This window comes from Enterobacter sp. 18A13 (genome assembly GCF_007035975.1).
GTDB lineage: Bacteria > Pseudomonadota > Gammaproteobacteria > Enterobacterales > Enterobacteriaceae > Enterobacter > Enterobacter vonholyi.
In genome coordinates this window covers 920,721-1,032,042 of the sequence record NZ_AP019634.1, presented here as the reverse complement: position 1 = coordinate 1,032,042, position 111,322 = coordinate 920,721, and the positions used below count along the sequence as shown (strand labels likewise).

The 111,322-nt window shown below is 51.5% G+C and carries 132 protein-coding genes, 1 tRNA gene and 2 pseudogenes (2 of these 135 only partly in view); 46 read left to right on the top strand and 89 right to left on the bottom strand.

Annotated features, from left to right (window positions below):
• Positions 1-1,886, top strand: partial view of an exonuclease subunit SbcC gene (gene sbcC / locus FOY93_RS05045; RefSeq protein WP_143344747.1) — the 3' portion only. Its footprint begins 1,246 nt before the window's first position; only the last 1,886 of its 3,132 coding nucleotides appear in the window; the start codon falls outside the window, past its left edge; it ends in the stop codon at positions 1,884-1,886.
• Between the two features lie 76 nt (positions 1,887-1,962).
• On the opposite strand, the gene mak is transcribed toward sbcC, so the two are convergent.
• Positions 1,963-2,868 carry a fructokinase gene (gene mak, locus FOY93_RS05040; protein WP_143344746.1) on the bottom strand — a complete coding sequence of 302 codons (906 nt, stop codon included), beginning with the start codon at positions 2,866-2,868 and terminating at the stop codon, positions 1,963-1,965.
• A gap of 123 nt (positions 2,869-2,991) precedes the next feature.
• Here mak and rdgC point away from each other — a divergent pair, with 123 nt between their 5' ends.
• Positions 2,992-3,906: a recombination-associated protein RdgC gene (rdgC, locus tag FOY93_RS05035; protein WP_023310540.1), complete on the top strand. Its 915-nt coding sequence runs from the start codon at positions 2,992-2,994 to the stop codon at positions 3,904-3,906.
• A gap of 48 nt (positions 3,907-3,954) precedes the next feature.
• Here the strand turns inward: rdgC and ppnP are convergent, their stop codons facing one another.
• The 5 genes from ppnP to FOY93_RS05010 form a co-directional block, all read right to left on the bottom strand.
• Positions 3,955-4,242: a pyrimidine/purine nucleoside phosphorylase gene (gene ppnP, locus FOY93_RS05030; protein ID WP_008503270.1), complete on the bottom strand. Its 288-nt coding sequence runs from the start codon at positions 4,240-4,242 to the stop codon at positions 3,955-3,957.
• A 71-nt stretch (positions 4,243-4,313) separates the two neighbouring features.
• A complete protein-coding gene (locus FOY93_RS05025) occupies positions 4,314-4,991 on the bottom strand; it encodes an AroM family protein (RefSeq protein ID WP_111963439.1) in 678 nt (225 codons plus the stop codon).
• Positions 4,992-5,228: 237 nt separating this feature from the next.
• A complete protein-coding gene (gene yaiA, locus FOY93_RS05020) occupies positions 5,229-5,420 on the bottom strand; it encodes a protein YaiA (RefSeq protein ID WP_023334675.1) in 192 nt (63 codons plus the stop codon).
• Between the two features lie 44 nt (positions 5,421-5,464).
• Entirely contained in the window at positions 5,465-5,989 is a 525-nt protein-coding gene (gene aroL / locus FOY93_RS05015) for a shikimate kinase AroL (RefSeq protein ID WP_032639634.1), read from the bottom strand.
• 144 nt (positions 5,990-6,133) lie between these two features.
• Entirely contained in the window at positions 6,134-6,592 is a 459-nt protein-coding gene (locus tag FOY93_RS05010) for a YaiI/YqxD family protein (RefSeq protein ID WP_033144747.1), read from the bottom strand.
• A 97-nt stretch (positions 6,593-6,689) separates the two neighbouring features.
• Here FOY93_RS05010 and proC point away from each other — a divergent pair, with 97 nt between their 5' ends.
• Positions 6,690-7,499: a pyrroline-5-carboxylate reductase gene (gene proC / locus FOY93_RS05005; RefSeq protein WP_111963440.1), complete on the top strand. Its 810-nt coding sequence runs from the start codon at positions 6,690-6,692 to the stop codon at positions 7,497-7,499.
• Positions 7,500-7,513: 14 nt separating this feature from the next.
• Here proC and adrA read toward each other — a convergent pair whose 3' ends face one another.
• The 6 genes from adrA to FOY93_RS04975 form a co-directional block, all read right to left on the bottom strand.
• Positions 7,514-8,617, bottom strand: a complete 1,104-nt coding sequence (adrA, locus tag FOY93_RS05000; protein ID WP_111963441.1) for a diguanylate cyclase AdrA — start codon at positions 8,615-8,617, stop codon at positions 7,514-7,516.
• Positions 8,618-8,719: 102 nt separating this feature from the next.
• Positions 8,720-9,040, bottom strand: coding sequence for a phosphate starvation-inducible protein PsiF (gene psiF / locus FOY93_RS04995; protein WP_008503278.1), 321 nt, complete (start codon positions 9,038-9,040; stop codon positions 8,720-8,722).
• A gap of 89 nt (positions 9,041-9,129) precedes the next feature.
• Positions 9,130-10,545, bottom strand: coding sequence for an alkaline phosphatase (gene phoA, locus FOY93_RS04990; RefSeq protein WP_133293866.1), 1,416 nt, complete (start codon positions 10,543-10,545; stop codon positions 9,130-9,132).
• Positions 10,546-10,644: 99 nt separating this feature from the next.
• Positions 10,645-10,905, bottom strand: a complete 261-nt coding sequence (iraP, locus tag FOY93_RS04985) for an anti-adapter protein IraP (RefSeq protein ID WP_024906786.1) — start codon at positions 10,903-10,905, stop codon at positions 10,645-10,647.
• A gap of 209 nt (positions 10,906-11,114) precedes the next feature.
• Complete coding sequence (locus tag FOY93_RS04980) at positions 11,115-12,329, bottom strand: multidrug efflux MFS transporter (RefSeq protein ID WP_136195249.1); 1,215 nt, start codon at positions 12,327-12,329, stop codon at positions 11,115-11,117.
• 168 nt (positions 12,330-12,497) lie between these two features.
• A complete protein-coding gene (locus FOY93_RS04975) occupies positions 12,498-13,181 on the bottom strand; it encodes an extensin-like domain-containing protein (protein ID WP_127729737.1) in 684 nt (227 codons plus the stop codon).
• A 103-nt stretch (positions 13,182-13,284) separates the two neighbouring features.
• Between FOY93_RS04975 and ddlA the strand changes: the two genes are divergently transcribed.
• On the top strand, positions 13,285-14,385 hold the full coding sequence (gene ddlA, locus FOY93_RS04970; RefSeq protein WP_143344745.1) for a D-alanine--D-alanine ligase: 1,101 nt from the start codon (positions 13,285-13,287) through the stop codon (positions 14,383-14,385).
• Here ddlA and FOY93_RS04965 read toward each other — a convergent pair.
• Positions 14,382-14,618, bottom strand: a complete 237-nt coding sequence (locus FOY93_RS04965; RefSeq protein WP_111963445.1) for a DUF2754 domain-containing protein — start codon at positions 14,616-14,618, stop codon at positions 14,382-14,384. The two genes, ddlA and FOY93_RS04965, sit on opposite strands and share 4 nt — an antisense overlap.
• Before the next feature lie 247 nt (positions 14,619-14,865).
• Here FOY93_RS04965 and FOY93_RS04960 point away from each other — a divergent pair, with 247 nt between their 5' ends.
• On the top strand, positions 14,866-15,165 hold the full coding sequence (locus FOY93_RS04960) for a DUF2755 family protein (protein WP_021241681.1): 300 nt from the start codon (positions 14,866-14,868) through the stop codon (positions 15,163-15,165).
• Here FOY93_RS04960 and FOY93_RS04955 read toward each other — a convergent pair.
• The 3 genes from FOY93_RS04955 to FOY93_RS04945 form a co-directional block, all read right to left on the bottom strand.
• Complete coding sequence (locus tag FOY93_RS04955; RefSeq protein ID WP_111963447.1) at positions 15,162-16,259, bottom strand: DUF1615 domain-containing protein; 1,098 nt, start codon at positions 16,257-16,259, stop codon at positions 15,162-15,164. The genes FOY93_RS04960 and FOY93_RS04955 overlap by 4 nt on opposite strands.
• Before the next feature lie 14 nt (positions 16,260-16,273).
• Positions 16,274-17,494: a peptide antibiotic transporter SbmA gene (sbmA, locus tag FOY93_RS04950; RefSeq protein ID WP_104949290.1), complete on the bottom strand. Its 1,221-nt coding sequence runs from the start codon at positions 17,492-17,494 to the stop codon at positions 16,274-16,276.
• Positions 17,495-17,609: 115 nt separating this feature from the next.
• Positions 17,610-18,143 carry an isochorismatase family protein gene (locus tag FOY93_RS04945; RefSeq protein ID WP_115874321.1) on the bottom strand — a complete coding sequence of 178 codons (534 nt, stop codon included), beginning with the start codon at positions 18,141-18,143 and terminating at the stop codon, positions 17,610-17,612.
• Between the two features lie 204 nt (positions 18,144-18,347).
• On the opposite strand from FOY93_RS04945, the gene ampH reads away from it, so the two are divergent.
• The 3 genes from ampH (at position 18,348) to olsF (ending at position 22,487) form a co-directional block, all read left to right on the top strand.
• The gene (gene ampH / locus FOY93_RS04940) at positions 18,348-19,508 is read left to right on the top strand and encodes a D-alanyl-D-alanine-carboxypeptidase/endopeptidase AmpH (RefSeq protein WP_111963450.1); all 1,161 of its coding nucleotides are present in this window, start codon (positions 18,348-18,350) and stop codon (positions 19,506-19,508) included.
• 164 nt (positions 19,509-19,672) lie between these two features.
• On the top strand, positions 19,673-20,647 hold the full coding sequence (hemB, locus tag FOY93_RS04935; RefSeq protein ID WP_028017695.1) for a porphobilinogen synthase: 975 nt from the start codon (positions 19,673-19,675) through the stop codon (positions 20,645-20,647).
• A 127-nt stretch (positions 20,648-20,774) separates the two neighbouring features.
• On the top strand, positions 20,775-22,487 hold the full coding sequence (gene olsF, locus FOY93_RS04930) for a bifunctional ornithine lipid synthase OlsF (protein ID WP_143344744.1): 1,713 nt from the start codon (positions 20,775-20,777) through the stop codon (positions 22,485-22,487).
• 25 nt (positions 22,488-22,512) lie between these two features.
• Here olsF and tauD read toward each other — a convergent pair whose 3' ends face one another.
• From tauD to mmuP, 6 genes are all read right to left on the bottom strand, one after another.
• On the bottom strand, positions 22,513-23,364 hold the full coding sequence (gene tauD / locus FOY93_RS04925) for a taurine dioxygenase (RefSeq protein WP_111963457.1): 852 nt from the start codon (positions 23,362-23,364) through the stop codon (positions 22,513-22,515).
• Complete coding sequence (gene tauC, locus FOY93_RS04920) at positions 23,361-24,188, bottom strand: taurine ABC transporter permease TauC (protein WP_143344743.1); 828 nt, start codon at positions 24,186-24,188, stop codon at positions 23,361-23,363. The genes tauD and tauC overlap by 4 nt, the downstream gene beginning before the upstream one ends.
• Positions 24,185-24,952, bottom strand: coding sequence for a taurine ABC transporter ATP-binding subunit (tauB, locus tag FOY93_RS04915; RefSeq protein ID WP_136195243.1), 768 nt, complete (start codon positions 24,950-24,952; stop codon positions 24,185-24,187). Before tauB ends, tauC begins: the two co-directional genes overlap by 4 nt.
• A gap of 10 nt (positions 24,953-24,962) precedes the next feature.
• Positions 24,963-25,925: a taurine ABC transporter substrate-binding protein gene (gene tauA / locus FOY93_RS04910; RefSeq protein ID WP_136195242.1), complete on the bottom strand. Its 963-nt coding sequence runs from the start codon at positions 25,923-25,925 to the stop codon at positions 24,963-24,965.
• Positions 25,926-26,103: 178 nt separating this feature from the next.
• Positions 26,104-27,036, bottom strand: coding sequence for a homocysteine S-methyltransferase (mmuM, locus tag FOY93_RS04905; RefSeq protein ID WP_136195241.1), 933 nt, complete (start codon positions 27,034-27,036; stop codon positions 26,104-26,106).
• Positions 27,023-28,423: an S-methylmethionine permease gene (mmuP, locus tag FOY93_RS04900; RefSeq protein ID WP_143344742.1), complete on the bottom strand. Its 1,401-nt coding sequence runs from the start codon at positions 28,421-28,423 to the stop codon at positions 27,023-27,025. Before mmuP ends, mmuM begins: the two co-directional genes overlap by 14 nt.
• A 334-nt stretch (positions 28,424-28,757) precedes the next feature.
• On the opposite strand from mmuP, the gene FOY93_RS04895 reads away from it, so the two are divergent.
• Complete coding sequence (locus FOY93_RS04895; protein WP_024906767.1) at positions 28,758-29,867, top strand: AI-2E family transporter; 1,110 nt, start codon at positions 28,758-28,760, stop codon at positions 29,865-29,867.
• Between the two features lie 119 nt (positions 29,868-29,986).
• Complete coding sequence (locus tag FOY93_RS04890; protein ID WP_111963464.1) at positions 29,987-31,771, top strand: diguanylate cyclase; 1,785 nt, start codon at positions 29,987-29,989, stop codon at positions 31,769-31,771.
• A 31-nt stretch (positions 31,772-31,802) separates the two neighbouring features.
• Here the strand turns inward: FOY93_RS04890 and FOY93_RS04885 are convergent, their stop codons facing one another.
• Both FOY93_RS04885 and FOY93_RS04880 read right to left on the bottom strand, forming a co-directional pair.
• Positions 31,803-32,312 carry a hypothetical protein gene (locus FOY93_RS04885; protein ID WP_143344741.1) on the bottom strand — a complete coding sequence of 170 codons (510 nt, stop codon included), beginning with the start codon at positions 32,310-32,312 and terminating at the stop codon, positions 31,803-31,805.
• A 16-nt stretch (positions 32,313-32,328) separates the two neighbouring features.
• Positions 32,329-33,228 (bottom strand): LysR family transcriptional regulator, encoded by a 900-nt coding sequence (locus tag FOY93_RS04880; protein ID WP_143344740.1) that lies wholly within the window; start codon positions 33,226-33,228, stop codon positions 32,329-32,331.
• Between the two features lie 109 nt (positions 33,229-33,337).
• Between FOY93_RS04880 and FOY93_RS04875 the strand changes: the two genes are divergently transcribed.
• From FOY93_RS04875 to catA, 7 genes are all read left to right on the top strand, one after another.
• Positions 33,338-34,543, top strand: a complete 1,206-nt coding sequence (locus FOY93_RS04875; protein WP_143344739.1) for an L-dopachrome tautomerase-related protein — start codon at positions 33,338-33,340, stop codon at positions 34,541-34,543.
• A 217-nt stretch (positions 34,544-34,760) separates the two neighbouring features.
• Entirely contained in the window at positions 34,761-35,372 is a 612-nt protein-coding gene (locus tag FOY93_RS04870; RefSeq protein ID WP_133293853.1) for a flavin reductase family protein, read from the top strand.
• Positions 35,373-35,534: 162 nt separating this feature from the next.
• Complete coding sequence (locus FOY93_RS04865; protein WP_143344738.1) at positions 35,535-36,608, top strand: catalase family peroxidase; 1,074 nt, start codon at positions 35,535-35,537, stop codon at positions 36,606-36,608.
• Positions 36,605-37,192 (top strand): cytochrome b, encoded by a 588-nt coding sequence (locus FOY93_RS04860; RefSeq protein ID WP_143344737.1) that lies wholly within the window; start codon positions 36,605-36,607, stop codon positions 37,190-37,192. The genes FOY93_RS04865 and FOY93_RS04860 overlap by 4 nt, the downstream gene beginning before the upstream one ends.
• Positions 37,193-37,592: 400 nt before the next feature.
• Positions 37,593-38,087, top strand: a complete 495-nt coding sequence (locus FOY93_RS04855) for a putative pterin-binding protein (RefSeq protein WP_133293850.1) — start codon at positions 37,593-37,595, stop codon at positions 38,085-38,087.
• Between the two features lie 17 nt (positions 38,088-38,104).
• Positions 38,105-40,036 carry a putative bifunctional diguanylate cyclase/phosphodiesterase gene (locus FOY93_RS04850; RefSeq protein WP_133293849.1) on the top strand — a complete coding sequence of 644 codons (1,932 nt, stop codon included), beginning with the start codon at positions 38,105-38,107 and terminating at the stop codon, positions 40,034-40,036.
• Positions 40,037-40,099: 63 nt separating this feature from the next.
• Positions 40,100-40,777, top strand: coding sequence for a type A chloramphenicol O-acetyltransferase (gene catA / locus FOY93_RS04845; RefSeq protein ID WP_133293848.1), 678 nt, complete (start codon positions 40,100-40,102; stop codon positions 40,775-40,777).
• A gap of 32 nt (positions 40,778-40,809) precedes the next feature.
• Here the strand turns inward: catA and FOY93_RS23685 are convergent.
• The 8 genes and pseudogenes from FOY93_RS23685 to FOY93_RS04805 form a co-directional block, all read right to left on the bottom strand.
• Positions 40,810-41,108 (bottom strand): annotated as a pseudogene (locus FOY93_RS23685) (IS3 family transposase); the annotation flags it as partial.
• 935 nt (positions 41,109-42,043) lie between these two features.
• Positions 42,044-42,943 (bottom strand): fimbrial protein, encoded by a 900-nt coding sequence (locus FOY93_RS04835; protein ID WP_158285460.1) that lies wholly within the window; start codon positions 42,941-42,943, stop codon positions 42,044-42,046.
• Positions 42,944-43,266: 323 nt separating this feature from the next.
• Complete coding sequence (locus tag FOY93_RS04830; RefSeq protein WP_133293846.1) at positions 43,267-43,794, bottom strand: fimbrial protein; 528 nt, start codon at positions 43,792-43,794, stop codon at positions 43,267-43,269.
• Positions 43,795-43,804: 10 nt separating this feature from the next.
• Positions 43,805-44,344: a fimbrial protein gene (locus FOY93_RS04825; protein ID WP_232057377.1), complete on the bottom strand. Its 540-nt coding sequence runs from the start codon at positions 44,342-44,344 to the stop codon at positions 43,805-43,807.
• Between the two features lie 11 nt (positions 44,345-44,355).
• A complete protein-coding gene (locus tag FOY93_RS04820) occupies positions 44,356-46,980 on the bottom strand; it encodes a fimbrial biogenesis usher protein (protein WP_143344735.1) in 2,625 nt (874 codons plus the stop codon).
• 14 nt (positions 46,981-46,994) lie between these two features.
• The gene (locus FOY93_RS04815) at positions 46,995-47,702 is read right to left on the bottom strand and encodes a fimbria/pilus periplasmic chaperone (RefSeq protein WP_133293844.1); all 708 of its coding nucleotides are present in this window, start codon (positions 47,700-47,702) and stop codon (positions 46,995-46,997) included.
• Between the two features lie 46 nt (positions 47,703-47,748).
• Positions 47,749-48,285 (bottom strand): fimbrial protein, encoded by a 537-nt coding sequence (locus tag FOY93_RS04810; protein ID WP_158285459.1) that lies wholly within the window; start codon positions 48,283-48,285, stop codon positions 47,749-47,751.
• Positions 48,286-48,361: 76 nt separating this feature from the next.
• Positions 48,362-48,907, bottom strand: coding sequence for a fimbrial protein (locus FOY93_RS04805; protein ID WP_133293842.1), 546 nt, complete (start codon positions 48,905-48,907; stop codon positions 48,362-48,364).
• 254 nt (positions 48,908-49,161) lie between these two features.
• Between FOY93_RS04805 and FOY93_RS04800 the strand changes: the two genes are divergently transcribed.
• From FOY93_RS04800 to FOY93_RS04760, 8 genes are all read left to right on the top strand, one after another.
• On the top strand, positions 49,162-49,836 hold the full coding sequence (locus FOY93_RS04800) for a fimbrial biogenesis chaperone (protein WP_133293841.1): 675 nt from the start codon (positions 49,162-49,164) through the stop codon (positions 49,834-49,836).
• A 13-nt stretch (positions 49,837-49,849) separates the two neighbouring features.
• The gene (locus FOY93_RS04795; RefSeq protein ID WP_232057375.1) at positions 49,850-50,392 is read left to right on the top strand and encodes a fimbrial protein; all 543 of its coding nucleotides are present in this window, start codon (positions 49,850-49,852) and stop codon (positions 50,390-50,392) included.
• 155 nt (positions 50,393-50,547) lie between these two features.
• Entirely contained in the window at positions 50,548-51,156 is a 609-nt protein-coding gene (locus tag FOY93_RS04790; RefSeq protein ID WP_136195234.1) for a helix-turn-helix domain-containing protein, read from the top strand.
• Positions 51,157-51,191: 35 nt separating this feature from the next.
• Positions 51,192-51,587: a hypothetical protein gene (locus FOY93_RS04785; RefSeq protein WP_136195233.1), complete on the top strand. Its 396-nt coding sequence runs from the start codon at positions 51,192-51,194 to the stop codon at positions 51,585-51,587.
• Between the two features lie 797 nt (positions 51,588-52,384).
• Positions 52,385-54,079 carry a PglL family O-oligosaccharyltransferase gene (locus tag FOY93_RS04780; protein ID WP_143344734.1) on the top strand — a complete coding sequence of 565 codons (1,695 nt, stop codon included), beginning with the start codon at positions 52,385-52,387 and terminating at the stop codon, positions 54,077-54,079.
• Positions 54,080-55,281: 1,202 nt separating this feature from the next.
• Entirely contained in the window at positions 55,282-56,382 is a 1,101-nt protein-coding gene (locus FOY93_RS04770) for a hypothetical protein (RefSeq protein ID WP_143344733.1), read from the top strand.
• A 6-nt stretch (positions 56,383-56,388) separates the two neighbouring features.
• Positions 56,389-57,711 carry an autotransporter family protein gene (locus FOY93_RS04765; protein WP_269473907.1) on the top strand — a complete coding sequence of 441 codons (1,323 nt, stop codon included), beginning with the start codon at positions 56,389-56,391 and terminating at the stop codon, positions 57,709-57,711.
• A gap of 972 nt (positions 57,712-58,683) precedes the next feature.
• Positions 58,684-59,700 (top strand): fimbrial protein, encoded by a 1,017-nt coding sequence (locus tag FOY93_RS04760; protein WP_143344731.1) that lies wholly within the window; start codon positions 58,684-58,686, stop codon positions 59,698-59,700.
• A gap of 503 nt (positions 59,701-60,203) precedes the next feature.
• Here the strand turns inward: FOY93_RS04760 and FOY93_RS23675 are convergent.
• From FOY93_RS23675 to FOY93_RS04480, 55 genes and pseudogenes are all read right to left on the bottom strand, one after another.
• Positions 60,204-60,845 (bottom strand): annotated as a pseudogene (locus tag FOY93_RS23675) (tyrosine-type recombinase/integrase); the annotation flags it as partial.
• Between the two features lie 335 nt (positions 60,846-61,180).
• Positions 61,181-61,567, bottom strand: a complete 387-nt coding sequence (locus FOY93_RS04745; protein ID WP_143344730.1) for a HumD family translesion DNA polymerase — start codon at positions 61,565-61,567, stop codon at positions 61,181-61,183.
• Between the two features lie 117 nt (positions 61,568-61,684).
• Positions 61,685-62,902, bottom strand: a complete 1,218-nt coding sequence (locus FOY93_RS04740; protein ID WP_143344729.1) for an SGNH/GDSL hydrolase family protein — start codon at positions 62,900-62,902, stop codon at positions 61,685-61,687.
• A 61-nt stretch (positions 62,903-62,963) separates the two neighbouring features.
• The gene (locus tag FOY93_RS04735) at positions 62,964-64,937 is read right to left on the bottom strand and encodes a tail fiber/spike domain-containing protein (RefSeq protein WP_143344728.1); all 1,974 of its coding nucleotides are present in this window, start codon (positions 64,935-64,937) and stop codon (positions 62,964-62,966) included.
• A 56-nt stretch (positions 64,938-64,993) separates the two neighbouring features.
• Complete coding sequence (locus FOY93_RS04730; RefSeq protein ID WP_143344727.1) at positions 64,994-67,477, bottom strand: host specificity factor TipJ family phage tail protein; 2,484 nt, start codon at positions 67,475-67,477, stop codon at positions 64,994-64,996.
• On the bottom strand, positions 67,419-67,856 hold the full coding sequence (locus FOY93_RS04725) for an NlpC/P60 family protein (protein WP_143344726.1): 438 nt from the start codon (positions 67,854-67,856) through the stop codon (positions 67,419-67,421). Before FOY93_RS04725 ends, FOY93_RS04730 begins: the two co-directional genes overlap by 59 nt.
• Positions 67,849-68,319: a hypothetical protein gene (locus FOY93_RS04720; RefSeq protein ID WP_143344725.1), complete on the bottom strand. Its 471-nt coding sequence runs from the start codon at positions 68,317-68,319 to the stop codon at positions 67,849-67,851. Before FOY93_RS04720 ends, FOY93_RS04725 begins: the two co-directional genes overlap by 8 nt.
• Positions 68,319-68,813 carry a hypothetical protein gene (locus FOY93_RS04715; RefSeq protein WP_143344724.1) on the bottom strand — a complete coding sequence of 165 codons (495 nt, stop codon included), beginning with the start codon at positions 68,811-68,813 and terminating at the stop codon, positions 68,319-68,321. Before FOY93_RS04715 ends, FOY93_RS04720 begins: the two co-directional genes overlap by 1 nt.
• A gap of 1 nt (position 68,814) precedes the next feature.
• The gene (locus FOY93_RS04710; protein WP_143344723.1) at positions 68,815-71,154 is read right to left on the bottom strand and encodes a tape measure protein; all 2,340 of its coding nucleotides are present in this window, start codon (positions 71,152-71,154) and stop codon (positions 68,815-68,817) included.
• Positions 71,155-71,210: 56 nt separating this feature from the next.
• Positions 71,211-71,585, bottom strand: coding sequence for a lipoprotein (locus FOY93_RS04705; protein ID WP_143344722.1), 375 nt, complete (start codon positions 71,583-71,585; stop codon positions 71,211-71,213).
• 72 nt (positions 71,586-71,657) lie between these two features.
• Positions 71,658-72,401 (bottom strand): DUF6246 family protein, encoded by a 744-nt coding sequence (locus FOY93_RS04700; protein ID WP_143344721.1) that lies wholly within the window; start codon positions 72,399-72,401, stop codon positions 71,658-71,660.
• 50 nt (positions 72,402-72,451) lie between these two features.
• The gene (locus FOY93_RS04695) at positions 72,452-73,207 is read right to left on the bottom strand and encodes an Ig-like domain-containing protein (protein WP_143344720.1); all 756 of its coding nucleotides are present in this window, start codon (positions 73,205-73,207) and stop codon (positions 72,452-72,454) included.
• Positions 73,208-73,265: 58 nt separating this feature from the next.
• Positions 73,266-73,649: a phage tail termination protein gene (locus tag FOY93_RS04690; protein WP_016245419.1), complete on the bottom strand. Its 384-nt coding sequence runs from the start codon at positions 73,647-73,649 to the stop codon at positions 73,266-73,268.
• On the bottom strand, positions 73,646-74,014 hold the full coding sequence (locus tag FOY93_RS04685; RefSeq protein WP_014883994.1) for a hypothetical protein: 369 nt from the start codon (positions 74,012-74,014) through the stop codon (positions 73,646-73,648). The genes FOY93_RS04690 and FOY93_RS04685 overlap by 4 nt, the downstream gene beginning before the upstream one ends.
• A 2-nt stretch (positions 74,015-74,016) precedes the next feature.
• Positions 74,017-74,367: a hypothetical protein gene (locus tag FOY93_RS04680; protein ID WP_006808949.1), complete on the bottom strand. Its 351-nt coding sequence runs from the start codon at positions 74,365-74,367 to the stop codon at positions 74,017-74,019.
• Positions 74,367-74,540: a hypothetical protein gene (locus FOY93_RS04675; RefSeq protein WP_014883997.1), complete on the bottom strand. Its 174-nt coding sequence runs from the start codon at positions 74,538-74,540 to the stop codon at positions 74,367-74,369. Before FOY93_RS04675 ends, FOY93_RS04680 begins: the two co-directional genes overlap by 1 nt.
• Complete coding sequence (locus tag FOY93_RS04670; RefSeq protein ID WP_143344719.1) at positions 74,540-74,920, bottom strand: DUF7370 family protein; 381 nt, start codon at positions 74,918-74,920, stop codon at positions 74,540-74,542. The genes FOY93_RS04675 and FOY93_RS04670 overlap by 1 nt, the downstream gene beginning before the upstream one ends.
• Before the next feature lie 2 nt (positions 74,921-74,922).
• Positions 74,923-75,228, bottom strand: a complete 306-nt coding sequence (locus FOY93_RS04665; RefSeq protein ID WP_143344718.1) for a hypothetical protein — start codon at positions 75,226-75,228, stop codon at positions 74,923-74,925.
• Between the two features lie 32 nt (positions 75,229-75,260).
• Positions 75,261-76,316, bottom strand: coding sequence for a major capsid protein (locus FOY93_RS04660; RefSeq protein ID WP_143344717.1), 1,056 nt, complete (start codon positions 76,314-76,316; stop codon positions 75,261-75,263).
• Positions 76,313-76,774: a hypothetical protein gene (locus tag FOY93_RS04655; RefSeq protein ID WP_143344716.1), complete on the bottom strand. Its 462-nt coding sequence runs from the start codon at positions 76,772-76,774 to the stop codon at positions 76,313-76,315. Before FOY93_RS04655 ends, FOY93_RS04660 begins: the two co-directional genes overlap by 4 nt.
• Positions 76,774-78,144: a DUF2213 domain-containing protein gene (locus tag FOY93_RS04650; RefSeq protein WP_143344715.1), complete on the bottom strand. Its 1,371-nt coding sequence runs from the start codon at positions 78,142-78,144 to the stop codon at positions 76,774-76,776. The genes FOY93_RS04655 and FOY93_RS04650 overlap by 1 nt, the downstream gene beginning before the upstream one ends.
• 17 nt (positions 78,145-78,161) lie before the next feature.
• The gene (locus FOY93_RS04645; protein WP_143344714.1) at positions 78,162-79,163 is read right to left on the bottom strand and encodes a phage minor head protein; all 1,002 of its coding nucleotides are present in this window, start codon (positions 79,161-79,163) and stop codon (positions 78,162-78,164) included.
• On the bottom strand, positions 79,090-80,559 hold the full coding sequence (locus FOY93_RS04640; protein WP_143344713.1) for a DUF1073 domain-containing protein: 1,470 nt from the start codon (positions 80,557-80,559) through the stop codon (positions 79,090-79,092). The genes FOY93_RS04645 and FOY93_RS04640 overlap by 74 nt, the downstream gene beginning before the upstream one ends.
• A gap of 12 nt (positions 80,560-80,571) precedes the next feature.
• A complete protein-coding gene (locus FOY93_RS04635) occupies positions 80,572-82,044 on the bottom strand; it encodes a terminase large subunit (RefSeq protein ID WP_143344712.1) in 1,473 nt (490 codons plus the stop codon).
• The gene (locus tag FOY93_RS04630) at positions 82,044-82,562 is read right to left on the bottom strand and encodes a hypothetical protein (protein ID WP_143344711.1); all 519 of its coding nucleotides are present in this window, start codon (positions 82,560-82,562) and stop codon (positions 82,044-82,046) included. Before FOY93_RS04630 ends, FOY93_RS04635 begins: the two co-directional genes overlap by 1 nt.
• A 3-nt stretch (positions 82,563-82,565) precedes the next feature.
• Positions 82,566-82,772 (bottom strand): hypothetical protein, encoded by a 207-nt coding sequence (locus tag FOY93_RS04625; protein ID WP_143344710.1) that lies wholly within the window; start codon positions 82,770-82,772, stop codon positions 82,566-82,568.
• A gap of 22 nt (positions 82,773-82,794) precedes the next feature.
• A complete protein-coding gene (locus FOY93_RS04620; RefSeq protein ID WP_143344709.1) occupies positions 82,795-83,025 on the bottom strand; it encodes a hypothetical protein in 231 nt (76 codons plus the stop codon).
• A complete protein-coding gene (locus tag FOY93_RS23890) occupies positions 83,022-83,144 on the bottom strand; it encodes a hypothetical protein (protein ID WP_269473898.1) in 123 nt (40 codons plus the stop codon). Before FOY93_RS23890 ends, FOY93_RS04620 begins: the two co-directional genes overlap by 4 nt.
• 59 nt (positions 83,145-83,203) lie before the next feature.
• Positions 83,204-83,749: a KilA-N domain-containing protein gene (locus FOY93_RS04615; protein ID WP_143344708.1), complete on the bottom strand. Its 546-nt coding sequence runs from the start codon at positions 83,747-83,749 to the stop codon at positions 83,204-83,206.
• A 177-nt stretch (positions 83,750-83,926) separates the two neighbouring features.
• On the bottom strand, positions 83,927-84,133 hold the full coding sequence (locus FOY93_RS04610; RefSeq protein WP_143344707.1) for a DUF7940 domain-containing protein: 207 nt from the start codon (positions 84,131-84,133) through the stop codon (positions 83,927-83,929).
• A gap of 40 nt (positions 84,134-84,173) precedes the next feature.
• Positions 84,174-88,256, bottom strand: coding sequence for an SGNH/GDSL hydrolase family protein (locus tag FOY93_RS04605; protein ID WP_143344706.1), 4,083 nt, complete (start codon positions 88,254-88,256; stop codon positions 84,174-84,176).
• A gap of 2 nt (positions 88,257-88,258) precedes the next feature.
• A complete protein-coding gene (locus FOY93_RS04600; RefSeq protein ID WP_143344705.1) occupies positions 88,259-88,564 on the bottom strand; it encodes a hypothetical protein in 306 nt (101 codons plus the stop codon).
• A gap of 1 nt (position 88,565) precedes the next feature.
• Entirely contained in the window at positions 88,566-89,207 is a 642-nt protein-coding gene (locus FOY93_RS04595; RefSeq protein ID WP_143344704.1) for a carbohydrate-binding protein, read from the bottom strand.
• Between the two features lie 167 nt (positions 89,208-89,374).
• A complete protein-coding gene (locus FOY93_RS04590) occupies positions 89,375-89,872 on the bottom strand; it encodes a KilA-N domain-containing protein (protein WP_143344703.1) in 498 nt (165 codons plus the stop codon).
• Positions 89,873-90,041: 169 nt separating this feature from the next.
• On the bottom strand, positions 90,042-90,431 hold the full coding sequence (locus FOY93_RS04585) for a M15 family metallopeptidase (protein WP_143344702.1): 390 nt from the start codon (positions 90,429-90,431) through the stop codon (positions 90,042-90,044).
• Positions 90,424-90,768 (bottom strand): phage holin, lambda family, encoded by a 345-nt coding sequence (locus FOY93_RS04580; RefSeq protein ID WP_143344701.1) that lies wholly within the window; start codon positions 90,766-90,768, stop codon positions 90,424-90,426. The genes FOY93_RS04585 and FOY93_RS04580 overlap by 8 nt, the downstream gene beginning before the upstream one ends.
• Positions 90,750-91,076, bottom strand: a complete 327-nt coding sequence (locus tag FOY93_RS04575; RefSeq protein WP_143344700.1) for a hypothetical protein — start codon at positions 91,074-91,076, stop codon at positions 90,750-90,752. The genes FOY93_RS04580 and FOY93_RS04575 overlap by 19 nt, the downstream gene beginning before the upstream one ends.
• 578 nt (positions 91,077-91,654) lie before the next feature.
• A complete protein-coding gene (locus FOY93_RS04570) occupies positions 91,655-92,266 on the bottom strand; it encodes a hypothetical protein (protein ID WP_143344699.1) in 612 nt (203 codons plus the stop codon).
• Positions 92,263-92,448 carry a hypothetical protein gene (locus FOY93_RS04565; RefSeq protein ID WP_143344698.1) on the bottom strand — a complete coding sequence of 62 codons (186 nt, stop codon included), beginning with the start codon at positions 92,446-92,448 and terminating at the stop codon, positions 92,263-92,265. The genes FOY93_RS04570 and FOY93_RS04565 overlap by 4 nt, the downstream gene beginning before the upstream one ends.
• Positions 92,436-92,702, bottom strand: a complete 267-nt coding sequence (locus FOY93_RS04560) for a DUF7740 domain-containing protein (protein ID WP_143344697.1) — start codon at positions 92,700-92,702, stop codon at positions 92,436-92,438. The genes FOY93_RS04565 and FOY93_RS04560 overlap by 13 nt, the downstream gene beginning before the upstream one ends.
• Positions 92,699-93,253 (bottom strand): phage N-6-adenine-methyltransferase, encoded by a 555-nt coding sequence (locus FOY93_RS04555; RefSeq protein ID WP_143344696.1) that lies wholly within the window; start codon positions 93,251-93,253, stop codon positions 92,699-92,701. Before FOY93_RS04555 ends, FOY93_RS04560 begins: the two co-directional genes overlap by 4 nt.
• Positions 93,250-93,846 carry a recombination protein NinG gene (locus FOY93_RS04550; protein ID WP_143344695.1) on the bottom strand — a complete coding sequence of 199 codons (597 nt, stop codon included), beginning with the start codon at positions 93,844-93,846 and terminating at the stop codon, positions 93,250-93,252. Before FOY93_RS04550 ends, FOY93_RS04555 begins: the two co-directional genes overlap by 4 nt.
• A gap of 173 nt (positions 93,847-94,019) precedes the next feature.
• Positions 94,020-94,394: a phage protein NinX family protein gene (locus FOY93_RS04540; protein WP_143344693.1), complete on the bottom strand. Its 375-nt coding sequence runs from the start codon at positions 94,392-94,394 to the stop codon at positions 94,020-94,022.
• Between the two features lies 1 nt (position 94,395).
• Positions 94,396-94,623, bottom strand: coding sequence for a hypothetical protein (locus tag FOY93_RS04535; RefSeq protein WP_143344692.1), 228 nt, complete (start codon positions 94,621-94,623; stop codon positions 94,396-94,398).
• A 199-nt stretch (positions 94,624-94,822) separates the two neighbouring features.
• Positions 94,823-95,245: a YbcN family protein gene (locus FOY93_RS04525; RefSeq protein ID WP_143344690.1), complete on the bottom strand. Its 423-nt coding sequence runs from the start codon at positions 95,243-95,245 to the stop codon at positions 94,823-94,825.
• Positions 95,246-95,247: 2 nt separating this feature from the next.
• Positions 95,248-95,448: a hypothetical protein gene (locus FOY93_RS04520; protein ID WP_143344689.1), complete on the bottom strand. Its 201-nt coding sequence runs from the start codon at positions 95,446-95,448 to the stop codon at positions 95,248-95,250.
• Positions 95,449-95,450: 2 nt separating this feature from the next.
• Positions 95,451-95,744, bottom strand: coding sequence for a phiTE_015 family protein (locus FOY93_RS04515; protein ID WP_143344688.1), 294 nt, complete (start codon positions 95,742-95,744; stop codon positions 95,451-95,453).
• 11 nt (positions 95,745-95,755) lie between these two features.
• Complete coding sequence (locus tag FOY93_RS04510) at positions 95,756-95,953, bottom strand: hypothetical protein (protein ID WP_232057374.1); 198 nt, start codon at positions 95,951-95,953, stop codon at positions 95,756-95,758.
• A gap of 17 nt (positions 95,954-95,970) precedes the next feature.
• Positions 95,971-96,291, bottom strand: coding sequence for a helix-turn-helix domain-containing protein (locus FOY93_RS04505; protein ID WP_197737688.1), 321 nt, complete (start codon positions 96,289-96,291; stop codon positions 95,971-95,973).
• Positions 96,292-96,518: 227 nt separating this feature from the next.
• Positions 96,519-96,710: a hypothetical protein gene (locus tag FOY93_RS04500; protein WP_143344687.1), complete on the bottom strand. Its 192-nt coding sequence runs from the start codon at positions 96,708-96,710 to the stop codon at positions 96,519-96,521.
• Between the two features lie 302 nt (positions 96,711-97,012).
• Positions 97,013-98,380, bottom strand: coding sequence for a replicative DNA helicase (locus tag FOY93_RS04495; protein ID WP_143344686.1), 1,368 nt, complete (start codon positions 98,378-98,380; stop codon positions 97,013-97,015).
• Entirely contained in the window at positions 98,377-99,489 is a 1,113-nt protein-coding gene (locus FOY93_RS23510; RefSeq protein ID WP_232057373.1) for a replication protein, read from the bottom strand. The genes FOY93_RS04495 and FOY93_RS23510 overlap by 4 nt, the downstream gene beginning before the upstream one ends.
• A 40-nt stretch (positions 99,490-99,529) precedes the next feature.
• Positions 99,530-99,688, bottom strand: a complete 159-nt coding sequence (locus tag FOY93_RS23505) for a hypothetical protein (RefSeq protein WP_045408365.1) — start codon at positions 99,686-99,688, stop codon at positions 99,530-99,532.
• Positions 99,689-99,732: 44 nt separating this feature from the next.
• Entirely contained in the window at positions 99,733-100,023 is a 291-nt protein-coding gene (locus FOY93_RS04485; protein ID WP_063428028.1) for a CII family transcriptional regulator, read from the bottom strand.
• Between the two features lie 110 nt (positions 100,024-100,133).
• Positions 100,134-100,364, bottom strand: coding sequence for a transcriptional regulator (locus tag FOY93_RS04480; RefSeq protein ID WP_143344685.1), 231 nt, complete (start codon positions 100,362-100,364; stop codon positions 100,134-100,136).
• Between the two features lie 107 nt (positions 100,365-100,471).
• Between FOY93_RS04480 and FOY93_RS04475 the strand changes: the two genes are divergently transcribed.
• The 21 genes from FOY93_RS04475 to FOY93_RS04380 all read left to right on the top strand — a co-directional run bounded on the left by FOY93_RS04475 (position 100,472) and on the right by FOY93_RS04380 (position 110,618).
• Positions 100,472-101,203, top strand: a complete 732-nt coding sequence (locus tag FOY93_RS04475; RefSeq protein WP_232057372.1) for an XRE family transcriptional regulator — start codon at positions 100,472-100,474, stop codon at positions 101,201-101,203.
• Positions 101,204-101,590: 387 nt separating this feature from the next.
• Positions 101,591-101,833, top strand: coding sequence for a transcriptional antitermination N peptide (locus FOY93_RS24020; protein ID WP_143344684.1), 243 nt, complete (start codon positions 101,591-101,593; stop codon positions 101,831-101,833).
• A gap of 203 nt (positions 101,834-102,036) precedes the next feature.
• Positions 102,037-102,387 (top strand): XkdD/Y8K6 family phage-associated protein, encoded by a 351-nt coding sequence (locus tag FOY93_RS04465; protein WP_143344683.1) that lies wholly within the window; start codon positions 102,037-102,039, stop codon positions 102,385-102,387.
• The gene (locus FOY93_RS23500) at positions 102,387-102,563 is read left to right on the top strand and encodes a DUF7167 family protein (RefSeq protein WP_172621904.1); all 177 of its coding nucleotides are present in this window, start codon (positions 102,387-102,389) and stop codon (positions 102,561-102,563) included. The genes FOY93_RS04465 and FOY93_RS23500 overlap by 1 nt, the downstream gene beginning before the upstream one ends.
• Positions 102,564-102,766: 203 nt before the next feature.
• Positions 102,767-102,937, top strand: coding sequence for a hypothetical protein (locus tag FOY93_RS23495; protein ID WP_172621903.1), 171 nt, complete (start codon positions 102,767-102,769; stop codon positions 102,935-102,937).
• Positions 102,934-103,377, top strand: coding sequence for a hypothetical protein (locus tag FOY93_RS23665; protein ID WP_232057371.1), 444 nt, complete (start codon positions 102,934-102,936; stop codon positions 103,375-103,377). Before FOY93_RS23495 ends, FOY93_RS23665 begins: the two co-directional genes overlap by 4 nt.
• Before the next feature lie 81 nt (positions 103,378-103,458).
• Complete coding sequence (locus tag FOY93_RS04455; protein WP_143344682.1) at positions 103,459-103,767, top strand: hypothetical protein; 309 nt, start codon at positions 103,459-103,461, stop codon at positions 103,765-103,767.
• Complete coding sequence (locus tag FOY93_RS04450; RefSeq protein WP_143344681.1) at positions 103,764-104,666, top strand: RecT family recombinase; 903 nt, start codon at positions 103,764-103,766, stop codon at positions 104,664-104,666. The genes FOY93_RS04455 and FOY93_RS04450 overlap by 4 nt, the downstream gene beginning before the upstream one ends.
• Positions 104,650-105,132: a siphovirus Gp157 family protein gene (locus FOY93_RS04445; RefSeq protein WP_143344680.1), complete on the top strand. Its 483-nt coding sequence runs from the start codon at positions 104,650-104,652 to the stop codon at positions 105,130-105,132. Before FOY93_RS04450 ends, FOY93_RS04445 begins: the two co-directional genes overlap by 17 nt.
• 308 nt (positions 105,133-105,440) lie before the next feature.
• Positions 105,441-105,623, top strand: a complete 183-nt coding sequence (locus tag FOY93_RS04435) for a DUF2737 family protein (protein ID WP_143344678.1) — start codon at positions 105,441-105,443, stop codon at positions 105,621-105,623.
• Positions 105,620-106,105, top strand: a complete 486-nt coding sequence (locus FOY93_RS23660; RefSeq protein ID WP_232057370.1) for a hypothetical protein — start codon at positions 105,620-105,622, stop codon at positions 106,103-106,105. Before FOY93_RS04435 ends, FOY93_RS23660 begins: the two co-directional genes overlap by 4 nt.
• Before the next feature lie 59 nt (positions 106,106-106,164).
• Positions 106,165-106,449 (top strand): DUF551 domain-containing protein, encoded by a 285-nt coding sequence (locus tag FOY93_RS04425; RefSeq protein WP_232057390.1) that lies wholly within the window; start codon positions 106,165-106,167, stop codon positions 106,447-106,449.
• Positions 106,446-106,724 (top strand): hypothetical protein, encoded by a 279-nt coding sequence (locus FOY93_RS04420; protein WP_232057369.1) that lies wholly within the window; start codon positions 106,446-106,448, stop codon positions 106,722-106,724. The genes FOY93_RS04425 and FOY93_RS04420 overlap by 4 nt, the downstream gene beginning before the upstream one ends.
• Positions 106,721-107,143, top strand: a complete 423-nt coding sequence (locus FOY93_RS04415) for a hypothetical protein (protein WP_143344676.1) — start codon at positions 106,721-106,723, stop codon at positions 107,141-107,143. The genes FOY93_RS04420 and FOY93_RS04415 overlap by 4 nt, the downstream gene beginning before the upstream one ends.
• Positions 107,140-107,733 (top strand): DUF551 domain-containing protein, encoded by a 594-nt coding sequence (locus tag FOY93_RS04410; RefSeq protein ID WP_143344675.1) that lies wholly within the window; start codon positions 107,140-107,142, stop codon positions 107,731-107,733. The genes FOY93_RS04415 and FOY93_RS04410 overlap by 4 nt, the downstream gene beginning before the upstream one ends.
• 1 nt (position 107,734) lies before the next feature.
• Positions 107,735-108,097 carry a hypothetical protein gene (locus tag FOY93_RS04405; protein ID WP_143344674.1) on the top strand — a complete coding sequence of 121 codons (363 nt, stop codon included), beginning with the start codon at positions 107,735-107,737 and terminating at the stop codon, positions 108,095-108,097.
• Positions 108,098-108,243: 146 nt separating this feature from the next.
• Positions 108,244-108,444, top strand: a complete 201-nt coding sequence (locus FOY93_RS04400) for a YodC family protein (protein ID WP_143344673.1) — start codon at positions 108,244-108,246, stop codon at positions 108,442-108,444.
• 178 nt (positions 108,445-108,622) lie between these two features.
• A complete protein-coding gene (locus FOY93_RS04395) occupies positions 108,623-108,997 on the top strand; it encodes a hypothetical protein (protein WP_143344672.1) in 375 nt (124 codons plus the stop codon).
• Between the two features lie 35 nt (positions 108,998-109,032).
• Positions 109,033-109,224 (top strand): hypothetical protein, encoded by a 192-nt coding sequence (locus FOY93_RS04390; protein ID WP_143344671.1) that lies wholly within the window; start codon positions 109,033-109,035, stop codon positions 109,222-109,224.
• 3 nt (positions 109,225-109,227) lie between these two features.
• A complete protein-coding gene (locus tag FOY93_RS23655; protein WP_143344670.1) occupies positions 109,228-109,578 on the top strand; it encodes a helix-turn-helix domain-containing protein in 351 nt (116 codons plus the stop codon).
• A complete protein-coding gene (locus tag FOY93_RS04380; RefSeq protein ID WP_232057389.1) occupies positions 109,500-110,618 on the top strand; it encodes a site-specific integrase in 1,119 nt (372 codons plus the stop codon). Before FOY93_RS23655 ends, FOY93_RS04380 begins: the two co-directional genes overlap by 79 nt.
• Before the next feature lie 14 nt (positions 110,619-110,632).
• Here the strand turns inward: FOY93_RS04380 and FOY93_RS04375 are convergent.
• Together FOY93_RS04375 and proA are read right to left on the bottom strand one after the other, a co-directional pair.
• Positions 110,633-110,708 (bottom strand) — tRNA-Thr (locus FOY93_RS04375).
• Between the two features lie 111 nt (positions 110,709-110,819).
• A protein-coding gene (gene proA / locus FOY93_RS04370) for a glutamate-5-semialdehyde dehydrogenase (RefSeq protein ID WP_127729690.1) crosses the window boundary here: on the bottom strand, positions 110,820-111,322 show its 3' portion. 751 nt of this gene lie beyond the right edge of the window; only the last 503 of its 1,254 coding nucleotides appear in the window; the start codon falls outside the window, past its right edge; the stop codon is at positions 110,820-110,822.

Genomic DNA, 111,322 nt, shown 5'->3' with positions numbered 1-111,322 from the left:
AGCAGCAGTCCCGGTCACGCACGCTGCGCCAGCAGCTGACGTCGCTGCATGCCCGCTATCAGCCGCTGCAAAAGCGCCTGCGTCAGAGCGGTGAAAGCGTGCAGAAGGCGCAGGCCGAACAAAATAAACTCAATGAAACGCTGACGCTGCGCCGCCAGCAGTACAAAGAAAAAAACCAGCACTATCTCGACCTGAAAGCCCTGTGCGAAACCGAAGCAACAATCAAGAAGCTGGAGCATTACCGTTCGCAGCTTGAGGCGGGTAAACCCTGTCCGCTGTGCGGTTCCTGCGAACATCCGGCCGTTGAGCAATATCAGTCGCTTGAGCTGACGGATAACCAGCGCCGCCGTGATGCCCTGGAAAAAGAGGTCGCCGCGCTTAAAGAGGAAGGCCTGCTGGTGCTGGGACAGGTTAATGCCCTGACTCAGCAGATCCAGCGTGAAACAGACGACGCGCAGACGCTTTCTCAGGAAGAGCAAGCGCTCACTAAAGAGTGGATGGCGGCCTGCACGTCCCTGAACATTGCGTTGAATATTCAGGATGATATCGCGCCATGGCTGAACGAACAGGAACAGTACGAGCGCCAGCTTTATCAGCTCAGCCAGCGGCTGACCCTGCAGAACCAGTTGAACGAACAGGAAGCGCAGGAGCGGCAGTATCAGCAGCAGCTGGCGGCCACGCGCCAGGCGCTAGAACATGCCCTGCTCGCGCTCTCACTTAACGCACCTGAAGAGGGTCAGGAAGCCGCCTGGCTTCAGGCCCGTGAAGCTGAATTCGCGCAGTGGCAGGAGAAGCAAGCGCAGCACGGCGTGCTTCAGGAACGCATAAACGCCCTGAAGCCGCTGCTCGACGCGCTTCCGGCAACGAACAGCGAAGACGCCGAACCGGTTATCCCTGATAACTGGCGCGCCATCCACGACGAATGCGTGTCGCTGCAAAGCCAGCTCACCGCGCAGCAGCAGCAGGAAGCGCTGGAGCAAGAGCGCCTGCAGCAGTCGCAGACGCAGTTCACCGCGGCGCTCTCGGCGAGCTGCTTTGCCGACCAGGACGCGTTTCTTGCCGCCCTGCTGGATGACGATGCCATTCGCCATCTCGAACAGCTGAAGCAGTCGCTGGAAAACCAGATACAGCAGGCTGCGGCGCTGTGCGGGCAAGCGAACCAACAGCTGCAGTCTCATCTGGCGCTGCGGCCGGAAGGGCTCAACGAAGATGCTCCTGCGCTGCAAAGCCAGCTGCAGCAGCTGGCGCAACGGCTTCGCGAGAACACCACACATCAGGGTGAGATCCGTCAGCAGCTTAAGCAGGACAGCGATAACCGGCAGCACCAGCTGGCGTTGATGCAGGAAATTGAAGAGGCCGCGCGCCAGGCAGACGACTGGGGGTACCTGAACGCGCTGATCGGCTCGAGCACCGGCGACAAGTTCCGCAAGTTCGCCCAGGGGCTGACGCTGGACAATCTTGTCTGGCTTGCTAACCAGCAGCTTAACCGTCTACACGGGCGTTATTTATTGCAGCGTAAGGCCAGCGACGCGCTGGAGCTGGAAGTGGTGGATACGTGGCAGGCGGATGCGGTTCGCGATACCCGCACGCTCTCAGGCGGCGAGAGCTTCCTGGTCAGCCTGGCGCTGGCGCTGGCGCTTTCCGATCTTGTGAGTCATAAAACGCGGATCGATTCCCTGTTCCTGGATGAAGGGTTCGGCACGCTCGACAGTGAAACGCTGGATACCGCGCTGGATGCGCTCGACGCACTGAACGCCACCGGGAAAACCATCGGCGTGATCAGCCACGTAGAGGCGATGAAAGAGCGTATTCCGGTGCAGATCAAGGTGAAGAAAATTAACGGGCTGGGGTATAGCAGGCTGGATAAGGAATTTGCGGTGGGGTGAAGGGTGGAACGGTGCGTTCTGGTGCCCCTCACCCTTGCCCTCTCCCACAGGGAGAGGGAATAAACACTATTTGCTTTTATTCCGGCCACAGCCACGCCGCGCCGCGCACGCCGCTGGAGTCACCGTGGACAGCTTTGCGGATCGGGGTTTCACACTCGCCGCCGAAGACCCACTGCTTCACCAGGTTCGGTACCGTGGCGTACAGCCGGTCGACGTTGCTCATGCCGCCGCCGAGCACAATCACGTCTGGATCGAGAATATTCACCACGTGGGCCAGCGATTTCGCCAGCCGCATTTCGTAGCGGCTCAGCGCCAGCTCCGCCACCGGATCCTGTGCTTCGACCAGACGCATAATCTCATTTCCCTTAAGCTGCTGGCCGCTCAGGCGATGGTAGTCGGTCGCAAAACCGGTACCGGAGATAAACGTCTCAATACAGCCCTGCTTTCCGCAGTAGCACGGCACTTCAGCGCGGTATTTAAGCTCGTCTTCATCCATCCACGGCAGCGGGTTGTGACCCCACTCACCCGCGGTGCCGTTACCGCCGATATGGGCGCGTCCGCCAAACGCCACGCCCGCACCGCAGCCGGTACCGACGATCACGGCAAACACGGTCTGGGCACCTGCCGCCGCGCCGTCGATGGCCTCGGAGACCGCCAGACAGTTAGCGTCGTTGGCCAGACGCACTTCCCGGTTCAGACGTTGGCTCAAATCTTTATCGAACGGCTGACCGTTGAGCCAGGTGGAGTTGGCATTTTTAACCACGCCGGTATACGGCGAGATCGACCCCGGGATCCCCATCCCTACGCTCCCGGTTTGCCCTGTCGCCTGCTCGGCCATCTCAACCAGTTGAGCAATCGTCTCGATAGTCTGGCGATAATCATCGCGCGGCGTTGGCAGACGATGGCGAAACAGCTGCTGCCCCTGCTCGCTCAGTGCGATAACTTCTGTTTTGGTGCCACCCAAATCGATCCCAATACGCACAAGACTCTCCTCATTATTTTGATTATCAACAGAGTAGAAGCACGCATCCCGATTAGCAATGCAAGCGATGCGACAATTCGTTATCATGCCCGCTGATTTAACGACAAGGCCGTGGAAATTATCATGCTGTGGTTCAAAAATTTGATGGTTTACCGTCTCAGCCGCGACGTTTCGCTGCGTGCAGAAGAGATGGAAAAACAGTTAGCCGCTTATACCTTTTCCCCTTGCGGTAGCCAGGATATGGCAAAAACCGGTTGGGTTCCGCCAATGGGTTCACAAAGCGATGCACTGACCCACGCCAGCAGCACGGGTCAAATTATCGTCTGTGCCCGTAAAGAAGAGAAAATCCTGCCGACGCCGGTGGTTAAGCAGGCGCTCGAGGCGAAAATTTTTAAGCTGGAAGCCGAACAGGGCCGCAAGCTGAAAAAAACCGAAAAAGATTCGCTGAAGGACGAAGTACTGCACTCCCTGCTGCCGCGCGCCTTTAGCCGCTTCAGCCAGACCATGATGTGGATCGACACCGTCAACGGGCTGATCATGGTGGACTGCGCCAGCGCCAAGAAAGCAGAAGATACGCTGGCCCTGCTGCGCAAAAGCATCGGATCTTTACCGGTCGTTCCGCTGGCGCTGGAAACGCCGATCGAGCTGACGCTGACCGAATGGGTACGCAGCGGCGCTGCGGCCCAGGGCTTCCAGATCCTTGATGAAGCCGAGCTGAAAGCCCTGCTGGAAGATGGCGGCGTGATCCGCGCGAAGAAGCAGGATCTGGTCAGCGACGAGATCGCCGTACACATCGAAGCGGGTAAAGTGGTCACCAAGCTGGCGCTCGACTGGCAGCAGCGCATCCAGTTCGTGATGTGCGACGACGGCTCCGTGAAGCGTCTGAAGTTCTGCGACGAGCTGCGCGATCAGAACGAAGATATCGACAGAGAAGATTACGCCCAGCGTTTTGACGCGGATTTCATCCTGATGACCGGCGAGCTGGCCGCGTTGATTCAGAATCTGGTGGAAGGTCTCGGCGGCGAAGCGCAGCGATAACGGGCAAAACGTAGGCCGGGTAAGCGTTAGCGCCACCCGGCTAATTTTTTATTTCAGGTAGCGGCACAGATAAGAGGTGGGCTCAGCCACCTGCAAATGAAATTCGCTGTGGCCAGGGACGTTGAAAACTTGCCCGGCAGCGTAAACTTTCCATTCCGTTTCGCCCGGCAGCAGGACGTTCAGCGCACCGCTGACGACCGTCATTTCTTCCGCTTCCGCCGTGCCAAAGGTGTATTCCCCTTCTGCCATTACGCCAACGCTGGCGCGGCCAGTGCTGCTGCTGGTAAAACCAATGGATTTCACTTTACCGGAAAAGTATTCGTTACTCTGAAGCATGAACTGGCCCTTATATTTTTAGATAAAAATTCACTATAGGGGCCATGCTCATCACCTGTCACGCAAAATCATTACACGAGCAGTTCCGAGGCCAGGCGAGCCATCAGAACGTTGGATAACAGCACCGGGACATCCAGCGCTTTTTGCAGTAAATCACGATGATGCTGGTGGAAACCCAGGCAGTCCAGAATCAGGACATCGGCCCCTCTCTCCAGCAGTTCCTTCCCGGCAGCAATGAGTTTGGCCTCACTGTCCCAGAACGGATTGGCCAGTGCGTACAAAGGCACTTTTTCCAGCACGTGCCATTTTGCCTCCTGGTTATCCATGAGTTCCTCGATGGGGACAATCACCCCCACCTGATGACCATCCACGATGGAGGCCACCAGCGGCGGAATGATCCTCATCGGTTCCAGTAAAATCGCATTGCGCGCCATCAGCCCCTTAATGGGAGCCGTGCTCATCAGCAAAATAACGTCATAACCTTGATTATCGAGCACTTCTATCACGCCCTGCAGCGAGCGCTCGATTTTCTGGCGTGAAACGTGCGCCAGTTTACCGTCACTTAATAACGTCGCCAGGGGATCCTCCCCCGCCTCGACAGCGTAGTCCTCCATGACCTCTTCCCGACTCATCTTCCCCAACAGGCTAAGATGCGTTATCTGTTGTTCAGATACATGCTCGGTTAAGAGCGGTAACACTTCGCTTACAGGGACCACACCAATGGTGAGGATCGCCAACGTTGCCTTCATCTTTATCGCCTTCCATTACTCCAACATCGTGCACACAGGTACAGGCTCACTACGCTGCACAGTTCGTTTTTTCAACAAAACAGCACCAAGCGTAGCAGGTGATCCCGACATCGAAATGTAAAGATCGCCTGCCGATACCAGAGTTACTTGTAATAACTAAATATTAACTCCTGCTTAACTTTCACGATGAGTAAAAAGTGTGATTCAGGCACGATCCTGGAGCGTTTAGGAAAACATTCAGGTTATATCGGGATCTTCATAGCGCCGTTTCGCATCCAGCGCTTCCTGTTCAGTCTCGTGTTCACTGATCAGCGAGTCCGGCTTGGGGTGATCGGCACGCAGTTGATACCAGGTCACGGTATGACCCGTATGGCCTTTTTCAACAGTAACAATGCGCGCTTCACGCGGATAGGGAGGTCTGGTTGGCATAGCTCATCCTTTTTTTATGTCTGAGCTATAAGTATAGACGCCGCTTAGCTGGCACAAGCCAAACGCAGGGCGGTAATAATCTGAATCACAACGTCTTCAGGAGAGGCTGACGCATCCACCACGTGGTGAGCCGCTTCGCGGTATAACGCATCGCGTTCCGCCAGCACTTCACTCACCTCTTCGTTCAGCGGCCTGGAGGTCAGCGCAGGGCGTTGTCCCTCTTCCGGAAAGGCTTCCAGACGCCCAACCAGGGCCGACACCGGCGCGCTAAGGTATATCACAATCCCCTTTTCGCGCATAAAGTGACGATTACACTCCGCCAGAACAATGCCACCCCCGGTCGCGATCACGGCAGACGGGGTGGTGACCGCTTTCAGCGCGGCCGTTTCGCGCGCGCGAAAGCTCTCCCATCCCTCTTGCTCAACAATCTCAGCGATGGTTTTTCCGGCCTCGGTTTGCAGCCAGTGGTCGGTATCCACAAACTGGCGATGACACACGCGTGCCAGCTCCAGGCCAACGGTGGTTTTCCCACAGCCGCGGGGGCCAACTAAAAAGATGGGTTGGGTCATAGCCAGGTGTTCCCCTTGATGCCGGATGGCTGAAGAGTGTAAAGAAATAATTGCAGAAGATGTTGCGATTACTTTACTGCAAAGCGGTACGGGATGACAACCCTGTGGAAGCCACACTGTACCACAAATTGACAATAATTATCATTACGCTGTGCGGCGCTTTACTTCCAGCAGCCATTTATCCAGTTCGGCAGCAAACTGCTGACGATCGCGCTGTGACAGGCTGTCTGGTCCCCCGGTCTGCACGCCGCTGGCCCGCATCGTATCCATAAAATCCCGCATGGTGAGCTTCTCGCGAATGGTCGACGGCGAGTATCGCTCTCCGCGCGGATTGAGCGCCGCGGCCCCTTTTTCCAGCACTTCGGCAGCCAGCGGAATATCCGCCGTGATCACCAGATCCTCCACGCTGCACAGGCGGACAATTTCGTTATCCGCCACGTCGAACCCGGCCGGCACGCGCAAAGAGCGGATGAACCGCGAAGGCGGTACGCGAATATTCTGGTTCGCCACCAGCGTCAGCGGCATCTGAACGCGCTCGGCGGCGCGAAATAAAATCTCTTTAATCACATTCGGACACGCGTCCGCATCAACCCAAATCGCCATATTGTCTCCCCATAATAACTCTGCCGACTATTGTCGCCTGCATTTCGTTGTTAAGCTATCAATCAGAGAAAACAACGCATAATGACGGAGAATCGTGATGGACAAGAAAATCGGGTTTATCGGCTGCGGTAACATGGGCAAAGCCATCCTGGGCGGCCTGATCGCCAGCGGGCAGGTGCTGCCGGGTCAGATTTGGGTCTATACCCCGTCACCGGACAAGGTCGCCGCGTTGCGCGATCAGTACGGGATCAACGCCGCCGAAAGCGCGCAGGAAGTGGCCCAGGTCGCCGATATCGTCTTTGGCGCCGTCAAGCCGAACATCATGATCAAAGTACTGAGCGATATCACCTCCAGCCTGAATAAAGAGACGCTGGTGGTGTCGATTGCCGCGGGCGTCACCCTCGATCAGCTGGCGCGCGCGCTCGGTCATGACCGCAAAATCGTCCGCGCGATGCCCAACACCCCTTCGCTGGTCAACGCCGGCATGACCTCCGTCACGCCTAACGCGCTGGTGACCTCAGAAGAAGTGGCTGATGTACTGAACATTTTCCGCTGCTTCGGCGAAGCAGAAGTGATTGCCGAATCGATGATCCATCCAGTGGTCGGCGTCAGTGGATCAGCACCTGCGTATGTCTTCATGTTTTTAGAAGCGATGGCCGATGCCGCCGTGCTTGGCGGAATGCCGCGCGCCCAGGCGTATAAGTTCGCCGCGCAGGCCGTCATGGGCTCCGCCAAAATGGTGCTGGAGACCGGCAAACACCCGGGTGAACTGAAAGATATGGTCTGCTCCCCTGGCGGTACCACCATTGAAGCGGTGCGGGTGCTGGAGGAGCGCGGGTTCCGCTCGGCCGTCATTGAGGCAATGGCAAAATGCATGGAAAAATCAGAGAAGCTGAGTAAATCCTGATTTCTGACCGGGCGTCAGGCGGCTACTTCGGTGCGGCCGCGCCCGGCATTTTTCGCCCTGTACAGCGCCACGTCAGCCGCCTTCAGCCACTCCCGATAATGTCCAAACTGCGGCCCCCAGGGGGCAACGCCTACGCTGATGCGCAGCGCTTCTTTTGGTGCGCACGGTAACGTCAGTTTTTCCAGCCGCTCATGCAACCGCGACATCACCGCGATGGCGCTTTCCGCCGCGGTCTGCGACATAATCACCGCAAACTCATCCCCACCAAACCGGCCTATAGCATCGCCTGACCGTACTGACCGCTGGAGCTGACGCGTAATGGCGATGATCGCCTCGTCGCCCACAGCGTGCCCCCAGGTGTCGTTGATGTTTTTAAAGTGGTCGATATCAATCAGCAAAATCGTGGCGGTGCAGTGGTCGCGGCGGCAATGCTCAAATTCATTTCGCAGCAGCATTTCCCAGTGGCGGCGATTAAAGACCCCGGTCATGCCGTCACGGGTGCTCATCATTTCCAGCCGCTGCTTGTGCTCTGCAAGCCTGACGGCGGTGCGGTGGCTGAGCCAGGCAAACAGCATGGGATAAAGCACCAGTACGGGCAGCGTTAGGCCCCACTCTACCGGGTCGGGCCTGAAAACAGCCACGCTCCCGACAAGCGGCAGCGTCACCAGCGCGGAGAGCAGAGTCAACAGGATCCCCGGGATAAACAGGCGACAGCCCCCGGAGCCCATCATATTCATACCTACCATCATCACCAGCGCTGCCGAGGGTAACGCGCTCATCCCCATCACGCCGATCCAGAGCCCGGCAATGATGGCATCGATCTTAAGATTGAACACTTCCTGCTGTTGAGGTGACGCGGCCCGGCAGGATAACTGCCAGGCGAAATGGGGCCATACGAACGCCCAACCGACCAGTAAAAGCCACCAGCCTCCGGGTAAAAAATGGGTGACCAGCATTCCCGCAACCGGGAAAAACATCGCTGCCAGCCCCACGGCGCGCGCCAGCCGAACCCGCCGGGCAAACTGAATGCCGGCACGGTGAGGGTCATCCTGAGAAAGGGTTAAATTCCACTCTTCCCGAATGCGCTTTTTGTTGTAATACGTTTCATCATTCATCATTTTTGGGAATATTCTGAAACATTTTCCCAAATTATAGAGAGGGGGTCTGCGGGGAAAGTATGAAATTTCGGGTGAGCCGCCGATGCCGCTCACCCGTTCGAACTACACTTTTTTCTTCAGGCAGGCACTCATGAACTTGCTGCGGTCATCCCCTTTAAGGGACTGCTCGGTTGCCTTGGCATTACACTCGCGCATCTTTTGCTGCTGAGGCGTGAGGCTTTTTTCAGCCGGCTTCGAGGCGCCGTTTTTGAGGCAGTCGCTCATATAGGTCTTACGAGCATCGCCCTTAAGACTCTGAGACGTCGCCTGTTGATTACAGGTGGTCATACGCTGCTGCTGCGGCGTTAACGTTTTCTCTTCCGCGTTCGCCGATGCGACCAGGAACAGGCCGGAGAGCAGAGTAACCAGTAATGTTGTTTTCATTGCACCATCCTTTTGTGAACATTCCCTGTAAGTCTGGTTCGTGACAGGAAAAAAACCACCCGGCAGATGTGATTTCCGCCGGGATTTTATTATTTAAGGCCCAGCGCCGCCTTCATGGTGTAGAACAGATCCGTTTGATCGGTCAGGCCTACCACGTTGGCCGCGTGCGGGCCGTAGGCGGCAATACGCAGCTGGGTGCCCGTGTGCTCCATGGACTCTTCTTCAGAGTTACCGTAGCTCATCACCATGACGGCACCATCTTTGGTGTTCAGCGACTGCGTCAGGCCAGGGGCTTTGGTATCTGGCGGAACGATCTGGCTGGCGTGCGCGTGGTCCGCGGTGACGATCACCAGGGTGTTACCGTCTTTTTTCGCGAACGCGAGCGCCTTCTGCACCGCTTCGTCCAGATCGACGGTTTCGCCAATCTGACCGCACGGATTTGCCGCATGATCCTGCTTATCGATCGACGCACCTTCTACCTGCAGGAAGAACCCTTTTTCGCTCTTGCTCAGCAGAGAGATCGCTTTATCGGTCATCGCCGCCAGCGTCGGTACGCTGTCCGTGCGTTTCGGGTTTGGCGTACAAGTCACCGCAGGCTTATCGATATTGCCGTGATACGAGGCTTTTGGTCCTTCCCAGCGCACGGGCATGTTGCCGTCAGAGAACAGCCCCAGCAGCGGTTTATCCTGGTTCGCCTCGCTTATCGCCGCCAGAGCATTTGCGTCACTCACCAGCTGATAGCCGCGAGCCTGCGCCTGCTCGCGCAGCGTTTTGCCCTGCCACTCGCCCGCCGTCGCGGTTTCCGCGAAGGTTTTCGCGCCGCCGCCCAGCGTCACGTCAGGACGCGCGTTCAGCAGCTGTTCCGTAATCGAACCTTTGCCGCCTTTTTCCAGCGCATTTGTAGGGCATTTTTCGCTGGTCGCTGACGGGCCGTAGCACTTACGCGAGGTCACGTGTGCCACCAGCGCCGCAGGCGTCGCATCCTGAAGTTCAGCGGTGGAGACGTTGCCGGTCGCCAGGCCCGCTGCTTTTGCCATCTCCAGAAGGGTTTGATGATCTTTTTCGTGAATATCCACGCCCAGCGCACCATTATAGGTTTTCACGCCGGTGGACCACGCCGTGGCAGAGGCCGCGGAGTCCGTTACGTAATCCGGTTTACCGGTTTTTTTATCCAGCGCGTAGTGGGTATATTGTCCGGTCAACGGTAATGCGTCGATACCTTTAAAAAAGCCGCCCGCACCCTCGGCATAATTTCGCGCCGCCGTGATTTCGGAATCCCCCATTCCATCGCCAATCAGCAGAATAATATTTTTCGCCGGCTTATCATTCAGCGAAGCGCGAATAGCAGCAGTTTGATCTTCTGATAAACGACGCGCGCCGCCAGGCTGGGTGATATCCCCTTTTGCCGCACGATTATCCAGCACGCTGGTTTGCGTCGTATCAGCATAAATGGCAGGGGTAATTAACAGGGGAAGTAATGCGATGAAAAGTGCGCTCTGTTTCAATTTATTTTCTCCATGTACAAATACATAAAAATAAAAACAGAGCGACTATAGGCATCCTGCATGACAATTCTATGACACGTCGTTACGTCCTGTGACGGTTTAGCTGCGCGGATGCCTTAACAGCTTCTTTACGTACTGGTGGAGCATCTCAGCATCCTCAACCGGTACCTGCGATTCAGGCCTGACGCTATCCAGCGCCCCTTCCACGCTCTCAATCAACGCCTGCTGATCGGTTTTCGCCATTTGTCGCAGCAGCGCGGTGACCACAATTTCAAGCGCTTCGACCTGAGCCACCAGCTCTTTTGACTCTTCTTCCTTTTGTGCCAGCTTGACCAGCAATTCAGCAATGAGGTTTTTCATCGTGCCAGTTCCTTTTCAGTTTTGTCTGAAGTTATCACTCTGAATCCCTATTGCAAAGAGAAGAAATTAATTATGGTATGCAAAAGTGATACAGGAACGGAAATAAAGAGGCAGCGCCGTGAGCGAAACGTTTTTCTATAAAAAGTAGCCGCATTTTGTTATATAAAAATGCGGCTACCATAAGAATATATAATACATCTGTGAAATCGTTACTTCGCCGATTTGGCCTCCGCCATTTGTCTGCGGCGTCGCAGCGCAATAGCCAGCTGGATAATATTGATTAAAACGACAATCGCTGTCGCCGCAAATACCCAACGAAAACCGGCCATCGCAGAAACGGATGCGCCAATAAGCGGGCCGGCAACATTCCCCAGATACATAAACGACTGGTTATATCCAAAAATACGCCCCGTCACCTGGTCGCTGGAATATTTGACCAGCAGGGTCTGTACCGCAGGCAACATGGCGCCATCAGCAAAGCCGAGCAGAAATCGCAATATGCCAAGCTGAAGCGGAGAGGTGACAAACGACATCGCGAAGAAGAGCACCACCGCAAAGATCAGCGTCGCCATCAGGATGCGCGCCGTGCCGATCCTGTCCCCCAGTTTTCCCAGACGCGGCGCGGAAATCAGGGCAGATACGCCCGGCACGGCGGCAATCATGCCGCTAAGAAAAGCGATATTCGTGCTCTCCGGCTCCATCGACTTGATAAACAGCGCCAGAATCGGCCCCACCGAACCGTTACAGAGCTGGATCACCATAGTGGTCACAAACAGGCTGATCATCAGGCCCGGATAAGGCAGCGAGGCGAAAACGGCCTTGCCGCTGAGGCGTTCAGACTTACTGATAACCGGGCGGCCCCCTTCTTTAATCAGAAAGAGCGTGACCAGAAAACTGACCACCAGCAGAACCGCAGTGATGATAAATACCGCGCGCAGTCCGACGTGGTCCGCCAGAAAGCCCCCCAGCAGCGGCCCGCCGATGACGCCGCTGATCTGTGCCGTGGAGAGTGTACTCAGCGCCCAGCCGCTACGCTCGCGCGGCACCTGCGAGGCGACAAGCGCCATGGCGTTTGGAATATACCCGGACGTCAACCCCATCACCGCCCGCAGGAAGAACAGCTGCCAGACGTTGGTGGCGAAGGCCTGCAGCAGAATGGCGATCGCCATCCCGAGCGAAGCGCGTAGAAGCATCAGCTTACGGCCTTTCCGATCCGCCAGGCTGCCCCACATCGGTGACACAATGGCGGAAACCAGAAACGTGACGCTAAACGTCAGACCGGACCACATGGAAAGGGCTTCATGCGAGGTCACCCCCAGCTGCGACACGTACAGAGGCAGGAACGGCAAAATCTGGCTGATGGCCAGTCCGGTAAAGAAGCAGCCGAACCAAACCGAGATGAGATTAACTTTCCAGGATTCCATAAAGAAATAGTCTTCATTTTTAGGCGAATTCGCCGACAGATTAGCAAGTTACGCGTATTAACGTCGCACCAGAGATGCGGCCCGACTGACTTTGGTGTTTTATCTCCCCAGTCATCATATTTGTGAAATAAGTCACAATTCATCCATTTTCTGGCGGAATATTATGCTTCAACGGCAGAGGCCAAAACCGCGCATTCCCAGATGAAAATGGTTGGCATGCGCCGCGTTATACTCCGGCCCCAGTCCGTTTCCGTAGTACCCACAGCTCGCCGCCAGCATGGCCTTCAGCCAGGGCTGCGTGGTGGCCGCCTTCCAGCCGTTCAGCACCGTGACGCGTTCACCGTTCGCCAGACGAAAAGCGGCAATATCCAGCGCCTCCGCCGTGGCATGTTCACTGCGGCGCGCGTCAGGGCGATGATAAATATTGCGGCAGGCAAAGCTGCCGAGGTGGTCGATACGCGCCAGGTCACTGCCCGTATAACGTTTTGTCAGCGGCCGGGCCTGCTGGCTGATATAGAGGGCTGAGCTGAGCGCCAGCGGGCAGCTGGCAAGAAAACTGCTGTTCAGCCCGACCGGGCCGAAGTCACTCACGCGCACGACGTTATTAAGCGGACACGCGCCGCCGCTGTCAGCCACCGGCCGGGTGCGGATGAGATCGCGTTGATTAGCCTGTGCGAGCAGGCTCGCGCACGCCTCGGGGGTTAAACGCCGAAGCTTATACTGGGTGATTCGACCCGGCGGGTCGTCAAGCGTCAGCGGCATGAAAGGGTTGTAGTAAGGCGGCAACCAGCGGTAACCCACCGTTGCGATGGCCAAAATGATAAATACGGTCAGCAGCGTTTTTCCTTTCACTCTCCCCCCTCAACATTCCCCAAAACATTATGGCAGAAGGCCGCGAAACCCGCCGGGCATCGTGGTATGTTATTGGCTTTTCGTCATACTGGAAGAGAGTGAGATGGCTAAGCAGCGCGTAGGTATTGTCTTTGGGGGAAAATCAGCGGAACACGAAGTGTCATTGCAATCGGCCAAAAATATCGTTGATGCGATCGATAAAAGCCGTTTCGACGTGGTGCTGCTGGGCATTGATAAACAGGGCCAGTGGCACGTTAACGATGCCAGCCAGTATTTGCTGAATGCCCACGATCCGGCACATATCGCCCTGAATCCTTCAGAAATTAGCGTCGCCACCGTACCCGGCGTCGTAAAAGGGCAGCTCATCGACGCCGGCAACGCGCAGGCTCTCGCCCAGATCGACGTCGTCTTCCCGATTGTTCACGGTACCCTGGGCGAAGATGGTTCCCTGCAGGGAATGCTGCGCATGGCCAACCTGCCGTTCGTCGGCTCGGACGTCCTCGGCTCAGCCGCGTGCATGGACAAAGACGTCACCAAACGCATGCTGCGCGATGCCGGGCTGAATATTGCGCCGTTCGTGACGCTCACCCGCGCCAACCGCGACAAACACAGCTTCACGCAAATCAGCGCAGAGCTGGGTCTGCCGCTGTTTGTGAAGCCTGCAAACCAGGGCTCCTCCGTGGGCGTCAGCAAAGTGACCAGCGAAGCTGAGTTCACGCAAGCCGTCCGCCTGGCGTTTGAGTTCGACCATAAAGTGGTGGTTGAGCAGGGCATCAAAGGTCGTGAAATTGAGTGCGCCGTGCTGGGCAACGATTTTCCCCAGGCGAGCACCTGCGGTGAAGTGGTCTTAAACAGCGACTTCTACTCGTACGACACCAAATACATTGATGATAAAGGCGCGCAGGTTGTCGTGCCTGCGAATCTCGATCCGGCGGTTAACGATAAGATCCGGGCGATCGCCATTCGCGCTTATCAGACGCTCGGCTGCTGCGGCATGGCGCGCGTGGATGTGTTCCTGACGGCGGAAAACGAGGTGGTGATCAATGAAATTAACACGCTGCCGGGGTTCACTAACATCAGCATGTATCCGAAGCTGTGGCAGGCGAGCGGCCTGAGCTACCCGGAATTGATCACCCGCCTGATCGAGCTGGCGCTGGAGCGTCACGCCGCCGACAGCGCGCTTAAAAGTTCCGTAAACGGTTAATCGGCGCGCTTCGCCGACTCTGCCTCATCCGCTGTCGTCTCTTCAGGGCGACGGCGGATAATCAACCCCGCCAGCCAGAAACTAATGACCCAGGTCACCAGCCCTACGGCATACGTTTGCCAGCCTTTTGCTTCAAACCCCAACAGGCCCACAATACCGTTAAGAATAAAGATCAGCCCGATAGCGAAGGCGTAGTAGTGCCAGTCACGGCGTAGTTTGGACGTGAGCTTCATAACAACTCCGGCAGGAAAAAAAGACATCCTCTCATAGTTTTACGGCCAGGTCTGTGGCAGATACGGAAATTCTGAAACGCGACGCAATTTCACTTAAGTTAATAAATTGTGACGTGCTGCAGAAATCAACAATCCAGGAGGATTCCGGCGCGTAAATTACCACGATTCTGATATTGACAAATGCGATGACCTGTCAAACTCACCCTGTACGAAGCGTATTAACAGAGCGATTTATCCGGAGGTCATCATGGCTGACTTTACATTGTCGAAACCGATTTTTGGCGGAAAACCAAAAACCTCTACGGCGGGTAATATCGCGTATGCCCTGTTTGTCCTGTTTTGCTTCTGGGCCGGCTCACAGCTGCTCAATATGCTGGTCCATGCGCCTGGCGTTTATGAACATCTGATGCAGGTGCAGGATAACGGACGCCCGCGAGTTGAGATTGGCTTTGGCGTCAGCACCCTGTTCGGCCTGATCCCCTTCCTCGCGGGATGCATGATTTTAGGCGTTGTCGCGCTCGTCCTGCGCTTTCGCCGTCGCCATTAAAGCCCCATACAGCGAGCCCGACGATCGTCCACGCGTTTTGCGAACCACGCGGTGGTCAGGTTACGCGTGATCTTCGGGCTTTCCAGCTGAATGCCCGGCAGGATAGCCCTCGGTAACGTTTTCCCGCTTTTCTGCTCTGCGAGCGCAAACACCTTCTTGTACAGATCCGTTCTCTCAAAGGCCAGACTATCGCCTTTCTCAAGCTGACGGCGAATGTCGCTGTTGCTCAGACCCAGCGTTCTCGAAAGTTTCCGTACGGCCAGCTCGGTGCTCCCTGCTTCGCTGCTGCCGTAAGCGATGAGATCGCCGTCCAGCGCGAGCTTGACGCCGCTTGCGCGGCTGACCGCACTCTGGAATGCCGCATTACGGCTGGCATACCAGCCGGCGTTAAAGTCGGCAAAGCGGTACAGCGGCTCATCGTAGTTCGCCGGGTAGTTCAACAGGTGATACGTGCCGAACCACAGTCCGCCGCGCAGGGAGAAGACCTCCTGGCGCACCGTCCCGTCGATTTTCCACGGATAGCCGTCGGTGTGTTTCTCCGCGAACGCGATGCTCACCTGCATCGGACCACCGGTGTGGACCGGGTTCAGTGAACCAAACAGCTTCTGCCCCATTGGGACCATGCTGATGAAATCATCAAAGATGGCGCTAAGCTGTTTTTCGGTTTTCACCGTATCCAGCCGTTCGCTGTAGCTTTTGCCGTTCGGCGAGGTGATTTTAAGCGCGGTATGCACGAGGAACACCGGGATATGCATGGACTCCGCGCGGCGGTCGATCTCTTTCCAAGCGATTTTGTTCAGACCCGGCACAGCCGGATCTGACTGGTACATTGACTCCTGCTGCGCCACCGCCAGCACCGAACAGATGTTCTCCTCGGTCGGCGCGATCTTTTGGCTTTCAAAGGTTTTTGCCAGCGCGTCTGCCCACGCATTGCGATCCTTTACGCTGGCGGGCATTTTCTGCCGCACAACGCTCGCCACATCAACGGGCTTCTCGCCCTTTTTGAGCGGAGCAGCCCCCTTTTCGGCACAGCCTGCCAGTACAAAAGCGGCCAGAATGGTCAACGGTAACGCGCGCGGTACGGCAAAAGACATAGCAACTTCCTGTATTAGCTAAATGTGTTGGTGACTTCCTGCAGGTCACGATCGTCCAGCTCGCGTTCAAAGCTGCGCAGACGTTTGTAGATGGACATCAGTTCTACCAGCGTGGTCCAGGAGCTGATCAGGTACTGGAACGACCCGCGAACCTGACCGAAAACGTTGGTGATCTGCGTCATCAGACCGAGCGTAATCGTACCCGCAACAATGGACGGAAACAGCAGGAACAAACCGAAAACGTTATCCACCTGCAGATACAAAATACGCGCGATGTTGAAATACATATAGTGGAAGTAGAGACGGAAATAGTTACGACGCACGGCGCCAAACAGCTCGCGGACGGTCGGCGGCGAGGCGCGGTTAGCATCGTCTTCGCCATAAACCAGCTCTTTACGGTATGCGGCTTCGACGCGTTGATTTTTAAACTCCAGACCCGGCAGTTTGATCCCAACCACCGCCAGCAGGCCCGTCCCCATCAGCGACCAGACGATCGCGGCAATCACCAGACCATACGGAATATGGCCGACAATCGGCAGATCCGGTACATGCGCCGAGAGCGTTACCAGCACCGGCAGGAAGGCAATCAGCGTCATAATGGCGTTGATAAAGCTGACGCCCATGTCTTCAAGCGTGGAGGCAAAACGCATGGTGTCTTCCTGCACACGCTGTGCGGCACCTTCGATATGGCGCAGGTGCTGCCAGTGCGCCATATAATGTTCGTTCATCGCGGTACGCCAGCGGAAAACGTAGTGGCTGACGAAGAAGTTGTTCATCACGCCGATGATAACCGCAATCAGGGCGATGCCGAGGAAGACGCCAACTTCATGGTAGAACTGATTGATGGTCACCTTATGCGGCGAGCTCAGCGCGGTCTGGATCAGATCGTAGAACGGCGCATACCAGGCGTTAACCGCCACGCCCACTTCCACCAGGAACCAGGTCACGAAAATAATCAGCGATGTGCCGAGGATCGACCAGTACTGCCAGCGGTGCGGAGAATAGACAAACCAAAAAAGGGCAAACAGCCCTACGCACACCGTGTAGTAGGCATAAAACAGCAGGTAGCTGAGCGACCAGAAGCGCGCCGCGCTAATCGGTACCTCGCCTGTCGCTCCCGTGATGCGCGTCAGCCATGCGCCGCCGCCCGCCTGCCAGAAAATGACAGCGATGAGTGCCCAAATAAATGCCGACAGGAAAAAAGGCCCCGGCTTTGGGAAAAAAGACTTAAACATAATGCTTCCTTCTTGTTGTTATGGCTGTTGCTGTGCACAACACGTTACCAAACGAAATACCTGCCCAAGCCAGCCTCCCGGCTCAGGCAAAAAGGTCAGACCCGAGGGTTGATTATTAGTTCGCTTTCCAGTTTTCGAGAATTGTTTCGGTGCGTTTCACTGCGAGAGGGTTCGCTGGCGCAATGAAGTTACGCCAGACGTCGTTGTGATGGTTAATCAGGATCTGTGCTTCAGCAGCCGGGCGGTTGGATGTGGTATGGGCATCTTCCGCAACTGTGATGTGATAACCCCGGCTAACGCCGTTCTTGATCGTCGCATCGACGCAGTAATCGGTGGCGCAGCCGCAGATGACAAACTCGCGAATGCCCTGGTCACGCAGCAGCGTCTCAAGCCCGGTGTTGTAGAAGGCATCGCAGGCCGTTTTGGTCACGTAAAGCGCGTCAGCGGGCTGATGGAGTTCAGGCAGTAGCGCAAATCCTTCACTTCCCTCTTCCAGCCCCCCGGCCTCGGTGTGCTGAATAAAAATCACCTTGTCGGCAGCCTGCGTAAGCTGGTTGATCAGAGACACACACTTTTCGCGCTGATGACGAGGGGTTTCAAATACCCCGTTCTGCATATCGACAACCATAACCACACGCTTCTCAGACATACCGTTCTCCGTAAGATTGAGTGACACTGGCGCCTATCATAAGCCCGATGTCACAAAATGGGAGATAGCTCGTAAGTAAATTGTTCATATTTACCCATGGTTACGTTTTTCTCGCTATCGTTATGCAATTCGGGGCATTGCGCGGTACCGTTTAGTAGTATAAATACCCATAACTTTCCTATTTCACTTCATGGATGCTTTTCGTTGAAACGTTGTCTGCTCTCTTTTGCCGCGCTGTGTGCGGTGAGCTTTTCTACCGCCCAGGCAGCCCAACCGCTGACGGCTCCCGTTTTAGCTTCAGATATTGCCGATCGCTACGCGAACCTTATCTATTACGGCAGCGGCGCGACCGGAATGGCGATGGTCGTCATCGACGGAAACCAGCGCGTGTTCCGCAGCTTTGGTGAAACGCGCCCAGGAAATAACATTCATCCGCAGCTGGATTCCGTTATCCGCATCGCGTCCTTAACCAAGCTGATGACCAGCGAAATGCTGGTGAAACTGCTCGACCAGGGCGTGGTGAAGCTCGACGACCCGCTCAGCAAATACGCGCCTCCAGGCGCCCGGGTTCCAACCTATCAGGGTACGCCGATTCGGCTTGTGAACCTTGCCACCCACACCAGCGCCCTGCCGCGTGAGCAGCCGGGCGGGGCGGCGCATCGTGACGTATTTGTCTGGCCAACGCGCGACCAGCGCTGGAGCTATCTGAGTACCGCCACGCTGAAGGCGGCTCCGGGTTCGCAGGCCTCTTATTCAAACCTGGCCTTTGACCTGCTGGCGGACGCTCTTTCAACGGCGGCTGGCAAACCTTATACGCAGCTATTTGAAGAGCAGATAACCCGTCCGCTGGGCATGAAAGACACCACCTTTACCCCGTCCCCGGATCAGTGCCGTCGCCTGATGGTGGCGGAGAAAGGCGCAAGCCCCTGTAATAACACGCTCGCAGCCGTGGGCAGCGGTGGGGTCTATTCCACGCCTGGCGACATGATGCGCTGGATGCAGCAGTTCCTTTCCTCGGATTTCTACGCTCGCAGCAGCCAGGCCGATCGTATGCAAACCTTGATTTATCAGCGTACCCAGCTGCACCGCGTCATCGGGATGGACGTGCCGGGTAAAGCCGATGCGCTCGGCATGGGCTGGGTCTATATGGCACCGAAAAATGGCCGTCCGGGTATTATTCAGAAAACCGGCGGCGGCGGTGGATTCATCACCTATATGGCCATGATCCCGCAGTCAAACGTGGGCGCATTTGTGGTGGTCACCCGCTCTCCGCATACGCGTTTCGTCAATATGAGTGACGGGATTAATAACCTGGTGGCTGAGCTGAGCGCCAATAAAGCCCAGGTGCTTACCGCGTCCAACTGATATTAATATTCCGTGGGCAAGCGGTTGATGTTAAACCGTTTGCTCCGAACGACACCGTTCCTGCAGTCTTGCATGATCTATCGGTAAACCGCCCACTTTAATAAACACCTAACAACGCTTTCGGGTACACTAGCCTTCTTTGTTCCACAAACATCAGGCATACCATGACCGATTTAATTGCACGTCCCCGCCGCCTGCGCAAGTCACCTGCACTGCGCGCTATGTTTGAAGAGACAACCCTGACCTTAAACGATCTGGTGTTGCCGATTTTTGTCGAAGAAGAGATCGATGACTACAAAGCCATCGAAGCCATGCCGGGCGTAATGCGCATTCCGGAGAAATATCTGGCGCGTGAGATCGAACGTATCGCCAACGCGGGTATCCGCTCGGTGATGACCTTCGGCATCTCCCACCATACTGACGCCACCGGCAGCGACGCGTGGAAAGAAGATGGCCTCGTCGCCCGCATGTCCCGCATCTGCAAAGAGACCGTGCCGGAAATGGTGGTGATGTCCGACACCTGCTTCTGTGAATATACCTCTCACGGCCACTGCGGCGTGCTGTGCGATCACGGCGTGGATAACGATGCCACCCTGCTGAACCTTGGCAAACAGGCTGTGGTCGCTGCCGCAGCAGGTGCGGATTTCATCGCGCCATCTGCCGCAATGGACGGACAGGTTCAGGCGATTCGTCAGGCGCTGGACGCGGCCGGTTTCACCGACACCGCCATCATGTCTTACTCCACCAAATTCGCCTCCTCCTTCTACGGCCCGTTCCGCGAAGCGGCGGGAACGGCGCTGAAAGGCGATCGTAAAACCTATCAGATGAACCCGCTGAACCGTCGGGAAGCGATTCGTGAATCCCTGCTCGATGAAGCCCAGGGCGCAGACTGCCTGATGGTGAAACCGGCTGGCGCGTATCTCGATATCCTGCGCGACATCCGCGAGCGCACCGAGCTGCCGCTGGGCGCTTACCAGGTCAGCGGTGAGTACGCGATGATCAAATTCGCCGCGCTGGCGGGTGCAATTGACGAAGAGAAAGTGGTCCTGGAAAGCCTCGGCGCTATCAAACGCGCGGGCGCGGATCTGATCTTCAGCTACTTCGCGCTGGATCTGGCCGAGAAAAAAATTCTGCGTTAATCCGCTTTAGCGCCGGGTGGCGCCTTCGCCTGGCCCGGCCTGTTCTCTGCGCTAATCTTCACCAAACTGCAATACAACCGACATCTGCTCCTTCTACTGTCTTCGCAAGACGGCAGGAGGAGTAACCATGTTTAGCCTCGATAGCGTTCTCGACGATCTTTGGCCTCAGGCGAGGCCCGCCCCCTGGCAAAAAAGTCTGTTAAAAAGACTGTTCTACGAAGACGAATTTCAGCAATTTGCCGCTGCCCACCGCCACCTGAAAGGACTGGATATGGTGGAGCAGGTTCTGGAGCACCTTGATATTCTCTGCACCGTTTCCGCCCGCGATCTCGAACAAATCCCCGAACATGGCCCGCTGGTCATCATTGCCAACCACCCGACGGGTACGCTGGACGGCCTGGCGCTGATGTACGCCGTCTCCCGCGTGCGGCGCGATGTTAAAGTCGTGACCAACCGGATGCTGACCCACCTTGAGCCTCTCAGCTCGCTGTTTATTCCGGTGGACAATATGGGCGGCAGGACGGCGAAATCGTCCCTGGTGCAGATGGAACAGCATCTGCAAAACGCGGGCGTGCTGATCTTCTTCCCGGCCGGAGAAGTTTCCCGCCCTACGCTCAAGGGCATTCGCGATAAGAAATGGCACTCCGGCTTTATCAAACTCGCCGGCAAGCTGCGCGCCCCGCTGCTGCCGGTGCATATTCAGGCGCATAACAGCCTGCTCTTTTATGCCAGCACGCTGGTCTCTCCGACGCTGTCGATGCTGCTGCTGATGCAGCAGATGTTCCGCCGCCGCCACAGCCAGCTGCCGATCAAAATCGGCCAGCAGATTACGTGGCATCACTGGCACAGCGCTAACCTTTCGTCGCGTGAGATGGCCGAGCAGTGCCGTCAGCACGTGATGCGTCTTGGCAAGGGATTGCCCGGGGTCTTTAAAACCCAGTGCGCGATTGCCCGTCCGGAAGACCGGGCCACACTGAAACGCGCGCTGGCGCAGGCCGAGAGCCTGGGAAAAACCAGCGACGGTAAAACCATCTATCTTTGGCAGCGAAACGGCCAGGAAGACGCCCCGCTGCTGCGCGAGCTGGGCCGCCTGCGCGAGATTGCCTTTCGCGCGGTGGAGGAAGGGAGCGGTAAGCGCCGGGACACCGACTGCTACGACGATGATTATCTGCACCTGATCCTGTGGGATGAGGACGATCTGGAGATTGTCGGGGCGTATCGCTTTATGCCGACGGCCATGCAGATCGAAAAGCGCGGCGTTGAGGGGCTGTACAGCTATAGTCTGTTCCACTACGACGACAAAATGCAGGACGTGCTGGAGCACGGCATTGAGCTGGGGCGTAGCTTTATCCAGCCACGCTACTGGGGACGCCGCGGCCTGGACTATTTATGGTCCGGCATTGGTGCCTATCTGGCGCGTTATCCGCACTACCGCTACCTGTTTGGCCCGGTCTCCATTTCCGGCGGCTTACCGCCTGCCGCGCGGGATCTGCTGGTGGCATTTTATCGCCTGTGGTTCCCGGCGACGCATCCGCTCGCCGCCTCGCGCCAGCCGTATCCCGCATCGCTGCCGGACGTGCTCGCGCAGTTTGGCGGCGTGGATTACGTGGACGATCTGACAAAGCTGAAATCCCTGCTCGGCAATCTCGGCTGCGGCATTCCGCCGCTCTACAAGCAATATTCCGAGCTGTGCGAGCCCGGCGGCGTGCAGTTTATTGATTTTGGCAGCGACCCGGCGTTCAGCAACTGTGTTGACGGGCTGGTGCTGGTGGATTTGTGTTATCTGAAGGCGAACCGCTATCAGCGGTATATTGAGGCGCATTTACAGCCCTCTCCCTAAAAGGGAGAGGGTTAGGGTAAGGGGATCAAGGCGCACGGTAAAACGGCTTATCCCCCAAAATCGTCGCCCGCTGCATAATCCGGCGCTGCGGCAGATAGTCCGCATTGGCATAATGCTGCGTCACGCGGTTATCCCATATCGCCAGGTCATTCTCCTGCCAGCGCCAGCGCACCTGAAACTCCGGCTTGGTAATATGCGCGAACAGGAAACCTAACAGCGCCTCGCTCTCTTTCTCGGACACATCCACAATGCGCGTCGTGAATCCTTCGTTCACGAACAGCGCCTGCTTGCCCGTCACCGGATGGGTCCGCACCACCGGGTGCAGCAGCGGAGGATGTTTCGCAACCGCCTCCTGCCAGCGCTGATGCTCCTCTTCGCTTTTGCGATACTTGTATTCCTGGAATGATTTTTTGAAGTCGTGCTCCGCCCGCAGCCCGCTCAGCAGCGTCCGGAACGGCACTGACAGCGCCTCATACGCCGCAATCCCGCTGGCCCACAGCGTATCGCCCCCCGTATCCGGCAGTAGCTTCGCCGCCAAAATCGCCCCCGCAGGCGGCGTCTCGATAAAGGTTACGTCGGTATGCCAGTTGTCGTTGTCCGGCGGATTATCGTTGTGGGTGTCGAGGACGATAATCTCCTCCACCCCTTCCGCATGCGGATAGACAGGGTGAATATGCAGATCGCCAAAGCGCAGGGCCAGCGCGCGCTGCTGCTGCGGAGTGATCGCCTGCTCGCGCAGGAATACTACCTGATGACGCAGCACCGCGTGGTACAGCTGCTCGAACTGGTTATCGCTCAGCGGACGGGTCACATCCAGGCCCGATACCTGTGCGCCAATGTACGGCCCCAGCGGGGTAATGGTCAGACGTTCACTCATTGTATTTCTCCATGCCAGGGCGTCAGGCGACGCTGTAACGCGCGCAGCCCCAGTTCTAATCCGAAGGCGATCGCGGCGATCACCGCGATCCCAGCCAGCACCACGTCAGTCGCCAGGAACTCCCCCGCCGACTGCACCATAAAGCCAAGGCCGCGCGTGGCCGCAATAAGCTCTGCGGCCACCAGCGTGGACCAGCCCACGCCAAGGCCGATGCGCAGCCCGGTTAAAATCTCCGGCAGTGCGCCCGGTAAAATCACGAACAGCAGCACCTGCATGCGGCTGGCTCCCAGCGACTGCGCCGCGCGGATCCGCACCTGCTGGGCGCTCTTTACGCCCGCCAGCGCCGACATGGCAACCGGGGCGAAAATCGCCAGATAAATCAGCAGGATTTTTGACGTTTCACCGATGCCGAACCAGATCACCATCAGCGGCAGATAGGCCAGCGGCGGCACCGGACGGTAAAGCTCAATCAGCGGGTCGAGGATGCCTCGCACCGTCGGGCTCAGCCCCATCGCAATCCCCACGGGAATGCCGATAATCACCGCCGCCAGCAGCGCCACCAGAATGCGCGCCAGGCTGGCACCTAAGTGCTGCCAGAGCGTGGCATCCATAAAGCCCTGCGGCCCGGCGATGGTAATGAGTTTGGCCAGCACCTGTCCCGGCGGCGGCAGAAACAGCGGGCTGACCCACTGCAGGGCAGCAACTGCCCACCACACCGCCAGCAGCACCAGCAGCGTACCGATGCTCAACGTGATTTGACGTGAGAAAGGCCAGCGCAGCGCCAGACGCGTGCGGCGCGTTTTTTCACTGAAGACGATGCTCATGAGAAAGCCTCCCGCCGTTCAAACACGCGGCTTAAAACGTACTCACGCTGTTCGATAAACAGCGGATCGGATTTGATGCTGCGCACGGGTTCCCCGGCGACGTAGCGGCGGGCGAAATCCAGCGGCAAACGCTCCAGCACGCGGCCCGGCCCCGGCGAGAGCAGCACCAGCTCCGTCGCCATAAACACCGCCTCTTCGATATCGTGGGTAATCAACAGCACCTGCTTGCCCGTCTCATGCCACAGGCGCAGCAGCAGGGTTTGCATCTGCTCGCGGGTGAAGGCATCCAGCGCCCCGAACGGCTCGTCCAGCAGCAACAGCTGCGGATTCGCTGCCAGCGCGCGGGCAATACCAACGCGCTGCCGCTGGCCGCCGGAAAGCTGCCAGATAAAGCGTTTTTCCGCCCCTTCCAGCCCCACTTTTTTCAGCATCGCCCGCGCCGTTTCCAGCCGCTTTTCGCGGTTGATGCCCGCAAGCTGTAGCCCAAACGCCACGTTTTCCTGCACGTTGCGCCAGGGAAGCAACCCTTCGTTCTGGAAGACCACGCCGCGCTCGGCGCCCGGCCCTTCCACCTTTTTGCCTTCCAGCTGAATGGTGCCATGCTGATAAGGGACAAACCCGGCGATCAGATTGAGCAGCGTGGTTTTTCCGCACCCGGACGGGCCCAGCACCACCAGCAGTTCACCGCTGTCCAGCGTCAGGTTGATATCCTCCAGCGCGGGTTTACCACCGTAATCAGCAGACAGATTTGTAATATTCAGCATGGCGTACTCCTTATTTCACAAAACGATCGGTTACGTACTGGCTGTAATCCGTCGCCACCGCGGGCACTTTGCCCTGCTCTTTCAGGAAGGTGGCGGTATCAACAATCGCTTTGTTTACCGGCCCGGTCAGCTGCTGCACCTGCTGCGCGGGGGTCAGATAGGTATTGCCCTTCACCAGCCCCGGCACGTCCGCTTCCGGCACGCCGCTCAGGCGGGAGAGTTTTTCCAGGTTAGCGGGCTGCTTCAGCCATTCATCAGGATTGCTGATGTACGGCTGCTGGGCGTCAATCGCGCTTTTCGCGAAGGCTTTCACCACCTCAGGATGTTTCTCGGCGAAGTCTTTACGTACGACCCACACGTCGAGCGTTGGCGCCCCCCACTGGCCCACTTTTTCGGAGTCGGTCAGCACGGTGCCGTCTTTTTCCAGCTCGTTCACTGCTGGTGCCCACACATAGGCCCCGTCAATGTCGCCACGCTGCCAGGCCGCGATAATCGCCGGTGGCTGCAGGTTGATAATTTGTACCTGCCCCGGTTTGATGCCCCAGTGTTTTAGCGCCGCCAGCAGGCTGTAGTGGGTGGTGGAGATAAACGGCACGGCGATGCGTTTGCCGATCAGGTCTTCCGGTTTGGTGATGCTTTTCTTCACCACCAGCGCTTCAGAGTTACCGAGCTGCGAGGCGAGCAAGAACACCTCAATCGGCACCTGCTGGCTGGCCGCAACCGCCAGCGGGCTGGAACCGATATTGCCGATCTGCACGTCGCCGGAGGCTAGCGCACGCACCACGGACGCGCCGCTGTCAAACTTGCGCCAGTCGACTTTCGCGCCGCTCTCTTTGGCAAAGGTGTTGTCCGCCTGCGCGACTTTCGCCGGTTCCGCAGAAGTTTGATACGCGACGGTGACGTCCACCGCCTGCGCCTGAAATGCCCACAGCGCCAGTGCGCCGAGTAGTGTGATTCGCGATGAAATTGCCATAGTGCCTGCTCCCCTTGTTGTTATGAGGGCAGTATTTCCAACGCGGGAATTTTGATAAAGGAATAAAAATGAATCGCTCATAACGATTCGTTTTTAGATAAAAAGCGGGAAAGGATAGTTGGTTTTGTGCGGTTCGTTTTTTCCCCTCTCCCCGTGGGAGAGGGTCAGGGTGAGAGCATCAGCGCTGCGCGTTCAGCTCAGCAATATCCTTCGGCGTGGTGCGACAGCAGCCACCAATCAGCTTCGCGCCGGCGTCCAGCCACTGCGGCAGATACCCCGCCAGCGTCTCGCACGCTTCGCCGTGGTGGTGCCAGGTTTTGGTCACCGCGTCATAATGCTCGCCCGAGTTCGGGTAGACCACCAGCGGCAGCGGCGTCAGGCTTTGCAGATGCTTCAGCGCGGCCGTGGTGTTTTCCAGGGCGATACAGTTAATGCCCAGTGCCACAATGTGCGGCGAGTTTGCCAGCACGCTGACCACGTCACGCAGCGGCGTACCGTCGCTCAGGTGCTCGCTGTCCCGCAGGGTAAAGGAGAACCACGCCCGGGCGCGGGGATACTCGGCCAGAAGCGCCGCCAGCGCTTTAGTCTCGGCAAACGAGGGCAGCGTTTCGCAGGCCAGCAGGTCAGCGCCCGCGTCCAGCAGCGCTTCCACGCGCGGCCGGTGGAAGTCGGTAAATGCTTCCGCACTGCGCACGTAGTCGCCGCGATACTCTGAGCCATCCGCCAGATACGCGCCATACGGCCCAACGGATCCCGCCACCAGCAGCGTGCCCGCATGCGGATTTTCAGCCAGATACGCTTCACGCGCCTTACGTGCCAGCTCCACGCTTCTGCCAATAAGCCCCCGGGACTGCGCCTCGTCGAGGCCGCGTGCCGCAAAGCCCGCAGGCGTGGCCTGATAGCTGGCGGTGATCGCCACCTGCGCGCCCGCGCGGTAGTAATCCAGATGCACTTCGCGGATAAGCTCCGGGTTTTCCATCAGCACTTTGGCAGACCAGAGGCTGTCTGCCAGGTTACAGCCGCGCGCTTCCAGCTCCGTCGCCATCGCGCCATCCAGCACCACAAACGGCTGTTTTTCAAGGATGGCGGTAAGCGGATTATTCTGCGACATGTTCAGGCTCCTGCGATGTCATATTTCGGGTCAGGTAGTAGGCACCATAACACAGGGCGACAAACGGGATCCCGCAATAAAGGGCAATGCGCTGGCTTGGGTCAAACCACAGGCCGACACAGGCCACCACGCAGAGGATAAGCCCAAGCACCGGCACCAGCGGATACCACGGCGCGCGGTACTGCAGCGCAGAGAGCGGCTGCCCGGACTGCAGATGGCGACGACGGAAAACGAAGTGCGACGCGCAGATGCTGATCCAGACGGCCACCACCGCAAAGCCAGAAATCGCCGAGAGCGCGACAAACACCGTGTCCGGCGCCACCACGCTTGAGAACAGCGCCAGCACGCCGCCGAGCATAGAAACCGACAGCGCCGTCAGCGGCACGCCGTTTTTATTTACGCGGGCAAAACAGCGCGGGAGCGTTTTCTCATTAGAAAGCGACCACAGCATGCGCCCGGAGGCGTACAGCCCGGAGTTCGCCGCCGAGAGGATCGCCGTCAGGATCACGAAGTTAAAAATATCCGCCGCGTAAGGAATACCGACCTTTTCAAACACCAGCACGAACGGGCTCTTTTCCACGCCCGCCTGCTGCATCGGGATCAGCGCCGCCAGCACAAACACGGTACCGATAAAGAAGATAATGAGGCGCGCAATGGTAGTGCGGATCGCGACCGGAATCACCTTGTGCGGATTTTCAGTTTCCCCCGCCGCAATACCGATGAGCTCGGTCCCGGAGAATGCAAAGTTCACCGCCACCATGGTCATCAGGATCGGCAGGCCGCCGTGCGGGAACCAGCCCTCGGCGGTGATGTTGCTTAAGCCCGGCGCGGGTGAACCATCCTGCATCGGGATAAAGCCAAAGACCGCCGCGCCACCCAGAATAATAAAGGCGATGATGGTGATGACTTTCACCAGCGAGAACCAGAATTCGCCTTCAGCAAAGAAGCGCGTCGAGATGACGTTCAGGCCAAAAATCACCACGCAGAAGACCACGCACCACGCCCAGACGGGCACATGCGGGAACCAGTACTGCATACAGAAACCCGCGGCGGTGAAGCTCGAGCCGAGCGCCACCGTCCAGGTGAGCCAGTAGAGCCATGCCACGGTGTAGCCCGTCGCCGGGCCAAGATAGCGAGCGGCATAGACGTGGAACGCGCCGGTTTCCGGCATCGCTACGGAAAGTTCGCCCAGACACTGCATCACCAGCCAGACCACCAGCGCGCCTATCAGGTACGCCAGCAGCGTGCCCGCAGCCCCGGTCGTGGAAATGATGTAGCCGGTATTGAAGAATAACCCTGTCCCAATCACGCCACCCAGCGAGAGCATAATCAGGTGGCGTGTTTTCATGGTGCGCTTAAGCTGCCCATTTTCTTGTTGTGTTTGCATATTACCTTCTATACGTATGGACATCTAAACATCCAAAGAAGGTGTGTTATACCGCGATTGTTAATAAAAAGCTAGATGACCAGACGCAAACGGGCGCGCCGCGCGCTGAGTCTGGGGTGGGTTGTGAGGATCACATAGAGAATCGGACGCCAGGCCATAAGCACCTCCGCAAGCAGATACTTACAGCATGGTGCGGGAAAAGGCGAACTTCGGTCAGTCGAAAGTGGTATCCGTGAAGAGCGGAGTCATACCGCAACACTGCCCGGCGCAAGGGTTGGTAATTCTCACAATCAGTTCTATAGTCGACACTGCTTATTCGTTACCAGGAATCACTATGCGCTTTAATGGACTGACTAAAGGTTTCTTTATTTTCATTCTCGCCCTCGTCACCTGGGCCTTCTTCGACGTGCTGTCGCCCTACTTCTCCGCCATTCTGTGGGCCGCCATTCTGACCGTTATCTTCAATCCGGTAAAAAACAAGCTGCGCGCCGCGCTGGGGGATCGCAACGGGCTGGCCTCGCTGTTGACCATCGGTATTATCTGCCTGATCGTCTTTATTCCGCTGATGGTGATCCTCTCCTCGCTCGCCATTGAGCTGAACGTGGTTTACACCAAACTGCAGGAGAACAATACCCAGTTCCCGGAAGTGGTGGCGAGCATCTTCAACCACCTGCCTGACTGGGCCAGCGGCTTCCTGGCGGACCACAATCTGACCAACGCGGCGCAGATTCAGAAAAAACTCTCCGATGTCGCCCTACAGGGCGGGCAATATCTCGCCGGCAGCGCGTTCCTGATCGGCAAAGGCACGTTTGGCTTTGCGATTAGCTTCGGCATTATGCTTTATCTGCTGTTCTTCCTGCTGAAAGACGGCCCGTATCTGGTGCGCCAGATCCTCGACTCTCTGCCGCTGTCTGATTTCGCCAAGCAGCACCTGTTCGCCAAATTCGTCGGCGTGTCGCGGGCCACGGTAAAAGGTACGGCGGCGGTGGCGGTTGTTCAGGGCATCCTCGGCGGGATTGCGTTTGCTATTGCCGGTATTGACGGCAGCGTGCTCTGGGGCGCTCTGATGGCCTTCCTTTCCCTGGTGCCCGCCATCGGCTCGGCGATTGTCTGGGTGCCCGCCGCAATCTTCCTGTTCGCCACGCACCAGATCTGGCAGGGGCTGTTTATTGTCGGTTTCTTCGTGATCGTCGTCGGGCTGGTGGACAATATCCTGCGCCCGCTGCTGGTCGGAAAAGACACCAAAATGCCGGACTACCTGATTCTGATCTCCACCCTCGGCGGCATGGAGCTGTACGGCATTAACGGCTTTGTGATTGGGCCGCTCATTGCCGCGCTGTTTATCGCCTGCTGGAACCTCTTCTCAGGGCGCGATCACGAAGGTAACGCCGAAGAGCTGGACCCCGACTTCATCGAAGAAGGAAAAAATCCTCCAGATTTGTAAGGACGTGACGATAAAGACCACACCAGGCGGCACTGAGCCGCCTTTTTTTTCGCCTTAAATCAGACGTTTTCTATAATTTGAAGAACGCCATCCTACTTATGTCGTAAAAGGATCATCTGGTGCGAATCGCGACGATAACAAACTGGGCCTATGGGGCCACGGTCTGCCTGACCATCGCCTCCGGCATCATCATGCTGATGGCGTCCAATGCGGATAACCTCGAGCGCCAGGCCGTTGAACAACGGCAGAAATTTGATCAGCTGACGGAAGATATCGAAACCGATATCTGGGCGCAGTCTGATTTAGCACGGCTGTACGTCATCAAAAAAGATCCTCAGGCTCTCAAGGAATATAACCAGGCAGAAAACAGCCTGAAGCGCATCGAGCTTCGGCTGGAAAAGCTGCAGGATAATGGCGCATCGGATGAAGAACTGGCCCTGCTGCATGAAGGAATAAAGATCGTCGATGAGCTGCAGGACGAACAGCAAACCGCCCTCGCCAGCCTTGAACGCGGAGAAGACGCCCAGGCCGTAGCCTTGCTCTATGGTCAGCCCTATGAGCAGGAGCTTGAGCGCGCGCAGAATCAACTCGATCACTTCCGCCAGATACTCGATAAGCGCGTCATCGCCGCCGTTCAGGAGGCGACAAAAAAATCGAAAGCGCTGCGTACCGCCTCTGAGCTGACGGTCGGCCTGACCGCCCTGCTGTTCCTGTTTGTGCTCGGCTTTATATTAAAACGCCGCGTGCTGCGCCCCGTGGTCCGCCTGAGCGACGTGGTGCACCGTCTGGCATCCCAGGATTACGCGGTTGAAACGCCCAATTTCAACCAGATTGATGAGATAGGCGATATGGCACAGGCCATCAGCATCTTTCGTGAAAACGGCCTGGCGCGGCAGCGTCTGGAAAAAGAGCGCGATGCCGACTGGGCCATCCGCGAGCTGCTGGCGCGCATGACCCAGCGGCTGCAGGGGTGTGAGAACTTTAACGATGTGATTAACGTGGCGGAGCTGTTTGCTCCCAATATCGCGCCGGGGATCGCGGGCCGACTCTACGTCCTTGACCGCGAACCGTGGCAGATGCGCTGCGTAGCGCAATGGCTCTCGCCGGTTGGGGAAGAGACGACGTTCCATCCGGACGAGTGCTGGGCCGTGCGTCGCGGGCAGAGTCACCCGCCGGTGAACGGCGAGCCGGATATCGCCTGCTACCATCTTCCGCCATCCCAGGCGGAAAGCGCCCTTTGCGTGCCGCTTATCGCTCAGGGCGAGGCCATTGGCCTGCTCTCCTTCCAGAATATCACAGCGGACAATGCCCCTTCTCGCGCGTATCTGGAACTGATGGCCGAGGCGCTCGGCCTGGCGCTGGCCAACCAGCGTCTGCGCGACGCGTTGCTGGAAAAAGCGTTGTTTGACCCGCTCACCGGCCTGCGTAACCGTCATCATCTGGAAGATACCCTGCAAACCCAAACGGCGCAGGCGATACGCACTGGCGTACCGTTAAGCTGCATGATGATTGATATTGACCACTTCAAGAGCATCAACGACCGTTTCGGCCATGAAGCGGGCGACCTGGTGATCAAAAGCGTGGCGTCAATTGTTCAGCGGGCCGCACATGACAACGGACTGGCATTCCGCTACGGGGGCGAGGAGTTTCTGGTGCTGCTTTCCGGTGCCGATGAAGCAGAAGCGTACGCCTGCGCGCAGAAGATTTACACCGGCGTGCATGAGCTGTCGATTCGCTACGGGCTGACCGAGATTGGGCCGGTGGACGTGTCGATTGGCATTGCCAGCTACCCACAACATGCCCAGACCGACAACCTGCTGCGCGCTGCGGATGTGGCGCTATACCGGGCAAAAGAGCTGGGACGCGCACGGATTGTGAGTTTTGGGATGCTGGAGGCGGGCTGACGCTGATTCTCGCGCCCTGACTTTCCCCGGTTCAGGCGCGCGTGATAGCCCAAAGCACCACAATCCCCAGGGCATTGCTCCGCTTTTCCACATACAGGATGGTATCGGAATAAACGTGACCCTGCGGGTTACAGATGCGGATCTCTTTTTTTAATTCCGGCTCGTAGACTTCCGCACCCGAGCAGCTGTGGCGGGTACTGGACTCATACCGGTAAGGTTTGCTCCAGGCCGAATAGTCCCCCTCCAGCAGCCAGGCCGTTGTAAAGACCACGAACATGGCAACCGGCAGGCTGCAAATAAAGAAGCCGAGGTAGATTTTTACCGCGTCAGCAAGTCGCTTACCTTTCAGTCTCCCCTTTCTGATGAAATAGACCATCGGCACCAGCGCCAGCAGCAACGTCCCACAGGCAAGGTACTGCTCCCCGCGGATCGAAAGGTATGTCACGCGGTAAATGTTGACTGACCAGACCACAAAACCCGATATCAGTGCTATCCCGCCCGCGATGAGAGGGATCCACAAGGAAAAACGCGCTTTTTTCATGGTGGACTCGTCCTTGTCATTCTTGTCGGGTCAGATGGTCAATCATTGCCCGGGTCGCTGCCGACTGACGTCGGTGCGGGGCAAACAGCACGGAGAAAGGTCGCGATCGTCCCTGAAGGTGCGGCAGCACCTCAACTAATTGGCCGCCCTGTATTCTGTCGCGAACGATAAATTCATAGCTCTGGCAGATCCCCATCCCCTGCTCCGCCAGCGAAACCACGCCGAGTACATCGTCTGATATTTCGATAGTTGAACCCGGCATCCAGTCAATATCGCGCCCTTCGTCATGAAATACCCAGGGGGCGATACGCCCGGTGCGCGGCATGATAAACGGCAGGCACTGATGGCGCTGCAGCTCTTCCAGCGTCCGAGGCTTTCCTCTCCGATGCAGGTAGTCCGGAGAGGCGACCAGAAGCAATGCCGCGTCTTCCAGCTTACGCGCCACCAGCCCGCTGTCAGGCAACTGCCCCAGACGGATCGCCAGATCGAACCCCTCTGCGATCAGGTCAACGTTGCGATTAGTAATGTTCAGCTCCACCTGTACGCGCGGGTAACGTTGATTATAGTGCGCCAGCAGCGGCGGCAGGCGGTAATGGGCATAGGTGGTCGGGACACTCATTCTCACGCGACCGGTCAGCTCCCCCTCCTGACCCCGGCCAACGCGTTCGGCGTCATCGAGAAGAGAAAACGCTGAGCGAGCCTGCTCAAGATAGACGCGTCCGGCTTCGGTCAGCCCCACCCGGCGGGTCGTGCGCTGTAACATCTGTCGTCCAAGACGCGCCTCCAGGCGAGTAACCGCGCGGCTCAGTACCGAAGGGGTGGTTGAAAGGGCAACCGCTGCGCCCGTAAATGAGCCGTGTTCAACCACAGCAATGAACACTTCAACGTCGCCTAGGTAATCGAATTTCCGGCTCATTTTGCTCTCTCAGGAACAAATGTTTTTCAATTTGGCTAATTTATCTCCCGTTGGGCGATGAGTAAAGTGGCCAGCATTCATCACCTGAACGTTCCACTGGAGCCTGTCAATGTTCAACCGCCCCCTTATTCTGCCCGCCATCGCAATGGCGGCGCTGTTCTCTTTCCCGAGTGTTGTCAACGCGGCGAACCACGCGCCTCTGGATCGCTGGCGAAGCTATGCCGGTGTGAGCTGGGATACCGCTCAAGACGGAAAGATACCGGCGGCGTTCTCCGGTTCGGTCAATGCTCCTATTGCGGGTATCCACTTTGATGCAAAGGACCGGGCCTTTGTCAGCACGCCCCGGCTGGTTTCCGCCGCAGCACCCGCCACGTTAAGCATTCTGGATACAACGGTACAGTCCGGCCCTGCCCGCCTGACGGCGTTTCCCTCCCGCGAGGGGAATGCGGTGAACACCGATCCCGCTCAGAGCCTGCGTAACGTGCTCGGTTTTTATATTGACCGTAAAAACGGCTGGCTATGGGCGCTGGACATGGGGTTTGTTGCAGGCGAAACAGAGTCCCCCGCGGGGTCGCAAAAACTGGTCGTGCTGGATCTCAGTTCAGGCCGAACCATTAAACGTATCGCCCTGGACGGCGTAGCGGACCGCAAGGCAAGTTTCCTTAATGATGTGGTTGTCGATGAGAACCGCCGTGTCGCCTATATCTCCGACAGCGGCTCGCGGAGTGCTCCTGAAAACCAGGTAGGACTAATTATCGTTGATTTCGCCGCCGGTATGGCTCGACGCGTGCTCGATCGTCATCCTGCGCTGCAGATTGAGCCTGGCGTTAACGTCGTCTCGCACGGGACTGAAGTCTGGCCTGGTAAACCATTACTGATAGGTATCAATGGCATTGCGCTTTCACCCGATGCGGTCACGCTGTACTGGACGGTGACAACCGGCACGCACGCCTATGCGGTACCGACTGCGATACTGAGGCAGCCCGCGTCAACCGATGCGCAAATTGCCGGGCAGATCCGCAATCTGGGGAGCGTGGGGGGCAACACCGACGGAATGGTGACAGATGTAAAAGGTAACCTCTACATTACCGATGTCACACGCAATGGCATCGTCAGATACGATCCTGAGAGCCTTTCCATGTCGCTGATTGCGGCAAGCGAAGAGGTGCGCTGGCCAGACACGCCGGCAATCCGTCCGAACGGAGACCTGGTATTTACCTCGAGTCGCCTCAATGACCACTTCGCAGGAGCCGTTAAACCGGGAGAAGAACGCTATGATTTGTGGCGCTTGCCTCTCAGTGCTTTACAAAAATAAGAGCAGGTAAACCAGTAGCCCAGCATAAATGGGCTCATAATTTCAGATGATTTTATTTCCTTAAAAGCTGCACGTGATGTCTTTCTCCCGCTCAGAAGGAAGTGGTTAAGATTACGTTCCAGGGAATTGTAGTGAGGCGCGTTTTACTTCGCGCTTCACCGAAGTAACGCACGTTTGCAGAAAGTAGGCTGGGCCTCCGCTACTCAGAGGATAAAAAATGAAAACCCAGCAGGTCGATTTTGCTTCTTTATATTTTGGTACACCGGTCGCCATTATCTCCAGCCAAAATCCTGACGGTTCAACAAACCTGAGCCCGATCTCGTCGTGGTGGATCCTTGACCGGAATATCGTGTTCGGGCTTGGCACCTCAGGAAAGTGTTATGAAAATATCACGAGTAACCAAGATATTGTTCTGAACATTCCGGACAGCAGGCTCTGGCCGAATATTGAAGCTATCGCAGATAAAACGGGGAAAGCATCACCACCGGAATGGAAGAAAAAGATGGGATATGTTTTTGAACAGGACAAGTTTAGCTGCGGAAATTTCCACAAAGAAAAGGCGGTAACGATTAACTCGTTGAGAATTAAGGAGTGTCCTGTACAAATAGAGGCTAAAGTTTGTGGAAGATCGCCGTTGACCGGTTCGCAAGAGAACCTGGTGTCCGTTGATGCCATGATAACCTGCGTCCACATATCTGAAGCATTATTAATTCGTACTCAGAGAGGTGTAAAATTTAATGTGGAGAAATGGAACCCCCTCTATTACATATTTCGCCACTATTTCACGCTGGGTAACCGACTCGGTCAAAATTTCCGACACGATGAGTAATCCGGTCTTTGTGACAGCGGAAAGATTTAAACTTTTCGTGATATTCTTTCTTTACGCCCCTTAGTTCCTATACTCGAGCCATATTCGCCACTGTATTACCACATGTCATGCACGATACGTTGCGCATGACACGTGATGGTATTTTGTTCTGGAAAAACGTCTATGTCGAAACTGGTTTTGAGGTCCAAAAAAACCTGGGGCGCGCTGGCAGCTATCGCCATTGTCGCCGGTACGCTGGCTTCTGCTTTTGCATGGACGGCGGGCTGGCTTGGGTCACGCACGGTCAGCCAGGCACTGGTGGGTGAAACACCGAAACCCTTCCCGCCGGGTTTTCGTCGCGCGCATGGAAAAGGCATCTGCTTTGCCGGAACCTTTACGCCAAACGGCTCGGCGGATTCCCTTTCAACCTCCCGCCTCTTCTCGCAGCAGGAAGTGCCCGTGGTGGGCCGATTCTCTATTGGTACCGGCGATCCCCATGCCCCGGATAGTACGACCAAAACCCTGAGCATGGCGCTACTGCTGAAGACAGATGACAAGCAACAATGGCGAATGGCGATGAACAACGAGCCTTTCTTCGCCACGCACAGCCCGGAAGGTTTTCTGGCCTTGCGAAAAGCCACTGCTGTTGATGCAGCCACCGGAAAACCGGACCCGCAGCGTCTCAAAGACTTTTTAAAAGCGTACCCGGAGGCGGAGAAATATCTTAAATGGGCGGCACAAAAACCCGCGCCCGGCAGCTTCGCGGGCGCGACGTTTTACAGCATTAACGCCTTTTACCTTGTGAACGCGCAGGGGGATCGCCAGGCCGTTCGCTGGATGATGCGTCCGCACGAGCCTTTCCTGTCGATAAGCGATGAGCAACGACAGAAAGCCGATGACAACTTCCTGTTTGAAAACCTGCGTCAGCGCCTGGCGCAGAAGCCGCTCTACTGGGATTACGTTTTGCAGCTCGCACAGCCGGGCGATCCGGTAGATGATCCTTCCCAGCCATGGCCGGACGATCGCAAAAAGATGGTGGCCGGCACGCTGGAAGTGACGCGCGTCGAAGCACAATCCACAGGCGCGTGCCGCGACGTTAACTTTGATCCTTCTGTCGTTCCAGCAGGCGTTGCGGTGTCTGATGATCCCATCTTAAACGCCCGCTCCGCTGCCTACTCCCACTCTTTCAGCCGCCGCGAGCGGGAAATCGGCTACGGCAAGGCCACCGAAGCCGTGCAAAAGCAGGAGGTAAAATGAGTTCGAATAAAGATATGCGAGAGCACGCGCCGCAGCATTTCAATATCCTGGCGCGAAGCCTGCACTGGCTGATGGCTGTGATGATCCTGGCGATGCTGTTCATCGGTGTCGCGATGATGACGTCGTTACATCACCGGATTTGGTTAATCGACCTGCACCGGCCGCTGGGTGTCGCCATTTTACTGCTGGCACTGGTGCGTCTGGTCAACCGGCTTCTTAGCCGGACGCCGCCACTTCCTGCCGATTTGCCCGTCTGGCAGGTGCTTGCAGCAAAGGCATCACACTGGATGCTGTATGCGCTAATGCTGGCAATGCCGCTGCTGGGCTGGGCGCAACTGTCGGCAGCAGGCCTGCCGATTGTGATGTTTGATGGCGTCAACCTGCCGGCGATTGTCACGGCCAGTCCAACACTGTATGCCTGGTGTCACGACGCCCATAGCCTTCTGGCAAAGCTGCTTTTTGCTGTGGTGCTGGTCCATCTCTCTGCGGCACTCGTTCATGCATGGATCTACCGGGACGCAGTGTTTTCCAGCATGGCGAAAGGGGGTAAGTCGGCGGCGGCCACCCAGGATGGCCTCAAGTAAGCAAAGCGGTATGGGATACGCACAATCTGAATGTTCGTGTCCTCGCTTATCAACGTCATCCTGAAACTACGGACACAACCGGGGCGCGTATTTAGTCTCCAGATTCGCGTCCCAAAAAGCCACGGACATCCAAAAATTGTCGTGGAAGTTAATATCAATCAATTAAAGCGATTATTTTTTAAACAGAAGAGCATTTATGCCCGCAATTTTAGCTTTTATCAAAAAGTTAAGCGTCGCTTGAGTATCAAACACCCTGCCACCTGCAACACCTAACTCATTGATTAAAATGAGTTTATATCAATAAAAGCGATAAAACCCCTTACTTCCCAACAAAATATATCAACTCGTGTGATATCTAAATTATAATTCTTATACTTACGTTAAAAAGGTGGAGGTCAAAATGCGATTAACCCTACTGCTGTTATGCTGTCTTGTACAAAGTGTAACCTGGGCTGGCGACCTGCCAAAACCAGTTGGTAAACCCATTTTAACGATTTACGGTAATATAGAAAATACCAACGAAAATGGAAAAGCAGTGTTTGATCTCGCCAGCCTTGAAAAACTCGGAGTAGTGAGTTTCGAGACGACCTCCCCCTGGTATAACGGTCGTACGAAGTTTGAGGGTGTTCCAATGAGCAAGCTCATGGATTATGTGGGTGCAAAAGGTACAAACGTTAATGTTATTGCGCTCAATGATTACTCAACCGTCATCCCTCTCAACGACTTTAAAAAATACAACGCCATACTTGCCTTAAAGGTCAATGGCGAATATATGCGCATCCGCGATAAAGGCCCATCGTTCATTGTATACCCCTATGACAGTCTTCCTGAGTTGAATAATCAGATTTATTACTCACGATCAGCATGGCAGGTTAGCAAAATGAAGATTGAGTAGTCGTTCAGGAGAACATAATGAACAGGATACTGGTTGGTATCATTTTTTCTCTTTTTATCACGACAGGATATATTGCATTCCTTGTTTACGATCGACAGCAGGAATTGCAAAAACTGACTCAATACACTGAGTCCTGGTCCGTGGCACAACTGGTATCAGAGTATTACCGTTTTGAATCATGGCTTGGTCTATACGCAACCGATACCGATGACGTTACGATAGACCAGGTCCGCATGCGCCTCGAAATTATGCTTAGCCAGGCCGATTTAATGAAGGGGGGAGATTTAGGTCGCTACATTGACAGCGATAAAACGCATCAGGAGCTGGCTTTACGCTTAGAAAAAATACTGACCTATCTCGATAGTCATCTTGAAAAAATGGGCCATCCGGAGTTAAAGGCATACCTGACAAATATGCATGAGCTCGATGCACCGCTCAGCCAGTTATCTGCAACGGCATTAACAAAAGATATTAACACTGTTAATGAATCCAACAACAAAATACAAATACTGTATTATATTTATTCCGCACTTTCTTTGCTCCTGGTGATTTTAAGCTTTATTCTTGGCTTCCTAATGATCTACCAGAATAAAAACATTCTGAAAGCACACATGCAGGTCAAAAGCCTGGCTGATGAACTTCAAATATCAAAAGAAAAACTGCAAATTCAGAACTCGAAGCTGGAATACGATGTTTATCATGACTCCCTCACCGGCATGAAAAACCGCCTTTTCTTCTGGGACGATCTCAACAAAATTAATATTCAGGCAGATAAAAATCACGTCCCCGTCACGGTGATGTTATTTGATTTAGACCGGTTCAAAGAGGTCAACGATACCTATGGCCACGATACGGGAGATTTGCTGTTGAATCAGGTATCCAGACGGCTGACCTCGATGAGCAGCGCAACGGATACGTTTTACCGTTTAGGCGGAGACGAGTTCGCCCTTCTGTCGAGTGGACTCACCGAAACTGCTGCCGTTTCACGCGCCAAAGAAATCAGCGAGCATATTAGCCAGCCCTACACGATAAATAACCAGCTGATAAAAATCGCCACCTGCGTGGGTATCGTTTTATCTGATAATGAACGACGCTCTGATTATCTTTATAAATTTGCCGATCTGGCGCTCTACGAAGCCAAAAAAGAGGGTTCACAGCAGATAAAAGTTTTCCGTCAATGGATGCTGCAAAAGTTGCAGGAAAGCAGAACTCTTGAACATGATATGGCACTGGCGATCGATAACCGTGAATTCGTTGTTTATTACCAGCCTATTGTCGATTCATTCAGCAATGACATTTACGGCTATGAAGCGCTTATTCGTTGGATACACCCGGTGAGGGGGATACTTGCCCCTGATTATTTTATTTCCGTCGCTGAAAAAACGGGGATGATCAATCAGATCGGCAAAACCGTGCTTGAGCTTGCCTGCCGGGAAGCAGTTTCCTGGGCCGTTCCGGCAAGGATCTCTGTAAATGTTTCGCCTATTCAGTTAGGTAATAAATCTTTTACAACGATGGTGCAGTCCATCCTGAAAGAGACTGGGTTACCGGCTAGCCGACTTGAGTTAGAGGTAACGGAGTCGTCACTCTTCAGTGACAGCAACATGCCGATCACTATTCTCAAAAAGCTCAGAGCGCTGGGTGTAAAAATTTCTATCGATGATTTCGGAACGGGTTATTCGTCACTCTCACGACTGAGCGAACTCAATTTCGATAAAATAAAAATCGACAAATCCTTTGTGAATCCGATATCCACGCAGGATGATGCCCTTAATATCGTTAAGTTAATTACCGGCATGGCGAAAAGCCTCAACATGCGGGTCATTGCAGAAGGTGTTGAAACCGAAGCGCAGCTTGAACGTCTTCAGGCGCTTGGCTGCGATCTCGTGCAGGGATACCTGTTCGGAAAACCCCAGGCTGAGATTGACAGGAAGATTAGATACGGTTGAAATGGTTGTCCGGTCGTTTATGGCCCAAAATCATTTAGACGATTGATAATCAAAGGTTAAGCAATGAAAAAAACAGCCCCTGAGTATACGCCTGTTGATTTATCTCGTTGGCCAAGGAAGGAGCATTTTGAAGTCTTCCAGTCATTTGCTGAATGCACAATTAACCAAACCGTTCTGGTCGACATTACCGCGCTGAGGAAACACATCAAAGAGGTTGGCTGGAAGTTTTACCCGACGATCATTTTTCTCCTGTCTAACATCATGAACCGGCATCCTGAGTTCCGCATGGCTATGAAGGACAATGAGCTTGTCATATGGAATGAAGTTCATCCCAGCTACACCATTTTCCACCCAGAAACGGAGACGTTTTCGTCATTGTGGAGCCACTATGACGGCAATATTCATCACTTCCAGAACACGTATGCAGAAGATACGGCCCGCTATGGCAATAACCTTTCCTACTGGCCTAAGAAAGAGTCCCGGGAAAATATCTTTTTCGTGTCGTCTATTCCGTGGGTAACCTTTACCAACTTTACGATGAACATTGCGCATATGAAGAACTTCTTTTCGCCTATGTTCACGTTTGGGAAATACTACGAGCAGGATGGAAAAGTGCTGTTGCCGCTGGCGGTGCAGGTCCATCATTCGGTGTGCGATGGCTTTCATGTGGCAAGGATGTTTAATGAGTTACAAGAGATGTGTGAATCTCCACGAATAATCCAGACAATATCAGTCCGTTGATCATATTGATTTTAATATTCTTGCGATGACATCTAATCGCTCGAATCATGACGACCCTTACTGTTGTAGACATTCTATATAATCAAAAATATCGCTATGGCTTCTTCCTGCTTTCCATAGAATTTTTTGTTTTTCCGCTCGCGTTTCAACATCTGGAAAAAGCTTTCTGCAACTGCGTTATCGAGACAGTTACCGCGACGGCTCATGATGCCCTCCTGGCCGTATGATTTCAGTAACGACTGCCAATCTTAGCTTGGTACTGAATGCCCTGGATCGAGTGAACCAGTACCTGTTTTTGCGGATTACACCGCCAAACCGTCAGTATCCAGGCAAAAAAAATACACTTTTAGAGATCTTCCGAGATACTGATTATGTTCCTGCGGAGATCGCAATGTGTAGGATTCGATTCGTTTAAAATCAGCTCATCACCGTCCTAGAATAGTCATGAATAAAAATAAAACATTCCGGGACGGAAGCGGCAAATGTAAAAAAACAAAAACCTTGAGTATATCACCGTCATCTTAATCAGATGTTTGTCGAACTGTTCAAAATTGTTCGTTATAAAATATTATCGAAAAAGATTTAAAGCCAGCGATAAAGCATTAACGCGTCCACTATGTGCTCGAGATATTGTTGATGTGGGTGTGCTAAGCATGCAAGACGTTATCGTTGAGCGAGGTGGTGTATTTTTTAACAAGGATAGTGGCAAATCGCGGATATCTGCTAAATATGTCAATGGTAAATAGACTAGAATTATAGTTTTCTTTATCTGGTGCAATGGACTGAAGAACATGGCACGATGCTGGGTTTTATAAAACTGAGTAAACTAATACAAAATATATTTATCGAGCGTATTACTTGAATCTACCATGAAATAATGCATTTCTATATATTTAAAAAATTTAATTAAGCACGCGGCATTACAGAAGGCTGATTGACGAAATATAAATGAAAGTTGCCTTATGAATCCTTAAATAAACTGATACAAGAAACACACCGTTTATAGGAAAATACTCACAAAGATCAAAGTATACGAGAAACTAAAGCGGGAGTACTTACAGCGGCCAAACTATGAACAGTGTTCATCTCTTCTTTTGGAGAGTCGGTTTTTCATCTGGATGCACTCACCTTGCACATAAAGATACTCTTAACATTAGGATATTATTCATATGGGAGCTTGCAAGCTCCCAACACCTATTCGATATCAGATCAATGTTCAAAATTATTCACTAAGATTGGTTCTAATTTAGCACCCACTAGCCAATATTACTGATAAGTTACATTGAGTTGTGCCACTGAATCGAATTTTCCAGCTGTAGGCAGCTTCCCTGTAGTTGATGTAGGCCAAGCCATTAATGAAAGTTCAGTAGTAAAGTCTGAGTCCAAATGGAACGAAAGACCATTGTCACTGTTAATTTTTAACGGTGTTCCCTGCTCGTCTGCAATCACAATCCCAACATCGCTATTTGAAGAAGCGATAGCAGTGCTCAATGCAGTTGCGGGTGTCGCAGTTATACTAAGTGAAAGAGATGCCTGAGCATCTAAATTATTACATTTTATTCCAAAATTGAATTTTTTTGGGGTATATCCATCCGGAAGTTGACCTTTAGCCTTGAAATTTTTATCTATAATACTACCAAGGTCCACAACTAGTGCGGTGCCACTATTGATTACGCAGTTTTGAGGGACAGTAATCACGCCGGACATATTTATATCTGCAGAAGCTTGTTGACTACTATACGTAGAGTCTGCAGAAATATAGAAAGATGCAATCTTTATATTATTGAATGTACTTTGACCAACAAAGGGCTTTGTTATATATAATGAAATATTCCCATCACCTCCTGACATGTAAGTATGACCGCTACATGCTATCAAAGCTGTACTTACCATTTCAAAAGGTACTGGTTTATAAACAGTTCCTTCAGTTGTTGTATTCATTAAATATATTTTCGTCATAACCTCTAAATTATCATTCACTTTATAGTACTGATTACCATCATTGTGTCCTGGTGGGAGTGACGATGTTGCCTTGTAATGTGGTGTATAACTACCCGGACAGCTACATGTTACTGTAAAACTTCCAGCATTCGCCCACGAATAAACGTTCGCAAAAGAAGTCCCAGCCTTATTTTGAAGTGGGTCTGTGATTACTTTGTTACCCATGTTAAATGTATACTGTTTGGTGCCTCCGGTAGGCGTGCACATATTAGTATAAGCAGTGGAAGCAAAACAATTCATTGACAACATACTTTGAATCAAAAAAAAAAAGCAATATCTAATAAACATAAAACCTCGCGAAACAGTTAAGTCAAAACAATACAAAACACTTTTCACATCATATTAAGTTTAAAATGCATACTGATAAAATAAAAAACAATCCCATTTAGGAAAGTAAATATCTTGACATCGCCATTACGACATGAGTGGGGCACTAACTAGTGCGAATAGCTTTAGATCAGACGTTAAAGAAAATGAGAAGCTCAATATCATAAATAGTTTACTATAAAAGTTACAACAGCGTTTGCACTCCCCACTGTAACACTATTCTGAACAGACACATATCGTGCTGAAAACTCCATCACCACTGAAGCCTGCCCAGCTTTTAATATTACTTCCGTGCTGGTTTTTCCGGGCGCGATAAGCTTACCGTTTCTGTCAAAAATCCCCAGAGCCAGCCCATTGGCAGAATCAGCCTCTGCTGCGATAGCAAATAGTTCCGGATCCTGCCCATCGGCAGAACCCGAAAAGGTCACCGTCGCCCCACTAGCCGCCGGGCCACAGTTTTGTAGATTAAGGGTAAAATGTGTAGCCGGTGAAAAATCCCCTGCCCTCCTAAATTGTGAAGCCGCCACGACTCCCATATCAACCGTTTTATTTTGCGAATCCGGTGCCAGCTCGCAGGTGTTATCCTGAATCGTCCCGGAAATATTGACGGTGCCATCATGACCATGTGCTACTGAAATAAATAAAACCAACAGTAGAATCATCACACCTTTCCATTGTCCTGAAGTCATTCAATGGTACTCACTGATAGGTTAAATCGAAATACATTACCGCCGAGGCCTCGCCAGCGGTCACTGGATAGCGGGTAGACTTGTAGCGCAGCAGGAACGAAAGCGTGTTATCCCCTGCATCGAGGTCAAATGTCTGCGGAGAGACTTTGTCAAAGGGAATGGTTTTACCGCTACTATCCAGCAGCTCGACACCAACCCCCGTTGCCAGCGTGTTGCCACTTCCACTACTGGTTAATGCTAACAGCGCGGGGTTATCCGCATCGGAAGTACCGGAAAATGTCACCTGTATTGTCTTCAGCTTTTCGTAGCAATTCGACAGATTTATATTCATCGCCTTAAATGCAGAGGTGCTTCCCACTGATGGGAAATCTTTGCCGGAAAAGGTGCCGATTTTTATCTTCTGATTTACGCTTCCTATGTCTACGTCACAGCTGCTGGCTATGACGTTCCCCGTCACTGCCAGCGTCGAGTCAGCAGCCAACGCAAAGGATGACAGTAAAATGTACATCAAGGCGGCTGTGCCTGACGTTAAAATTATTGGCTTCTTCATGTTCATCCTTGTTATCGGCAGATAATTTTCATCTGGGTGATGGCAGCAGTTTCTGAATCAACTGGTAGTTGATAGTCTGCGCTACAGGCCTGATTGTCGCCCTCTCCCCACTGCACCTTCAGCTTGCCCTTTGGCGCGAGTCCGGAGAGATATACCTGACCACCTTCCCCGACAATGCTACCAGCCCCCTCATCGTCACGCGTGACGGTGGCCCCAAATGGTATCGGTTCATTGTTATGCAGCATCGTCAGCAGCGCACGAATACCCACATGCGCTTTAAAAGAAGCGCGAACTAGTGCCCCTTTGGTCGGTACCACGTCGACCACGGCATCATCAATGTCTACTTTGTCACCCAGCGTGGTGGTATCAAGGGCAATGCGGTTTTTGCGATAAGTATTGGCGTACGGCACCACGGCATAGCCACGCCAGTCGGTCTTCACGCCTGTGGCATTTTCAACGCGCACCCGGTTCGCGCCTGGGGCCTCAATCAGTACGTTGGTTTCCCCCAGCGGCTGGCTGAATGTTACACCGTGACGATGGGCGACTACGCCGCCAGAGATACCGTAGTTAACCTGTTGGGAATCACCGTTATCGCTGTAGTTGTAACTGATGTTCGAGTTTCCGTAGCTGCCCTGATACGCCAGACTGGCACTACCGCTGTTACCCGCACCATTGTTGGCAAAACCTTCCTGCACGCTGTAGTTCAGGTTATTACCCTCCAGCAAAGTTCCGCTGATCCCGGCGTTACGCGTGACGCTGCCATGGTTGTCATGGTTGGCGTTGTAGGTCGCAAAAGCATTGTTAGGCGTAGTGGAATCTTTTGGCGACAGCCATTTGCCGATGGGCAAAGAGACGTTGAAAGCGATCATTTTATCCGCTTCCGGCTGGCCGTAAGATTTACTGTAGTTATAGCTCAGGCCCATGTTGATATCGTGCCATGTCGTGTTGTACCCCACCTGCAACAGGGTATCTTTCCCCTCGGTGTGCCAGTAGGTCTGCTGACTACCACTCACGTACACTGAACCCAGCCTCCCCAGCTGCTGGGAAATGTCTACCTGCACCTTGCCACGTTTGGTGTAGTAGAGGTTGTAGTAGTCAAACCAATGAGGATGGTCATTTCTCGGATCGTTATCTTCGTTTTCCGGATCGCTGTTATAACCATCCATATGCTTGTAAGTAGTGTCAGCAAAGGTGTAGTACCCGGAAGTCGAGTAGCGGTACCCCAGCAACTGGAAATTGGTACCAAACTCGTTAAGGGATTTAGCGTAAAGCAGGCGCAACGACTGTCCGCTGTGCTGAGTATCATCAATCAACGTGCTTTTCGCGCCGGTAATATCCGCTGACAGAGCCCCCCAGTCTCCCATATTGAACCCCGCCCCGAACGCAACGGCTTTGTAGTTGGTGGATAACTGCGTGCCGCCATAAAGGGTAATACCGTGTGCCAGCCCCCAAATCAGGGTACCCTGCCCAAAGGACATCTGCTCCTGCTGATCGTTGCTGGTGCGATACTTCGCGGCGGTCAGAGAATACTTAATGCGCCCTTCGCGCTGCAGCAACGGCACGGCCGAGTACGGCACGCTGTAGGTGCGAATATTTCCGTCCTGCTCTTTCACTTCCACCATTAGATCGCCGCTCGAGGAGGTTGGGAACAGATCGTTAATGGCAAAGGCACCCGGCGCGACGTAGGTCTGGTATACGATATACCCGTTCTGCTTGATGGTGACCTGCGCGTTACTTTTGGCAATGCCGCGCACCGTTGGCGCAAAGCCTTTCAGGCTGTCCGGCAGCATGTTGTCATCTGATGCCAACTGCACGCCACGAAAGCTGATGCTGTCGAACACGTCGCCCGACGTGTAGTTATCACCCACCGTGAGCTCACTTTTCATTGCGATAATCGTGCGCTCAATAAAGCCGCTGACGTGCTCCCATTCGGTAGAGGTCTGTCCGTTACTGCTGGTGTTGCGGTTAAAGGTGGAGTAGTCGCGATAGCGCCACGGGCCAACGTTAATCCCGCCGTTCAGGCCGAGAAAATTACTGCTGCTTTTACCACTCTGATCTTTGCTGTTCGATCCGCTGAAGCTGTAGTTCATTAGCAGGGCATTAATGCCCTGATCCCATTTTTCGGGCGCGATGTAGCCACGTGCGGTGTTCTTCAGCGCTACCTGGGGCACGCTGAGATCCAGACGCTGATGGCCAAAGTCAAAGCTGGCCGTTGCACCATCAATCAGTGAAGCGATGTTGACACACTGTCCGTCAATGGCCTGCGCTTTGCCTTCAGGAATATTTAGATCGATGCCCATATCTGACAGCGTTTTTGCCGACAGGCAGGCCACCAGCCCCGTATCATCAGCGGCAGGATTCGCCGCTTTCTGTTCCTTAAATTCGACGTCACGGCTGACCACGAAATCATTATTCAGATAAACATCAACGCGATAGACGCCTGGTGCCTGGCCGCCGCCCCGCTCAAAGCTTGACAGATCGGCCACCTGCCCTTTGCCGTCGGTCAAAAAAGCCGGGTTAAAATACTCGTCCGCTAGCACACAGCCTGAAAACAGGTTGGTACCAATCATCAGCGCCAGCGGCGAAATGCGCCAGCGCACAACTGACAGCATGCGTCTTTCTTTTCGGATAGCCATCACGTTTACCATTGTTAAGCTTTGCAGGTCAGCGCGGGAGTCACCGCGCCGAAGTCATTCAGCGTCTGGTAAGTGACAGCACCAGCTGCCTTGATGGTCTCGCTGCCTTTTGGCGGAACCATCATGTTCGGCTGTTTTTTACCGCCTACGGTAACGTTGACCAGGGTGACAAAATAGGGTGATGGATTAGAAACAGTTAGGTTTGGTCCTTCGCCCCGGCAACGCAGCATGGCGGCGGCATCAGCGGGCTTAACGGTCAGATGCGCCGGGCGAACAAAAAGTTTGATCACCGACTGGGTGGCAATTTGCAGGGAATTTCCCGCCGGAGCCGACTTGCCCAGCGAAGGAATGGCTTTATTATTGAGATAGAAAACGGACTCTCTATCGTCAGGCAGCGCCGGGCCGCTATAGATCATACGCAGAATATTGACTTTACCCGGTTTCAACACAAACAGCGGTGGAGTGACGAAAAACGTAGGGACTTTATTGCCCTTGTCGTCAGATATCCAAGACTGAACTAAGAAAGAATCATGCAGATCGCTATTAATTACATTAATGCTGGTCTGTTTAGCGTCCTGAGGGTAAATCACGCGGGTAGAGCCCAACGCAACGCCCGCTGCAGCGGCACTGTTTGACAGCACGAGAGAAATAACTGAAGCCAATATACCTATAACTGTTAACGAAACACGTATAGCGTGTAGTAATGTCAAAGTGGATTTCATTGCACATTCCGAAATAAAAATTAAACAATTCTTTTCCCTATACTGCTTACTGATAAATCACTGAAAAGTTCACTGCCGCGCTGGCATCGCCTGCAACGACTTTTTCAGAGACCGATCGGTATTTGGCGGTAAAATACAAAACGGACTTTCCATCAAGAAGCGGATATAGTGAAAGGGGGGCTGAGTCAGGAATAATTAACTCTCCCTTACTGTCGAAAATACCGATCCCCATGCCTTTGGCTGAATCAGCCCCAAAACCGGCTTTAAAAACCTGCGGGTCATTCGTATCGACTGAGCCCGTAAAAGCGACTGAGGCAAGATGAAAAAGCTCGTTATTGCAGTTATCAAGCTTAATCCAAAAGGTTTTCGGTTCTGACCAGCTGCCGCGAGACGGGAAATCAGCTGCCCGAACCTGATCCATCATCACGCTTTGGTGAAGGCTTTGTGCTTCTATGGAGCAAGGGGCGTTTACCACAGAACCATAAAAACGCATGTCGCCACCGCTAAAATTTACTGAACTTTTAGCACTGGCAAAATAACTGAATAAAAACGTGATAATTATCATTAAAAAAAGACGAAACATTTTCTCTTGCTCTTTAAAAATAATTATTCGGTGTGAAACTAACGCTCTCCCTTCGTATCGGGAGAGCGTTTTCAGATCAGGAATAAGTGATCTGGAATGTCGCGACAGATTCAACCGCACCTGCGGTTGGCGCATCCGCAGTTGTCATGTAATCCACACTCATTGGGATCTTGTTGGTACCATTTGACAGAGACTGGCTGGATGATGCTTTCTCTACGTCCAGTTTGTTACCATCTGGACCATACAGCTGCAGCGCCACGCCCGTTGCCGCCCCGGAACCTGCGGTGTTAGCCAGTACCCCCGCCTGGTCTGGGCTAGACTGGCCGTGGAAAGTCACGGTCGCATTTGTATAGGTCGTCACATCACAATTATCCAGATTGATGGTGAATGATTTAGCCTGGCCAGATGCGGCTCCTTTTGCGCCCAGACTCTCAAGGGTGACCTGATCCAGAGTCACGATGCCATGTTCAGAATCAGCACTCACAGAGCAGGGCGCGTCGGCAACGGAACCCAAAAACTGAATTGTGCCGCCGCTTACCGTCGTCGTGCTTGCTGCCTGAGTAGTGAAACTAGTGCCAGCGATAAAGGACGCGGCAATAATAGCCAAAACTTGCTTTTTCATTATTCATACTCCAGAAACAAAATTAAACTTTCCCTTGTCATATTCCGATATCCCGCGTTACCACGTTTTATCATCAGGCATATTGTTCTTGGTTTCACTGCTCAATGTACATAAAAATCCAGTCCTATTTAGGATTTCAAACAGGACTAAAAAAACAGAGACAGTTCCCCTGTAGAAAGAATATATTGGCATTATCAGCACGGATTTTGCAAACCACTTTATTATGGAATAGCTCATTACCCTGGAGTATACCGTTGAAAATAATATTATCTGCTCTGCTCTGTTGTATAGTTTCGGCAAGCTGTGTTAACGCCAACGCTACTGTTAATATTGGCGGTACTCGATTGCTTTATAACGGTGATAAAAAAGAGGTGTCGTTAAGCGTAAATAATCCGGATAGTACACCTTATCTGATTCAAACCGTTGTTGATAATCTGACTAGCGATCCGAAAAAACCCCCATTTATCATTACCCCTCCGCTCTATCGACTGAATGGTGGGAAAGAGAATCTGATGCGAATCATTATGACCGGCGGCCTGCCGCAGGATAAAGAGTCGATGTTCTGGTTACGCGTAAAGGCTATCCCGTCTGCTCCGCGCGAAAAAAACACCTTGCAGATAGCCGTCGCTACCAGCATCAAGCTGATTTATCGCCCGACGGCACTTAAAGATATTAACGTTGAAAAAGAGAGCGGCAAACTTAGCTGGCGTGTCTCTGGCCATAAACTGGAGATCACAAATCCAACGCCGTGCTTTATCAACTTCAATGAAATTATCCTTGCCGGAAAGAAGCTGCAAAATGTCTCTTATGCCGCGCCAGGCACCACCACGACATTTGATCTCCCCTCGGGAGTGAACGGCGGAAATCTGCAATTTAGTGTTATTAGTGACTTTGGCGCAGTGGGATCACTGCATTCAACATCTGTATAAACGAGTTATACCTATGATTCATATTAATAAATTTTCTCTCGCAACAATGACCGCACTTTATATCGCTTCGGGTCTGGCACATTTTGCCCTCGCTGATCCGGTGACGCTGAACATAACAGGTAACGTGGTTGCCTCTCCGTGCGAAGTCAGCGCCGACAGCGAAAATATGACTATTGACTTAGGTAGTGGTAAAGATCTGCAAACGTCGGATCTAAATGCCGCCGGCAGCAGCTCTGCATGGGTGCCTATTACGGTGTCCCTCGAAAATTGCCCGGCAGGGACATCCAGCGTGACAGCAACCTTCCATGGCACTTCTGATGCAGCTGACGCGAACACTCTCTACAGCAACACCGGTACGGCAACCAACGTGGCCGTACAGCTAGAAGGAAAGGCCGGAGAAGCATACGGTAACGGTAAGACATCGACGATTACTATTGCTGATGCAACGGGCGGTAAACCAACCTGGGATCTACAGACACGTGCATTTAGCAAATCAGGTGGCGTTACCCCGGGAACGATCAGTGCGGTGATTACGATGTCCTTCGCCTACAATTAAGATGTTTTAGATATTCGTTAAACAGCCAGTAAAAAAGCTGTTTAACGATAAACCCTTTCGAAAAATTGTTTAAGTTACCATTAAAGATTAAAATCTAATGAATAGCTATTTTTTTGTTATACTTAGCATAATTAAGCAACTGGACTTAAACAACTATGAAACCTTTAAGTTATATTGAAAAAGTGATTATGGCTGTATCCACTCCATCACATATTCGTATTGCACATGCTCGCCAGATTATATCACTTGGTCATAATCCTGAACCGATGACTTTAATTTTACACGAAGGCACCATGGCTATTTATCGCAATAATGATAACTTATTAATACGATACATTAGAGGTGCTATGATTTTTGGATTGAATGCTCTAATTAATGTAAACGAAGATGTTTATTTAAAGGCAGGTGAAAACGTCCGATATGAAATTATCCCAACCATGAATTTTTTTGCTATTGTCGAACGAGATAATCTTTGGAAGGAGATAGCGTATATCATGATGTTTAGTTCTAAACGCCTATATAGTTCATATCTAACAAGCGTAGGTTTAAGCACCTACGAATTAATAAAGATAAATCTTCAGGATCTTATGAATGAAGATGAATTCGTACGTTTGAATATAAGTGCATGCGATTACATACAAGAAAAAACAAATCTATCAAGAAGCAGAGTTATGGCAATTCTTCGAGAACTCAAAGTTGGAGGATATATAGAACTTTCGAAAGGTATTTTAGGCAAGATTAACAAACTCCCTTATAAATTTTAACTAGCCAATGATAATGTATAAGGTTAATTTCCCCTATGGAATTTAACCCACAAAGCCAACTTAAAACATGGCTTTTATTCCCTATGATCTATACCACCCCCTGGAATAATGCTCACCAGGAATTATGTTACTATATAATAGTTATCATTGCCGAGGATTTATTTATGCCGAAAAAAATCATTTCCACCATAGATAATTTTAACAAAAACTTACGCGTACTATCCTCTGAAGAAGAATTCGAGCATTGGTATAAAGAGCAATATGATTTCAGCATGTTTTCAGAAGAAGAAATAAAACAAGCCATTCAGGAAGAAAGGCCAGAAAATTACCCATGCATCCCATTGGTTATTAAAGATGACAATGCATTATTTTATTTAAGTAAAGAATTGATACTTTATTGCGTGGGAAGAATATTTGATAAGAAAGGATAAACAAAATGGGACATCATTGTTTGTTTTTTTGTTTGTTCGTTTTTTATTTCAATATATCTCAGGGAAATAACTTAGCAACAAGTCAAATCCCTTTAAATTATAAACACACTTATACAACGAACATTAACAACATAAATTCATTGAAAAAAACTCACACACCTCTGGATGGCGTTCGATATACTAGCAAAATGATTGTTTACAACTACAGATTATTACAAATAGGATTAAATGCGCGCATGAAATTATCAAATACTGATTCTCGCTGGCGCTGCTTCAGCCTGGATTATTGCAGTAGAGTGAACAATATATACTCAGCATTAAATTCAAATTTTATGATACACAGTCAACTGGTATCTTATAGATGAAAATAGCATTCAAAATAAATTATTAAATAATTTCGCCCTGTAAGAATGAATGACAATTTAATCCATTGAGCTATTTATTACACTGTTAATCATGCAAAAGAATTCATCATCCTTTAAAATCAGTTGGTTAGCTCACCTCAAATGAAAAAGCAATTTAGATTATCAGCACACTCTCGTATTTAAATAACAGCAAGAAATGAATCTTTATCTAATTAGACCATTTTCAGGTGAAAATGAAAACAAGTAAAGACATTACATCTAAAAAGAAGACACATCTCAAGCTATGTCTTTCAAAGTAAAAATAAAGGGTGATTGATTATAAATTTTATCTTACGATTTATTTACATATATATTCCAATTGCATCGTTATATTATTAATCAGTTTTTTTGAATGATACATAATCGTAGTACTGTTTAGTTTAAGAGATTATAATGAGCACTTACTCTAGAAAAAAAAGTTGGCTAAAAAAAATAAACGTTTCACTATTCATGCTTTTCTGCTTTTATTGGTTGTTTTTGATGCATCTTCCCTGGCCTAATAATGGTGATTACGGAATGAATTTGCCAATGAATCCGTTGGGCTGGTGTTTTATTTCTTTACTGGGAATGTTTTTTTGGCTTTTCAACAAGAAAAAAAGCTTTCATTACAGTCCAGTTTTATGGCTAATATTGGCATGCATAGTATTATTTACAATACCTGCATTCTGGTCTCCGCATACAGCATTACCTAACGCAATGCCTAGACTGGCTGGCATTTGGGCCGGTTTTTTTGTTTATATGACACTACTGCAACATCGTTTCAAAGAGAAGGAGGCTATTGCTATTTTTTATATTATATCTTTATCTGCCTTTATTGAATGCAGCCTTTCATTAGTAGGTTTTTATTGTCCCAATTACTTGCCTTTTCCATTAAACGAACTCGCAAAAAAGTATTCAGGCTATGCTCCCGGTGTATTTCAACAGTTAAATGTTACAGCATCTTTTTTGGCTACTGGACTTTTCGCGTTACTTTACTTGCTTGCAGATACACGACGTAATCTTCATGAAGCTATAATGGAACGCTTACGATTATTATTTATATCTACTTTTATAATCATAATTACAGCCACTATAGTATTATTCCACTCCCGTATTGGTTGGCTCGGTGGGATAATAGCTGTATGTTGCACGTCAATATTGTTTTTTCAACAGCGCTTTCGTCTTTGTTCTACTCTATGGCGACGGACACTGATTGTTGCCTTACCAGTAATCGGTGGTCTACTCGGTGTGTTGATGCTGCAGCAGGGTGTTGTGGATTCACTTTTACATCAAAGCTCTAACAATCAACGCTGGTTAACGCTGGATTACACGCTGCGCATGATAAGCGAGCATCCGTGGAGGGGTTGGGGACTTGGAATGTTTGAGCCGGCGTTTCAACGTTTCATGGCTGATTTGCCCGGTGATAACCCGAGCCGTGAAATGATGCAACATCCGCACAACGAAACGCTCTTTATATGGGCGGAAGGCGGCATCCTGGCGCTGGCAGGCGGGCTATGTTTGCTATGGAGCTGGATTGTATTGTTCCGCCGACATAAAAGTATATGGCAGTGGGCTTCGCTTTTAATTACTCTACCGATTTTATTACATACCCAAGTGGAATTCCCGCTATACTATTCAGTCGCACATTTCTTTGCCGTACTGCTGCTGATGGCAGTCGCAGAGGGCAATACCCGTGTGGTAAACCTCCGCTCTTCCCTATTCCGCGTTCCGCTGATTGCACTTTCACTGTATGGCATCGTGCTTTCATTTCAGCTTTTTAACGCCAGTATTGTGCTGGGTAATTTTGAAACTGCCCGGCTGGAGGCACCTCAAAGCATTACTCGCCTGTCTGTACCCTGGCTAATGCAGATGCGTTATCAGCGAGATATTGCGCTTTTGCAACTCATAAATTTTAATGAGTCAGGCGATATAACCGAACTTGAGAGATACGCAAGCAGTAATGCCCAATGGATAAAGATGCATATGGATGAAGACGCGTATAACGATCAGATTAATATTCTCAACTTTTTAAACCGTCCCGTAGAGGCTGAAAAATTAAAATCGGATGCTCATCGGTTAATGCCCTGGGACGATCGATTTAAACCATAAATATTCGTGAAAAAAACATTTTTACTTCCAACGTCATGACCTGTTTTTCGTTGATTAATACGCTGCGATATTAATAATCCATTCATTATCAACGCTAAGATACAAGGATTTTCTCGCTTTCTTCAATAAGAGAAACTCTTGCAGTATCGTGTATTCAAATGAAATGTGGGCTCTGACCGACCAACCAGGAAGAAGTTAATTTATCCGGCCACCGACACCTACGCATGGGAATACACGTTTGCTTATAGAGCCGTTCAGTAACAGTTAAATGGATATTGCTTTATTTCCCTTCAGGTCCTTTGCTCTAAAGTGAGCAAATTCTGTAAATCATACATAACACTAAGAGTGTGATTACAGATACTTGCTAAGAATGTAAATATAGCAGATGCGAGACATATATGTATGTTTAATCTATGCTTATTCTTCTTTTTTCACTGAATATCCGAAAAGCGGTAACGCCGGATCTTCAAATTCAGAGCAAAATGACTTTTGTTAAAAAGTCGGGAATTGCTACACATATGGTAAGGTTATTTGTGATATGCTGCGGGAGAAGTCGGCTGAATCCCGTCTTCAAAAATAATGCATTCTTCTGACTGAAGGGATTAGTAGTAACGACACAAAGCAATCGAACAGGGATGTTTTCCTGATGAATGTTGAAGCCAGACCGGCAGTTGAAAGATTTTGGGTGGTGGATGCTGGCCGTTAACGAAATCCCGACGATGCTCTTCCGCTGGATTTTATGCTTACAGTAAAATGATTATCGGGACCTCAGTCCGATCACTGATACCATCGCCTTCGTATCACAGTTACCTGATGAGATGAATGTCGCGCTGGCAGCCCTCAACCGCGATATATTCATCTCTTGATTACCTCAGGATTTCTGAAGACGTTTCCCTTATGTATATACTCGCATAATCTCCCATCAATAGTGTCCTTCGAAACCCCGCAAAGAATGTAACGAATGCGTTACCAATATTTCATTAATTTCAAGGAGTTGTTTTGAAATTTTTATGGATGAGATGATTGCATTGTAACTTTTCTACAATCCTTTTTAGGATTGGATTTTTTTTGCTTTTTTTTTCGCAATAAATAAGAATTATTTAGATACATTCAATTGTTATGTATCGACATGGAAAAGAGAATTAAACCCATCTCGCAACGAAAGTGGGTTTATATTTTTACATATTTACTGGAAGTTTATAATGCGTTATTCAAAAGATTATCCACTTATCAAAAAAATCATTAGCCTAAAGCCCTTGAATTATTATTTATTACTACTTGGCTTTATTTCAACAAATATCATGGCGTCACCAATAACAATTGACGACACTGAAAGCGTGAATGCAGGAAATACTATATCAACGAATGGCGATGATATTACAATTACAGAGACAGGAGTTCTTATCCTTCCCGATATAAAAGACGATTGCGTTTATGAAGTTGATGCAACTCAAATGAACTTTCTGAATAATGGTAAAGTTGAAAGCGATGCAAATACCGGACGTTATTTCGTTCATTATAGGGTGGGCGGGGATTTTAATTTCGTCAATAATGGGCCAATAGACTTAAATGGCAGTAATCAGGAAATTATATTTGCTACAGATTCGGTAAGCAAAGATTTAAGCATTAATATTGATAACAAAAATTATATTAAAGCAAATGGCCCATATCTGTTCAATCTACAAACCTCCAACACTACCGCTCTCAATATTAACTTGAACAATAGCGAACAGGCAAAGATTGATGCGGGAATGGGGGGCGTGTTTTACACCACCAATGATGCTTCGGTGGTAAATATTAACAATGCTGGTGAAATCACCGCAAAAACAACAGCTATTGAGTCATATGGCCAAAATATAATTCATAACTCTGGTAAAATTTCCGGCGAAACAGATGCAATTATTATGGGCGATAATGATGATCAGCTTCAGCTTGAAACGACATCTGTTATCGTCGGAGATGTTAAAGCTGGCGGGGGTGATGACACTTTGACATTACTCGGAGAGACCGGAACTGGCGTTCTTGATACCAAGTATCAATATTCTGATTTCGAATATCTCGATAAAAAACAAAGTAACACCTGGCTTATTAAAGGAGATGAAATCACTTTAACTAAAGGAACGTCCGTTAAAGCGGGAGCGTTGCTTATTGCTGATAGTGACAGTAAATTGAATAGTAATGTTTCCGTTGATTCAGGCGCAACGTTCGGAGGATATGGCTCACTCAATGGTGACCTAATGAACAATGGTACGTTGGCGATTGCTTCAGCCGCACCGGGGATGTCCGATGGAGAAATGTCCTAGTTTACAATAGACGGCGACTATACCGGTAACAACGGTCAGTTAATAATGAATATGGCGTTAAATGGTGATACTGATTCACCTGGTAGCAGGCTAATAATTACTGGTGATACTGCTGGTACCACTAATGTCACGATCAACAATGTTGGCGGTTTAGGCGCAAAAACGATCGAGGGTATTGAGGTTATTGAGGTAGGAGGAAATTCTGACGGTGTATTCACTCAGAATGGTCGTATTGTTGCTGGAGCTTATGATTATACGCTGGTGAATGGCAATTCAGCTTCTGACAAGAACTGGTATCTGACATCAGATTTAGCTTTAGTTCCAGATCCTGAGCCAACACCTGAGCCAACACCTGAACCAAAAGCTGCTCCTGTTCGTCCGGAAGCGGGTTCGTATTTAGGTAATCAGTCCGCTGCTAAGGCAATGTTTATAAGCACCATGCATGATCGTATCGGTGAACAACACCTGACACAGAGTTTGCCTACGGATGATGTGATGCCATCGACATGGATACGCACCTCTGGTTCTCGTACAGAAGGAAGAAGTGCGGGTAGCATCGATCAGCAGACTTATACCTCGATGTTCCAACTGGGCAACGATCTGACAAGTTGGACGTCTAATGGGCATGATCGTATGCATGTAGGTTTTATGTTTGGCTCTGGATATGCAAAAACTGATTCTTATTCAGCAACGTCTAAATCTGGTGCTCGTCATTCTACTGGCAAAGTACATGGCTACAATACGGGGCTATATGGTACCTGGTATGCGGATGCAAAAAGCATGGCAGGCCTTTATGTCGATTCATCGCTCCAATACTCCTGGTTTAATAACGAAACTAAAGGGGAACAACTGAACACCGAAAAATATGACAGTGACGTCCTTCAGGCATCTCTGGAGACAGGGTATGTCTATAAAGCTATAGAAAACGGAGATAAATCGCTGTACCTTGAACCTCAGGCGCAGATGATTTATTCCAGAATGAATAATGATGATTTTGCTGAAACGAATGGCACCAGAATTCACGGTGCAGATGCCGATGGTTTTACCACTCGCTTGGGAGCTCGTATATTTGGTCGCGTGATAAAAAATCGGTCTATAATAGAACCGTTTATTGAAGCAAACTGGTGGCACGAAACTGCGGCGAACTCTATTCAGATGAATGAGCAAAAAGTGTATGACGATATCCCCTCCAGCCGTTATGAAATCAAAGGTGGTTTTGAAGGGGGAATTACCAACAATCTGCATTCATGGGTCAATGCAGGTTTCCAGACAGGTAAAAATGATTATAGTCAGATTACCGGGATGGCAGGTTTGAAATATATTTGGTAAAAGTCTAAACATTAGCACCTGAAATGTAGCATTATTTTTGCTTCATGAAAGGTCGCAATATAAAATTGCGACCTTTCTTATTGCTGACAGAACCAGGTGGTAGGCAGTTTTTTGCTCTCATAAATTCTTTTAAAATAAATAACTGGCTGCTATATTCAAAGAACATTTCGCTGTGCAGTATCATTTAGAAATCATTAGCCTTGTTGAGTTCGTTCCTAAAAAAATTACGAGGCATAAAGCGCCCACGGCCGTCCGGACAGAAACCTATGCATAAGATTACGCAATCAGGGGGAATACTTGAGACGGCAGAATACCCAGTAATAACGTCTTTGCGGGCATACTCAAAAGATATTTGATGCCGTTAAAACGACGTTACAATACGGCAACGAAGGAGGCTGTACGCTTCATTTCGGGAGTAGTGTCCCCCTGATAGTTACCGGCTGAAGCAGAAAAATTATGAGCGCCAGTAGCAATCCGCCTCCAAAACTTACCTTTCAACAGGATAGGAACGGCAAGGCGTGCGGGTCTTTGACATAAGCTAACATGAACAGTATGTTAATCGACCACTACGACTGGTGATGCATGAAGACCAGACTAAATAACCCTGCGTGTTGATCACCCAGATCAACTGACGGTTTGCTCTCATCAGCAGACGTTCTGGCGAACGTTGTGCGTTCACGCCTATATAAGCGTGAACAGGGGGAAGAACATCCGGCCAAACGCATAAATCATCGACCGGGCTGGCGTCCGAAACACCACGAACTTGATAAATATCCAGTGTCGCTGGATTGGTTTTGGCAGTCCATCCACAGGTTATGAAGTGCTTATTTATTTGTTTAAATATCATTATATACAATTTTTGGCCATGAAAGGCGAAAGATTATGAGTCCCGAATAGGATAAGAAGGTGATAGTGATAAATAACTTTTAATTATAAAATATTAGTAATAGGAATAGCATTAGGTTACTTGACATGATGAGAATACTATATTTTTTAACAGTCCCTTTTTTGGGAGTATTTTCAGTGAAATGCTTAGCTGGCGACAATAGTTGCACATCTATTAATGGAACAAAGCAATTTACATTCAATATGGGTAATAAGATAATCTCTAACCCGGAAGAAGATGCATCTGGTACAGCTTACCCAAACGTCTATGACTGGACAGGATCAGGAAGTTTCACTGCTAAATGTAGTTGTAGCAATTACTACACTCCTTATTATAAAGGTACTTCAACTCTGCCACTTGGGCATAATGATGGCAACCAATCTTATAAACTCAATGAAAACATGGAGGTTTTGACTAAAATCTATCTCATTACGACAAGCGGAAGCCTATATTTTCCCGTGCCATTCCTTAATTTAAAAAGCACTAATAATTCTGCAACATGCTCTGATCAAAATTTCACATCAGCGTCTAAGGGGAGCATATCTATATATATATCGAAGCCAATCATTGGCACAGTGAGTTTTAACTCTGTAAAAATTGCATCGCTATATGTAGCATCTGCCATCGATTCTTATGGAAACACTCCAGTTGCAGATATTGTCATGTCAGGAACAATTACAGCCCCACAAAATTGCACGATTAATTCCGGACAAGCAATAAACGTTGACCTCGGTTCAATAGAAGCAAAAAAATTTACCCATATCGGCATGGTTCCGGATGATTATACGCAGAAAAAATTCAGCATTGGTATTAAATGCAACGATATTGCGGCTCAGGCTCAGCTGTCATTAAAAATAAACGCAACGCCATCCTCAAATTATAACGCAGCAATATCCACTAATAATGAAGATATTGGAGTAATTATTGGTGACAGTGATGGAACTGCTATAGATATCAACACAAATGGAGCACTTAATTTTCATTTAGACAACGATTATTCATCAGCAATTTCATTGACAGCGTGGCCTACGTCTACCACAGGGAAAATGCCCGTAGCTGGTAAATTTCAAGCGGCAGCTACACTAGATGTGACATTTAAGTGATAAAATGACAATGAGAGTGCCCCCCTGCTGTTTTGGCGAATCAGGTGCCAGCTCGCTAAGAGCGTGCGTGAAATAGAGGCAGAGGTATTGGAATATTCAGATCTATTTCGATAGCTAAGGCCCCCCGAGGCTAAACTAAACAATCGCATTAATGGTCCACAAGCATCTGCGAGAGATCAGCATAGGTTATGAACCTCAGGCGTAAGCCGTTGCGACGTATACGCGCAGGTAAATGCTGCTTTCTTTTGTACTTGCTGAGGACAATATATCCGGTAAACGCATTTATGTTCCCGGTGTTACCCTGCCTGTGCAGTAACTGGAACAGCTTTTTAATACCGTATCATTTAGATGCATGGAAACGCTTGCGATGGAATGACCTTGATAAACAAATTGTTTGACCGCTTCGACTTTAAATTTTACGGGAGCATGTTTGCCGCTTCGTGGGCGTCTCTCGTTTAAGTCAACTCAATAGATATGAGGTATCTGATAACTCATGGTGATTCAAAAGCTGGAAGCTGTGAAGTGTTCAGAAAAGGATAGAGGTTGGACTCATGCCCTTGTATTGCACTGGTGAGAACCAGAGCGGGATTGTATTCAACTCGACCTGTGACGATTGCATAGCGAAAGACCTCGCTAAAGCGCTGCCTGAATTTTTTAGCCTTGCCATTCTCTCCCCTGTTTCCATGCAACGAAGTACATTAGCAGTTCGAATGGCTTAATATCTACAATAGGCTTTTTGCCGATGTAAGGGAAAACGTCTTTATTGAAAGATTTCATATTGTCCGATGCATATCCCTCACACCATTTGTAAAGCTTAATGGCGTGCCATTTACAAGCCATTTCCAGAAAGGTGTTTCGGACACTAGCTTCTCGGGCTAGTTTCTCTTCTTTCGTCGCTACATTCGTACCAATCCCACCAGCAATGCTCCCTTTATTTTCTTCACGTTTACTACGAATTTTAGCCAAAGCCACGTCGGGATTAACTCCAGGAGCAAGCAACTTCTCCTTACCGGCAACACGATATTTAAGTCGCCAATAGTGTTTTCAATTAGGGTTAACCAAAAGTAAAGTCCTCCATCATCACAGTGTTTGTAAGGTTTATCTTTTGGCTTTGCGGTGTCAACCTGGCGGGAGCCAAGTTTCACAGATGGGTATGTCCATAAGACCGAACAGCATATCCCACCCGAATGTACCCCCATAAGCATGTAGATTTTGAGGTATGTCAGTAGACAGTCAGAATACACTCGAGAGCTGGAAGATACAGATTATAAGGGGCTCAGTAAGCTTGACTAGACTTCGAGAGATGCTTGAGTGGTGCCGATAATAGGAGTCGAACCTACGACCTTCGCATTACGAATTATAAGAACTACCTTTTAACTCAATAACATACCCTGTCAACACTGCGCTCACACGTCCCATCTTCGAAAAACATGCAAAGCCTTGCAAACCGATGCAAAGCTTTGTGTGTCCCATTTCTGTCTCACATCACCTGACAATCATCAAACTCACCAGAACGCGCATCGTTGATGATGTAGGTGATCACGCCAAATATTGCATCCGGGCTATCCCCGCAATCGTGAGCCGGTATCTCTTCACGCCTTCCCGTCTGCAAATCCTCCAGGTGAGACTTGGGTGATTTGCGATACCGCTTAATCCTCAGCTCACCATCCATTCTGCAAACCAGCAATGAACCGTCACACGGCCTTAAAGATGCATCAACGACTAGCAATGCACCACTGAGGATTCCTTCACGGTAATGTATCGCTCCGGCACGCATGAAGTACGTAGCCGCTGGCCTGGTTATGATGCGCTGGTCTAGTGATATGCGTTGCTCTACATAGTCTTGCGCTGGGCTCGGAAATCCCATGATGCACCTCATAAAATACTGTATTTGTATACAGTATTTTATGAGTGGGATAATTAGTCAACTTATACGGTCAAATTAATCACTCGAATAAATGACTATGTATTGATTTGTATGGTTTTATTTTGGTATAAGTTGCACACCTGAAAAATTGAAATTCTTTCCACCTGTTGATGTCGATGCCTCAACCCCTATTATATGAAGTCCGGCAGCCAACTTACATGAAGTTGGCTTAAACACCTCGTCGTATGTGACACCGACATCCATGCTGTAATCAAGATCTCCACAGAACCTTGCATCTTCTTTGTCACCAAAATAGGTAAACCTTGCTTTTCCCCCTGCCTCGCCCCTGAATCCTCCAATAATCAATTCAGTATTGTCCGTAGGATTTTCAAGCACGACAGGGAAAAGAATAGTTTGAGGGGTGTCAATCGAGTCACCAGTAAGAACAGAACCAAATCTACTTTCTGTTTTTTTCCAAACTCCACGAGACTGCACAACTGTATCTCTGTAGACAGATGTGGACAGGCCAGCAATGTCGTATGGGTTCGTCAACGAGTTTGAGATTAGAAGTGGGATCGCCATGTTCCACCCTGCATTCTGATATGACTCAGTGTTAAGGTGTACCCCATCCCCATTTATCATTGATGCGGGTATCATCCTGCTGGTCTTGTATGAGTAGTGATAATTATCGACTAAATCAACATTCATAAGTTGCGCAACATCTCTCATTGCCTGAATGAATGCTGGCATCCTTCTCATCATAAAGTCTTTCCCGTCTATGACTGGAGAAATAATTGATGGGGTTACAAGGACGGGTATTTTGTTATATTTACGGGTAATATCAATAAAAGCGATTAGATCAGCTTTATATTGCTGCTCATCACTTTGAAGAGAATTGCAGTCGTTGAGGCAGTGATTACAGTAAACTAAAACAGCTTCTGATTTTAATATTCTTCCTTCGTATGGCCCCGGCCCTCCATCATGACCTGAAATAAGGTTCCTGATCGTTGTACCGGGAATGGCTTTATTGTTTACTTTAACCTGGTTTGGATATATTAAATGCAGCGCCTGGAGTAAAGATGCAGGTGAGTTTTTTATATCTTGCTTAGAAGATTCTCCAGGTAATGACCCCCACATTGTGCTATCGCCATAGCAGTCAATAACAACACTTCCGCCGTCAGCCAACGTATTAGCAACTTTTGTTGCTCTTGGTGCAAATGTTACAGATTGTGTTGATGCTCCGCGCGCGCTACTTCCAGCAAAAGCCGGCAGTGAGCCAGCTGCTACAGCCCCAGGAAGTATCATGGAAATTAACTTTCTTCGTGAAAAAAACATGTAGAATCCTTGCTAACCTCAGTGCAAAGATTCTACAATTTTTCAGTATTAATTCAAATTACTATGGCTTTCTAACGCTATACACCCCAGGTGAGGATACATAGCAAGTTGGCAGTGACGCACTCATGGCAGCAGATGTCGCTGAAAATCCACCGACACTAACACTGATGGTTCTGTCGTCATTGAGAATGATCCTGCAATCCTGAAAACCACTTTGGGTAAGCGTTCCAATACTGGTTGTAACACCTCCAGCAACCATAGTAAGAACACCAAGAGCATTATTAATTACAAGTGCATTTGATGTATCTGTATACAAATTTCCCTTTAATGAAAATGCGACTTGGCTGCTAGCATCTTTAGCAAAATAAGCAGAAAAACGAATTTCATCTCCTGTGCAAATTAACCTTGACTGAGCTCTACCTGTTCCGTCTGGGTAGCCAGTGCTAACTTCCCGACGAGGTAAAAGCTGAGCACCTCCAAAAGTGAAGTTAAGGCCATTTAAACCGGTACTAGAAAGCACACCAAGAATATGCAACCCAGCACCTAGCTTACATATTTTAGGAATAAATAAGGCGTCATAATCCTGAGAATTTGAGCGTTTAAAGTCAATAATTCCGCTAAATCTTGCGTCACCGTTGGCACCTGAATACGTGAATACACCGTATCCGCCACCGGTACCCTGCAGCCCACCGAATGCTATAGTTGTATCATCGGTTGGATTATCCAGAACAACTGGATAATAAATATTCTGTGGCGTAGCTATTGAATCACCTGACAAGACAGAGCCAAATCGTGAGTCAACTTTAAAGATAGCGCGTGCATTGGTAATCGTGTCTTTCCAGTAAGATGTTGCAAGTCCGCCAAGGTCACCAGGTTTATTTAAAAAGTGAGGTTCAAGAAGTGGAATAGCTAAATTCCTCCCGGCTGCCTGGTAGGACGCCTGCGTCAAGTGAACACCGTCACCTGCAATATCAGTAACTTTATACATGCGCGATGTTTTATACGAGTAGTAGAAATTATCCACCAGGTCGACGTTCATCTCCGCGGCCACATCACGCTGTGCCTGTAAGAAGGCAGGCATACGCTTTTGTTGATACTCTTTACCATCATCTGTTGGTGATATGATTGATGGAGTGACTATTACTGGTATCTTGTTATATTTCCTTACTATATTAACCCATTTATAAAGATTCTCTTTATACTCGTGCTCATCGCTTTGATATGAGTTGCAGTCATTAAGGCAGTGGTTACTGAATATAACCAGCGCGTCTGAGGCGGCCATTCTAGAATCAAACGTGCCGGGGCCGCCGTCAGTACCATTTAGAAGTGATTCGAGATTAGTCCCAGGTAATGCTTTATTACGAACAGTGGCTTTTCCTGGGAAAAGAAGGTTCAGCGTTGTCTGCAACTCAGCAACTGAGTTTTTCGGGTCCTGAGTAGTAGTAGCACCAGGTATGGATCCCCACATAGTGGAGTCACCGAAGCACTCAATAATGATAGAACTTCCATCTGCTAATAAATTAGCAGCATGTGTGCAGCGCTGTGGAATCGCCAAAATATTATTAATTGCCTTTTGGACTGAATCACCACTTTCCAATACAACCAGTGAAGCCCCCTTCCCAAGTGATGACGATGCCAGATCTTTACGCAGGACATCTGCTACATCAACCGGCTGCCATTTACCAACCCCTGTACCACCAGCTGATGCTGGGGTAGAGCCAGAAGGAACGGTTTTTGGCAAAGTTTCGAGGTCATCCCAGCGGTACCAAATATTCGTGCTCTCATCCTGGAGAAGGTCGCCAGCTGACGTCACAGTGCCGCCATCCTGGAAAGAGCCCCTCAGGTTCCATCCAAGGTTGTATATCTGCTGAAGCACTAACTGCTTCAGACCTTCAATCGTATAGTGCGCTTTGCCAAAACGATCGATGTATTGCTGAACAAATGAAGTGACAAACTCATCAATTTTTCCAGCGTTAAACTTCAGGTCGCGGGGTGATTCGCTTGGTACAGCGTTTTGAGTTGGTTGAGTAGCCATATTGATTCCATAAAAAACCCGGCGCGGTGACCGGGTCTGGGTGATCGGGATGGGTCTTATTGGTAAATCAGATCGCTATACTCAGCGAGGGTTAATGCGGTACTACCCTTTCCATCAGGTTGCTTGGCGGTGATAGTCCACTGCCCGGCATCCAGCTCCTGTGAGGTGGCGATCACGTACCGTGAAGGAGACTGGACGTCGAAACCATCAAACAGGTTGAGATCGATATTCGGGATAGCAGCGGTAAAGCCGAACGCAGTATCAGCGCGAGGAGATGCGGGGTATCGCGCCGTGGTGGCACCGTACGAGTCCGTGACCTGCACAAACATGGTTCCGGAGAAGGTGATGCGCTCACTCGTCTCGAAGTCGTTCCCGACACGAGAGACGATATAACCGGCCTGCTGGTTGGTATCGTATGTATCCGGCACCTGAACCATATCGCCAATGTTTACCCACTCTCCGTCCGCCATTGCTGTTACCTGCATCGTCATACGGGAGTAGATAAGCCGCCTGCATTCCCGAAGCGCGCGCTCGTTGGCCTGGAAGCGATTCCTGACGTACAGCATTTCGAACTTCTTCGCTTTGGCCGGCGATCCTTCAATGATGGAATTTCCGGATATCCGGTACCGTACAAAGTCCTGCTTATTGGTGTCCGGGTTGCGGAACTGCACCTCAACGCCGTCATAACCGCCCGGGAGCGTCATGTCGTAAGAAAGCGAATAACCATCTGGCTTTGTATTTGATCGGTTGAATATCGTGGCCGCAGATGTCTTTTTGCTGTCCCGGGTGAATGACAGCACGCCGTTGTCGTCGTAAACCGACACGCTGGCGGCATCGCAGATGGTCTCCATGCGCGAACCGAGCGACACATCCTCATCGTCAAAGGTGTAATCGAAATACCCCAGCCGCGGGTCGATAGCGTCGATTTCAGCCTGGATCTGGTACAGGCCATAAATATCAATGCTCGACTCCGGCTGCTGCCCTACCACCAGCCAGTTAAACAGCGCAATATCTGCAAACTTGCGCGATGGCCTGAGCGTGTAGTCGACCTGCTGCGTCGTCATGTTGTAGCTGATGACGTGGCGGGTGATTAACGCGTTGTACTTCCTGTCACGCCCGCTCGTGGCGTTCTCAGTGGCACGGACTTTCACCATTACCAGAGAATCTTCAGCGTGAACGACGTTTGTCCTGACGTTTACCGCATGGATTTCTTCGACCTGAAGTTTACTGGCGTCGCTGCTGTTATCGGTCCTCTGGAAGGTAATCGCATAGCGCCCAAACCCAGCCGCCGGGGTGAGTTTGTCAGTTCGGTTAAACGTCTCCGACATGTAGTCGTGTGGCGTCGTCTGCCGGTACGTAAACGTCTGCTCTGTTCCGGGTATCAGGTTGTTGTCATTGTCGACCTTCCAGATGTTGACCACCCAGTTCGTTTCGCTGTTCCCGCCGAGCCCGGACTGGGTATGCAACCACAGCTGACTCGATGGTATCGGCGAGAAGAACGGACCGACGATCAGCGCGGCGTTATCGTTCAGAATGAATTTCGTCGTGTTGATAGTCGCATCCTGGATGGGGATAGACGGGCCATTCAGATTGTCAAACGTGAAAGTGTAGTAATATTTCGGGTTAACAACGGCGCCGTCGTTCGTCTCAGCAAAACTGATGAGACGCCCGGAAAGTGTGACGTCTTCTGTACGCGTTCCGCCGGTGATCGGATACGTCACGTTAATGGTGAACGTTACCGGGTGCGGCAAAGTCAGATCGGCGAAGTAGTCGAAGTCAGCCTGTTTAAGGATTTTCATCGCAATCTGCCCACCAGCATAAACGCCACTAATGACAGTGTTTGCCGTTGCTGTTTCAATCGGGAAATCGCTGCTTTCGTTCAGGCCAGGTACTTCCTGCCCGTCGACATCGTCGAACTGATATCCCTCATTTACCACCGGTATGACATCACCTGGCTGGTAAATGGTGTAGCTGGCACCGGCCATAGAACCAAGATTCGACTCCGAGAAACGAACAGACGTTACATCGTACTTCCCCAGGCCAAACACCATCAGCTCAGAGATGTATTTCAGGTTGCTGATGTATTCAAAGAGCGACTCCTGAGCCAGATCAGGGAAAGAGCGGACCTGGCCGAAATTGTCCGGTTTCGCCTCGCCATTGCGCGCGATGTTAGTCTGCCCCTTCAGGCTGTTATTAGGTGAGGTCTTACTGTTTCCTCCGCCGGCGTTCGTGTTTGGCTTCGGCATCAGCGAAGACAAAACCTTTTGGGTGAACTTGATCGGATTCAGGTGCTCAAGAGGGTTTAGCAACGTGCCGACAAGACCGCCGCTCTTCGGCTGGTCGAAAATTATTACCCGGTCGTCGTCCTGAAGTGCAAACTCCAGCTCATCATCTGGTTGCAGTTCTTTGCCGTTAACGTTGATGCGAATATCGCGGTGAAAACTTTCCTGCTCAAGCCACTCGGAAAATAACGTGCCGGCTTTAACAATCGCCCGGTCCTTCGGCATCCCCGGAACGCGCTGAATCTCGATTACCGGCATAGGTGTAAAACTCCACTCTGGTGAATAGCTTCTGTATTGTCCTGATAGCGTCGAACCGGACGTGTCCATTTCCCCCACGGCTGTGCAGCGCGCGACCATCAACAATCAGGCCGACATGCACAGGCTGGCTGCCAACCCAGGCGACGAAGATCCCGTTATCGGTGAACGTGTCAGCACGCCGCCAGAACACGACATCAGAGTCATAGCACGTCATGAAGTCGCGCCCTGATTCGTAATCCACCGTCTGGTGAATTTCGATCCCCAGAACGTGGCGGTAATAGAGGACCACCAGGCCCCAGCAGTCAGTAGCGTCAAAGCTGCAGGCGCGGTTACTCCAGTGGATGCCCTCAACCCGCGATAGGAAATCGTCTTTAAGCATTCTGGAGCCCCGGATATTCTTCGACTGTGTACAGCCGCCCGACGTTACGGTTAAGCGGGTTAACACGCGTCAGGCTGCACGTCACGTCCTTGTCGTCCATCGAGCAGTCGCTGACGTAGAGCGTCCATGACTTGATGGCCGTGGACATGTCGGCTGCGTCAAATTGCTGATAAGTTGCGGATATAGGCGTGATGCGCGAGTAGGCTTTCCACTGCTTGAGTTGCTGCTTAAAGTCCTGCGCCAGTCGTCCAAATTTGACGGTGCTGTCGAGGATCGGCGTGTTGCTCTGCTGGCTTTCCGTTAACTCCATGCGGCAAGGCGTGTATACCTGGCCGCCGAGCGTTTTGGAGAAAATCTGGTTATTAACGAGCCTGATATAGCCAAAGACCGGGCTGTAAAACGTGATGGTTTCGTACAGGATTCGGTTTGGCCTTCGGCTCTGAAATTCTCTGAGCGTCGGCATTATGGCACCTTCGGTAAACTCTCCGGGTCGCGCCCGTCAGGATAGCCAGTGACAATGATGTCCAGCCAGGAGGCCCAAGGTGGCGGCAGCTCAATGATGATGTCGTCAAACTCGTCATCGGAGTTAACCAGCTCGCGCGCAATGACATCACCGCTCCACGTGAAGATGGACCCGGACTGTGACCATGACGGCCAGGAGAGAAAGTGTAATTCCTGCACCTCAACGCCGGTATCTCCTGTTCCGGTGCCGAGCGGCATCGTGAACCACTGATTGCAGTTGTCGAGGTAGTTAGGGCTGCGCAACCACTGCATGAATGCCCGGTGCTGGTCCTGGGTGAATATCCACGTCAGGGAGAAAGACGTCTTCAGGTCGTCGGTTAATTTCTGAAATACCGGCGCGCCCACCGTCGACTGGTCGACGCGAAACCCGGTATCGGTGGTTGGTGATTTCCCTTTCTGGGCCAGCGGCAACCAGTCAGGGTATGGAATTGGCATGTTATCCCCTTGCTTTGCGTGGTGCCTGGTGATTTTGCTGGATAGCCTGGCCGATGCGTCCGCCCTGGCTGATATCGGCAACAATCATATCGATCGTCACACCGTTACCGTTCTGTGTCGCCTGCGCGTCGACAGTTGCTCCGGTATAGTTCTGAATGTTGATTGTGACAGGCACTGAACTACTGCCGGCGCCGGAATTCATCTGCTTGTTGCTGATGACTTTCCCGTTGTCGCCGGGGATCATGTACTGGCTGCCATTGTTGGCCCGGTAGATTTCAGGCATGCCGCCCTCACCTACCTGGTACATAGAACCTGCTGATACCGGTCCGCCATTCTTACGCTTCCCGGCAATACCGCCAGCCATCGCCATAGCAGCAATAAGGGCTGCAATACCAATAGCCGCCGCGCCGCCAAAAGAACCGATTGAGGCGACAGCTGCAGCTGGCGTCCAGACTGCCATAGTTGTCGTGGCCGCAGCGGTGCTTGCTGCGGTTGTTGTCGCCAAGCCTGCGGTTTGCGCCGCAGTAGTTGTGGCAATCGCAGAGGTTTGCGCAGCAGCCCCCATCACTGCTGATTTCACCCACTCAACGCCCATCTGAACGAATGTGTTGATGACGCTATTCAGAACAGTACTACCAATTGACTGGAGGGCTTCTGATGCGCTCATGCTGCCTGTGATAATACCGGTCAGTGCATTGGACGCATTGTTGCCGAAAGCCTCAAACGCTGCCGATGCGGCCTGAGTGGCAAGATTCTGCTGAGACCACTCATCCCACATCGCTGCATTACGCTGCGTGCGGTACTGTTGCTCTATTGCCGCCCTTGCGGCTTCAGCTTCTCCAATTTTTTGAGGGTAAAGCTGTGCGTAAAGCTGGATATCAGCAATGTCCTTTTGATACTGGCTATCCAAACCTGCAGTTTTACTGGTTTTACCCTGGATGGCGCTAAAGTTACTGGCAGCCTCAGTGCGTGCTTTTTCTGCCTTTGCCTGCTCGCGCAAAGCATTGGCGTTATCCCAGGCCTTAGCCGCAAGCTGTCCTGCAAGTATGATCTGATCTTGCGAGGCGCTATTGCCAAGTGATTGCTGTGCATTCAGCACGGCCTGCGCACGCGATAACTCACCAACACTGGTTGCTGAGAGCTCCGCTTTCTGACGGAGTTCGTCAAGTTTCTCATTGACGGACTCCTGCGCTTTTGCGTACTGCTCAGCCTCTTTCTGAGCCGCAGACTTACCGCCTTTCGCTTTGCCGCCAGTAGCCGCGCCAGTGGTTTTAATCTCAATGGGCTTTGTGTTTGCTGCGGCCTGAGATGCATTTTTAACAGCGGCCATATCGCCAACCAGCATGGCGGCTTTATTGCTCAGACCGGCCAGCGCTTTGTTTTGCGCCTCCCATCCATCAAGCCCAAGCCATGACCAAGTGCGGGCCCGGCGGGTAAACATTTCAGCCGTGCTGTTCAGATCAGAAATCTGTGCATCGGCAGAAATTGCCTTCCCGACAAGCCTGTCGAGCGCAGCCGTCAACGAGTCAATAACGGCTACCATGCCAGAGCTTGCGCCAGTTGCCTGGTTAACGGAGTCGATCATCGACAGGAATGAGTTTGTCAGCGCGGTATTTGCCTGCGACAGTGTACGCGGGAGTTTCTCGAACTCAGCGTTGACTGATCCGGTCTGTTTCTGAATGGCATTCAGCGCATCTTCTGCTGTCAGCTTCCCGTCCAGCATGCGTTGGCGCAACTCTCCGATGCTTACGCCCATCCCGGCAGCGATCTGGCGCGCTAGTTCCGGCATTTGCTCAAGGATGGAGTTGAACTCCTCAGCCCGGACAGTGCCTGATGAAATTGACTGGCCGAACTGACGAAGAGCATTCGCCATTTCCTCTGATGAGGATCCGCCGATACGCCCAATTTTCTGAAGAGTCTCGGTTAGCTGAATAATCTGACCGTTCGTCGCTCCGGTATCGCGCAACGCCGTGCTGAGTGTTTCCCACAGCTTCGCGGTGTCTTGCAGCGAACCTCCTGTTGCCGAGCTGATACGCATCAGATTCTGCATCGTCTGTGATGCCGCTGCAGCGCTGCCAGTCAGGCGCTCAATGCGCGCGTTTAGCTGACTCATGTTGTCAGCGGCAACAAGAAACGCCTTACCCCAGTCAACAACGAGTGAAGCCGCAATAGCACCGGCCACGCGGTTGATATTTGTCTGCAGCTCATCCATCTTCTTGGCTGCGGTAGTTGCAGAATTTCCGATGGAGTCGAGCGACTTATTGGCCTTTCCCTGCGCCTTGAGCAAGCCAGATACATCGGCCTCGATGTCGTAATAGATCTCGCCTGCTTTCTCAGACATCAGTTTTCTCCGGGCATAAAAAACCCACCGAGTGGTGGGTTAGTTTTTCGTGTCGTTTATTGGCACCGTTCGGTGTAGGCCGGCGGTGGTGGCGTATCTTTCGAGCTGAGGAAGTGATCACCAAGGGTGTAGTCGACACCTTTTGAGAACATCCCTTTCGATTTCATGTTTAGCTCAACGAAGAAAGGATGAAACCCAGCGTAAGCACCAAAACCGTTCTTTCCGTTAATTTCCCCGCAAACTACAGCAATGACACGGCCGTCTTCGGCATCAGTCATTTTTGCTACTTTCACGTTGCGGAACTGAGCGCTGCCAGGATCCAGTAGATTGGCTGAAACTTCAGATTGCGCCAGAGAAATTGCCTTTTCCTCGCCCGGCTTACAGCCAGCCAGAACTATTGGAATCACCAAAGCCAAAAGTATTTTTTTCACTCTTATCCCCTGAGTTTTATTGTCTTGCCATTTTACGCCAGGCAAAGCGATTGCATTACATCCATTATTAACTCAGGCAGCTTTCTTTGCTGATTTTTCGCGCTCAATCATTTCCTGCCAACGGCGATCGTCATCGTCCATAACAGCGTCGTATTCCTCCCTGGTGAAGCCTTTCTGGTCAGGGTATTTGGCGTTAAGCATCATCGCAAATTCTGTCATTGTGAGGTTTTCAGCCTCCTCCCTGCTGATTCCGAAATGATTTCGCGCCGCCATGATGTATTCAGTAGCATGAAACTCAGCCGTCGTTTCCTTGCTTTCGTGCTTCTGCAGTTTTCTAACTTTTGCCCGGCCGATGATGCCATGCATAATCAGAGACTGAGCGATCAGGACAAGGTTCTCCGGCGGCAGTGCGCCGCGGCGCCATACGAATGTGCGCCTACCAGTACGTGAAGGTTCATGCCATCCTGTCAGTTCAGAAACGTCCTCGTCACAGCAGGACTGGATGACGTTAATCGCGGATAGCAAAGTTTCACGGAGGAATGCTGCTGAACCTGCCGCCTCAAGCGACCACCGCGGGTATGTTACGTCGCCGAAGTAGTGGGCGTAAAAATTGCGCTGATGCTCTGGTATCGCACTGTGAATTTCGCGCGCAGCCTCTAGCATTTTCGCAACGTCGTCATTAAACAGCGCATAGAACGTGCGGACGATATGCTCTGGCTCGCCTATTCTCGTCATGTTGCGGAAAGACGGGCGGAAGAAGTATTCACGGCCGCCAGCACCTATCAGGCACTCGCCAATTTCTTTCAGTGGGGTCATATCGCTCTCCATAACCATTATCAAGGGCAGCACGCCGCCCTTTGTAGTGATTACGGTGCGGCAGTAACGGTAACAGCGCAGGTATCGGTGAAATTGCCGTCTGCGGTAGTGGCCGTAATTGTCGCGGTTCCTGCAGCGACGGCCGTTACCAGACCAGTTGAGCTGACAGTGGCGATAGACGCCGCTGAAGTCGTCCAGGTGATTGCCTTGTTAGTCGCATCGGTTGGCTGAACTGCACCGCTCAGCTGCTGGGTTGCGCCAACGACCAGAGATGCAGTTGCAGGGGTAACTTCAACTCCAGTGGCCGCGATGGAATCAGCGACTTCAAACACGACAGTGTCGGCGTCGTATACCTTCCACTCGCCGGAGAAGGTGGAAATATCGTTGGTACCGAAGTCACCAGACCATGAAGTGGTGTTCATGTAGCCCTGGATGTAGGTGCCGGCGTTCTCACCCGCGAAGTCGAAACGCACCCACAGGTTAGGCTGGCGACCCGCCTGAACTTCGTCAAAGATGTACTTCGACAGACGCCACGCGCCGATCTCGTTATCTTTATCAGACTTACGAAACTCCCCTTCGCCGGAGATCGTCAGATCCATGTTGTTGACCAGGTTCTCCACCAGCCCTTTAGCATCATCTGCCTCGGAGTTGATGGTGTTCATCGAATAGTCGATGCCCTTGGTCGTCATAGCGCCGAGACGCTTCCACTCGGAAAGCGCTGGCACCGCGTCGGGGCAGCCAAAGGCCATGCGTAGCACAGCTACTTTCCCGATCAGCTTGCCAAAATCATTAGCACAGCCTTGCATGTGTACCTCTCAAATAAAAAAGGCCGCCGGATGGCAGCCTGATGGGTTGGTGATGGGGTTATTCGCCGTAGACGCACATGAACTGGAGTCGGAAGACCAGGCGCCCCTCTTCGGTCAGGATTGGTGCTGGCATATTGCCGAGGTTTTGAATCAGGCCAAGGCATTCGTCGGTAATGTCGTTCTGTTCGACATAATTGATAATTTCCTGAGCCTTCTCAGCGGCTGCGCGTCGTTTATCCTTGGCGGAAATGACATCCACCAGCACGTAGTGGTCAGATCCGAGGTCATTCCTGATGTCGGTGCCGCCGTTAGGCCGGAACACGATGAATGCGTCGGTTAACTTCGTTGTGTCGTCCCAAGCCAGCAACTGAACAATGAAGCCAGTGGTAAGCCCGGCATCAACGAAGTAGTTACGCACGCGCTCATACATGGCAGGTGTCATACTGAAAGCTCCTTGCGCATCACGGCATCAATCTGGCTGCGGGTGTCTTCAAAGCCTTTGGTGAGGAACTCTTTCTGCGCGGTGGCGCGACGGAAGGTTTGCGGCACATTCGGATCGTGAACGAAAACAGCATAGTTGGCCGTATATCCCACCCGACCTGTCAGCCGAACGCCGTTGTTTATCAACTCCCGATACTGACTATTAAGTAGTGTTGAGGTGTCGATCGGCGTGTAAAGTGCGGCCTGTGAGCTGCCGATTATCATCGCTGACTGTAATGCCCGGACAACCTTGCGCCCTTTCACGTCGTTGATAATGCGGTTGAGCCCGGCTTTCGACTGCTTAACGCCGCGTACTTTGATGCCCATGGCTACACCCCCGTCAGGATGGCGTAATCATCCGCCAGGCGCTCAAACGTGTCGGCATAACGGATAACCTGCCGCACCTCGTCGGCACCGGCGACAACCGGGTCAGCTTCGGTCGATACGCCAATCAGCAGGTAATCACCGGCGGCAGCAAGCGCAAACTCCGTCCAGACGGTGTTCTTCACTACGATTTCAGCGCCAAGGCTGGCTAACTTCTTACTGAGCCCGCCCTCGTAATCACAGAGGATTTGCTCAGGTTCGGCATAGCCCAGCGGATCGCCGTATTCGTCATTGCCTTCCAGCTTGCGCCAGATGGTTGCCGTCGCGGTATAGCTCCAGTTCGCTACCGATGACATCAGCCCTCCTTCCAGCGCAGCACCTTCGCGCCAGTCGCCCGGATGCGCGGGCAGTTGATATGCCACTCGCCGTCCGACTTAACGTAGCCCGTAGTCTCCCGACCGGTATCGGTCATCACCCAGACGCGGGTGAATGAGCGCGGTAGCCCATGCTTAACTGATTTGTACGTCATCAGCAGCCTCCGACCACCATGAACAGGCCGACGCTATTACCTGCGCTGATCGGCAACTCACCGGTGCAACCGCTGGTATCAAGCCGGGCCAGCGAGTCGCGTAGCCACGTGATGCTGTCAGCACCGTAATCGAATGAGCGGGACGCGCCAGACGGCGCACCCTGCGATTTGATGCGGCGCGCGCCGGACGACGTAGCCATAAGCGCGGCGGCATACATCAGGATCAGCTTCGCGGTGCACTCGTCATACCCCGCACCATCGAGGCACGGGATAATCTTGTTCACCACGCAGAGAATCGGATCCAGCAGCGCGCCCGGTATGGAGTAACCCAATTCACCGAGGAACGCCTGCACTTCTGCCGCTGTGATTGGGTCAGCCATGGTTATTTCGCCTTTTTCGATTTAGCGGAAGTATCTGCCTGCTCTGCCTGCTCTGCCTGCTCTGCCTGCTCTGCCTGCTCTGCCTGCTCTGCCTGCTCTGCCTGCTCTGCCTGCTCTGCAGGTTTTTCGTCAGCACCAGGTGTGGCAACTTCAAGCTCCTGCTCTTCAACTTCGCCGACGACCGATACGCGGCCAGCGAAAGCAGGTGGAACACCAACCGCAACGAACTCATGGCCCACCGGCAGTTGCTGGAATACGCCGTTAATCGTTCCCCAGCAACCGGCCTTCTCGACTTTTAACTTTTTCATGCTCTCTCCCGAAGAAAAGGGGCCGAAGCCCCTTAACCCTGTGCGTTGAACACTTTAGAACGACCGTTGAAATCGCGCTTAATCTGCAGACCGACAGCACTCCAGACCAGGGAGTTGTAGTTGTCGAACGGATTCTGACGCGGGATCATGAAGGTACCCACCGGCGCGGCGATGCGCGTCTTGATGTACTGAGAGTTGCGCACGTAAGCGATGAAGTGGTTACCGGTCAGTTTAAAGGTCTGGTTAAACGACTCGATGCGGCCATAGCGCAGGATGTATTCCAGCACAGTGCCTTCTTTGAATCCGGCTGCATCGGAATACGGTCGGTTCAGGTTGCGCATGATATCCGGCGACGCCCACAGTTTAACCTTCTCCTGAACGTAGTTATCATCCAAAAGCTTGGCGAATGGGCCGGTGAAGAATGCAACTGATTCATCAGGAGTCGAGGTGGTGAGGTCAATATTCAGACCAGACGCACTCAGATCCACCTGGTTGGTGTTGGCGTGGTTGGTGATACCTGCGCCGACATACCCTTTCACCTTCACCTTCGCATCGCCTGACAGCATGTAGTCAGCCATGTCTTCACGGATAGCCGCAACGTGCGCCTCCTGATCATCAGCCATCGCGTCGAGGTTTTCCGACTGCATGCCGTTCCATTCACGCCATTCACGGCCGTAGCCGGTGTTGAAGATCGGGATTGGGTCACCAGCTTCGTCGTAGATGACTTTATCCAGCTCTTCCGGCACGTGGCCCGTCAGTGAGCGATGTACCTTGCCAGCGTCACTGGAAACGCGGTACAGCGCCGCCGTCTTGCCGATAGAAATCGGCATACCGAGACCGAGCAGATCATCCAGAAGGCCGTTGCCTTCGTCATTACGGAAGACTCGGGTCGTGATGTTGTCCACTTCGCGCCAATAGTCTTTGGAAATCAGCGCGGCCTGGTTAACTTCCAGCGCACCTCCGTACTGGGCTGAAATGGTGTTCTGGTTGATGTTGAAGGATTCACGCTGCATCAGCAGCTGATTCCATGCCTGCTTCACCTGGTTGTGCTCGGTGATCAGCTTTTTGTTGAATACGATCATGCTCATGCGGTTGCTTTCCCTGATTTACGAACTTTCACGAGCTGAGCTTCAGCTCCAACGGTGATTTTTTCGCGTGAATAGAAGAGGACCTGGTCGGTGGCTGGCGTTGTTGCCTTGGCAAGCGTGCCGTCACCGGCAGAAACCAGGCCTTCGTTTTCCAGCAACACTTCGTCTGCTTTGACCAGCATGTGGTAATCCACATCGTCTTCGCACATGATGGCCGCGCCGGTATCACCTGCAGGAACCGAGTCGCGAATGTCACCACCGCCGATATAGTTGTGCTGAAGAGCCAGAGCAACGCCTGCACCACCAGCGACATTGTGAACCGCCAGTTTCCCGGTGCTGTCGAGCATCACCAGTGAGCCGGGCTTCACGGCCGCCGCCATGATTGCTTCAATGACCTGTGGGTCATTCTTACGGGCCGGGCCCGCGATTACGGTATGGAAACGAGGTGCGAGAACCATTATTCAGGTGCCTCCATGTTAAGGATTTCACTCTGAGCGCCATTCCCCTGGAATGCAGGGTTCAGACCGGTGCTGGTCTGGCACTGTGAGTACAAGTCGTTCAGCGCGTCGCCAGCCAGCGAGTTGATCGCAGCTTCTGTCATGAACGAGAATTTCGCTTTTACAGCGTCACGTTTGGTTTTCAGGTCGCTTTCTGCGTTTGCCTGCAGCTGAGATTTCAGCGTGCTGATTTCATCGGTAAGCGGCTTCAGTGCCAGATTCACTGCGGCAGTAATAGCATCGGAATTAAACTGAGCCTGGCCCGGGTCTCCGCCGCCATCTTTCTTCTGCATCTGCTGGTTGTAGGCATCCCAGACCTGATCGTCGGTCAGCCCCTCGGTTTTAACGCCTGCGGCATTGAGCGCGGCGATCATCTTCTCTTTCATCGGGTTTGTTTCTCCGTTGGTTTTGACTTCGTACTCAGTTGGTTTGCGCACGACTTCTACTGGATCGCCGACAAGCGTTACGACCTTGTCAGAGATGAGGTACTTCTGGTCGAAGAGCTTCGGCTTGGAGTTTTCGCCATCCTCTTCGTAAACGAAATGGTCAGGCCAGACGCTGACGACGTATCGCCACTTTTTTTCGTCCTGCTTGATAGACATGCGCAGCGCCTGGTAGATGTCGTCGAAGGACATCTCTGAAGCGTTGCTGATGAAGAACTTCACTTTGTTCCACCAGCCGTCTTTCATGCTGTTAGCCGCGTCGATGAGGCTCGTCGATTCAACGTCAGCTTCTTGACCGTCAGCGTTGACGAACATACCGACGCCTTCATCCGGCGTACCGGCGCCTGGCTCGTCGAGCAGGATCGCGATGTGGTCGAACTGCATGTTGTGAGCGACCCAGGAGTATTTCTTCTGCTTCGACTCCCCGGCCTTTTGCTCTTTGTTCAGCAGCAGACCGGTAGAGACATGAATCGGGTCGGCGTTATTGCCGGAAATCATGTCGTCCAGGCGCTGAATAAGGCGCTTACCGTCAGGCTTGGTATCTGCTACAGCCTTATTGACGTAAACGTCCATCACGACCTTGTCGTTGGCCTTGCTGACGTTCTGAGCCCACGCTCCGGCGTAGTAATCGTTCACCGCCTGCGGGTCGTTGGCGCTGACGTATTTGCCGTTCACCATCGGGTGTCCGATCGGCATTAACTTGCGCTCCATCGTCTGGTAGCTGTTGTTAATTTCCTCCGCCGGGTACAGGCCGCCATTCATCACGATGTCATCGACGATCGGGACCGCGCCACGAATGACGTAGTGTTCCTGGCCGTTGATGGTGGTCGTTGAGATGTTGGAGGCGTTGATGGCGAGGCTTTTTACATGAATGCTGGATAGCTTCACGTTGCGTCCTCTGATTTTCAGGCTGCTTTAGCCCATTGTTTACGTTCGGCTGCCAGCTTATCCGCCAGCCCGTCATTGAATATGCTGCCGTCGTCGTTGAGCAGCACCGGTATCTGGCTGCAGTAGCAGTTGTACCGGTTGCCGTTCTCTGCGTAGAAGTCTCGCACCTCTTCGGTGGAGTAGACCTTGCCGTGACGGCTGGCGTGCCAGGTTCGCGTCGTTGGCTTGAGCGCTGACAGCCACAGCAGGCCGGTATTTAGCCCCAGCCTTTCGGCTGCCCAGTCCGTTTCGTTCCATTGCGCCTGTCGCAGCGCGCCGACCTGCTCAGTCTGAGCGATGGTCTTCGCCTTCGACATGGACACATCGAGGCGCTTGCTAATAACGCTGGCGGTTTCCCTCGGGTTTACGCCCCGCGCCACCGCATCGGTAATGATATTGGTTAAATCGCCGCGGGCGGTGTCGCTGATGACCTTCCAGTCACTGAATGTTGTTAGCCTGGCCGCCGCTATCTGGTTCAGGTATCCAGGGCTGCTTAAAAGCTGCTGTAGCGTCGTCTGACTGGCGTACACCTGCGACTGTTGCGAGAGGTTGTTGAACGCCTCCAGCGTGCCGCGCTGAGCTTCTGCGACGACGTAATCCATCGCCCAGAGGTTTTGCTCGCCCCCATCCAGCAGATGGTCGTCGAGAATAGCCTGCACCGCTTCCAGCAGGTCAGCCAGTTCCTGCGCCGACATGTCGTAGATGAACTTGCCGGCGTTGACCTGGTAGAGCCGCAAATCCTCGCCGTGGTCGTGGCAAAGGAAGTGCCAGTTATGGCTGTTTACCTCGCGCTCACGCCCAGTAAGGCGCAGGTCGAACAGGGCTTTCAGCGCGCGCTTAATGCCGAGATACCGCTCCTCGATATCCCGGAACATCTCGGTTACCTGCTTTGCCGATCGGGTCGGGTCAACCTTGCTGCGCGGAACTATCGGCAGCCCCACCTTTGCCGTCTGTTCTGGTGTCATCGGCCAGTGGATCATCGGTAGTCACCTTCTCATCCGGTTTCGGTGGTTCTTTTGGCTCCGGTAGCGGGTCAAGCCCCACAATCTCGCGCAACTCATTTGCGGTAAACGGCGCGTCTCCACCATAGTAAGGCGTGGTTTTCTGCACGATGTCAGCGAGTTTCGAAGCGTTCTCGATCTTCTCTTTCTCGCTTGGTGCCAGCAGGTCGCTCCACGAAATGGTGACCTCACCTTTGGTTGGTGGGTCGATAATCCCAAGCGTCCAGAAGCGTTCAAGCAGCGCGGTGATCCGGTCTGTCAGGAAGCCATTGCGACGCGTGTTGCGTCGAATAGCCCAGTCCGTTTTATCCTCGTCGCTCGCCAGGCGCCCGGTCTGCTGACCGAACAGGATGGTGAACGGGATTTGCACAGAGGCGGCCAGTTCGTTTGCGGTGACTTCCCACGTTGGGCCCGGGTCGCCGGGCGTAACGCTCAGAACGCGCATCTGCCCGGCCTGCATTACGGCCGCCGCATCAGTACCACGATTAAGCTTGTTGACCTTGTCGCCCATCGCTTCGCCGAGATCGGCATAGCCAGCCTTCTTAGCCTGGTCTGCCAGCGTGTTCATATCGGTTTCTTTGCTGAATTCGACGGCGATCTGACGGCTCGCGTTCTTCAGGAAGCCCTCAGCGCCACCGCCTGAAATCTTCTCAAGATCGAGGCATTTGTTGAAACCAGCCTCCAGCAGCGGGATGCCGGACAGGACGTTTTCGTATTCAGACCCTTCGCAGAACAGGATAACGCGGCTTGGGTGTACCGGTTCTCCGCGCATCGGCCCGACAAAAAGCTCATCGCCGACCGGCTGCTCGTTGAAGTTGAACATCTTCGGCTGGCCGAACGTTTCTGACTGACGGTCGTTATCCCATTCGGCGACAGTTAACTGCGGCTCCCATACCGGGATAAGTTTTACCAGAGCTGACTCGCCCAGGGATTTCACCAGCTTGGTATCTACTGGCTTGTTCCAAGACTTATTGTCTTTCACCTGCAGTAGCAGCGCGGAGTAGCGCCCGACCATATTGCGACGATCGGCATCCTTCACCTTCGGCCACAGCTTCTTCATGAACTTGGTGACTTTCTTTTCCCAGGCGTTTGTTTTCTCCGCTTCCTGCGCTTCATCACCGTCGACAATGACCGGATAGTCCTGCCAGCAACCATCCAGCAGCCGATGTACCACAGCGAAGCCAGCGGCGTTGCGGCGGTACATGTTGTAGAAGTCGTTGAAGATGATCGTGCGCGGGTAGCCAAATTCCTGGTAAAGCGTCGGTCGCTTCGTGTTGCCGCCACCGATGCCGATGGCATTCAGGTAATTCGCTCGCCTCATTTCAGTGGCGAGGTTGTTCACAGCCAGTTGAAGGCCGTTATCTTGTTCGCTCACTGGCGATGCTCCTTAGAAGAATACTGTGCCGACCTGCTTACGGTTGTTCTTCGTCACTGCGAAGTAACGGAAGCTGTCAGCACCGTGCGAGGTGGCGTCATGGAGAGGTTTGTCTTTCCAGCAGCCGCGCTTGTCGTCCCACTCCTTCCGGTAGCCCTCAAGGTGAGAGATACCTTCTGAGCATTTCTCCTCATCGAATACGCATTTCGGGAGGATTTCACGCACCGACTCAATGCCGGTATCGATGCCAGCTTTTGGCACCACTTTGAAATTCAGTGAGTACATCTGACCATCGATTTCGTAACCTTCACGCGCAAGCTCTTTGCGTGACTTAGCATCAGCGGCAAACTCACGGTTTTCGATGTCGTGCGGCCCCCAGTGCTCGCCGTACTCATAGCCGCGGTCTTTCAGCACCTTCATGTAGTGCCTCAGCCCCTCGCCGGAGTTTTCGTAGTAGTCGATGATGTGGAACTCTTCGCCAACCTCGCGAACGAACCAGATCGCCGTGGAGTCGCCAACGCCGATATCCCAGAACGTGTGCACCGGCAGGTGTGAGTTATCAGGGATTTGGCCGATCCGCTTGTTGGTGTAGAGCCATCGGAACTGTTTGGCGTAATACGCGCCATCGACCGACTGCTGGAACGCCTCGGCGGGAATGGTCGGGTATTCGCGCTTCATGTCGTCGCCGAGCGTTTTCTCTTTGGCGTAATACCAGGCTTTCTGGCGCTCATTGACGACTACGCCGTGCTTCGCCGCCATTTCAGCGAAGTACTCAAGCAGGCGCTCCGGCAGTGATTCCACCGGGTCGATTGCGTACTGCGGATTCTTCCACCAGGAGAAGAAGAAAAACTTCCAGTCCAGCGAGGATAATGGCTTGCCCTGCAGCAACGCTTTCTCTGCCATCTGGCAGTAATCGAAGAAGTAACCCGCCCGGCCCTCGGCTGTGCTCTCGATAGTAGCGAAGCATCCAGTCGATACCGCCTCAAACGCACCAGTGACGATCTCACGGGCTTTGTCCGGATACTTGGCGCATATCTTCCCGAACTCGGAAACGTGCAGGTAGCGCAGCGTACCGCCACGAAACGACGTGCTGACGTATAGCGATCCGCCCTTCTTAAAGACGAGCTCACCAGACGAATCATTGCTCGCCGGGTTGGCAGCCTTTATCTCTGCCGGCAGCTTGTCGTATGCGTACTTCACCTTTTCTCGGAACAGGCGCTTTGCGTCATTCAGCGTGTGGGCAATTAGCGCACACTTCGCCGACTCGAATAGGGCCGCGTCGAGCTGGATGATGCACACCTCAGTTGTGAAGCCGAGTTGCCGAGCTTTCAGGATGATGTTGCGGGTGTGGATCCCCTCGAAGTATTCCCGTTGCTCAGGCGTCATCCTGAACCGCGTTGGCTTTCCCTCTTTGTCGGTGATCCAGTAGAGATTGTTCAGCCGCCAGTCTTTATCGGACAGCAGCTTGATGTGCTCAGGTTTCATTACGCCCCCTGAGACAGTGAATCCATCAGGTCAGAGATACTGTCGGTATCGTTGTTCTTGTCGCCGTTATCGATGTTGTAGGCTTCTCGCTCTGCCTTGATGACTTTAATCTGCGCATCTACACCTGCAACGAGTGAGCGAGCCAGAGAGGCATGGTTTTCCTCAGTGAAGTCCACATCATCCAGGAAGTCGCCAAGCTTACTTGCGATACGACGCCAGCGCGCCAAATCTACACGATGCTCAAGGACTATCGCTGCCGCTTCATCAGCCGCTTCATTAACGATCTCTTCATCAGTTCGCACCTGTTCGCGCGAACCATCATTGCGAACCTCTTTGCGAACAAGCTTCTGTCGTGTTGCTTTCTGAACCTGTTCCGTGAGGTCTCGTTGCCATCCGTTCTGTGTTGCTCGCTTACGGATAGCAGTATCACTTACACCATGCTTATCAGCTATTGCGCGGATGGACAATGAGCCAGCCCGGTAAGCCGACTCAATGGCCTCCCAATCTGGTTTGCTCATTTGTTACTCCGTCGTTTGTTCGGTCTGCTGTTCCGGTACCGGCGTGAACTCCACGCGCTTTACATCGGCAGGAGCGAAATACAGCCACTCGCCCGTTTCCGTCGCCAGCGGCACAAACCCGTTAACCAGCTCAGGCTGACGTCGTGACATCTTGCCCGTGAAGGTTTCGCCTGTCTGTGTAGTTAGCGTGATTTGGTAGATGTCGGACATTGGTAGCCTCTTTGCGATCCAATTAGCTAATAGCCAATATGGCATGCTGAGAGCCAGCAGCACGCACCCAAGCTTTTGTCGGCGGCGTTACGCTTACCCATCCGCTGATAACATGCCCGTAATCTGACGAAGACGGCTTTGTATCAGAATCAAATAAGTGAATAGCACCAGATAAAACCTGCACGGATTTCGTTTCCGTTCCATCGCTGATTTGCTGCCACTGAGTAGTTAGTGTCAGTTTTTGAGTTGTCATAGCTTGCACCCATCGCAGTCTTCTTCGCTGTCGTCCACGCTCTCTGTGCGATCAGCTACTTCGTTTGCTTTCTTCTCAGCTTCGGAAAAGTCGAGATGTGAAATATCAATGTCGTCCACTTTGAACTCCGGATGTTAAAAAGCCGCTATGAGAGCGGCTATCGGGTATTTGGTCATGTTTATGCTACTTTCCCCTGCATGATGGCGATCATGTCCGGGTCCATCTGGTCGATAATTCGTTCTCGTGCTGCATTAAGAAGTTGTTTACGCCCGCCAGCGCCCCATTTATTCATTACCCTGGCGCAGTCGCTAACCTCTTTCGTCTCCATGTCGATAAGCAGGTCAAGCCGGTTAAGGCGATTCATATTTCCTATCCCGTTCAATACTGATTCTCGGAATGTTTCATAAACTCGGATTTCAAATTCCGGCTTAATCCATGCCGCGTATCGGATGGCAAGGAGTTCAGCAGCCCAAACACCAGGCTCTCCACCACCATTAATAACCTTAAGTGGTTGAATTTGTTCCAGAGTGCTTTTTTGCACTCTGGCTTTCATGGCTTTTATGAACCGCTTAACCTGAGCGCTACGTAAAAACTGGCTTGGTCGCTGCTGTTCTGTTGCCTCACCATTTGCGAGAGCAGCCGCATGAAGATCGTTAAGGTTGTATCGTCCTTCACTATCAACTCTGACTGATACGCCATTTACAACAACTGTTGGGTGTGTCATTGCGTTTACCTTATAGAAATAAGCCTCGTTGCCCAGAAAGACCGCCCACAAAGAAGCCGCCGCTTATAACGGTGTTTCTCCGAGACTTATTTCTGTAAGGCTTTGTGTTTTGAGTGCGCCGGGCATGGCGATAGTTTGATGAAAAAAATCCCCGCCGAAGCGAGGACTTTTCTGTTGTCACTTTTTGTCAAACTGCTTAATAGCTCGCGCAATGATGCCGAGCACAGAAGCACCAGAGACGATGTACGGCAACCAGTTTTGCGGGATTAGTGATTTAACATCCGGCGGGATCTGATCCCAGACTGATGCACCCAGTGCCATAGCAGCCATGATACGTACCGACCACATCTTCCAGAGATGTGGCGCGTTATCAATGAGTTTCATTTTTCCACCATTAAAAACCCCGCCGGAGCGGGGTTGGTTGTCACCACATTTTTGCGTTGAAGTAGGCCCACTGGATATCAATTGTTCCTGACGTACTCGATGCGGGCTGTCCGAAGACTTCGAGATAGTCCCCGGCGTTCAGATTAACAGTCCATGTCGCTTGGCAAATGTTTTGCGACCATGTGGCGTTTTCTACCCACGTGTTTAGTCCGCTATCTGCACCGTTAATCTTCAGCCAGATCCCAGTCTGAGTTACGTTGTTAGTATCCTGAACTCGATAGCCAGCGGATATCTCATACGTGCCAGAACGCTTGATATCGATGCGCCACTCTGTCCCTGCATTGTGCATTGCCAGAGGGTCAGTCTTACTGAAGCCCGCAGCGTTTGACGGGAACTGGATTCCCCACCAGTTGTTACCAGACAACTGACCGTTATACCGCTTCCCGATCAGACATACAGCCGGGATGCGCTCAGAGAACTCAGCAAGCAAGTCCGTTGTGCTGACAGCCCTGATTTTTACAATCTGACCGTGCTCCAGCCTGACTGACGCGCTCCCGTTAATTGTCACGCCTGATGGCGGAGTGATCGTCACCGTCCCCGTTGTTTTCTCTGTACGTCTAAACTGTACCTGAGAAAAATCAACCGTTGTCGTGATAGCAGGGAGCGTGATGTTGACTGCTGTTGTACCCGCAGTAACATCGTAGAACCCACCCCACGCTGTCAGTGTCCGCGTTGCCGTAATTGTGGATGATGCTGGGTATATATCCCCCAGGTTCTTCCATCCACTACTGTACTTAAACAGCGTCTGCGTCGTGGCTCCGAACATTACGGGCAGTGTCGCAGGGCAGTTCGCGTAACTGCGATGTACGGCCACACTCGTTGCGATGCCATTTACGGAGATTTTAAGCAGCAAATCCCCTCGTGCCCCTACTGTCGGCGATGCAAAGTCGCAGATGTAGTAGCCGTCCGTCGAAGTCGATGTGTCAGCAAGAAGCGCTGTGAGTTGCGCCTGACTTGTCAATACTGAGCGAACAAGCAAGTTATCGAGATATACAACAGTCCCGTTGTTGCTGACGATTTGCAGACCCGAACATGCAAGGATATATACCGTATGCCCTGCTCCCACACTCAACCGGACACCACTTGTGTTCACAATTGTCGTTGAGCACGCCAGCCCGGCGTTGAGGTTATTAAGTACAACGCTCGATGCAGCTATTGAGCCTGTAAAGTCGCAGTTCGCAATAGTTGCAAACCCGCTAGCTGTGGCGCTGGCGACAAACGCGGCACCTGCCTGCCCGGTTGATATGGCAACCTGCTCCAGATGGTGCGCTCCACCGGACTCGTTCCACGTAAAGGCTGGTGAAGCAGCGTTCGTGAAGAACACATTTTTCAGTCTGATGCGTGTTGCGGCGGTTGTGATACTGCCAACGATTTCAACGTTGTTGTTACTGTTAACGCCACGACCGATGATATTAATGTTCTGCTTGCTGACTGACAGCGCAGTCGCCGTGTAACTACCGGATGCAAGATTAATATCTCCAGGCTGGGCCACAACGGATAGCGCCCCCGTCAAGGTCGCCTTCGGACGATACAGCGAGCCTGAGTTTGCGTCACTACCTGCCGCCTGAGACGCCCACACGTTTTTACTGTCAAACTTGTCCATCTGGACAGGGTCTTTGTACCAGGCCAGGGTGACGCCATCATTTGCCAGTACGACCTTTGCAATATCACTAACGGCCCAGGCGATACCAAACTGCGTTCCAGCGGTCGTAACTTCAACAAAATCACCCACCTTCAGCGCAGTTCCGCTAAATGTAGTCGGCGGGTTTGTGAGTGTTGGGGTGTTTGTTGCCGCGTTCCAGACGCCAACCTGGCGACGAGTCGCCTGCGCTTCCGAAATCGCCGACAAAATGCGAGGTTCAGTTGCTGCACCCGTCAGTGCTTTCGTTGTGTCCAGCTTGTCATAGTTTGTTGCAAGCGGAGCACCACCGCCACCTGTTCCCGGAGCACCCTCCGGAAGCCACAAGTTGAGCACCTGATTAGGGGCGTTACCAGTAATCTCTGCCCGCGCAGGCTCACCAGCCGCCAGCGTGGTTACAGTGCCGATAGCGATATTGTTATTACCCGTAACTTGCAGTCGCGCAATCAGCAATCGCCCGACATATGGCGCAGTCAGTCCGGTGCTTGTTCCGTTGATACTCAGCGTTCCGCCGGAATCCTGCCAACCCATGACATCAAAGTACTCTGTGGGCTTCAGCGTGACGACAGTTTCGATGTTCATCATCGTCCCTTCGCCAGCCGTACCGCCTGCCTGAGAACTTCCCAGGCGCGTTCCGTCCTTCATTCGCAGCCACATCTGACGATATCCGGCAGTATTCTGCTGCCATACGTTCTGTGCGGAAACGAGGAGCGTGATACTTGCTGTTGATGTGTTTGTCACACGACCATTTGCGAACGAAATGCCAGCGCTCGCCGGATTCAGTTCCAGCGATGAGTCCGCTGTGTCGTAGTTAATGACTGTATCCGTGGCGTTTGGTACAGACTGCGCGGCAGACTGCATTCGGGCAACAACTGCAACAAATCCATTACCTTCACTGATAACGGAAGAACCACCTGCTGGTATACCCAAATCCAGCTTTTGCCCGGTCGGTGTTGCTCTCAGTGTGGCTGTCGCCGGACTTCCAGCAGGAAGCGTCGTGACGTCTCCGGCGCTAAAATTGAGATTGTCCAGAGCATCTCGGTACGGCGTTGCGATGCCAAAACCTGTCAGCTCAGAAATGGCCGCAGCGAGACGGGAGCCACGGAACCAGTGCCCTGCGTCGTTCGGATGCACTAAGTCGCCGTCAGTGTAAAGCTGTTTGTTGTTCGCGTTGATCCAGTCATTCACATCAATGAACGGAATGCCAGCTTCCGCGCACAAGTCCATCAGCGCTGTACGTACAGCGGAAATCTGACCCGTCGAGCCAATCGGCGTGGCAGGACCAATCTGAATGACTTTTGCGAGCGGGCAGAGCTGACGAATAAGCGCGACTGATTCTCGCCAGTTTGTTTGCAGTCGTGAAATATTCCCGCCCGCGGCGTCGTTGTAACCCAACGCCAGCGTAATAATTTCGGGCGTAAAAGTGATTGACGTGAGCTTATTCTGAATGCGCTGCTGCGGCTGCGTAGAACCCGATGACGTCCAGCCCGCGCCGCCGATACCGTCCGCAATGCCGTCCAGACCCAGCATGTCGCACATCACGCGGAACTCAGCGAAATTCGCCTGAGTCGCGCCGTTGCCGAATGTGTATGAGTCACCGAGCTGCCAGATAAACGGGCGATTGCTACCAGCTGGATACCAGACCCCGTAGTTGCCGCCAGTCACTACGCCCCCGAACGCCATATTCAGGCCGCTGAGGCGATACGTGCGGGGCTTAACTACACCAGACCAATCTACAGTATAAATGTGCGGCTGCCCGGATGAATCAGTTTTAACACTGCGGTTGGCGATTCGCTGCCCGTCGACGAATAAATCGTATTGTGAGTTGTAACCGACAAATCGGAAGTCAAGCACAGGGGCGTCACTGACAAACTCAATGATGGCCTGTGTATCAACGCCCCATGTAGTGTTGCCGCGATAGCCAGCAACAACGTCTTTCGGCGCATAGCCGATGTACTTAAACGCAGGGCTGGTGCGGCTCCACGTAACGCCGCCAATAGAGCTCGCCACCCCAACGTTCCATGTCAGCGTGAATGTCGCACCAGTACCGCTTCCTCCCGTTACAGAAACGGGGTTGGATGGCGTTGTCGTATAAACGCCTGGGGTAGTTACTGCTACCGCCGTAATAGCGCCGCTTCCGTCAACTCCCGTAATACGCAGTCGTGACGGGGCAGCAAAAGCACCACCCGTTACCGTCAGAGTTTCGCCGGAAACATACCCAGAGCCACCCGCAGTGATGGTCACACCAGATGCGCCAGTGCCTTTTGTCAGAGTTGCCACTGGCGGGAGACTCATTACTGGCACTGGCCCCGTCATGACGGGCGCTTTTTGCATCTGCCGCAACTGCGACATCCACTCTGACAGTGGGCGTGAATTGCTGGTTCCGGTTGCAGACGTTGTTGATGTCTGATTATTCATCGGCATGATTAGTATCTCGCTGCGCTGAACGGAATTGCTGACGCGCAGTAAAGCGACACTGCTTTTGTTGAGCGCCCTTCATAGTACCCAAGTGGAAGTAATGCATAGCTTCCTGGCGTGTATGCGCTGGCAGTTCCGCCAGTATCGTTGAACCAGAGGGTTTGAGTCTGAGAAAGGTTCTGGAGTCGGTACTCAGTTGCCGTTGCATCATCAGTCATGATCGTCACAGCAACACCGGCTGTCGTCATTCCGCTAAAATCAGTCAGACCTGCCGCTGATACTGGTTTATTCTCTACAGGAAATCGTGTGCTCATATCAGTCTCTCACCATCGCCATCCAGTACCGCACCCCACCGACAAGCAGATACATCTGCGAATCACCTTTCTCACTGTTTGACACAAAATAAAAACCCGTCACCCCGGTTGGGATATCCGTCTCTGCGGAAACGGTATTTACTATTACCGCTGGCTCTCCAGATGGGATGCCGAGATTAAGAACTTGGCTCGGCGAAGCTCCGGTTAAGTCAGCAGTTGCAGGAGTGCCTGGCGGGAGGGTAGTAACATTGCCAATTGTGATGACGTTTGCCGGGCCAGCCGCGCCATGCAGAGACAGGACTGCCCAATACGAATCAGTTACCAGCCCTGTTGGCTGCTGCCCTGTGTTTGCCGTGAGGCAGAAGTACGATGTACCGTCGTAGCTGACGGCATCATCCGCTACATATGCCGTTCCTGCATTCCACACGCCGCGCCATTCAAGACCTGCCGGTCCTACATCGCCGCGCGGTATTTTTAGACTCAACTGCTGCGAAGGGGCAGTTCCCGTAATCACAGCCTCTGCGGCAGATCCTGGCGGGAGCGTCTCGACGGCAGCTATGGACAGGCTGTTAGCCGGACCGGGTGGACCATCCTTTCCTGGCTTTCCGGGGCCTATCTGAACGCCGTTTACAAAAAGCGCCATTTGCAACCTCTACAATAAACCCGCCGGAGCGAGGCAAAAAAAAAGCCCCGCGTTAGCGAGGCGTGTTCAGAATTTTGTGCTGGGTTTCTTTTTGCCAGCCTTGTTCATGTTGACGCCATCCCCGCCATGAATGACGGGGTTTACGGCGCGTTCGATTACGCGATTACTCATCCCGGCAGCCCTGGGATCGTAATCTGCAGTTGGTTAGCCAAGGTGTTAATCTCAGCGACCAATACAGGCTTCGTATATCGCCATGCAGCGAGCCCTTGTCCGCAGAAGCTCGCCATGTCCTTCTTCTGGTCAAACTCATGGCACTTCATGTTGAGCTGCGCACTTAAACTGTTGCGATGCTGAAGCTCTCCGGTGAAGTAGTCATCGAGGACCTTATATGCCGCGTACTTAAACCCGGGGTTTAACCAGGCCGCATAATCGTAAGCAACAAACTTTCCGCCATAGGTTCCGCCGTGTACTCCGCGGGTAGTGAAAACCACAGATTCGTGGTTTTTCTCCAGCTCGACCAGGAACTCTTTAGTCTGCTTGTTTCGCAGATAGTGGTACGGAGATTCAGCATCACTTTTACCACTGGCTTTCCACATATCGGTGAGGCAGATCATGCCGTCTTCCCCGACACGGATTGGTTGATTGAAGAGGGTTAATGATTTCATAGCGTGCACCTTTCTTTGAGATGAACCTTTGCCGCATAGGAAATCAGCCCGTCGAGGCTCGCCAGCACTAACTGACTTCCTCAAAGGCTCATTTCAAAGGGTATGGTTCGACGTGGTTTGAATGCGCATGCGGTGCGCGGTGAAATAAAAAAGACACGCTATTGCGTGTCTATGCCGGATAGCCTTTGTGGGGTAGCTGGAAATGCGGACCGTCTTTCAGCGTATTCCAGTCACCGCCCCACTCGATGGGTATGTTCAGCTCCGCACTGGCAGCCTTAAACGCATCAGCAATCTGGCGGTAATATTTCATGTCCCACGAGCCGGAGGGGGTCGGGTATGCAAATACATCAACAGCGTGTCCAGTAATGTGGCGACTCTTCAGCGTCTGCGACTTACCTTCTGCCACAAGCTGCTTTTGGCGCTCAGGGGTACGCAGACCCTCAGTGATACCAAAGTCAACATGGGATAGCTGGAGGGCGCGACGGACAACTTTAACGAGATCAGGATGAACCCCTTTAAGTCTATCCTCGCTGCGCTGAGAAAATTTAAACTCACTCATGCTTACCACCGGTTCGTTTGTCAAATTCGCGCAAAGCTACTTTTCTCAGCCGACGGACGCCGATAAATCCGATACCGCCGCCAATAGCAGGGGCTATGTCGTCAGGAAGACCAAAGAATCTAAGGGCGCTAGTCAGTGAAAGCGTCAGAAGTCCGCAAAGAACCCCTTCAATCCACTCTCCGTCACGGCCAGTCCTTCCGTCGTGAATCATTCGCGCGTACGCTATCAGCACAGCCAGAAATGAACCCGATATTTGCGGCCACGCCGCTTTAACGTGATCGATAATTTCGCGCCAGAAATCAGGGTTTTTATCATCACTCACTGAACGACCCGGCATACACGCGCTCCGGTGTCTCCACCGCCTAACGAGTTAACAAACTGACGATCTTTCTCGCACAACACACGCAGTGCGCCGATTTGTGCGCCCCACGAATCCGCCTTCCACTTTTCGATAGTGGCAAGCACCTCGGCATCAGTCTGTGCAGAAGAAAGGCCGTAGACGATCACAGCTCGCGGATATGCGTAAGCCGCGTCGTCAATACTGTTTTTAGTCTCAGTAGTGAGCCACGCAAGAAGGATGGCAATTAACAGCCACGGTGAAGCTCCGGCAAGCAGGCTGCGTGCCAGATTTTTAAAGTCAGGCATACAGCCTCCGTTTTGATACGCGCCGGGAGGGGCGTAGATATGAAAAAGCCCCAGCGGATGCCAGGACTTATGCTTTATTTCAGAAAGGTCGTGCTTAGAAGGCCATAGCGTAAATCACCACGGGAAAGAGCACGGCGTATAACAAGATACTTACCAGACCTCGGCCTGAGGAACTAAGGAATCTGGCAAATACCGGGCTCAGTTCGCGCCATGCTCTTACCTGTTATGGGCTCCGTTTCGTGGAGCTGACGGGAAGGAGCGCTACTCTTCCACCTCATGCAAGATAACACCGCCACGATGACGATGTGTTTTGCTATCGGTATGAACGCAAAAAGCCCCGAGCTATTAACTCAGGGCTTTGAATGAATGTGTACGGACTTTGGAAGGAGTGATGATATACGCCTGAGCCATCCCACCACCGCAGACAAGGTAATTAACCCTGACTAAAGCTTTCACCTATTCCGTCGCTCGCAAGCGGCTTTCGCACACTGCTCTTTCGTCTTTGACTGCCGAGCCTATATGAAATATATACCTTCAATTTTGCGAAAGCAATACATTTAGGACAATTTACCTAAATATTATGCTGCCTGTGGAAATTCCTTCTCAATTTCGCGCCTCATCGCATAAAAGATTTCTGAATCGAGCACGTTCTCGCACCAGACAACCCTGCGCCTGCACGACTGGATGTCCATTCCGGTGACTGCATTCATCATCCTGGCGATATCTTGCGTGCAATTGCGATTGCAATATCGCTTAATAGCTACATCGCGGACGGGGCTTTCACGGTGAAACGTCTTGATCATCACACGTTCAACAAAAGCAGCATCATCGGATTCTTTGGCGAGAGCGATGATGTTGCTGAACGATGATTGAGGGATGACCAGTTCGCGAGCTTTCTTATAGAGCGCATCTCCACGCAGTCCATCTTCTTCGTAGAGGCGCATGACGACAGACTCAATCTGTTTGGCCTTGTCATCACTCCACTGACTACGAATCATCAGGCGACCGATGACGTTGATTGCACCACCTGGAGAATCATCTCCGGCGTTAACCTTTCCCCATACCTGAAGCATGTAGTGAACCCATGCTTTCTGTCGTGAGTTGATGGTTTTTTTCGGGTGCTTCCATACGCGGCGGAAATGAGCATCGTCGATAAAGTTGACCATGCCTAATATCGGTGTGTGTCTCATGCAGCCTCCGGATCATGGTCTGGCTTATTGAGCCCCAATCGATTAATCAGCTCACGACGACGATGAAGAAGAATCACCATTGCCTTCTCCGCATCTGCAATCTGGAAGTCAATATCCTTAAGGTCTTGCTCATCCCTCTGGCGCTGCTTAATTGCTTCGTGAATGTTAGTTACGCTGCACATACGGGTTCTCCTACTAAGCTGTCTAACTGGCGACGCATCATCTTCAAGGCTCCATCAGGGAATGGCTGACGAGCTAAGCCAGCAAAGATGGCGCGGATTTTCTTGTCGCGGATGCGCTTGAGTAACTCGGATACTGTTGCGCGGATGGTGGCGTTAATCTTGCGGTCTTCGAGCTGTGCGAATCGTACGGATAACTCCACGGTGACCAGAGCGTCCAGATACTCTTCGCAGACCTCTTTGCTTATGTCTGTCATGCTGCTTTCCTCATAAATTTGCGCCCGTACTCCATCAGCACATCGCGATCAACCGCTGTCATCCTGCATTCGCCTGAGCGTGGATATGGATGCCAGATGATGAGCATTGAGCCTTTGTTGTTGCCGTTTACTGGTTTACCGGTTTCTGCATTCAGGAATGAGAGACGGCCGCCCGTGATAAAGCGAACCTCATGCGCTGTCTTAATGGCCTCTCTGAACCACAAAACTGACGTGTCTGCCGGTAGCAGCATTACGCATCCGATATGATTATCTGTGTTCTCCTGAGCGGCCTTTTTCACGAAAGGCATTGGGGTGCTGTAAGGTGGGTTAAGCCACGCATACGCTCGATTGACACCAACTGGCATTTTGCTTCTCCAGTTAGCCTCAAGCGTGTTTTCTTCGGCGCTAATGAATGTTTTGCACAGCGCGTTTTCCTGATTAGCTGCAGCATCCAGAAAGAATGGAAACTCACACCTAAGCGCCCGGTATATTTCTGGTGGCGTTCGCCACAAGTCTTTAATCTCTGCCGGGGTGTTTGATTTGTCCGTCACGCTGCCTCCTGTCTTGCCCTGACCAGTTCACGCAGCAAAGCCCTGTAACGCTTTCTGATAGCGTCAAGCTCTTCTCTGGTGTATCGGTGAGTGGTGTTGTTGTTTTCGAGCGCCTCAACGCGTTCTGCGCCGATTTTGGCTATGAGATGAATTCGGTACTGCTGCTGATTTGCTGACAACGCCACATTGCAGTGATGACATTGTTTATTTATGTTGTCTTCGTGATACCTAAGATGTGATGCCTTACCTCTTGACCTAAAATGCCCCGCTTCCCACTGTACCGTTGTCCACGTTCCGCAGCTGATGCATGGCAAATACCTGTCTCTCTCGCGGATGTAGTCATTCACAACTCGCTGTGTAAGGTCTTCCCAGTGCTTTAGCGGCTTAACCTCCGCCTTACGCTCTCTCCACTTTGCACGAGCTTCCTTGTCACGCTTGCGTTGTTCACGCGCAGCAATTTCCGCATCGCGTTGCTTATTGAACGCAATGGCGCATTTGTAGTTGTGGCAGACTTTCTGGAGAGAGCTTCGGGGGATGTATTCGGTAGAGCAGATTGGGCAGGTGCGAGGCTTGGGCGATTTGCCGTTAGCCATTTTCGTCCTCCATATCTTTTCCGGTCACATGGAAAACCAGATTATTCATGCACATCTTCAGATCGCATTCATTGCAGACATGCGTCTCGTCTTTTTTGAGCGCTTTATTGCAACGCGCACAGCACAACGTTCGACGTATGCTCTGCTGCTCGTAGGATTGGGCTTCTGATTGGCTAAGCATGGTTGGCTTCCTGCATCATGAGGAAGACAATCATGGCGGCGCGGAGAGGGTTTCCAGCTAAAGCGTGAAGGCACTCATCATATTGCTCATTAATAAAGGCGAATGAGTCATTGGTAGCCCGCGGGAAGCAGTTCTTATCATTGATTATTGTTATTCCATTACTCTCAATAATCGGCCATGCGTCTGCCGGGCTATGGCATGGGTCGAAAACTTTCCAGCCAAGACATATTCCCTTGAACTCACCACAATCTGCATATTCATGGATAACAGCATTTCCATCTGATGCGATAATTGAGAGACCATCTTTGCTGACTATTTTTCCCACCATTGCGTTAATTTCTTGGTCTGATAACTGTGAATAGTCCATATCAATGCAACCTCGCTGCTGTGGTTTCTTCGGGTTCCTGTAACTGGATAATCATGTCGGCATCTTCGAACTGGTACTTGTAGGCCTGCCCTTCATGGCCTTCTAACCGTCCTTGTACGAATCCATACATCCAGCTCATCATCATCTGAACTGCATCAACGCCGTCACCTTCCATATCTTCGAGAAGGTCAGCGAGTCGGTCTGCGTAGTCATCGTCTAAGCTACTCATAGCTAACTCCACATTCTGGATTGATACTGACTCCTACCCTTCGGCTCGCTGGCGTACTCTGGAAGCAATGCGGAAACCACCCATAACCGTGGGTCTGCGCTTAGCGTTCGTTGAGTTTTTACGTTGCGGGATTGGTAGGCGGTGATTAACTGAGTTGCTTCTTCGTTGGTGAGGTCGTGATGGTGAAACCAGGAATATTTCATTCATCCTGCCTTCGTTGTAGTTCCCGATACTCGCAACATTCGGGGATGGTTAAACGCAATCCCTTCTGATGCGCCCACTGGTCAATATCTGTCAGGTATTTGTGCATCTCTCCGATATCCAGCCTGCGCGTTGACTTGACATAGCGCGTCATACCGAACATGGTTACTGGCTTTGCCGGGCAAAACATATCTTTCAGCCACTCGTGAACTTCCTCATCGCTGAAGCGATCGACACCAGTAGCAGATAGTTGCTCTGCTATTTCAGTGTTCCATTTCCACATGAGGCTGTTTTGAGGTAGCGACCGCTTTTCACGGTACTCTGATATTTTGATGCGCCAGCGCTTGCCGGTAGAGAGTATTTCTTTGAGGACTGACCAGAACTGTGACTTATTGGTTTCGTGCAGAATAAACTCCTGCATACTCATCCCTCAAGTGATGCGACCTTAAGCTGATGCTCGATAGCCTGTCTTAACAACTGGGCCTGATAGAAGGCCTTCTCTGACATTTCACTTCCATCTGTGGTGATAGCCAAGAATTGCTGTCCCATATTTACGACATTAAGTAGCGCGTCACAAAGATGTCGGTATTGTCTACGTGTTAAAGTTACTGTCTTCTCGCTCATACTCACTCCTTCACTTTGATTCCAGCTGCGCTGAGGATGTCAGCGACTTCACTCATCGCAGCGTCATGCAATTCCTTTTCTGATTCGCTATAGCAGCATGAGCATGCTTCAGGAAGCTCAATCTCGATAGCTGCGCGAGATGCCTGCCATGCCTCCCATCGCCACTGGAACTCTTCATCATCTTCTATGGAGTATCCTTCACCATCACGCCAGAAATCCCATCCATGGCGAGGTGGTTGCCCATTGTGGCAATTAACTTCCCACCATCTCTCGAAAGCCTTTCTTGATTCGTCCATATTCCTCTCCATCAATGAACCTGCTCGCCAATTGTCATCTTTACGCGCATCGTTCCATCATCCCACTCGTGAAGCATCTCCGTCTTTCCTACGCTATCCAGATAACCGCGTACAAAGCTGAGACAATAGTTAACGCGGTCTTCACCCGCTGCGTGTACTGCCATCATTGCTTCCTGAAATAATTTGTCTGCTTTCTTCTTGTTCATCATTCCTCTCCATCAGCTGGCTAAACTACTGCCTTTTTGATTGTCATTTCTATTGGGCTTTCCGTGTTGTGCGGTCTGAATGTCACATCAACTACAAAGCCGATTTTGCAGAGCATCTCCAAAAGCATGTCTATCGAGAACTTTGATACATAGCCATGAAGCAAGTTGCTAACTCTTGGCTGGCTGACTCCAAGCCTTTTTGCAGCAACAACCTGTGTCCATCCTTCCTGCCTGATTAGCTGAGTTATCGTGATAATCAGCTTTGACTTAAGCGATGCCATGGTCAGCTCAACCGGATCATTGATAATCAAGCTAAAAGGTTCGTTTGTTGTTTTCATCATCCCTCTCCATCAGCGTGCTGGGGTGTTAGATTTTGGTAGTTGTTGCCTATCAATTTCCATTGGCCGTGTGCAATGCGTAGAGGATTTGGATTCACACGACCGTTCCGTATTGGATAGGCAAAAGGCCATATGTCGACGATAAAGAACCTATCTGTTCTCTCGCTGCGGATTAACTGTCCGGACTTAAACACTTCGCACCTCTCTTAATGATTTGTTAATAAATGCAGTCACAGTTTCACCCAGCCCTTGCCGCGAATGTTTGCAACTAGCGATTTCTTTTTCAGGTGCTGCATGCGCCTGTCAATTACGTTTATATCTTTCACCTCATCCCGGAATTTAAGCCAAATATCGAAAACGGGCGTTGGTTGATTGGAAAGAATGGAAATGATGTTATTGTCTAACGTTTCGAACCTGCTCACGCTCGAACCTCTTTAAGTTTTTGGTTGATAAATGCAGTCAGTGGGTTAGGTAAATCGTGGTCCGGAATCGGATCACCTCGCTCATTGCGAATAACCACTTTGTCTGACTTGTAATACTGATAGTGCTTTGGTCTGCCCTCTCTGCTGAGCACCTGACTTCTTACCAACTGAAAAAGAGCCGAGGTTACTGAGCATCGGGGGATTCTGGTGTTCTGGATTATTTCGGGACAGGTGCATCCGGGGTGTTCTGTGACGTATTTCTCGATGGTTTCAAGCTGAAATTTTGGCCTCATGATTTACTCCTAACACTCGTATTCATCCTGATAGCTGCGCAACTCGTTCTGCACGAATGCGTATGGGTCAAGACCAGAGTGTTTGTTGCTGAAGTAGTAGGTTTTCTCTGCGCCAGGGGCGTGTCGTGATTTGGTGCAGATGATTTCGGTTACGCCTTTAAGCTCTGTTTGTGGGTTGTATTTCTCATCGCGGTAGACCATAAAAATTACGTCGGCCTCCTGCTCGATAACACCAGACTCTCGCAGGTCAGAGTTAAGCGGTCGTTTGTTCGCGCGCTCCTCACACTTACGGCTCAACTGGGACAATGCGATAACCGGGCAGCGCAATTCCTTTGCAAGGTTCTTCAGGCCGGTAGCGATCTCACCAACTGACTGATTCATGTTTTCTGGGTTTGTCATCTTCATCTTTTGCAGATAGTCGACGACAATAACGCCAAGTCCACCAAGCTTTTTGTGCATCCTGCGAGCTTCAGCGCGTAACTGGTGAATGCTCAGGGATGTTTTGTCGTTGATGTGGATTGGTGCGGTTCCGAATTCTTCCAGGCACTTTCCAACCTTTGCCCATTCGGTATCCTGATTCTTGCCATTCTTGCCAAGCAACCCCTCTTTGCTGACCCCGGCGCGGTGGAACGCGATGCGCTGAGAAATCTGCTCGATAGGCATTTCAAGACTGAAGAACATCACAGGCTTCTTGCTTTTCAGTGCCACCGTTTCAGTAACCGTGGTGCTGAACATTGTCTTACCAGTACCAGGGCGACCGCCTACAACGATGAAATCCGTGTTGTTGAATCCACCAAACGCCTTGTCGATATCTGTTAGCCCAAGCTCTGTCCGGTGTTTCCAGATGTCGCCATTGATGATTGACTCAACCTCGTCAATTGCGATTTCAATTCCGTCTAGTATGTGACGCGTACCTGACTCGCTGAATGCCTCAATCCCTCCAATGCTGGTCTGGATATTGCCGATGATGTCTTGCACGCTGTCGGTAGTGGGCTCAGAAAGCTTTTGAATCCCTTCCTGCAGCATCTGAATCATCATGCGACCAGATGTGAACTCTTTTAGCTTCTGAACGTACACAGGCAGATTACGAAGCGATGGAATGTCTTTCGTGGTTTCCGCCAGGTATGCGAATCCGCCTACCTTGTCGAGCTCTCCGCGAGCTTCAATGTCTGAGGTGACAGTCAGCAGGTCGACTGGAGACCCGATTGAGTTTAGCTTCTTCAGCGTGCTTAATACGACCTTGTGCGCATACACGGTAAAATCGCTTTCGCTCAGCCCTTCAATGGCATCCTGAGCTGCATCAGCGAATTCATCCCTCCCAAGCATGATTGAGCCCAGAACGTTGCGCTCGATGTATGAATCTACAAACCTGCTCATGCAGTAACTCCTTTACGCTGCTTGTGCTCGTTGATGGCCTGCTCGTACACCGAGCCCCAGTTTTTCGGGTTAAGTATCCAGTCCAGTGTTAACCAGGGCTGATCGCCTTTTGTCGTGAACAGGGATGATTTGCCTATCAGGTCGAATGCCATGCCCATGTGCCGCAACTCACGCCAGTTTCCTTGTGAGGTCTTACCGTTCCAGACAGCTTCCAGATCTCGATGCGCAGGACGGCGACGATTCCATTCGTGAGGTGATACTGCTTTGGTCGGGAATTTCTCGTTCCACAGAGCAATGATTTCTGCATGAGGACAGGCTGCTGGATTACTTCCCTGCCCATCAGCCCACACCAGTGCATCTGACAGGTAGCCATCAAAGCGAGTCATGGTGCAGATGTTGTTTGGCTTTGGCGCTGTCTTGCGCTTTGTCCAGCACGTTACAGCCCATTTGATTACCAGCTTAAGCTCATCAACGGAGTAACAAACCCCTTTGGCTTTCACAGTGCTAAGGGCTTTCACAAACGCTTCAGGCGATGAGCATTTAGCCCCTGCCAGAACGTTGTAATAATCCAGACAATCAAGAGCGAGAGCTTCCACCCCCTCTGGGGGATTAAGGGGGGTTTTATTATTCTTGTTAAGTACCTTCTTGTTCTGTTCGACGGATGGTTCGACGACCCCCTCGACGGCTACAAGCTTCAAAGCCGCTCCATTACTGGATTTAGGTTCGACGGATGGCACGACGGAAGGTTCGACGCCTGAAATGCCCTGATATTCGCAGTAATTTGTGATGGAAATTACTAATCCAAAAGGGTTTCCTTCCTTGGTGATCATGTTTTCCTTGCAGAAAAAATTGAGCATTCTCTCAACCGCTTTAGGGCTCTTTTCCTTCCCATCCTGATCGCGAAGTTTTCTTGCCAGAACCGTAGTGGTTGTTACCAGTTGACCGGCTTCCAGCTTCCACTCTCTTCCTGCAAATTCGTTAATTCCAGGCTTGTAACGAGCTTCACCAAGCAGGCGGACCCACAATGCAAGCTTGGCCGTATCTTTCGACCATGGAGCATTGAGGGCGCTCCTGAACATGGCAAAGTGACCTTGCTTTCTGTTGTCCAAGTGAGAGCTCCTGGAAGACATCTCTTCCGTTCGTACTAACTTAACGACGCCCATTCTTCACTCCTGCTTTGGCTAGTCTGTAAACGCCAATAAGACGCTCTGCGAACGCCCGGTTATTGGCTGCTGTATTCACTAATCCTTCAGGTGAATCAGGGTGTCGAATCTCTTCTTTTTCCTGGTACTTTTTACGCTTTCGCATTAAAATATCTCCTGTAGTTAGTGTTGTTGACGTAACACAGTGACTCAAAAATCCAATGTGATTTGCTCTAAACGCTCAGTTACCGCTGGGCGTTTTTTGCTTTCTGGCATCACAGCTGCAATAGCCTGTCTTGCCACTTCACGAATCAGGCTTGTCTCCCAGACTTTCTCCAGAAGAACGAAAGTCACGGCCATATCGTGGATGTTTAATCGACTCACCTTTGAATCAGCCCATCCCGCCATCTTTGCGAAATTTGTCTGACCCATTGAAACGAGTCGGGCACGAAGCTCTGTTTCCACTTCGCGTACCTTTTTGCTGTCTTTTGCAAGCTCCATAAAATATTATTTTCCTTAGTTAAATAGTTAGTTACGCATCGGTCGATGCGTTGGTTGTAGGGACGAAACATCCCTGGCCTGATTGTGTAAAGAGCGGTACTTCTTACTGCTTAAGCTGCCTTGTTCGGATGTGGGAACAAGTCAGATAAATCAGGGCGGACCAGGTAAGCAGGGACATCTCCATTGGTAGCCATTTCGATGCGCTTGGCATTTTCTGCGGATACCTTTTTCTTCCCGTGCAACCAAGCCCATACAGACGGCTGCTTAACTCCACAGGCATCAGCGAGCTTCTGCTGACTTCCTACTGAGTCAATAGCCGATTTAATAGCTTTGTTGACCATAAAATAGCTCCTGCTGTGTTTTCAATTACCATAATAGCCAAAGCTATTCAGAAAGTAAATAGCTTTGGGTATTTGACTAGAAATAGCTTAGGCTATAGGTTGTTGGCATGAAACTAGATACTCTCGCTCAAAGACTCACATACGCTATGGAGCAGGCAGGCTATACGCAGGCCTCGCTTGGTGACGCCGTTGGCATGGCTCAACCAAGTGTCTGGAAGTTAACCTCAGGGAAGACACGCAATACGCGCAAACTTTTTGAAATTTCGAAAGTGCTTGGAGTTCGACCGGAATGGCTTTCTGATGGTACGGAACCTATGCGTGATGAAGGTGCTGTGCCTTCTAATCCAAAGTCTTCTATTCCTCATGAAAGTACATGGGGGTCTTTGGAACCATGGGATGAAAGCACACCTTTAAGGGGGGATGAGGTTGAAATTCCTTACCTGAAGGACATTGAATTTGCATGTGGAGATGGCCGAGTGATTGATGAGGATCACAATGGCTTCATGTTGCGTTTTTCTAAATCAACCCTTCGTAGAGTTGGAGCGAACAGTGACGGAAGTGGTGTTATTTGCTTCCCAGCTCGCGGTAACAGCATGGAGCCAAACATACCAGATGGCACGACAGTAGCTGTTAATACTAACGACAAAAAAATAGTGGATGGGAAAATCTACGCCATTAACGAGAATGGCTGGAAGCGCATCAAGATTCTCTTCCGCTCAGGACCGGAGAAGATAAGCATCAGAAGTTTCAATTCCTCTGAATACCCACAAGAAGAAAAGAACCTTAGCGATATTGAGATCATCGGAAGGATTTTCTGGTGGTCTGTCGTCGACTACTAACACACACAAAACCTACCAAACCCGCTTCGGCGGGTTTTTTATTGCCTGAAATCCGCAAAATATCACTTTCCAGTAAAAATAAATTCCTTTAGATATCAAACACAAAATACCTAAAGCAATTAAATTATACCTTTAGCTATTTACAGTAATAATAGCTTTGGATATAGTTAGTCCATCAGCAGGACGCTGGTAGCCAAACGGAACTGATTGGCAGCTCTTTAACAAGATGACATGGGGATGATTCGTCCCCGCCAAAGGAAGTTGCTTTGGAATGAATGCAACGATGGGTGGATTGCAGAAGACGCTCACCGGCCTAGGTAAATCAACTCTGCTAAGTCTGATGAGAACTAGGTGCATTCATCTCAAAGCAACCACTGGAGGTATCCAATGAAAGCCAGAGAGATTCGTAAACTCGAACGTGCTCGTCAGCACAAAGAGATGAAAGCCTACTGTAAAAAGATTGACCGTGCATTTTCACGGCTGTCGGAAGGCTGTAGTGAGCGTGTGACACGTGCCGTTTCGCATGCTGTTGCGCGTCAGAAGGAAGTTGAAGGTGGAGCAGTGTGTCTGCCTGAGGTTGCGCTTTTCGCAGCTGGTCATCGTAAGTCTAATAACGTTACAGCGAGGTAGCTATGAATATCGCGATTAAGTTTGCTCAAGAATGCGACGCAGAATATGAGCGTTACCGCAGTAAGTGCCGTAGTACTGTTCGCGGTGATGGGGTTCATGACCTTTGGGTGAAGCTCGCATGGATTAATCGTTGCGATAAGCGCAAATGGTTACGTGAGGCCGCATAGTCGGCCTTCTTTTGGCAGCAAGCCACAGAGGTGAATATGAAAGAGTTTAAGGGTACGCCTGGGCCGTGGAGATTCGATGAGCAAACAACATTATCGGGCGGTCAGGTGTTTTATATAGCGCAAGATGATAATGCCAAATACACACCAAATTATTCTGATGTATCGCAAACATGCAGTGGCGAGCTTAAACATATCCAGAAGGCAAACGCTCAACTGATAGCAGCAGCTCCTGATTTGCTCGAAGCTCTGCAGGGTTATATGTCAGCTGTAAGCGAAATGAATGAAGCAATGAAAGACGGATACAACGTGCAGGGTGCAATGTCAGCACTAATTGGCTGGGAAGACATGGCTCGCGCAGCCATCAGCAAGGCTCTGGGGGAGGAGTGATGAAAACAGTAAGAGTGACAATTGAAACTTCGTGGGTTGGCGCTAACGAGGTTGTAGACATCGAAGTCGATGATGATGCAACGGAAGAGGAAATTGCAGACGCAGCTCACGAAGAGTTTCTGAATTATTGCGGATATGGATATCACGTAGTTGGTGATGAAGAGGACGACGAATAGCAGCTGATAGCTAATTCTCTGAGTTAGCTATTGGGTGTAATACCGCACCACATCATCTAAAGGAGACGATAGATGATGTTCTGAATAGATACCCCTAGTTGTCATCTTTGCCCTCCACTGTGAGGGCATTTTTTTACCTGCATATCCATAGCACTTCATTCGAGGTGTTTTCGCTATGCCAATCAATTTAAAAGGAGCACACCATGCAACAGTTCGCTATTGCAGGGGCGGCATCGGTTCGCCCTTTCGACCCTATTTTATCTGTCCAGCATTCACGCCAGAACATCATCACCGGAGCAGACTTCAAGCAGCCTCGCGTTAAGAGCCTGCTGGAGCGTCTGGTTGAGTTTCTGAATCAGAAGGTGCAGCCATGAATAATCCAACCTACGAAGAACTTCAATTTAGATGTGAATCGTTGGCATCGGACAAAGAAAAGCTGGTTAATTGCATTCACGAAATTATCGGCATTATTTCGAATGCAGATAACGATTATTGCATGTGCGGAGACTTAATTGAGAGTCACGTAATCGGTGGTTGCGGACATCCCACAGGTTCATTCGATTATCACTTTGAAAAGTGGCTTGAGGCAGTGAAAACCATCATTGAAGCACCTTCAGCAAATGATTCTGACGAGCGTGATGAATTTGAGAAATCAGTAATGAGCGAGGTTTGCATTTCAAAAGAAACGCTAGTTAGCATGCGCACTACTGATGGCTACAGAAACTCAACACTATCAGGTCGAGATTACAACCATATGTGGCTTGAGTGGAAAAGAAAACAAGCCAAAGCCGCCGATGTGAGCGAATCGAAATGAGCATTGCAGATACCTGGTCAGAAGATGCCTTTGTCCGCCTTATGCAGGACATGTTGAAACAGCAGAAAGAGGATGCAGAAGATGCGCCTGACGATGACAGACAAAACAGAGATTAAGCAAATCATCGCGAGCTTTAACGACGATGACAATGCAGCGATTGATAAGCAAGTTGAGATGCTGTGCGCGAACATGCGGCCGGTGCTCAACATGCTGGAATCACATAGGCCTGACGACCACACGAAAGCAGCTGTGGAATGGCTTGGCGAAGACGACTGCAATTATCAGGAGTTCGCCACTGAGGTTATGTGGGACATTTTCAGGCCGCGCGTAGAGGTTGAGTATGCGATTGGCATATTCCTGCGCCGTCATACTTTCGAGGATGCAGCATGAGCAATATCGTTGATTTCGTTAAGCAGCAGGAACCGCTATTCTGCGGTGCATTAACCGAACAGACAGTTACATGGGCTAAGGAAAGTCAGTTCGCAATCCAGTACTTCCAGAAGAATGACTTCCTAGCAAAAACCGCCCTATCCAACCCTACCAGTGCACAGAACGCGATCATCAACGTGGCAGCCATTGGAATCACGCTGAACCCGGCAAGCAAGCTGGCTTACCTGGTTCCGCGCGACGGTATGGTGTGCCTAGATATCAGCTACATGGGATTGCTGCATCTGGCGCAGTCTACAGGCTCCATTAAGTGGGGTCAGTGCAAACTGGTGTACTCAGCTGACACTTACGAATCAAACGGCCTTGATAGCGCTCCTACGCACAAATACAACGCTTTTGGTGAGCGTGGCGAGGTTGTCGGTGGTTACTGCACGGTTAAGACTGCTGATGGTGACTACCTGACGGAGGAAATGAGCCTGGCAGAAATTAAAACGGTTGAAGCTACCAGTAAGGCAAAGAACGGTCCGTGGAAAACGTTCTGGGAAGAAATGGCGCGTAAGACCATCGTTAAGCGTGCCAGCAAATACTGGCCTAAGGCACAGCGTCTGGATAACGCGATTCACCTGCTAAATGAAGATGAAGGGATGCATCAGGAACCAGTGATGCCGCATAAGTCAGAGGAAGATATCCGTGAGGATGAGCGCAAACGCCAGCAGGAAATCATCGAGCACGTTCAGACGCTTTGCGATGACATGGCTCATGCTGAAACTATGGATGACCTTAAGCGCATCTTCGCTGAAGCGTATAAACGCACTGCAGGAATGAAGCTGCAGCAGAACGTTCAGGCCATCTATGCAGAGTGCAAGGCAAAGCTGGAGGTAACCAGTGAGCAAACTGTATGAGATTGCCAACGATTACGCCCGGCTGATGGATGCTGACTTTGAAGCAGACGAGATAGCCGACACGCTGGAAGGAATGGAAGGCGAGCTTACAGATAAGATAGAGCAGTTGTTGGCTATCTGTAAGAACGAAACCGGATATGCAGAGCGCCTCAAGGAAGAGGCTAAGGCACTCAATGAACGCGCGGCCGTAATCAACAACAAGGTCGATAACATCATGACCTACATCGCTAATTCGCTTGAGATGATTGGTAAGAAAAAGATTCGCGCAGGCATACATCAGGTAACTGTACGAGCGCCAGTCGAGTCGGTAGAAATCACAGATGAAGGCTCCCTTCCACCTGAGTACGTTGAATACGTAACCACAGTTAAGGCCGACAAGTTAGCTATCAAGCATCAACTCAAGGCCGGTAATGCTATTCCTGGCGCATCACTCAAGCTCGGTAAGCCAACTCTTCTCATCAAATAACCAATGCGAAAACTAAACGTCACTCCTGAAGAAATGAAGGCGGTGTGCGGCCGTATGGTCGCGCCCCGCGCAGCTGACCATCTCGGACTTACGTTAGCCCAATTCTATTACCTCGCTCAGAAGTATTCGTTATCTACAGCCTGCACACAGAGGGCATGGAGCCATCAAGACGAAGAGACGCTAGCCGCTCTCTACCGTCAAGGCTACCTGCAAAAGGACATCGCCGAAATGATGGGCAGAGGTTACACGGCTGTCAGGTCAAGAGTTACAAGGCTTCGCAAGCGAGACATGAACATGAGGAAAGCAGCATGATCGGAAATTACTACGACCCTTTCATCACTCCCAATGAGTTAATCGCCGGACACCGCTTCAAACCCATCAACGATATCCCACGCGAAGAAATGCTGAAGCGTGACTCATTCGGGAATGCAGAACGTCTCAACAACAATCGATACCTGACAGCGTTGTTAAACCAGAGGGCGACGAAATGAGCGTGAAACGTTATAGCGTTGGTGTTGATGGCGTAGACCCAAATGGGAATCTTGTTAAATACACAGACTACGCCGCACTTGAAGCCAGATGCATGAAGCTGGCTGCGGAGAATGCGGGGCTGAAGTCGGCCATTGAATACTGCATCAATCCCGACAATCAGCCTGAATACCATGACCAGGGTATGGGATGTGGAGTTGAAGACCACGGCTACCAGCGTGACGGTTATTCGGCTTGTTACTACGGATGGGAGTCGGCAATGGAGCGCGTCTACTCAGAGGTTATTCCAGACACCATTCCAGAAACCCCAGCTACCGACGATTTCCTGGCTGAAGTGCGGGCGCAGGGTGTGGAGATGTTTGCTTCAAAGTGCAAAGAAGAGTCGAAGCGTGCCCACTCTTCAGACGCCAGGGATTCCTGGTGGGTATCGGGTGAAAACGCTGACGACTTCGCCAGCCAGCTTCGCAAAGGAGTGCAGTCATGAGCAAAGTAACTTTCGTCGTTGAGTTTGAGGATGGTAAAGAGCCAGCAGTAAACGCTGGTATGACAATCTTTGGTGGAAAGCTAGCGGCTGTCTCATGGAGCGACGCGCTGGAAGAAAAAGTATTCTCCGTGCATGAAAGCCTTCCGTCACCTAACGACACGGTTCTGCTATTCGATTCATACGGCGAAGGATGGCTGATAGGTTGGCGTTCAATGTGGATGGCTTTCGGGCAGAAAGAGACTGGAAGTTGGCAATGGACTTTCCAGAACAGTGATATCGATATCGACGATGTTGTTATCACTCATTGGGCTCCAATGCCAGAGGAACCGGAGGCCGCCCAATGAGCAACATCGACAAACAGGCGTTAAATCAAGAAAAAATTGAATGGCTCAATAAATTAGCTGATATGGAGTATTGCAAAAGCAATCCTGGGCATTGGCTGATGAGCTTGAAGGATACAAACATGCTTGCGAAATTGGCTCTGCGCTCAGTGGCGCTGCTGGATGAGCTGGAAGCCAAAGACCAGCAGATTGCAGATTTGAAGGAAGCGTTCCGAATTGCATTATCTGCTGCTGGCATCGATGCCCCCGCCGCAGCCGGTAAAGGAGAGGTATCATGAGCACTATTACCAAACAATGGCTGCAGCAGAAAATTGCCGAAATGGAAGCTGCCCGCGATGAAATCCCGTACGGCCTGGACGAAGACGACAGCAACACGCTGGCTGCCCTGCGTATCGCGCTGGCATCGCTCGAAGCGGAGCCTGTATCGGTTACCGATGATATGGCTTACGCATTCCATCATGCGCTGTCAGATTCATCGTTAGGTGCTGATGAGGTCGAAGAAATTAAGGCTGGGTTGCGTGCTGCATTCGCTAATGTCACCGCCCCTCCAGCGCCGGTATCAGTGCCAGACGCGTTAGCCGGAAAGAGCTTTAACTATATTGCCAACAAATTCCAGGTTTCCACATCAGAGGCGCAGTGGATTCTTGTTGGATGGAACGCCTGCCGCGCCGCCATGCTTAATGGAGATAAATCATGAAGCTATTACCTTGCCCATTTTGCGGCGGTGAAGCAGAAGAAGACGGCGGCATGTTCTTTGAATTCTACGGCCATGAGCGCCAAGACTATTCTATAGCCTGCAAAAAATGTAGAGCAGAGGTGCGTTGCGATGTTGGCGAGCATGAAGGGGCGGATGCTCCATGCTCATGCCACCATGACACAAGGAAAATATGCGAAGAGAAATGGAACCGCCGCGCCACCATGCTTCAGGGAGCCGATGGTACCCTCACCAATGAAGGTACCATACCAGACAACACGTCATGCAAGTTGCGCGATGCGGTGGATGCCATTCGCAACTCAGGTATAGCAATTGACGGTGAGAAGATTCTGGCAGAGCGTGATGCTCTCAACTCTCCGGTGATTCCGGATGGTTGGGTGGCTTGCAGTGAGCGGATGCCGGATGAAGGGAGCAAGGTCATTGTTTTCCGTCCTCGCGCCGAAGAATCAAATGACCCACCAGTAAAAACGGCAACCTACAAGGGAGGGCGTGAGTATTATCACGGATTCGACTGTTATTGCGAGCCTACCCACTGGATGCCACTGCCAGCAGCACCGCAGAAGGAGGTGTGACGTGAGAAAGGTTCTGGTAAAACTCGATTCGCATCCCTACTTTCCAGATGTCTGGTTTACAAACAGCAGAGTCTTATACGCTCAGCAGGTATCAAAGATAAGACAGGACCCGGCCGCGCGGGACATTGATGATCTTGCTGGCGTAGTTAGCTCAAACGATAGCCGCTCTCAAATGGTTGTTGGGATATTTGTTGGTGACTCATATGTCCTTGTTCATGAGCTGAGCCATGCAGTGATAAATGTTTTTCATGCCATAGGGATGGATGCTAACACTGTGACCACAGAGGCCTTCGCTTATCTGATGGAGAGTTTTTACCGGCAATGTACTGACCATCTGAATGCATGGAGCGTAAGCAATGCCTAACCCATTCGACGCATAACAAACCCGCACATCGCGGGTTTTTCTTTATCCGGAGTCACCATGCAATACAACCTTATCCTGGCTGCCATCGCGGGTCTTATTGCATGGGCGGCTATCTCTTCACTCATTCACATGTCAGAGGGCTTGTTATGGCTAAATTTGCTGTGGGCGCGTTAGTTCAGCTTAAGTCTGGAGGCATCAGAGGGATGGTTGAGAGCCAGATTGAGCCGGATAGCGACCATCCGAAATACTGGTGCAAATGGGATGACGGCAACTACTCAGTGCATCACGAACACGAACTTCGCGCGGCTACTGTTGATGAGCCTCGCGTGTATAAGAAATTAGCGTAAGGAGATGAAAATGGACGTCAGTGGACTAAAAGGCATCATATCTCGAAAGCTTGAAATTCCTATCTCAGATATCGGTCGAGAAGACTTCAGGGAGTATGGAGTTAGATTTCGATATCTCGGTTCTTCATATCGAGCGACGACGGACCTTGCTGTATAGAAAGTTGAGGGAGGATGCCTGGTGACGGACGATGATGCAAGGCGGATTGAAAAACTGTTGCGCACTGAAGAATGGGATGGCGAGGGATTGCCTCCTGCGGGGTGTCGCGTAGAGGCTAATTACGGTGGAGAGTGGGTAGAGGCCACGGTTGCTTACACTGATAGACCTGAAGCGCATGGTGATGCAGTAGCATGGAAGGAAGCGCTTGTATTTGACTGCAAGACAACGCGCCCTTTCTGGGCTGATGAATTCCGCCCTATCCGCTCAGAAGCAGATAAGAAGCGCGATGAGGCCATCAAGAAAATTTGCGAGGTGCTTAGTGTTGGTAAAAACACAGAAGATGACGCAAAGAATATCTACGAATACATCAAGTCAGGAAAAATCGTAATCGACTAGACCGCCGCAATGGCGGTTTTTATTGGAGATAGATAATGGGCATGATGACTTTTGTTGTTGAGTTTGATGATGGAAAGGAGCCGCCGGTACACGCGAATATGGATGTTCTAGGCGGGAAGCTTGCTCGTGTTGCCTGGAGTGATGTTATTCAGGATATGGACGACATGGAGATTAATCACAGAGCGGAGCTGGCTCAAGAAGAGTTCTACCGTGACATTCAGGGGTAAGCCATGGAATCACACAGCCTCACACTCGATGAGGCCTGTGCTTTTCTAAAGATATCCAGACCTACCGCTACTAACTGGATTCGCACAGGCCGCCTTCAGGCGACACGCAAAGACCCCTCCAAACCTAAATCCCCATACCTCACTACACGGCAAGCCTGCATTGCGGCGCTTCAGTCTCCGCTGCATACTGTCGGCGTGAGCGCGGGTGATGGCATAGCAGAGGAACTGAAATGTCACTATTCCGCAGAGGTGAAACCTGGTACGCCAGCTTCACATTGCCAGACGGCAAAAGATTTAAGCAGTCTCTTGGGACAAAGGACAAAAGGCAGGCCACGGAGCTTCATGACAAGTTAAAGGCCGAAGCATGGAGGGTGAGTAAGTTAGGCGAGACACCTGATATGACCTTTGAGGAAGCTTGTGTCAGGTGGCTGGAGGAAAAGTCGCACAAGAAGTCACTGGATGACGACAAGAGCCGGATCGGATTCTGGCTACAGCATTTTGCAGGAATGCAGTTGAAGAATATTACAGAAACGAAGATTTACTCTGCCATCCAGAAGATGACCAATCGGCGGCATGAGGAGAACTGGAAGCTCATGGAAGAGGCGTGTCGCAAGAAAGGAAAGCTGCCTCCAGAATACAAACCAAAGCCTGCAGCGGTTGCCACAAAAGCAACTCATCTCTCATTCATTAAGGCGCTTCTCAGGGCGGCAGAGCGTGAGTGGAAGATGCTGGACAAGGCTCCGATCGTCAAAGTTCCTCAACCGAAGAACAAACGCATCAGATGGCTTGAACCTCACGAGGCGAGAAGGTTGATTGATGAATGTCCGGAGCCGCTTAAGTCAGTCGTAGAGTTTGCGCTTTCTACTGGCTTAAGACGTTCGAACATCATCAATCTGGAATGGCAGCAGATAGACATGCAGAGAAAGGTTGCATGGATTCACCCGGAGCAGAGCAAGTCCAATCAGGCCATTGGCGTGGCGCTGAATGATACTGCTTGCCGGGTGTTGAAAAAGCAAATCGGCAATCACCACAAGTGGGTGTTCGTTTACAAGGAAAGCAGCACAAAACCTGACGGGACTAAATCACCCGTTGTCAGGAAGATGCGCTACGACGCTAACACTGCGTGGAGGGCGGCATTAAAACGATCGGGGATTGAGGACTTCCGCTTTCATGACCTGAGACATACTTGGGCAAGTTGGCTTGTCCAGGCTGGAGTTCCGATTTCCGTGTTGCAGGAAATGGGTGGCTGGGAGTCAATAGAAATGGTTCGCCGATATGCTCACCTTGCACCGAATCACCTAACCGAGCATGCACGACAAATTGACTCGATTTTCGGGTCTTCTGTCCCAAATCTGTCCCATAGTGAAAATAAGGAAGGTACAAATGATGCGTAACTACTTGATATGACTGGTGCCGATAATAGGAGTCGAACCTACGACCTTCGCATTACGAATGCGCTGCTCTACCAACTGAGCTATATCGGCCCTGAGAGGCCGGTTACGAGTGTAACCACGGGGCAAAAGGTTAGATCTAACCGGGTGATGCGTCAATGCCCTTTTGAATCAAACGGCTACTTTTGCATCACCCGTGATTATTTACGCACGAATCGTATCGTCACCGAAGCCGATCCACTTATACGTGGTCAGTGCTTCCAGCCCCATCGGACCGCGCGCGTGCAGTTTCTGCGTGCTGACCGCCACCTCGGCACCGAGGCCGAACTGGCCGCCGTCGGTGAAGCGGGTGGAGGCATTCACATACACCGCAGAGGAATCCACTTCGTTCACGAAGCGATCGGCATTGCGCAAGGTGCGCGTCAGGATGGCGTCAGAATGCTGTGTGCCATGCTCACGGATGTGCGCAATCGCGTCGTCGAGATCGCTCACGATTTTCACGTTCAGATCCAGTGACAGGAACTCGTCGTCGTACTGCTCCGCGTTGACGGGAACCACGTTAGCCGGGCCATCCTGCAGCAGCGCGAGCGCACTGGCGTCAGCATGCAGCGTCACGCCGCTCTCGGCCATCTGTTTACTCAGGGCCGGCAGGAAGGCGTTTGCAATGTCCTGATGCACCAGCAGCGTTTCCACGGTGTTACAGGTGC

Coding starts and splice junctions, on each gene's coding strand:
- rdgC (WP_023310540.1), top strand. CDS start 2,992: ATGCTGTGGTTCAAAAATTTGATGGTTTACCGTCTCAGCCGCGACGTT.
- ppnP (WP_008503270.1), bottom strand. CDS start 4,242: ATGCTTCAGAGTAACGAATACTTTTCCGGTAAAGTGAAATCCATTGGT.
- FOY93_RS05025 (WP_111963439.1), bottom strand. CDS start 4,991: ATGAAGGCAACGTTGGCGATCCTCACCATTGGTGTGGTCCCTGTAAGC.
- yaiA (WP_023334675.1), bottom strand. CDS start 5,420: ATGCCAACCAGACCTCCCTATCCGCGTGAAGCGCGCATTGTTACTGTT.
- aroL (WP_032639634.1), bottom strand. CDS start 5,989: ATGACCCAACCCATCTTTTTAGTTGGCCCCCGCGGCTGTGGGAAAACC.
- FOY93_RS05010 (WP_033144747.1), bottom strand. CDS start 6,592: ATGGCGATTTGGGTTGATGCGGACGCGTGTCCGAATGTGATTAAAGAG.
- proC (WP_111963440.1), top strand. CDS start 6,690: ATGGACAAGAAAATCGGGTTTATCGGCTGCGGTAACATGGGCAAAGCC.
- adrA (WP_111963441.1), bottom strand. CDS start 8,617: ATGATGAATGATGAAACGTATTACAACAAAAAGCGCATTCGGGAAGAG.
- psiF (WP_008503278.1), bottom strand. CDS start 9,040: ATGAAAACAACATTACTGGTTACTCTGCTCTCCGGCCTGTTCCTGGTC.
- iraP (WP_024906786.1), bottom strand. CDS start 10,905: ATGAAAAACCTCATTGCTGAATTGCTGGTCAAGCTGGCACAAAAGGAA.
- FOY93_RS04980 (WP_136195249.1), bottom strand. CDS start 12,329: ATGGAATCCTGGAAAGTTAATCTCATCTCGGTTTGGTTCGGCTGCTTC.
- ddlA (WP_143344745.1), top strand. CDS start 13,285: ATGGCTAAGCAGCGCGTAGGTATTGTCTTTGGGGGAAAATCAGCGGAA.
- FOY93_RS04965 (WP_111963445.1), bottom strand. CDS start 14,618: ATGAAGCTCACGTCCAAACTACGCCGTGACTGGCACTACTACGCCTTC.
- FOY93_RS04960 (WP_021241681.1), top strand. CDS start 14,866: ATGGCTGACTTTACATTGTCGAAACCGATTTTTGGCGGAAAACCAAAA.
- FOY93_RS04955 (WP_111963447.1), bottom strand. CDS start 16,259: ATGTCTTTTGCCGTACCGCGCGCGTTACCGTTGACCATTCTGGCCGCT.
- sbmA (WP_104949290.1), bottom strand. CDS start 17,494: ATGTTTAAGTCTTTTTTCCCAAAGCCGGGGCCTTTTTTCCTGTCGGCA.
- FOY93_RS04945 (WP_115874321.1), bottom strand. CDS start 18,143: ATGTCTGAGAAGCGTGTGGTTATGGTTGTCGATATGCAGAACGGGGTA.
- hemB (WP_028017695.1), top strand. CDS start 19,673: ATGACCGATTTAATTGCACGTCCCCGCCGCCTGCGCAAGTCACCTGCA.
- olsF (WP_143344744.1), top strand. CDS start 20,775: ATGTTTAGCCTCGATAGCGTTCTCGACGATCTTTGGCCTCAGGCGAGG.
- tauD (WP_111963457.1), bottom strand. CDS start 23,364: ATGAGTGAACGTCTGACCATTACCCCGCTGGGGCCGTACATTGGCGCA.
- tauC (WP_143344743.1), bottom strand. CDS start 24,188: ATGAGCATCGTCTTCAGTGAAAAAACGCGCCGCACGCGTCTGGCGCTG.
- tauB (WP_136195243.1), bottom strand. CDS start 24,952: ATGCTGAATATTACAAATCTGTCTGCTGATTACGGTGGTAAACCCGCG.
- tauA (WP_136195242.1), bottom strand. CDS start 25,925: ATGGCAATTTCATCGCGAATCACACTACTCGGCGCACTGGCGCTGTGG.
- mmuM (WP_136195241.1), bottom strand. CDS start 27,036: ATGTCGCAGAATAATCCGCTTACCGCCATCCTTGAAAAACAGCCGTTT.
- mmuP (WP_143344742.1), bottom strand. CDS start 28,423: ATGCAAACACAACAAGAAAATGGGCAGCTTAAGCGCACCATGAAAACA.
- FOY93_RS04895 (WP_024906767.1), top strand. CDS start 28,758: ATGCGCTTTAATGGACTGACTAAAGGTTTCTTTATTTTCATTCTCGCC.
- FOY93_RS04885 (WP_143344741.1), bottom strand. CDS start 32,312: ATGAAAAAAGCGCGTTTTTCCTTGTGGATCCCTCTCATCGCGGGCGGG.
- FOY93_RS04880 (WP_143344740.1), bottom strand. CDS start 33,228: ATGAGCCGGAAATTCGATTACCTAGGCGACGTTGAAGTGTTCATTGCT.
- FOY93_RS04875 (WP_143344739.1), top strand. CDS start 33,338: ATGTTCAACCGCCCCCTTATTCTGCCCGCCATCGCAATGGCGGCGCTG.
- FOY93_RS04870 (WP_133293853.1), top strand. CDS start 34,761: ATGAAAACCCAGCAGGTCGATTTTGCTTCTTTATATTTTGGTACACCG.
- FOY93_RS04865 (WP_143344738.1), top strand. CDS start 35,535: ATGTCGAAACTGGTTTTGAGGTCCAAAAAAACCTGGGGCGCGCTGGCA.
- FOY93_RS04860 (WP_143344737.1), top strand. CDS start 36,605: ATGAGTTCGAATAAAGATATGCGAGAGCACGCGCCGCAGCATTTCAAT.
- FOY93_RS04855 (WP_133293850.1), top strand. CDS start 37,593: ATGCGATTAACCCTACTGCTGTTATGCTGTCTTGTACAAAGTGTAACC.
- FOY93_RS04850 (WP_133293849.1), top strand. CDS start 38,105: ATGAACAGGATACTGGTTGGTATCATTTTTTCTCTTTTTATCACGACA.
- catA (WP_133293848.1), top strand. CDS start 40,100: ATGAAAAAAACAGCCCCTGAGTATACGCCTGTTGATTTATCTCGTTGG.
- FOY93_RS04835 (WP_158285460.1), bottom strand. CDS start 42,943: ATGGGTAACAAAGTAATCACAGACCCACTTCAAAATAAGGCTGGGACT.
- FOY93_RS04830 (WP_133293846.1), bottom strand. CDS start 43,794: ATGACTTCAGGACAATGGAAAGGTGTGATGATTCTACTGTTGGTTTTA.
- FOY93_RS04825 (WP_232057377.1), bottom strand. CDS start 44,344: ATGAAGAAGCCAATAATTTTAACGTCAGGCACAGCCGCCTTGATGTAC.
- FOY93_RS04820 (WP_143344735.1), bottom strand. CDS start 46,980: ATGGCTATCCGAAAAGAAAGACGCATGCTGTCAGTTGTGCGCTGGCGC.
- FOY93_RS04815 (WP_133293844.1), bottom strand. CDS start 47,702: ATGAAATCCACTTTGACATTACTACACGCTATACGTGTTTCGTTAACA.
- FOY93_RS04810 (WP_158285459.1), bottom strand. CDS start 48,285: ATGTTTCGTCTTTTTTTAATGATAATTATCACGTTTTTATTCAGTTAT.
- FOY93_RS04805 (WP_133293842.1), bottom strand. CDS start 48,907: ATGAAAAAGCAAGTTTTGGCTATTATTGCCGCGTCCTTTATCGCTGGC.
- FOY93_RS04795 (WP_232057375.1), top strand. CDS start 49,850: ATGATTCATATTAATAAATTTTCTCTCGCAACAATGACCGCACTTTAT.
- FOY93_RS04790 (WP_136195234.1), top strand. CDS start 50,548: ATGAAACCTTTAAGTTATATTGAAAAAGTGATTATGGCTGTATCCACT.
- FOY93_RS04785 (WP_136195233.1), top strand. CDS start 51,192: ATGGAATTTAACCCACAAAGCCAACTTAAAACATGGCTTTTATTCCCT.
- FOY93_RS04780 (WP_143344734.1), top strand. CDS start 52,385: ATGAGCACTTACTCTAGAAAAAAAAGTTGGCTAAAAAAAATAAACGTT.
- FOY93_RS04770 (WP_143344733.1), top strand. CDS start 55,282: ATGCGTTATTCAAAAGATTATCCACTTATCAAAAAAATCATTAGCCTA.
- FOY93_RS04760 (WP_143344731.1), top strand. CDS start 58,684: ATGATGAGAATACTATATTTTTTAACAGTCCCTTTTTTGGGAGTATTT.
- FOY93_RS04745 (WP_143344730.1), bottom strand. CDS start 61,567: ATGGGATTTCCGAGCCCAGCGCAAGACTATGTAGAGCAACGCATATCA.
- FOY93_RS04740 (WP_143344729.1), bottom strand. CDS start 62,902: ATGTTTTTTTCACGAAGAAAGTTAATTTCCATGATACTTCCTGGGGCT.
- FOY93_RS04735 (WP_143344728.1), bottom strand. CDS start 64,937: ATGGCTACTCAACCAACTCAAAACGCTGTACCAAGCGAATCACCCCGC.
- FOY93_RS04730 (WP_143344727.1), bottom strand. CDS start 67,477: ATGCCGGTAATCGAGATTCAGCGCGTTCCGGGGATGCCGAAGGACCGG.
- FOY93_RS04725 (WP_143344726.1), bottom strand. CDS start 67,856: ATGCTTAAAGACGATTTCCTATCGCGGGTTGAGGGCATCCACTGGAGT.
- FOY93_RS04720 (WP_143344725.1), bottom strand. CDS start 68,319: ATGCCGACGCTCAGAGAATTTCAGAGCCGAAGGCCAAACCGAATCCTG.
- FOY93_RS04715 (WP_143344724.1), bottom strand. CDS start 68,813: ATGCCAATTCCATACCCTGACTGGTTGCCGCTGGCCCAGAAAGGGAAA.
- FOY93_RS04710 (WP_143344723.1), bottom strand. CDS start 71,154: ATGTCTGAGAAAGCAGGCGAGATCTATTACGACATCGAGGCCGATGTA.
- FOY93_RS04700 (WP_143344721.1), bottom strand. CDS start 72,401: ATGACCCCACTGAAAGAAATTGGCGAGTGCCTGATAGGTGCTGGCGGC.
- FOY93_RS04695 (WP_143344720.1), bottom strand. CDS start 73,207: ATGCAAGGCTGTGCTAATGATTTTGGCAAGCTGATCGGGAAAGTAGCT.
- FOY93_RS04690 (WP_016245419.1), bottom strand. CDS start 73,649: ATGACACCTGCCATGTATGAGCGCGTGCGTAACTACTTCGTTGATGCC.
- FOY93_RS04685 (WP_014883994.1), bottom strand. CDS start 74,014: ATGGGCATCAAAGTACGCGGCGTTAAGCAGTCGAAAGCCGGGCTCAAC.
- FOY93_RS04680 (WP_006808949.1), bottom strand. CDS start 74,367: ATGTCATCGGTAGCGAACTGGAGCTATACCGCGACGGCAACCATCTGG.
- FOY93_RS04675 (WP_014883997.1), bottom strand. CDS start 74,540: ATGACGTACAAATCAGTTAAGCATGGGCTACCGCGCTCATTCACCCGC.
- FOY93_RS04670 (WP_143344719.1), bottom strand. CDS start 74,920: ATGGCTGACCCAATCACAGCGGCAGAAGTGCAGGCGTTCCTCGGTGAA.
- FOY93_RS04665 (WP_143344718.1), bottom strand. CDS start 75,228: ATGAAAAAGTTAAAAGTCGAGAAGGCCGGTTGCTGGGGAACGATTAAC.
- FOY93_RS04660 (WP_143344717.1), bottom strand. CDS start 76,316: ATGAGCATGATCGTATTCAACAAAAAGCTGATCACCGAGCACAACCAG.
- FOY93_RS04655 (WP_143344716.1), bottom strand. CDS start 76,774: ATGGTTCTCGCACCTCGTTTCCATACCGTAATCGCGGGCCCGGCCCGT.
- FOY93_RS04645 (WP_143344714.1), bottom strand. CDS start 79,163: ATGATCCACTGGCCGATGACACCAGAACAGACGGCAAAGGTGGGGCTG.
- FOY93_RS04635 (WP_143344712.1), bottom strand. CDS start 82,044: ATGAAACCTGAGCACATCAAGCTGCTGTCCGATAAAGACTGGCGGCTG.
- FOY93_RS04630 (WP_143344711.1), bottom strand. CDS start 82,562: ATGAGCAAACCAGATTGGGAGGCCATTGAGTCGGCTTACCGGGCTGGC.
- FOY93_RS04625 (WP_143344710.1), bottom strand. CDS start 82,772: ATGTCCGACATCTACCAAATCACGCTAACTACACAGACAGGCGAAACC.
- FOY93_RS04620 (WP_143344709.1), bottom strand. CDS start 83,025: ATGACAACTCAAAAACTGACACTAACTACTCAGTGGCAGCAAATCAGC.
- FOY93_RS04615 (WP_143344708.1), bottom strand. CDS start 83,749: ATGACACACCCAACAGTTGTTGTAAATGGCGTATCAGTCAGAGTTGAT.
- FOY93_RS04610 (WP_143344707.1), bottom strand. CDS start 84,133: ATGAAACTCATTGATAACGCGCCACATCTCTGGAAGATGTGGTCGGTA.
- FOY93_RS04605 (WP_143344706.1), bottom strand. CDS start 88,256: ATGCCGATGAATAATCAGACATCAACAACGTCTGCAACCGGAACCAGC.
- FOY93_RS04600 (WP_143344705.1), bottom strand. CDS start 88,564: ATGAGCACACGATTTCCTGTAGAGAATAAACCAGTATCAGCGGCAGGT.
- FOY93_RS04595 (WP_143344704.1), bottom strand. CDS start 89,207: ATGGCGCTTTTTGTAAACGGCGTTCAGATAGGCCCCGGAAAGCCAGGA.
- FOY93_RS04590 (WP_143344703.1), bottom strand. CDS start 89,872: ATGAAATCATTAACCCTCTTCAATCAACCAATCCGTGTCGGGGAAGAC.
- FOY93_RS04585 (WP_143344702.1), bottom strand. CDS start 90,431: ATGAGTGAGTTTAAATTTTCTCAGCGCAGCGAGGATAGACTTAAAGGG.
- FOY93_RS04580 (WP_143344701.1), bottom strand. CDS start 90,768: ATGCCGGGTCGTTCAGTGAGTGATGATAAAAACCCTGATTTCTGGCGC.
- FOY93_RS04575 (WP_143344700.1), bottom strand. CDS start 91,076: ATGCCTGACTTTAAAAATCTGGCACGCAGCCTGCTTGCCGGAGCTTCA.
- FOY93_RS04570 (WP_143344699.1), bottom strand. CDS start 92,266: ATGAGACACACACCGATATTAGGCATGGTCAACTTTATCGACGATGCT.
- FOY93_RS04565 (WP_143344698.1), bottom strand. CDS start 92,448: ATGTGCAGCGTAACTAACATTCACGAAGCAATTAAGCAGCGCCAGAGG.
- FOY93_RS04560 (WP_143344697.1), bottom strand. CDS start 92,702: ATGACAGACATAAGCAAAGAGGTCTGCGAAGAGTATCTGGACGCTCTG.
- FOY93_RS04550 (WP_143344695.1), bottom strand. CDS start 93,846: ATGGCTAACGGCAAATCGCCCAAGCCTCGCACCTGCCCAATCTGCTCT.
- FOY93_RS04540 (WP_143344693.1), bottom strand. CDS start 94,394: ATGGACTATTCACAGTTATCAGACCAAGAAATTAACGCAATGGTGGGA.
- FOY93_RS04535 (WP_143344692.1), bottom strand. CDS start 94,623: ATGAGTAGCTTAGACGATGACTACGCAGACCGACTCGCTGACCTTCTC.
- FOY93_RS04525 (WP_143344690.1), bottom strand. CDS start 95,245: ATGCAGGAGTTTATTCTGCACGAAACCAATAAGTCACAGTTCTGGTCA.
- FOY93_RS04520 (WP_143344689.1), bottom strand. CDS start 95,448: ATGAGCGAGAAGACAGTAACTTTAACACGTAGACAATACCGACATCTT.
- FOY93_RS04515 (WP_143344688.1), bottom strand. CDS start 95,744: ATGGACGAATCAAGAAAGGCTTTCGAGAGATGGTGGGAAGTTAATTGC.
- FOY93_RS04510 (WP_232057374.1), bottom strand. CDS start 95,953: ATGATGAACAAGAAGAAAGCAGACAAATTATTTCAGGAAGCAATGATG.
- FOY93_RS04505 (WP_197737688.1), bottom strand. CDS start 96,291: ATGATGAAAACAACAAACGAACCTTTTAGCTTGATTATCAATGATCCG.
- FOY93_RS04495 (WP_143344686.1), bottom strand. CDS start 98,380: ATGAGCAGGTTTGTAGATTCATACATCGAGCGCAACGTTCTGGGCTCA.
- FOY93_RS23505 (WP_045408365.1), bottom strand. CDS start 99,688: ATGCGAAAGCGTAAAAAGTACCAGGAAAAAGAAGAGATTCGACACCCT.
- FOY93_RS04485 (WP_063428028.1), bottom strand. CDS start 100,023: ATGGAGCTTGCAAAAGACAGCAAAAAGGTACGCGAAGTGGAAACAGAG.
- FOY93_RS04480 (WP_143344685.1), bottom strand. CDS start 100,364: ATGGTCAACAAAGCTATTAAATCGGCTATTGACTCAGTAGGAAGTCAG.
- FOY93_RS04475 (WP_232057372.1), top strand. CDS start 100,472: ATGAAACTAGATACTCTCGCTCAAAGACTCACATACGCTATGGAGCAG.
- FOY93_RS24020 (WP_143344684.1), top strand. CDS start 101,591: ATGAAAGCCAGAGAGATTCGTAAACTCGAACGTGCTCGTCAGCACAAA.
- FOY93_RS04465 (WP_143344683.1), top strand. CDS start 102,037: ATGAAAGAGTTTAAGGGTACGCCTGGGCCGTGGAGATTCGATGAGCAA.
- FOY93_RS23500 (WP_172621904.1), top strand. CDS start 102,387: ATGAAAACAGTAAGAGTGACAATTGAAACTTCGTGGGTTGGCGCTAAC.
- FOY93_RS23495 (WP_172621903.1), top strand. CDS start 102,767: ATGCAACAGTTCGCTATTGCAGGGGCGGCATCGGTTCGCCCTTTCGAC.
- FOY93_RS23665 (WP_232057371.1), top strand. CDS start 102,934: ATGAATAATCCAACCTACGAAGAACTTCAATTTAGATGTGAATCGTTG.
- FOY93_RS04455 (WP_143344682.1), top strand. CDS start 103,459: ATGCGCCTGACGATGACAGACAAAACAGAGATTAAGCAAATCATCGCG.
- FOY93_RS04450 (WP_143344681.1), top strand. CDS start 103,764: ATGAGCAATATCGTTGATTTCGTTAAGCAGCAGGAACCGCTATTCTGC.
- FOY93_RS04435 (WP_143344678.1), top strand. CDS start 105,441: ATGATCGGAAATTACTACGACCCTTTCATCACTCCCAATGAGTTAATC.
- FOY93_RS23660 (WP_232057370.1), top strand. CDS start 105,620: ATGAGCGTGAAACGTTATAGCGTTGGTGTTGATGGCGTAGACCCAAAT.
- FOY93_RS04425 (WP_232057390.1), top strand. CDS start 106,165: ATGACAATCTTTGGTGGAAAGCTAGCGGCTGTCTCATGGAGCGACGCG.
- FOY93_RS04420 (WP_232057369.1), top strand. CDS start 106,446: ATGAGCAACATCGACAAACAGGCGTTAAATCAAGAAAAAATTGAATGG.
- FOY93_RS04415 (WP_143344676.1), top strand. CDS start 106,721: ATGAGCACTATTACCAAACAATGGCTGCAGCAGAAAATTGCCGAAATG.
- FOY93_RS04410 (WP_143344675.1), top strand. CDS start 107,140: ATGAAGCTATTACCTTGCCCATTTTGCGGCGGTGAAGCAGAAGAAGAC.
- FOY93_RS04400 (WP_143344673.1), top strand. CDS start 108,244: ATGGCTAAATTTGCTGTGGGCGCGTTAGTTCAGCTTAAGTCTGGAGGC.
- FOY93_RS04390 (WP_143344671.1), top strand. CDS start 109,033: ATGGGCATGATGACTTTTGTTGTTGAGTTTGATGATGGAAAGGAGCCG.
- FOY93_RS23655 (WP_143344670.1), top strand. CDS start 109,228: ATGGAATCACACAGCCTCACACTCGATGAGGCCTGTGCTTTTCTAAAG.